This window comes from Pseudomonas grandcourensis (assembly GCF_039909015.1).
Classification (GTDB): Bacteria; Pseudomonadota; Gammaproteobacteria; order Pseudomonadales; family Pseudomonadaceae; genus Aquipseudomonas; species Aquipseudomonas grandcourensis.
Map to the genome: position 1 here is coordinate 3997661 of NZ_CP150919.1, position 115343 is coordinate 4113003.

At 60.2% G+C, this 115343-nt stretch carries 97 protein-coding genes and 2 pseudogenes (2 of these 99 running past the window's edge); 56 read left to right on the forward strand and 43 right to left on the reverse strand.

Annotation, left to right across the window (positions count from 1 at the left end):
* The 8 genes from AABM52_RS17800 to AABM52_RS17835 form a co-directional block, all read left to right on the forward strand.
* Positions 1-379, forward strand: partial view of an arsenate reductase ArsC gene (locus tag AABM52_RS17800; RefSeq protein WP_347907228.1) — the 3' portion only. The gene continues 92 nt to the left of window position 1, outside the view; 379 of the gene's 471 nt are visible here — the last part of the coding sequence; its start codon lies beyond the left edge, outside the window; it ends in the stop codon at positions 377-379.
* Between the two features lie 11 nt (positions 380-390).
* Positions 391-1086 carry an arsenical resistance protein ArsH gene (arsH, locus tag AABM52_RS17805; RefSeq protein WP_347907230.1) on the forward strand — a complete coding sequence of 232 codons (696 nt, stop codon included), beginning with the start codon at positions 391-393 and terminating at the stop codon, positions 1084-1086.
* A gap of 409 nt (positions 1087-1495) precedes the next feature.
* Positions 1496-2272: an ABC transporter substrate-binding protein gene (locus tag AABM52_RS17810; RefSeq protein ID WP_347907233.1), complete on the forward strand. Its 777-nt coding sequence runs from the start codon at positions 1496-1498 to the stop codon at positions 2270-2272.
* 104 nt (positions 2273-2376) lie between these two features.
* Positions 2377-3066 (forward strand): ABC transporter permease, encoded by a 690-nt coding sequence (locus tag AABM52_RS17815; RefSeq protein WP_347907235.1) that lies wholly within the window; start codon positions 2377-2379, stop codon positions 3064-3066.
* A gap of 13 nt (positions 3067-3079) precedes the next feature.
* Positions 3080-3778 carry an ABC transporter permease gene (locus AABM52_RS17820; RefSeq protein ID WP_095966923.1) on the forward strand — a complete coding sequence of 233 codons (699 nt, stop codon included), beginning with the start codon at positions 3080-3082 and terminating at the stop codon, positions 3776-3778.
* A 9-nt stretch (positions 3779-3787) separates the two neighbouring features.
* On the forward strand, positions 3788-4900 hold the full coding sequence (locus AABM52_RS17825) for a succinylglutamate desuccinylase/aspartoacylase family protein (RefSeq protein WP_347907236.1): 1113 nt from the start codon (positions 3788-3790) through the stop codon (positions 4898-4900).
* An 18-nt stretch (positions 4901-4918) separates the two neighbouring features.
* Positions 4919-5683, forward strand: coding sequence for an ATP-binding cassette domain-containing protein (locus AABM52_RS17830; protein WP_347907237.1), 765 nt, complete (start codon positions 4919-4921; stop codon positions 5681-5683).
* A 122-nt stretch (positions 5684-5805) separates the two neighbouring features.
* Entirely contained in the window at positions 5806-6714 is a 909-nt protein-coding gene (locus AABM52_RS17835; RefSeq protein WP_347907238.1) for a MurR/RpiR family transcriptional regulator, read from the forward strand.
* 56 nt (positions 6715-6770) lie between these two features.
* Here AABM52_RS17835 and AABM52_RS17840 read toward each other — a convergent pair whose 3' ends face one another.
* The 3 genes from AABM52_RS17840 to kynU form a co-directional block, all read right to left on the reverse strand.
* Positions 6771-8180 (reverse strand): amino acid permease, encoded by a 1410-nt coding sequence (locus tag AABM52_RS17840; RefSeq protein ID WP_347907239.1) that lies wholly within the window; start codon positions 8178-8180, stop codon positions 6771-6773.
* An 85-nt stretch (positions 8181-8265) separates the two neighbouring features.
* Positions 8266-9579 carry an OprD family porin gene (locus tag AABM52_RS17845; RefSeq protein WP_347907240.1) on the reverse strand — a complete coding sequence of 438 codons (1314 nt, stop codon included), beginning with the start codon at positions 9577-9579 and terminating at the stop codon, positions 8266-8268.
* A 102-nt stretch (positions 9580-9681) separates the two neighbouring features.
* Positions 9682-10932, reverse strand: coding sequence for a kynureninase (gene kynU / locus AABM52_RS17850; protein ID WP_347907241.1), 1251 nt, complete (start codon positions 10930-10932; stop codon positions 9682-9684).
* A 209-nt stretch (positions 10933-11141) separates the two neighbouring features.
* On the opposite strand from kynU, the gene AABM52_RS17855 reads away from it, so the two are divergent.
* Positions 11142-11615 (forward strand): Lrp/AsnC family transcriptional regulator, encoded by a 474-nt coding sequence (locus AABM52_RS17855; RefSeq protein WP_108218106.1) that lies wholly within the window; start codon positions 11142-11144, stop codon positions 11613-11615.
* A gap of 15 nt (positions 11616-11630) precedes the next feature.
* Here AABM52_RS17855 and AABM52_RS17860 read toward each other — a convergent pair whose 3' ends face one another.
* Complete coding sequence (locus AABM52_RS17860; RefSeq protein WP_347907242.1) at positions 11631-12644, reverse strand: helix-turn-helix domain-containing protein; 1014 nt, start codon at positions 12642-12644, stop codon at positions 11631-11633.
* A gap of 378 nt (positions 12645-13022) precedes the next feature.
* Here AABM52_RS17860 and antA point away from each other — a divergent pair, with 378 nt between their 5' ends.
* From antA to antC, 3 genes are read left to right on the forward strand one after another with little or no spacing between them, the layout of a single operon-like run.
* Positions 13023-14414, forward strand: a complete 1392-nt coding sequence (gene antA / locus AABM52_RS17865; RefSeq protein WP_347907243.1) for an anthranilate 1,2-dioxygenase large subunit — start codon at positions 13023-13025, stop codon at positions 14412-14414.
* A complete protein-coding gene (antB, locus tag AABM52_RS17870; RefSeq protein WP_347907244.1) occupies positions 14414-14905 on the forward strand; it encodes an anthranilate 1,2-dioxygenase small subunit in 492 nt (163 codons plus the stop codon). Before antA ends, antB begins: the two co-directional genes overlap by 1 nt.
* Positions 14906-14923: 18 nt before the next feature.
* The gene (gene antC / locus AABM52_RS17875) at positions 14924-15946 is read left to right on the forward strand and encodes an anthranilate 1,2-dioxygenase electron transfer component AntC (RefSeq protein WP_347907245.1); all 1023 of its coding nucleotides are present in this window, start codon (positions 14924-14926) and stop codon (positions 15944-15946) included.
* 70 nt (positions 15947-16016) lie between these two features.
* Here the strand turns inward: antC and kynB are convergent, their stop codons facing one another.
* Positions 16017-16670 (reverse strand): arylformamidase, encoded by a 654-nt coding sequence (gene kynB, locus AABM52_RS17880; RefSeq protein ID WP_347907246.1) that lies wholly within the window; start codon positions 16668-16670, stop codon positions 16017-16019.
* A gap of 299 nt (positions 16671-16969) precedes the next feature.
* Here kynB and AABM52_RS17885 point away from each other — a divergent pair, with 299 nt between their 5' ends.
* The 5 genes from AABM52_RS17885 (at position 16970) to AABM52_RS17905 (ending at position 23651) form a co-directional block, all read left to right on the forward strand.
* Positions 16970-17311, forward strand: coding sequence for a hypothetical protein (locus AABM52_RS17885; protein ID WP_347907247.1), 342 nt, complete (start codon positions 16970-16972; stop codon positions 17309-17311).
* Between the two features lie 100 nt (positions 17312-17411).
* Positions 17412-18668 carry a TolC family protein gene (locus AABM52_RS17890; protein ID WP_347907248.1) on the forward strand — a complete coding sequence of 419 codons (1257 nt, stop codon included), beginning with the start codon at positions 17412-17414 and terminating at the stop codon, positions 18666-18668.
* Entirely contained in the window at positions 18665-20149 is a 1485-nt protein-coding gene (locus tag AABM52_RS17895) for an efflux RND transporter periplasmic adaptor subunit (RefSeq protein ID WP_347907249.1), read from the forward strand. The genes AABM52_RS17890 and AABM52_RS17895 overlap by 4 nt, the downstream gene beginning before the upstream one ends.
* Positions 20146-23304 carry an efflux RND transporter permease subunit gene (locus tag AABM52_RS17900; RefSeq protein WP_347907250.1) on the forward strand — a complete coding sequence of 1053 codons (3159 nt, stop codon included), beginning with the start codon at positions 20146-20148 and terminating at the stop codon, positions 23302-23304. The genes AABM52_RS17895 and AABM52_RS17900 overlap by 4 nt, the downstream gene beginning before the upstream one ends.
* The gene (locus AABM52_RS17905; RefSeq protein WP_347907251.1) at positions 23301-23651 is read left to right on the forward strand and encodes a copper-binding protein; all 351 of its coding nucleotides are present in this window, start codon (positions 23301-23303) and stop codon (positions 23649-23651) included. Before AABM52_RS17900 ends, AABM52_RS17905 begins: the two co-directional genes overlap by 4 nt.
* A 743-nt stretch (positions 23652-24394) precedes the next feature.
* Here the strand turns inward: AABM52_RS17905 and AABM52_RS17910 are convergent.
* A complete protein-coding gene (locus AABM52_RS17910; protein ID WP_347907252.1) occupies positions 24395-24997 on the reverse strand; it encodes a hypothetical protein in 603 nt (200 codons plus the stop codon).
* A gap of 477 nt (positions 24998-25474) precedes the next feature.
* Here AABM52_RS17910 and AABM52_RS17915 point away from each other — a divergent pair, with 477 nt between their 5' ends.
* The 3 genes from AABM52_RS17915 to AABM52_RS17925 all read left to right on the forward strand — a co-directional run bounded on the left by AABM52_RS17915 (position 25475) and on the right by AABM52_RS17925 (position 28064).
* Positions 25475-25960: an adenosine-specific kinase gene (locus AABM52_RS17915; protein WP_347907253.1), complete on the forward strand. Its 486-nt coding sequence runs from the start codon at positions 25475-25477 to the stop codon at positions 25958-25960.
* 407 nt (positions 25961-26367) lie between these two features.
* Positions 26368-27177 (forward strand): glycosyltransferase, encoded by an 810-nt coding sequence (locus AABM52_RS17920; RefSeq protein ID WP_347907254.1) that lies wholly within the window; start codon positions 26368-26370, stop codon positions 27175-27177.
* Positions 27178-27260: 83 nt separating this feature from the next.
* Positions 27261-28064, forward strand: coding sequence for a 2OG-Fe(II) oxygenase (locus tag AABM52_RS17925; protein ID WP_347907255.1), 804 nt, complete (start codon positions 27261-27263; stop codon positions 28062-28064).
* 37 nt (positions 28065-28101) lie between these two features.
* On the opposite strand, the gene AABM52_RS17930 is transcribed toward AABM52_RS17925, so the two are convergent.
* From AABM52_RS17930 to AABM52_RS17950, 5 genes are all read right to left on the reverse strand, one after another.
* Positions 28102-28851, reverse strand: a complete 750-nt coding sequence (locus AABM52_RS17930) for a hypothetical protein (protein ID WP_347912652.1) — start codon at positions 28849-28851, stop codon at positions 28102-28104.
* A 102-nt stretch (positions 28852-28953) separates the two neighbouring features.
* On the reverse strand, positions 28954-30537 hold the full coding sequence (locus AABM52_RS17935; RefSeq protein WP_347907256.1) for a DUF5666 domain-containing protein: 1584 nt from the start codon (positions 30535-30537) through the stop codon (positions 28954-28956).
* The gene (locus AABM52_RS17940) at positions 30534-31376 is read right to left on the reverse strand and encodes a DUF6502 family protein (RefSeq protein WP_347907257.1); all 843 of its coding nucleotides are present in this window, start codon (positions 31374-31376) and stop codon (positions 30534-30536) included. Before AABM52_RS17940 ends, AABM52_RS17935 begins: the two co-directional genes overlap by 4 nt.
* Before the next feature lie 130 nt (positions 31377-31506).
* Positions 31507-32187, reverse strand: a complete 681-nt coding sequence (locus AABM52_RS17945) for a hypothetical protein (RefSeq protein WP_347912653.1) — start codon at positions 32185-32187, stop codon at positions 31507-31509.
* A 317-nt stretch (positions 32188-32504) separates the two neighbouring features.
* Positions 32505-33068, reverse strand: coding sequence for a hypothetical protein (locus tag AABM52_RS17950; protein WP_347907258.1), 564 nt, complete (start codon positions 33066-33068; stop codon positions 32505-32507).
* Positions 33069-33300: 232 nt separating this feature from the next.
* Between AABM52_RS17950 and AABM52_RS17955 the strand changes: the two genes are divergently transcribed.
* Entirely contained in the window at positions 33301-33933 is a 633-nt protein-coding gene (locus tag AABM52_RS17955) for a dihydrofolate reductase family protein (protein ID WP_347907259.1), read from the forward strand.
* 90 nt (positions 33934-34023) lie between these two features.
* Entirely contained in the window at positions 34024-34830 is an 807-nt protein-coding gene (locus AABM52_RS17960) for a glycosyltransferase (protein ID WP_347907261.1), read from the forward strand.
* 279 nt (positions 34831-35109) lie between these two features.
* Here AABM52_RS17960 and AABM52_RS17965 read toward each other — a convergent pair whose 3' ends face one another.
* The 5 genes from AABM52_RS17965 to AABM52_RS17985 form a co-directional block, all read right to left on the reverse strand.
* Positions 35110-36135 carry an IS110 family transposase gene (locus tag AABM52_RS17965; RefSeq protein WP_347906638.1) on the reverse strand — a complete coding sequence of 342 codons (1026 nt, stop codon included), beginning with the start codon at positions 36133-36135 and terminating at the stop codon, positions 35110-35112.
* Positions 36136-36265: 130 nt separating this feature from the next.
* Positions 36266-36910, reverse strand: coding sequence for a c-type cytochrome (locus tag AABM52_RS17970; protein ID WP_347907262.1), 645 nt, complete (start codon positions 36908-36910; stop codon positions 36266-36268).
* A gap of 10 nt (positions 36911-36920) precedes the next feature.
* Positions 36921-38180, reverse strand: coding sequence for a molybdopterin-dependent oxidoreductase (locus AABM52_RS17975; RefSeq protein ID WP_347907263.1), 1260 nt, complete (start codon positions 38178-38180; stop codon positions 36921-36923).
* Between the two features lie 219 nt (positions 38181-38399).
* Positions 38400-39482: a 2OG-Fe(II) oxygenase gene (locus AABM52_RS17980; RefSeq protein ID WP_347907264.1), complete on the reverse strand. Its 1083-nt coding sequence runs from the start codon at positions 39480-39482 to the stop codon at positions 38400-38402.
* 280 nt (positions 39483-39762) lie between these two features.
* Positions 39763-40071, reverse strand: coding sequence for a DUF6124 family protein (locus AABM52_RS17985; protein ID WP_347907265.1), 309 nt, complete (start codon positions 40069-40071; stop codon positions 39763-39765).
* Between the two features lie 426 nt (positions 40072-40497).
* On the opposite strand from AABM52_RS17985, the gene AABM52_RS17990 reads away from it, so the two are divergent.
* Positions 40498-41997 carry an SIR2 family protein gene (locus AABM52_RS17990; RefSeq protein ID WP_347907266.1) on the forward strand — a complete coding sequence of 500 codons (1500 nt, stop codon included), beginning with the start codon at positions 40498-40500 and terminating at the stop codon, positions 41995-41997.
* A 201-nt stretch (positions 41998-42198) separates the two neighbouring features.
* A complete protein-coding gene (locus AABM52_RS17995; protein WP_347907267.1) occupies positions 42199-43155 on the forward strand; it encodes a hypothetical protein in 957 nt (318 codons plus the stop codon).
* Between the two features lie 396 nt (positions 43156-43551).
* Here the strand turns inward: AABM52_RS17995 and mqo are convergent, their stop codons facing one another.
* On the reverse strand, positions 43552-45198 hold the full coding sequence (mqo, locus tag AABM52_RS18000; RefSeq protein ID WP_347907268.1) for a malate dehydrogenase (quinone): 1647 nt from the start codon (positions 45196-45198) through the stop codon (positions 43552-43554).
* Positions 45199-45570: 372 nt separating this feature from the next.
* Between mqo and ilvD the strand changes: the two genes are divergently transcribed.
* Positions 45571-47253 (forward strand): dihydroxy-acid dehydratase, encoded by a 1683-nt coding sequence (ilvD, locus tag AABM52_RS18005; protein ID WP_347907269.1) that lies wholly within the window; start codon positions 45571-45573, stop codon positions 47251-47253.
* A gap of 42 nt (positions 47254-47295) precedes the next feature.
* On the opposite strand, the gene AABM52_RS18010 is transcribed toward ilvD, so the two are convergent.
* Complete coding sequence (locus tag AABM52_RS18010; protein WP_347907270.1) at positions 47296-47946, reverse strand: DUF2238 domain-containing protein; 651 nt, start codon at positions 47944-47946, stop codon at positions 47296-47298.
* Between the two features lie 157 nt (positions 47947-48103).
* Here AABM52_RS18010 and AABM52_RS18015 point away from each other — a divergent pair, with 157 nt between their 5' ends.
* On the forward strand, positions 48104-48535 hold the full coding sequence (locus tag AABM52_RS18015) for a nuclear transport factor 2 family protein (RefSeq protein ID WP_347907271.1): 432 nt from the start codon (positions 48104-48106) through the stop codon (positions 48533-48535).
* A gap of 136 nt (positions 48536-48671) precedes the next feature.
* Here the strand turns inward: AABM52_RS18015 and AABM52_RS18020 are convergent, their stop codons facing one another.
* Positions 48672-49487 carry an AraC family transcriptional regulator gene (locus AABM52_RS18020; protein ID WP_347907272.1) on the reverse strand — a complete coding sequence of 272 codons (816 nt, stop codon included), beginning with the start codon at positions 49485-49487 and terminating at the stop codon, positions 48672-48674.
* 134 nt (positions 49488-49621) lie between these two features.
* Between AABM52_RS18020 and AABM52_RS18025 the strand changes: the two genes are divergently transcribed.
* Positions 49622-50140, forward strand: a complete 519-nt coding sequence (locus tag AABM52_RS18025; RefSeq protein WP_347907273.1) for a carboxymuconolactone decarboxylase family protein — start codon at positions 49622-49624, stop codon at positions 50138-50140.
* 169 nt (positions 50141-50309) lie between these two features.
* Here the strand turns inward: AABM52_RS18025 and AABM52_RS18030 are convergent.
* Positions 50310-50588: pseudogene (locus AABM52_RS18030) on the reverse strand (spermidine/putrescine ABC transporter substrate-binding protein PotF); the annotation flags it as partial.
* Between the two features lies 1 nt (position 50589).
* Between AABM52_RS18030 and AABM52_RS18035 the strand changes: the two are divergent.
* A pseudogene (locus AABM52_RS18035) lies at positions 50590-51144 on the forward strand (LysR substrate-binding domain-containing protein); the annotation flags it as partial.
* 28 nt (positions 51145-51172) lie between these two features.
* Here AABM52_RS18035 and AABM52_RS18040 read toward each other — a convergent pair.
* The 3 genes from AABM52_RS18040 to AABM52_RS18050 are packed head-to-tail and all read right to left on the reverse strand — an operon-like array spanning position 51173 to position 54164.
* The gene (locus tag AABM52_RS18040) at positions 51173-52681 is read right to left on the reverse strand and encodes a tripartite tricarboxylate transporter permease (RefSeq protein ID WP_347907274.1); all 1509 of its coding nucleotides are present in this window, start codon (positions 52679-52681) and stop codon (positions 51173-51175) included.
* A gap of 15 nt (positions 52682-52696) precedes the next feature.
* Positions 52697-53179 carry a tripartite tricarboxylate transporter TctB family protein gene (locus tag AABM52_RS18045; protein ID WP_347907275.1) on the reverse strand — a complete coding sequence of 161 codons (483 nt, stop codon included), beginning with the start codon at positions 53177-53179 and terminating at the stop codon, positions 52697-52699.
* Position 53180: 1 nt separating this feature from the next.
* Positions 53181-54164: a tripartite tricarboxylate transporter substrate-binding protein gene (locus AABM52_RS18050; protein WP_347907276.1), complete on the reverse strand. Its 984-nt coding sequence runs from the start codon at positions 54162-54164 to the stop codon at positions 53181-53183.
* Between the two features lie 264 nt (positions 54165-54428).
* On the opposite strand from AABM52_RS18050, the gene AABM52_RS18055 reads away from it, so the two are divergent.
* A complete protein-coding gene (locus AABM52_RS18055; RefSeq protein ID WP_347907277.1) occupies positions 54429-56837 on the forward strand; it encodes a DUF3772 domain-containing protein in 2409 nt (802 codons plus the stop codon).
* A 105-nt stretch (positions 56838-56942) separates the two neighbouring features.
* Here the strand turns inward: AABM52_RS18055 and AABM52_RS18060 are convergent, their stop codons facing one another.
* Complete coding sequence (locus tag AABM52_RS18060; RefSeq protein ID WP_347907278.1) at positions 56943-58433, reverse strand: aldehyde dehydrogenase family protein; 1491 nt, start codon at positions 58431-58433, stop codon at positions 56943-56945.
* Positions 58434-58481: 48 nt separating this feature from the next.
* Positions 58482-58871 (reverse strand): c-type cytochrome, encoded by a 390-nt coding sequence (locus AABM52_RS18065; RefSeq protein WP_347907279.1) that lies wholly within the window; start codon positions 58869-58871, stop codon positions 58482-58484.
* A 282-nt stretch (positions 58872-59153) separates the two neighbouring features.
* Here AABM52_RS18065 and AABM52_RS18070 point away from each other — a divergent pair, with 282 nt between their 5' ends.
* The 4 genes from AABM52_RS18070 (at position 59154) to AABM52_RS18085 (ending at position 64833) form a co-directional block, all read left to right on the forward strand.
* A complete protein-coding gene (locus AABM52_RS18070) occupies positions 59154-60476 on the forward strand; it encodes a hypothetical protein (protein WP_347907280.1) in 1323 nt (440 codons plus the stop codon).
* Between the two features lie 728 nt (positions 60477-61204).
* A complete protein-coding gene (locus tag AABM52_RS18075) occupies positions 61205-62518 on the forward strand; it encodes an amino acid permease (protein WP_347907281.1) in 1314 nt (437 codons plus the stop codon).
* Positions 62511-63791: an aspartate aminotransferase family protein gene (locus AABM52_RS18080; protein WP_347907282.1), complete on the forward strand. Its 1281-nt coding sequence runs from the start codon at positions 62511-62513 to the stop codon at positions 63789-63791. Before AABM52_RS18075 ends, AABM52_RS18080 begins: the two co-directional genes overlap by 8 nt.
* A 10-nt stretch (positions 63792-63801) precedes the next feature.
* Positions 63802-64833, forward strand: coding sequence for a phosphotransferase (locus AABM52_RS18085; protein ID WP_347907283.1), 1032 nt, complete (start codon positions 63802-63804; stop codon positions 64831-64833).
* A 154-nt stretch (positions 64834-64987) separates the two neighbouring features.
* Here the strand turns inward: AABM52_RS18085 and AABM52_RS18090 are convergent, their stop codons facing one another.
* Positions 64988-66070 (reverse strand): sigma-54 dependent transcriptional regulator, encoded by a 1083-nt coding sequence (locus tag AABM52_RS18090; RefSeq protein ID WP_347907284.1) that lies wholly within the window; start codon positions 66068-66070, stop codon positions 64988-64990.
* Positions 66071-66608: 538 nt separating this feature from the next.
* Between AABM52_RS18090 and AABM52_RS18095 the strand changes: the two genes are divergently transcribed.
* The 6 genes from AABM52_RS18095 (at position 66609) to AABM52_RS18120 (ending at position 75557) form a co-directional block, all read left to right on the forward strand.
* The gene (locus tag AABM52_RS18095; protein WP_347907285.1) at positions 66609-67682 is read left to right on the forward strand and encodes an ABC transporter substrate-binding protein; all 1074 of its coding nucleotides are present in this window, start codon (positions 66609-66611) and stop codon (positions 67680-67682) included.
* A 14-nt stretch (positions 67683-67696) separates the two neighbouring features.
* On the forward strand, positions 67697-68920 hold the full coding sequence (locus tag AABM52_RS18100; protein WP_347907286.1) for a lipase family protein: 1224 nt from the start codon (positions 67697-67699) through the stop codon (positions 68918-68920).
* Positions 68921-68935: 15 nt separating this feature from the next.
* The gene (locus tag AABM52_RS18105) at positions 68936-70144 is read left to right on the forward strand and encodes an LLM class flavin-dependent oxidoreductase (RefSeq protein ID WP_347907287.1); all 1209 of its coding nucleotides are present in this window, start codon (positions 68936-68938) and stop codon (positions 70142-70144) included.
* A 4-nt stretch (positions 70145-70148) separates the two neighbouring features.
* The gene (locus AABM52_RS18110) at positions 70149-71735 is read left to right on the forward strand and encodes an ABC transporter substrate-binding protein (protein ID WP_347907288.1); all 1587 of its coding nucleotides are present in this window, start codon (positions 70149-70151) and stop codon (positions 71733-71735) included.
* A 113-nt stretch (positions 71736-71848) separates the two neighbouring features.
* Entirely contained in the window at positions 71849-74431 is a 2583-nt protein-coding gene (locus tag AABM52_RS18115) for a TonB-dependent receptor plug domain-containing protein (RefSeq protein WP_347907290.1), read from the forward strand.
* Positions 74432-74471: 40 nt separating this feature from the next.
* Positions 74472-75557 carry an LLM class flavin-dependent oxidoreductase gene (locus AABM52_RS18120; protein WP_347907291.1) on the forward strand — a complete coding sequence of 362 codons (1086 nt, stop codon included), beginning with the start codon at positions 74472-74474 and terminating at the stop codon, positions 75555-75557.
* A 97-nt stretch (positions 75558-75654) separates the two neighbouring features.
* On the opposite strand, the gene AABM52_RS18125 is transcribed toward AABM52_RS18120, so the two are convergent.
* The 7 genes from AABM52_RS18125 to AABM52_RS18155 form a co-directional block, all read right to left on the reverse strand.
* Positions 75655-77457, reverse strand: a complete 1803-nt coding sequence (locus AABM52_RS18125) for an ABC transporter ATP-binding protein (RefSeq protein WP_347907292.1) — start codon at positions 77455-77457, stop codon at positions 75655-75657.
* The gene (locus tag AABM52_RS18130; protein WP_347907293.1) at positions 77454-78299 is read right to left on the reverse strand and encodes an ABC transporter permease; all 846 of its coding nucleotides are present in this window, start codon (positions 78297-78299) and stop codon (positions 77454-77456) included. The genes AABM52_RS18125 and AABM52_RS18130 overlap by 4 nt, the downstream gene beginning before the upstream one ends.
* Positions 78300-78309: 10 nt before the next feature.
* Positions 78310-79371: an ABC transporter permease gene (locus AABM52_RS18135; protein ID WP_347907294.1), complete on the reverse strand. Its 1062-nt coding sequence runs from the start codon at positions 79369-79371 to the stop codon at positions 78310-78312.
* Positions 79364-80935, reverse strand: coding sequence for an ABC transporter substrate-binding protein (locus AABM52_RS18140; protein ID WP_347907295.1), 1572 nt, complete (start codon positions 80933-80935; stop codon positions 79364-79366). Before AABM52_RS18140 ends, AABM52_RS18135 begins: the two co-directional genes overlap by 8 nt.
* A gap of 10 nt (positions 80936-80945) precedes the next feature.
* Positions 80946-82145: an LLM class flavin-dependent oxidoreductase gene (locus AABM52_RS18145; RefSeq protein ID WP_347907296.1), complete on the reverse strand. Its 1200-nt coding sequence runs from the start codon at positions 82143-82145 to the stop codon at positions 80946-80948.
* Positions 82146-82238: 93 nt separating this feature from the next.
* On the reverse strand, positions 82239-82985 hold the full coding sequence (locus tag AABM52_RS18150) for a class II aldolase/adducin family protein (protein WP_347907297.1): 747 nt from the start codon (positions 82983-82985) through the stop codon (positions 82239-82241).
* A 15-nt stretch (positions 82986-83000) separates the two neighbouring features.
* Positions 83001-84056: an ABC transporter substrate-binding protein gene (locus tag AABM52_RS18155; RefSeq protein ID WP_347907298.1), complete on the reverse strand. Its 1056-nt coding sequence runs from the start codon at positions 84054-84056 to the stop codon at positions 83001-83003.
* Between the two features lie 353 nt (positions 84057-84409).
* Between AABM52_RS18155 and AABM52_RS18160 the strand changes: the two genes are divergently transcribed.
* The 14 genes from AABM52_RS18160 to AABM52_RS18225 all read left to right on the forward strand — a co-directional run bounded on the left by AABM52_RS18160 (position 84410) and on the right by AABM52_RS18225 (position 103167).
* Positions 84410-85681: an acyl-CoA dehydrogenase family protein gene (locus tag AABM52_RS18160; RefSeq protein WP_347907299.1), complete on the forward strand. Its 1272-nt coding sequence runs from the start codon at positions 84410-84412 to the stop codon at positions 85679-85681.
* Positions 85682-85851: 170 nt separating this feature from the next.
* Positions 85852-87633: an ABC transporter ATP-binding protein gene (locus tag AABM52_RS18165; protein ID WP_347907300.1), complete on the forward strand. Its 1782-nt coding sequence runs from the start codon at positions 85852-85854 to the stop codon at positions 87631-87633.
* On the forward strand, positions 87626-89494 hold the full coding sequence (locus AABM52_RS18170; RefSeq protein WP_347907302.1) for an ABC transporter ATP-binding protein: 1869 nt from the start codon (positions 87626-87628) through the stop codon (positions 89492-89494). The genes AABM52_RS18165 and AABM52_RS18170 overlap by 8 nt, the downstream gene beginning before the upstream one ends.
* A 314-nt stretch (positions 89495-89808) precedes the next feature.
* Complete coding sequence (locus AABM52_RS18175; RefSeq protein ID WP_347907303.1) at positions 89809-90969, forward strand: LLM class flavin-dependent oxidoreductase; 1161 nt, start codon at positions 89809-89811, stop codon at positions 90967-90969.
* A gap of 20 nt (positions 90970-90989) precedes the next feature.
* Positions 90990-92042: an ABC transporter substrate-binding protein gene (locus AABM52_RS18180; protein ID WP_347907304.1), complete on the forward strand. Its 1053-nt coding sequence runs from the start codon at positions 90990-90992 to the stop codon at positions 92040-92042.
* A gap of 36 nt (positions 92043-92078) precedes the next feature.
* Entirely contained in the window at positions 92079-93137 is a 1059-nt protein-coding gene (locus AABM52_RS18185) for an ABC transporter substrate-binding protein (RefSeq protein ID WP_103395713.1), read from the forward strand.
* 329 nt (positions 93138-93466) lie between these two features.
* Positions 93467-95737, forward strand: a complete 2271-nt coding sequence (locus AABM52_RS18190) for a TonB-dependent receptor (protein ID WP_347907305.1) — start codon at positions 93467-93469, stop codon at positions 95735-95737.
* A gap of 311 nt (positions 95738-96048) precedes the next feature.
* On the forward strand, positions 96049-98511 hold the full coding sequence (locus tag AABM52_RS18195; protein ID WP_347907306.1) for a TonB-dependent receptor: 2463 nt from the start codon (positions 96049-96051) through the stop codon (positions 98509-98511).
* A gap of 237 nt (positions 98512-98748) precedes the next feature.
* The gene (locus AABM52_RS18200) at positions 98749-99510 is read left to right on the forward strand and encodes an ABC transporter permease (protein WP_347907307.1); all 762 of its coding nucleotides are present in this window, start codon (positions 98749-98751) and stop codon (positions 99508-99510) included.
* 9 nt (positions 99511-99519) lie between these two features.
* Entirely contained in the window at positions 99520-100281 is a 762-nt protein-coding gene (locus AABM52_RS18205; RefSeq protein ID WP_347907308.1) for an ABC transporter permease, read from the forward strand.
* 11 nt (positions 100282-100292) lie between these two features.
* Complete coding sequence (locus AABM52_RS18210; RefSeq protein WP_347907309.1) at positions 100293-101087, forward strand: ABC transporter ATP-binding protein; 795 nt, start codon at positions 100293-100295, stop codon at positions 101085-101087.
* Positions 101088-101144: 57 nt separating this feature from the next.
* Positions 101145-101957 carry an energy transducer TonB gene (locus AABM52_RS18215; protein ID WP_347907310.1) on the forward strand — a complete coding sequence of 271 codons (813 nt, stop codon included), beginning with the start codon at positions 101145-101147 and terminating at the stop codon, positions 101955-101957.
* Positions 101958-102041: 84 nt separating this feature from the next.
* Positions 102042-102764: a MotA/TolQ/ExbB proton channel family protein gene (locus tag AABM52_RS18220; RefSeq protein ID WP_160388362.1), complete on the forward strand. Its 723-nt coding sequence runs from the start codon at positions 102042-102044 to the stop codon at positions 102762-102764.
* A 1-nt stretch (position 102765) separates the two neighbouring features.
* On the forward strand, positions 102766-103167 hold the full coding sequence (locus tag AABM52_RS18225) for a biopolymer transporter ExbD (RefSeq protein WP_347907311.1): 402 nt from the start codon (positions 102766-102768) through the stop codon (positions 103165-103167).
* Between the two features lie 90 nt (positions 103168-103257).
* On the opposite strand, the gene hpaC is transcribed toward AABM52_RS18225, so the two are convergent.
* On the reverse strand, positions 103258-103770 hold the full coding sequence (gene hpaC, locus AABM52_RS18230; RefSeq protein ID WP_347907312.1) for a 4-hydroxyphenylacetate 3-monooxygenase, reductase component: 513 nt from the start codon (positions 103768-103770) through the stop codon (positions 103258-103260).
* A gap of 259 nt (positions 103771-104029) precedes the next feature.
* Between hpaC and AABM52_RS18235 the strand changes: the two genes are divergently transcribed.
* A complete protein-coding gene (locus AABM52_RS18235) occupies positions 104030-104659 on the forward strand; it encodes a response regulator transcription factor (protein ID WP_053161157.1) in 630 nt (209 codons plus the stop codon).
* Positions 104660-104802: 143 nt separating this feature from the next.
* Here the strand turns inward: AABM52_RS18235 and feaR are convergent, their stop codons facing one another.
* The 9 genes from feaR to AABM52_RS18280 form a co-directional block, all read right to left on the reverse strand.
* Positions 104803-105723 (reverse strand): transcriptional regulator FeaR, encoded by a 921-nt coding sequence (feaR, locus tag AABM52_RS18240; RefSeq protein ID WP_347907313.1) that lies wholly within the window; start codon positions 105721-105723, stop codon positions 104803-104805.
* 151 nt (positions 105724-105874) lie between these two features.
* On the reverse strand, positions 105875-106825 hold the full coding sequence (locus AABM52_RS18245; RefSeq protein ID WP_347907314.1) for a PDR/VanB family oxidoreductase: 951 nt from the start codon (positions 106823-106825) through the stop codon (positions 105875-105877).
* A 204-nt stretch (positions 106826-107029) separates the two neighbouring features.
* Entirely contained in the window at positions 107030-107770 is a 741-nt protein-coding gene (locus AABM52_RS18250; protein WP_347907315.1) for an SDR family oxidoreductase, read from the reverse strand.
* A 10-nt stretch (positions 107771-107780) separates the two neighbouring features.
* A complete protein-coding gene (locus tag AABM52_RS18255) occupies positions 107781-108281 on the reverse strand; it encodes an aromatic-ring-hydroxylating dioxygenase subunit beta (protein WP_046040360.1) in 501 nt (166 codons plus the stop codon).
* Positions 108278-109561 (reverse strand): aromatic ring-hydroxylating dioxygenase subunit alpha, encoded by a 1284-nt coding sequence (locus AABM52_RS18260; RefSeq protein ID WP_347907316.1) that lies wholly within the window; start codon positions 109559-109561, stop codon positions 108278-108280. The genes AABM52_RS18255 and AABM52_RS18260 overlap by 4 nt, the downstream gene beginning before the upstream one ends.
* 36 nt (positions 109562-109597) lie before the next feature.
* A complete protein-coding gene (locus AABM52_RS18265; protein WP_347907317.1) occupies positions 109598-110728 on the reverse strand; it encodes an amidase in 1131 nt (376 codons plus the stop codon).
* Positions 110725-111231, reverse strand: a complete 507-nt coding sequence (locus tag AABM52_RS18270; RefSeq protein ID WP_347907318.1) for a nuclear transport factor 2 family protein — start codon at positions 111229-111231, stop codon at positions 110725-110727. The genes AABM52_RS18265 and AABM52_RS18270 overlap by 4 nt, the downstream gene beginning before the upstream one ends.
* Before the next feature lie 3 nt (positions 111232-111234).
* Positions 111235-111606 carry a hypothetical protein gene (locus tag AABM52_RS18275; protein ID WP_057715413.1) on the reverse strand — a complete coding sequence of 124 codons (372 nt, stop codon included), beginning with the start codon at positions 111604-111606 and terminating at the stop codon, positions 111235-111237.
* 31 nt (positions 111607-111637) lie between these two features.
* Positions 111638-112801: an acyl-CoA dehydrogenase family protein gene (locus tag AABM52_RS18280; RefSeq protein ID WP_347907319.1), complete on the reverse strand. Its 1164-nt coding sequence runs from the start codon at positions 112799-112801 to the stop codon at positions 111638-111640.
* A 231-nt stretch (positions 112802-113032) separates the two neighbouring features.
* On the opposite strand from AABM52_RS18280, the gene AABM52_RS18285 reads away from it, so the two are divergent.
* Together AABM52_RS18285 and AABM52_RS18290 are read left to right on the forward strand one after the other, a co-directional pair.
* Entirely contained in the window at positions 113033-114505 is a 1473-nt protein-coding gene (locus AABM52_RS18285) for an ATP-binding protein (protein WP_347907320.1), read from the forward strand.
* A gap of 360 nt (positions 114506-114865) precedes the next feature.
* Positions 114866-115343, forward strand: the 5' portion of a protein-coding gene (locus AABM52_RS18290; RefSeq protein ID WP_347907321.1) for an amine dehydrogenase large subunit. Its footprint extends 671 nt past the window's final position; only the first 478 of its 1149 coding nucleotides appear in the window; it begins with the start codon at positions 114866-114868; the stop codon falls past the right edge of the window.

A 115343-nucleotide genomic window follows, 5' to 3' on the forward strand; every position in this document is an offset into this window, starting at 1 on the left:
GATCAGTGCCGGCAGCTTCCCCAAGGGGCAGGTGCTGCCCCGCAGCCTGAGCACGTTGCAAGAGGCCGGCATCGCCATCGACGGCTTGAGCAGCAAAGGCAATGACGCCTTCGAAGCCAACCCGCCGGACATCGTCATTACAGTCTGCGACAAGGCCGCCGGTGAGGCGTGCCCCGTGTACTTCGGGCCGGCGCTGAAAGCCCATTGGGGCCTGGAAGACCCATCGGACATACAGGGCGATGAAGCGACGGTATCGGCGGCATTCCACTCAACCCTGGCGCACATCGAAACGCGCTGCAAGGCATTGCTCGAACTGCCTTTTGCACAACTTGACCGCGATGCGCTGAAGCGGGAACTCGACCGCATCGGCACGCTTTGACCGGAGCCCCCATGACCCATCCCCTGCCCAATCTCGACACATCACTGACCCAGCCCATCGCCAGCGGACGCGACGACCGGCACAAGCCGCGCATCCTGTTGCTGTACGGTTCGACTCGTGCGCGGTCGTTCAGTCGCCTGCTGGTCGAGGAAGCAGCCCGGCTGCTCGAACACTTCGGTGCCGAGACACGGATCTTCAATCCATCAGGCCTGCCGCTGCCTGACGACGCGCCCTCCGATCACCCGAAAGTCCAGGAACTGCTCGAACTGATGCAGTGGTCCGAAGGCCAGGTCTGGTGTTCGCCAGAGCGTCACGGTTCCATGTCTGCGGTGTTCAAGGCGCAAATCGACTGGGTGCCGTTGGCATTGGGGGCCGTTCGCCCGACCCAGGGGAAAACCCTCGCGGTCATGCAAGTCTGCGGCGGTTCCCAGTCCTTCAATGTGGTGAATCAGCTTCGGGTGCTGGGGCGCTGGATGCGCATGTTCACCATCCCCAATCAATCCTCCGTGCCAAAGGCTTTTCTGGAGTTTGACGAGGCCAATCGCATGAAACCCTCGTCGCTGTACGACAGGGTGGTGGACGTCATGGAGGAACTGGTGAAATTTACCCTGCTGCTACGGGATCGCCCCGATCTGGTTGACCGCTACTCGGAGCGCAAAGAGTCCGCAGAGGAACTGACTCAGCGCGTGAATCAGCGGTCGATCTGACTGTAGAAGTGTTCCCCCAGGCTCTATAGCCGAAAAAAGTCGCAAACCCCACGACGGTTCAGGGCTTGCGACTCTTTGCCGAGACGTCCCTCAAGCTCACGGGACGTTTTCTACGGTATGCCTGCGGTGTTCATTGCCGAACGTGCAGGCTTGGTTCTCTACCTCAACCGCGTCGAAATCCGGTTCGTCCGGGGCGTCCGCCACATCCTCTCTGGCGACATCTGCGTCGGCCTTGGCAGCGTCCCGGGTTGCATCGTTACGCGCCAAACTGATATGTTTATTTTCATTAATCTTGCATATTGATTTTTATTGTGTCATTTATAGCCTCGCCGATCACAGGACTGATCCACCGCGTCAACCCGGATGGCGGGCACCCGTTTCCCCAAAATGCCTCCAGGGAGTCAACAATATGAACAAGACAGAACTTCTAGGTGCTCTGGCGCTGTGCGCTTTCAGTTTCCTGGCACAAGCCGACGAAGACAGCCTGCGTATCGGTATCGAAGCCGCCTACCCGCCCTTCTCCTTCAAGACACCCGAAGGCAACGTCAGCGGGTTCGACTACGACATCGGCAACGCCTTGTGCGAAGAAATGAAGGTCAAGTGCGAGTGGGTCATTCAGGAGTTCGACGGCATGATCCCGTCGCTCAAAGTGCGCAAGATCGATGCCGTGCTGTCGTCGATGTCGATCACCGAAGACCGGATGAAGTCCGTGGACTTCAGCAAAAAGTACTACCACACGCCAGGCAAGTTCGCGATGAAGGCCGGCAACGTGATCAACGACCCCTTGGTGGACCTCAAGGGCAAGAAAGTCGGAGTGCAACGCTCCTCGACTTATGATCGTTTTGCCACCGAGCAACTGGAAAAAGCCGGCGTCGTCGTGGTGCGTTACGGCTCGCAGAATGAGGCTTTCCTCGACCTGGCCTCGGGTCGCCTGGACGCCACCCTCGCCGACATCGTCAACACCGACGAAAGCTTTATCAAGACACCGGCAGGCCAGGGCTTCGCGCTGACCGGGCCGGACATCAACGACCCGAAATATTTTGGCCGGGGCGCCGGGATCGCCGTGCGCAAAGGCGACAGCGCCAACGTTGCGCGCCTGAGTGCGGCGATTGACGCCATTCGCGCCAATGGCAAGTACCAGCAAGTGATGGCCAGGTACTTCGCGTTCGATATCTACGGCGAGTAAGCCTTACCCCTGCCCCCTGCCCCCAGCCCCGGCGCCGGCCCTCCGCAGGCGTCTGTCGGGGCTTGTCTTGCGCGCCTCGCGGCGCTCGCTTGAGGAACTTCATCATGCTTCACGGCTACGGATCGAGCATTCTCGATGGCGCCTGGCTGACCATAAACCTGGCCTTGACGTCCATGTCCCTGGCGATTGCCCTGGGCCTGGTCGGCGCGGCCTTTCGCCTGTCACCGCTCAAATGGCTGGCCATGCTCGGGGAAAGCTACACCACCCTGATTCGCGGCATTCCAGACCTGGTGCTGATCCTGCTGATCTTCTACGGCGGCCAGGATCTGGTAAACCGCATTGCCCTGGCGCTCGGTTACACCCGCTATATCGACATCAACCCCTTTATCGCCGGTGTCTGCACCATGGGCTTCATTTTTGGCGCCTACCTCTCGGAAACCTTTCGCGGCGCCTTCATGGCGATTCCCAAGGGTCAGGCCGAGGCTGGCGTGGCCTATGGCATGGGCGGTGCGCAGGTGTTCTGGCGGATCCTGGTCCCGCAGATGATTCGTTTCGCCATCCCCGGGTTCACCAACAATTGGCTGGTGCTGACCAAATCCACCGCGCTGATCTCGGTGATTGGCTTGCAGGACATGATGTTCAAAGCCAAGAACGCCGCGGATGCCACACACGAGCCATTTACGTTTTTCCTCGCGGTGGCAGCGCTGTACCTGATGCTCACCAGCCTGTCCTTGCTGGTGCTGCGCTTTCTGGAAAAACACTACTCGGTCGGCATCAAAGCCACCGAATTGTGAGGGGGAGCCGCCCATGATTCTCGACTACAACCTGATCTGGGAAAACCTGCCGCTGTATTTCAATGGCGCCTTGTTGACCCTCAAAGTCCTGCTCATTTCCCTGGCCCTGGGTCTGGTATTGGCGATTCCACTGGCGCTGATGCGGGTGTCGCGATCGCCGCTGATCAACTTCCCGGCCTGGCTCTACACCTACGTGATTCGCGGTACGCCGATGCTGGTGCAATTGTTCCTGATCTATTACGGCCTGGCGCAGTTCGAAGCGGTGCGTCAAAGCGTGCTCTGGCCTTACCTCTCCAGCGCCACCTTTTGCGCCTGCCTGGCCTTCGCGATCAACACCAGTGCCTATAGCGCAGAGCTGCTGGCCGGCAGTCTGAAATCCACCCACCATGGCGAGATCGAAGCCGCCAGGGCCATGGGCATGTCACGCCTGACCCTGTACCGCCGCATTCTCATGCCGTCGGCCTTGCGCCGGGCATTGCCGCAATACAGCAACGAAGTGCTGATGATGCTGCAAACCACCAGCCTGGCCTCCATTGTCACCCTCGTCGACATCACCGGGGCCGCGCGTACGGTCAGCTCACGGTTCTATCTGCCGTTCGAGGCGTTCATCACCGCCGGCCTCATCTACCTCGCCCTGACCTTCATTCTGGTGCGCCTGTTCAAGCTGGCCGAGCGCCGCTGGCTGGCGTATCAGGCACCGCGCAAGCACTAAGGAGCTGCTATGGAGCACATTCAATACCTGTTGCCGTGGAGTGCCTCGGGCACCGAACGAACGCTGTCACTGTTCCGTTTTGGCAGTGGCCCACGCAAGGCCTACATCCAGGCGTCATTGCATGCCGACGAATTGCCGGGGATGCGCGTTGCCGTCGAGCTCAAGCGCCGTCTTCTGGAACTGGAAGCCCAAGGCCGCGTGACCGGGGTGATCGAGCTGGTGCCCATGGCCAATCCGATCGGGATCGCCCAGATGTTCCAGGCCACCCATCAGGGGCGCTTCGAGTTCTCCAGCGGCAAGAACTTCAATCGCGACTTCCCGGAATTGGCCGATGCCGTTGCACCGCTGCTGGAAGGCCGATTGGGCGACGATGCCGACGCCAACATCGCACTCATCCGTCGCGCCATGGTCGATGCCCTGGCCGCCATGCCGGCACCGACCTCCGAGCTCGACGGCCTGCGCCGCCTGTTGCTGCAGCATGCCTGTGACGCCGATGTGGTGCTGGACCTGCACTGCGATTTCGAATCGATCATGTTGATGTATGCGATGCCGCAAATCTGGCCACGCTTGCAGTCACTGGCCGCCCGCCTCGGCGCCGGGGTCACGTTACTGGCCGAAGATGCCGGCGGCAGTGCCTTCGACGAAGCCTGCGCCATTGCATGGCTACGCCTGGCCGAGCTGTTCCCCAAAGCCAACATTCCCCTGGCGTGCGCAGCCACCACCATCGAACTGCGTGGCATGGCAGACACCGAGCGCGAGCAATGCCTCGACAGTGCACAGGCCATTCTCGGGTATCTCGCCGAACAAGGCCTGATCAACGGTGACTGGCCAGCGGCACCGCCGAGCCATTGCCAGGCCATGCCATTCGCCGGCGCGCAGTACGCCTGTGCGCCCCACCCGGGTGTGGTGAGTTTTCTGCAACCGCTGGGCGCGCACGTCAAGGTCGGTGATCCGCTATTCGAAGTCATCGACCCGCTGACCGACCGCCACAGCGTGGTGAGCGCCAGCACCGACGGCATTCTCTATGCCCGCGAACGGCTGCGCTTTGCCCAGCCTGGATTGTGGTTGGCCAAAGTGGCAGGCGTCACCCCCATTCGCCAGGGTCGCTTGCTCAGCGACTGATTCCAGAGAGTTCAAATCATGTACAAACTTGAAGTTCGAGACCTGCATAAAAGCTACGGCGCACATCAGGTACTCAAAGGCGTGTCCCTGCAGGCACAGGCCGGTGACGTGATCAGCATCATCGGTTCCAGCGGCTCTGGCAAAAGCACGTTCCTGCGCTGCATCAACCTGCTGGAGCAACCCAATGCGGGCAATATCGTGCTCAATGGCGAACCGCTCAAGCTGGTGGCCAACAAGCTCGGCGGGTTGAAGGCGGCGGAACCCAAACAGTTGCAACGCATGCGTTCGCAACTATCGATGGTGTTTCAACACTTCAACCTGTGGTCACACATGAGCGCCCTGGAAAACGTCATGGAAGCGCCCGTGCATGTACTGGGCCTGGGCAAGAAAGAGGCACGGGAAAAGGCCGAGCACTACCTGAACAAAGTCGGTGTGGCGCACCGCATGAACGCCTGGCCGGCGCATATGTCCGGCGGCGAGCAGCAGCGCGTGGCCATTGCCCGCGCACTGGCGATGGAACCGCAAGTGATGCTGTTCGATGAGCCGACGTCGGCCCTCGACCCCGAACTGGTCGGCGAAGTGCTTAAAGTCATGCAGGATCTGGCGCAGGAAGGCCGCACCATGGTGGTGGTGACGCACGAAATGGGCTTTGCCCGCGAGGTGTCGAACCAACTGGTGTTCCTGCACAAGGGTATGGTCGAAGAGCGCGGCGACCCGCGTGAAGTGCTGGTCAACCCGCAGTCCGAACGCCTCCAGCAGTTCCTGGCTGGCAGCCTGAAGTAGAACCGCCACTCAGCCACTGCATGACGCTGCCCCACAAGGTTGGCTTCGGATACACTCCAGCCAACCTCGTCAGGGCATCAGGCACAGCCCTTCTCTCACCTTCAGGAAATGTTGAGCCGGATATGCCCACCCCATCGAAAGACACCACTGTCTATGCCGCACCGGTCATGCGCAAACTCACGGAAATCGTTTCCGAACTGCCGCCGTCACTGCGCAAGGTGGCGGACTTCATCCTGCGTCACCCGCTCAAGGCCGCGACGCTGACCATCGAGGAGATGGCCCACGAAACATTGACCTCACCCGCCGCCGTCAACCGTCTGGCCAAGGCACTGGACCTCGGTGGCTACAGCGGCATGAAGGCCGAGCTGGTCGCAACGTTGCAGCAGATGGTGTCGCCGGTCGACAAACTGCGCAACGAACTTGCCCATCGCCCGGGCGGTACGTTTGGCCTGCATGAGCAACTCCAGAGCGCCAGCAGCAACCTGGCCACCGCGGCGAGCAACAACCACGCCGACACATTTGAGGCGTTCGTCACTCGCCTGACCAAAGCCCGAAAAATCTACATCCTGGGGTTCGGCAACAGTGTCTACTTCGCCGGCCTCGCCGCCTCGACCCTGATGCCCTTCTGTGCGGACGCCACGGCCATCAGCATGGAGGGCGGCAACGAAAATGCCGCGTACCGACTGGCCGCGATCACCGATCAGGACGTGCTGCTGGCGATCGCCTTGCCGCGCTACTCCCTCGACACCCTGCAACTGGCACGCTTCGCCAATGAACGCGGCGCCTCGGTGCTGGCAATCACCGACTCACCCGCCTCGCCGCTCACCGGCATTGCCCAGCACACCCTGTTTGCGCCTTGCGATCACCCGGTGCTGACCAGCTCCAACATCGCCGTACTGGCCTTGATCGAAGGCTTGGTCGCCGGCGTGATGGCGCGCAATAAAGAAGCGGTCAAACTGGCAACCGAACTGACGGAAAGCGTGATGTCGTACCTGCACATTCCTGCCAGCGGTAAACCAGCGAAAAAGTGAGCGATGAAAATCCAGCGCCCGCTTCTTGCTGGTTGCGGCCTGGCGCGACCTCCAGACTATGCCTTGGACTGCGCGCTCAATGCCGCAACACCCTTGGTCTTCCTGAAGAAAACACCGTAGACAATCGACAGCACCAGCAGGAATGGCACGCCGAATACCAGGGTCATCTTGAAGGCTTCAGTGAAGTAGGTGGTGATCATCACGGCCCCCATCAACACCAGCCCCAACAATGTGCTGTAGGGAAACAGGCGCATACGGAACGACAGCTTGCGGTTGCCATTGCGTTCGTGAAAACGACGGAAACAGAAGTGCGTGAGGAAGATCATGAACCAGGTAAAGATCGCGCCGAACATCGAGATCGCCATCATCAGGGTGAACGAACTTTCCGGGTACAGGATGTTGAGCAAGGTCGCCAGGGCGATACCTGAACTGGAGAGCAACAGCGCGTTCAGCGGGATCCCGGTCTTGCTCAACACACCCATGGATTTTGGCGCGTAGCCGGCACGGGACAGGCTGAACATCATGCGCGTGGTGATGTACAACTGGCTGTTCATCGCTGACAACGCCGCGATCAGGATCACGAAATTCATCACGCCGGTGGCGCCGGGAATGCCGATGGCTTGCATCACCGTGACGAACGGACTCTGGGCATGACCCGCCTGGACCCAAGGCACGATCGCCAGCATCAACGCCAGGGTCAGCAGGTAGAACACCACCAGGCGCACGATAGTCCCGCGAAAGGCTTTCTTGACCGCTTGCTCCGGGTCTTTTGCCTCACCGGCCGCCACCGCGATCATCTCCACGCTCAGGTAGCTGAAGATCGACACGATTACCGCGACCCACATCCCTTGCAGACCATTGGGAAAGAAGCCGCCGTGAGCGGTGTAGTTGTGCACGCCGTATTGCGGATTGCCGGACCCGAACACCACATACACCGCCAGGATGATGAAGCCGACAATCGCGCCGATCTTGATGGTCGAGAACCAGTACTCGAAGGTGCCGAAGGTCTTCACGCTGATGGCATTGAGCACGACCAGCACGCTGGAGAACGAGAGGATCCATATCCACTCCGGCACGTTGGCAAACCAGTACTTCATGTACATCGCCACCGCCGTCACTTCCGTGCCGACCGCGAGCACAATCGCCGCCCAGTAGGCATAGCGCACCAGGAACCCGGCCAGCGGGCTGACATAAAATTCGGCGTAAGCACCGAAGGAACCCGAGGTCGAATGGGCCACGGTCATTTCCGCCAGGCAGCCCATCAGCAGCAAGGTGATGATTGCGCCGATGGCATAGCTGAGCAACACGCTCGGCCCGGCGTAACCGATGGCATAGGCGCTGCCCATGAACAGCCCGGTGCCGATTGCACCGCCAATGGCGATCATGCTCATCTGCCCCGACGTCAATTGACGCCGCAGGCCGTGTTCACGGTTGGATATCGTTTCGAAACCGGAGTTATCGGTCATTTTTATGTCCTCTGGATTTTGTCTTTCTTGAAGAGCACGTCGTGGGTTTAACGGTGGGGATCAGCCACGCACAGCAGGACACGGATCAGAAAATACTCAGTGGATATTCGATGATCACCCGGACTTCGTTGTTGTCCGTGGTGTCGGCGCGGGCGACCTGGGCGGTGGAACGCACACTGGCCTGACGCACGCGAATTGAAAGGTCCCTGGCCTTGCCCGACTGCACGACATAGCGCGCCTCGATGTCGCGCTCCCAGCGCTTGCCGTCATCGCCGTAACGTCCATAGGCGCCATTGGGTCCGCCGTCGTAATGGCTGTCGTCAATGTGGTCACCACTGACGTAACGGGACATGAAGCTCAGGCCCGGCACGCCGAAAGGCGCCATGTCCAGGTCATAACGCAGTTGCCAGGAGCGTTCGTTGGGGGCGTTGAAGTCGAGGACCTGAATCGAGTTGGCGAGGAAAATCGAGGTACCCGGTTGTTGATCGAACCCCAGGTAATCGAACGGCTCATCGCCATCGACCCGCTGGTACGCCAGGGTCAACCGATGGGCGCCGAATTTGTATGCGGTGGACAGTGACCAAGTGGTGTTGTCGATCTTGCCGGCCAGGCTCTGGCCGCTGTCGTTGGTGCGGTAGAGATTGAAATCCAGGTTCAGCGACCGGCCTTCACCAAGGGCATAGGTGTAGTTAGTATTGGCGTAGTACTGGCGCCAGATGTCGGTGAACTGCGAACCGTACAGGCTGACACTCAGTTGATCGCTCAGGGCGTAGCTGCCGCCCAGATAATCGACGCTGCGGGTTTCCACGCCGGCGTACAGCGCTTTAAGCGCGCCATCGGCATTGGTCGAATTACTGTCGTTGCCGGCGGTGAAGTGACCGATGTCCAGTTGCAATGCCTTGAATTCATTGCTGGTCAGCTGAAAGCCGGTGGCAACACTGGTGAACAGTCGCGCATTGCCGGTGCCGAACACCGGGTTGAGCGGTGTCAGGTTGCCGTACTTGAGCTCGGTCTGCGAAATCCGCGCCTTCAACGCACCGCCCGCTTCAGAGTACTCATCCTCGGGACGACCATCGGAATCGACCGGCAGCAAACCCGTGCCCGTGCGTCCCTTGCCACTGTCGAGCTTTAGGCCCAACTGCGCATAGGCATCGACGCCGAACCCCACCGTGCCCTGGGTGTAGCCGGAGCGGTAATCGAGCATGAGCCCGTGGGCCCACTCGTCCCGATAGTTCTGCCCGCCCGGGTTGTTGAGGTTATTGCGGTAGAAATAAAAGTTACGGTTGGTCAGGGTCAGGCTGCTGTCTTCGACAAATCCGTTGTCGGAGGCGGCAAAGGCCATTTGGCCAAGACAACTGGAGATGGCGAGCGGCAAGGCAGGCCAGAGGGACAGTTTCATTCTGCGTGCTCCTTATTATTGTGATTGCAGAACTGGTTATTGCCGGCGACCGAAGCCCTGCCGCGGAGAAAATCCTGCGGCAGGACACGGATGTCGGAGGGTTCAGGTCACGCTGTGGCGAACCTGGAATTGCGCTTGCGACCAGGTGTTCCGGTCGAGGATCTCGCCGAGGATCTGTACCGCATCCCAGACTTCGGTGAAGGTCGTGTACAGCGGGGTGAAACCGAAACGCATGATGCGCGGCTCGCGGTAGTCACCAATCACGCCCCGCTCGATCAGGGCCTGGATCACCGCATAACCTTCGGGGTGTTCGAAGCTGACGTGGCTGCCACGTTTGGCGTGCTCACGGGGTGTGATCAACTTCAGTTCGTGAACCGCGCAACGCTGCTCGACCAATTCGATGAACAAGTCCGTCAGGGCCAGGGATTTGCGGCGCAAGCTGGCCATGTCGGTCTGGGCGAACACATCCAGGCCGCACTCGACCATCGCCAATGAGGTAATCGGTTGGGTGCCGCACAGGTAGCGGGCGATACCGCTGCTCGGCTCGTAATGCGACTCCATGGCGAACTGCCGCGAATGGCCGAACCAGCCGGACAAGGGCTGCGGCACCAGATCGCACAACTGCGGCGAAACCCAGACAAAGGCCTGGGAACCCGGCCCGCCATTGAGGTACTTGTAGGTGCAGCCGATGGCGTAGTCGGCACCCGCCTGGTGCAGATCGACCGGTACTGCGCCGGCGGAATGGGCCAGGTCCCAGATGGCCAGCGCGCCACATTCGTGGGTCAGCGCGGTCAGGGCCTGCATGTCGTGCATGTAGCCGGTCTTGTAGTTGACGTGGGTGAGCATGACCACCGCCGTGTCCTGGTCAATCGCTTGCGGCAACGCTTCAGGACTATCGACCAGGCGCAGGGTGTAACCCTGTTGCAGCATCTGCGCGAGGCCTTCGGCGATGTACAGGTCGGTGGGGAAGTTGCTCGACTCGCTGACGATCACTCGCCGCTGCGGCGACCTTGTGGCCTGTACGCGCAATGCAGCGCTCAGCACCTTGAACAGGTTGATGGAGGTAGTATCGGTCACCACCACTTCACCCTCCCCCGCACCGATCAGACCCGCCAGGCGGTTGCCCAAACGCTCGGACAGCTCGCGCCAGCCTGCGCTGTTCCAACTGCGGATCAAGCCATTGCCCCATTCCTCGGCGACCACCGCTTGCGCCCGTGCCAATGCAGCGACCGGCCGCGCGCCCAGGGAATTGCCATCGAGATAAATAACGCCCTCGGGGAGCGCAAACTGCTGGCGCAGGGGCGCCAGCGCGTCCTGGGCATCAAGCGCCAGGCAACTGTTTCTTGTCGTCATCGGGTGTCCTGTTTTTTGTTATGCGACGCCATCCGGGCAGGTTGCATCAGCCGGTTCTGGCGCCCTGATTCAAGGCGATTCGCTTGCCTTTCGATGGAGAAATAATGAACGAACCTTTGAAGAATTTTCGTGCAAAGTAACCGGCCATGTAGTAGTTATTTCGCAGATTATTCTAATCAAACCCCAATAAACGCGGATTTATTCAAACCATGAATCTCGACTCGACAGACCTGCGGATCCTGCATCAATTGCAACAGGATGGCCGTATCAGCAATCAGGAATTGGCGGAGAAAGTCGCCTTGTCACCCTCGGCTTGCCTGCGCCGGTTGCGTCTGCTGGAAAGCGAAGGAATCATCACTGGCTATCGCGCGGTGCTGAATGCCGAGCGGCTGGGCATTGAACTGGAAGCGATCGTTCATGTGTCGCTGCGACAGGACGTCGAGGACTGGCACGAGACCTTCATCAAGAAGGTTCAGCAGTGGCCGGAAGTGGTCACAGCCTATGTCGTTACCGGGGCGAGCAACTATGTGCTGCGGGTCCAGGCCCGCAACCTCAAGCACTTCTCGGATTTCATCGTCAACCACCTCAACCGCACCGCCGGCGTCACCGACATACGTTCGGAAATCGTCCTGCAGAAAATCAAGGAGCGCGAGCAATTGCTTGATCTGGTGGTACGCAAGTAAGGCCAGACCGGCCCGTCAAAGTCCGTGCAGGCGCCGGGCTTCGTTGCGCTGCAAGGTCATGCTCGGGGTTTCGTCGAACAGCTTGCGGTACTCGGTGGAAAAACGCCCCAGGTGCGTGAACCCCCAACCCATGGCGATCCCGGAAATATTGCGTGCCGAGCCGTGTTCGAGAATCTCCTGGCGCACGGCGTTCAGGCGATGTTTTTTCAGGTAGGCCATCGGCGACAGGGCGAAGTACTTCTTGAACGCGTCGAACAACTTGAAGCGCGAAACGCCGGCAGCGGCTTCGATATCCTCCAGATGCAATGCTTCCCGGGCGTTGTCGTGGATGTATTGCCGGGCCCTGACCAGGTAGTGCGGCAACTTCACCCCCAGCGCGTCGCGCAGTTCTTGCGAGTAGTTGTTTGGCTGGGCAAGGATCAAGCCTTTGATCAGCGAGCTTTCAATGTCCCGGGTGAAGGCCACCTGCTCGAAGAGTTCACTGCTGCGCTCCAGCTCGTCGATGAAATAACGCGCCATGCGCCACCACGACGCCGATGGCCCATCGATCGCATCCATCATCGGTTCGAAGCGCAGCGGCGCATCCAGAGGCCGTTGCAGCATCCCCTCCAGCGCCTCGCTCATCGCCACACGGGTAATCACCACCTGGACCTTGCGACAGTCACCGGAAATCGCCAGCAGCTGGTGTTCATTGGGGGAAATGATGACCCCTTGATCGCGGTCGGACCTGACCACGCTGCCATCCTTGCTCAGTTCCTGTTCGCCCACCAGCGGCAAGCTCAGGCTGTAGCTGCTGAAGTGCTCGGCGTCCTCGATATCGATGGTGACATCGGTACCGTATTCGATAGTGCCCAGGGTAGTGGCCATCGATTTGAACATGTTGGCGCTGTGATGAAAGCGGATCCGTTCGGGGTTCGCGCTCACCAGCCGATGGGGACCGCAGATGCCGGACATCCAGCTTCTGGCGGCCTCCAGGTCATCGCTGTCGACACGAATGTCGCGAAACTGCGGATCGACTTTGCTGCTCATCACGGTGCACTCAAGGTTTTTTTCAGCGCGCTCTGATGGCGCGTATACGGTTTGCAAAGGCAAGTTCCAAGCCACAAGACGGCGGCGCTGACCGGGCGGATAGCAATCGCCAATTAAGTGGATAACGCCTGGCGACTGGAGTCTGGAAATGCCATCAAAGGGTCTCGAACGCCTGCTCGAACAGTACCTGATTACCGCAAACCGCAGCCGCCGTTTATCGCCTGGTACATGCCGCTGGGTATTCGCTGCCCAGCCCTCCCCTTGAGTGTTACCGCCAAACTTTACGGACTGCCTTCGCCCACAAAGCGGATAGACCCCGGCACGCCTAACTCTCTCTAATGACGTACCGATTAGCCCCAATAAAAACAGGTACACCTCATGAGTGGCGAAAGAAACGTCGAGCAATGGAAAACGTTCATCGAAAGCTGCCTGGACTTCCGTCCGGCAGAAGGCGTATTCCGTATCGCCCGGGACATCTTCACCGAGCCGCAGCTGTTCGATCTGGAAATGGAACTGATCTTCGAGAAGAACTGGATCTACGCCTGCCACGAAAGCGAGCTGGCCAACAACCACGACTTCGTGACCATGCGCGCCGGCCGCCAGCCGATGATCATCACCCGCGACGGTGACGGCCAGCTCAATGCACTGATCAATGCCTGCCAGCATCGCGGCACGACGCTGACCAGAGTCGGCAAGGGCAACCAGTCGACCTTTACCTGCCCCTTCCATGCCTGGTGCTACAAAAGCGATGGCCGCCTGGTCAAGGTCAAGGCACCGGGCGAGTACCCGGAAGGCTTCGACAAAGCTACCCGCGGCCTGAAAAAGGCGCGTATCCAGAGCTACAAGGGATTCGTCTTCATCAGCCTTGATGTGCAGGCCGACAACAGCCTGGAAGACTTCCTCGGCGACGCCAAGGTGTTCTTCGACATGATGGTCGCCCAGTCGCCCACCGGTGAGCTGGAGGTACTGCCCGGCAAGTCGGCCTACACCTACGACGGCAACTGGAAACTGCAGAACGAAAACGGCCTCGACGGTTATCACGTCAGCACGGTGCACTACAACTACGTGGCCACGGTGCAGCATCGCCAGCAGGTCAACAGCGAAAACGGCACCGCCGCCAGCGGCACCCTCGACTACAGCAAGCTCGGCGCCGGCGACGCCAATACCGATGACGGCTGGTTCGCGTTCGATAACGGTCACAGCCTGCTGTTCAGCGACATGCCGAACCCGTCGGTGCGCTCCGGCTACTCGACCATCATGCCGCGCCTGATCGAAGAACACGGCCAGCAAAAGGCCGAGTGGATGATGCATCGCCTGCGCAACCTGAACATCTATCCGAGCCTGTTTTTCCTCGATCAGATCAGCTCGCAATTGCGCATCATCCGTCCGGTGGCGTGGAACAAGACCGAAATCATCAGCCAGTGCCTGGGGGTCAAGGAAGAGTCAGCCGCCGACCGCGAAAACCGCATTCGCCAGTTCGAGGATTTCTTCAACGTCTCGGGCCTGGGCACACCGGATGACCTGGTGGAGTTCCGTGAAGCCCAGCGTGGGTTCCAGGCGCGCCTGGAACGCTGGAGCGACATTTCCCGCGGCAGTCACCGCTGGGCCACCGGCGCCACCCCAAACAGCGAATCGATCGGCATCGCCCCGGCCATGACCGGCACCGAATTCACCCACGAAGGGCTTTACGTCAACCAGCACAGCAACTGGCAGAAATTCCTGCTGGATGGTCTGGACGCCAAATCCCTGAAACTCCGTGAGGTGCAATGATGAATGCGCAATTGCAGTACCAGATCGAACAGTTTTTCTATCGCAAATCCGAACTGTGCGACGCCCAGGACTGGGATGCCTATGTCCAGCTGTTCGCCGAGCACAGCGAGTTCCACTTGCCGCAATGGGACTCCGAACACGTCTACACCCGCGACCCCAAGCGCGAAATGTCGCTGATCTATTACCCCAATCGTTCGGGCCTGGAGGACCGCGTGTTCCGCCTGCGCACCGGCAAGTCCGCGTCCTCGACGCCGATGCCGCGCACCCTGCATCAGATCAGCAACGTGCGGATCGGCGCCCTTGCAAACGGCGAGCTGGAGGTACGCCTGAACTGGCACACGCTGTACTACCGCCTGGCGACATCCGAGCAGTTTTATGGCCGCGCGACCTATCACCTCACGCCCCACGTCGATAGCTGGCTGATCACCCGCAAGCACGTGTTGCTGCTCAACGACACCATCAACTCGGTACTCGATTTCTACCACCTCTGAATCCCAGGAGACCGGGGCATGAACCATAAAGTCGCGTTCAGCTTTGCCGACGGCAAAACGCTGTTCTTTCCCGTGCAACCCAATGAAATCCTGCTCGACGCCGCCCTGCGCAATGGCATCAACATTCCCCTGGATTGCCGCGAAGGCGTCTGCGGAACCTGTCAGGGGCGTTGCGAGTCAGGCGATTACAGCCAGGACTATGTGGATGAGGAAGCCCTCTCCAGCCAGGACCTGCAACAACGCAAAATGCTCACCTGCCAGACACGGGTCAAATCCGACGCCGCGTTCTACTTCGACTTCGCGTCCAGCCTGTGCAACGCCGCCGACCCCGATCAACTCAGGGCAAGGGTCACCGATGTCAAACAGGTGTCGGCCAGCACGGCGATCCTGCATCTGAACCTGGGCGATGCGGGGCAATCGCTGGATTACCTGCCCGGACAATACGCCCGGCTGTCGATTCCGGGGACCGAAAACAAGCGCTCCTACTCGTTCGCCAATCGGCCAAGCACCAGCAATGAGCTGCAGTTTCTGATTCGCCTGCTTCCCGATGGCGTAATGAGCAACTACATCCGCGAACGCTGCCAGGTGGGCGACGAAATCGCCCTGGAGGCACCGCTGGGGGCGTTTTATCTGCGACACGTCGCCAGGCCACTGATCCTGGTGGCCGGTGGCACCGGTCTTTCGGCATTGCTGGGCATGCTCGACGAACTCGCCGAGCGCGGCTGCGAACAGCCCGTGCACTTGTACTACGGTGTGCGCGATGCGGCCGATTTGTGCGAACAGGCGCGCATCCAGGCGTATGAACAACGCCTCCCGGGGTTTCGCTACACCGAAGTGGTCAGCGAACCGTCGCCACACTGGACCGGCAAGCGTGGCTACATTGCCGAACACTTCGACATCGCCGAACTGCGTGATGGCCAGGTCGATATGTACGTTTGCGGGCCACCGCCGATGGTGGAGTCGATCAAGACCTGGCTGCAGGCACAGACACTGGACAGTGTGCAGCTGTACTACGAGAAATTCACCGAGAGCAATGCCTGACGCCGCTCACCCGAAGGGGGCGCCAGGGTGGTGCCCGGTTCCGGCGTCCCCTTCGGATCTGTTGAATGAGCTACACGCGCTGTGAAGTACTCAACGGCCGCAAAATCGCCCTGACCGGACTGGCATCCAGATGAGCGAACCGCAGCGGCAAGGCGATCAACTCGTAATCGCCTTCCGGGACCTCATCCAGCACGATGCCTTCAAGAATCGCCATGTGATGGCGGGCCACGGCACCGTGTGAATCCATGGTCCTGGATTGCTGGGGGTCCAGCGACGGCGTATCGATGCCAATCAACCGCACGCCAAGGCTCGCCAGCAAGTCGATGGTTTCCTTGGCAACAGCCGTGAAGTTCGAGTCCCAGGTCGTCAGCGGTGCCTGTCGATAGGTTCGCAGCAGCACACGCTCGGGCACATCGTGCAAACGCCCTTCCAGTTGCCCGGGCTGCACCAGCTCACCGCTGTCCAGACAATGCAAAACGCGGCAAGGCCCGATATAGACATCCAACCCGACTTCGCCAATCGCCGCGCCGTCAGCGCTGTAATGCAGCGGTGCATCAACGTGGGCGCCGGTATGCGGCGACAGGGTGATGCGCCCGACATTCACCGGACACTCGGGACCGTAGGTCCAGACGCGCTCCTCCTGGAAAGGCGTGTCTCCCGGCCAGGTCGGTGTCTCGCTACTCAAGGGCGGACTGATGTCCCACAACGTTGGTTTTTTTGTCATCGCGATGCTCACGGTGGTTTACGAGTGAAATGATACGAGGGACAGCGGTGACGATTCGTGCAAAAAAACCAGGTATTCGTGCGGGCTTTCGCATAATCCGCCATGGATGGGCACGATTGCGGCAGGAAATTTCAACACATGCCGCTTGTGGGTCATTGCACCTGCTGCGTAAACCCTCTGTCAGCGATAATGCTGGCTTAATTCATATACGGTGATATCGCCTGGATCAACGCCTTCGGCAGGCTGTGAGAACACCCATTCAATTGTAAGAGCCCAATTCAGCCACTACACTCCAGCCCATGAAACGCTACCTGCGGTTTTGCCTCATTTTCGTGATTAGCCTGGTGCTTCCCCTCAGCGGGATGGCGGGTGTTCAGGCGCCCACAGAACCGTGCCCGATGAAGACGATGGGCATGGCGATGATGGATGACATGGGAATGGACTGCTGCAACGACATGAAAAGCCCGACAGAGCATGGCAAGCCCTGCAAGCCGGGCCAGGAATGCAAGACAGGCGGCATGCTGCAAGTCTCGATCCTCAAGCCTCCTGTCACCGTGTTCAGCCCCGTAGTGGCTTCTTTCTTCAGTGATTCCCTGCCCGTACATTCCCCGTCCGGGGTATGGCGACCGCCTCGCGTTTGATTCCTGTCCAACATTGAGCCTCATTCCGCAATAGCGGGATGGACTGACTGCGCGCCTGTCTTTTTGACGCGTGCAGTGGATGATCACAGGAATCGTAAACATGAACTCCAAGTGCTATTGCACAGGCTGGTCCCTCGTGGCCGGTCTGGCGGCAAGCGTACTGGCATTGCCGGGCTTCGCTGCCGCACTGACGCTCGATGAAGCGCTGCGGCTGGCCGAAAACAATGCGCCGTCGCTGGCTGCACAAGATGCAAAGATTCAGGCTGCCAGCAGTGCGGCTATTCCAGCGGGTGAACTACCTGACCCCAAGCTGCTGGCAGGTGTGCAGAACTACCCCATCGGCGGCCCGGATCGCTGGAGCATCAACGATGACTTCATGACCATGCAAATGGTCGGGGTCAGGCAAGAGATGCCCAACGGTGACAAACGCAAAGCCCGCATCGAGGTCGCCAACGCCGCCGTTGATCGCGCTGCCGCCGAGCGTCGGGTTGCACGTCTGAACGTACGCCAATCCACGGCATTGGCCTGGATCAACAGCTACTCGGTCGAGCGAAAAGATGCGCTGTTCCAGGACTTCTACAAAGAAAACCGTCTGCTGACCGATACCGTCCGGGCGCAGATTGCCGGTGGTCGCGCTCAACCCGCCGATGCGGTGACGCCCAAGCAAGAAGCGGCTCGACTGGCAGAGCAGCAGGACGATCTGGTTCTCCAGAGAGCGCAGGCCCGGGCGGCCCTCAAACGCTGGATTGGCTCCGCTGCCAACGACCAGCCTGTGGGCACCTTGCCGCAGTGGCCCGTCGATTCCTCAAGCTACGCCCATAAACTGCAACACCACCCCGAGTTGGCAGCGTTTGCGCCGATGACCCGCGAAGCGCAAGCCAAGGTTCGTGAAGCCGAGTCGGAGAAAAAGTCAGACTGGAGTTGGGAGCTTGACTATCAACATCGCGATCGCCAGTTCGGCGACATGGTCAGCGTGCAATTGTCCTGGGACTTGCCGCTGTTTCCCGACTCCCGGCAAAACCCGAAAATCGCAGCCAAACAGGCTGAACTCAGCCAGCTTGAGGCTGAGCGCGAAGCCCTGTCACGCGAGCACACTCAGCAACTGGAAAACGAACTGGCCGACTATGAGCGCCTGAATCGTGCGGTAAGCCGCAACCAGGAAAGCCTGTTGCCGCTGGCCAGGGAAAAGGTCGAACTCAGCATGGCCAGCTACCGTGCCGGCAAAGGCGATTTAAACGCCGTTGTGGCCGCCCGACGTGAACTCATCGAAGCCCGGCTCAAACAGATCGACGTGGAAGAGCAGCGAGCGCTGAGCAGTGCGCGTCTGTATTTTGCTTATGGGGAGTCTGGCCAATGATCCTTGAAAAATGGAACGGCGCATTGCTGGTTGGCATCTCGCTGGCATTGGGTGTTGCCGGTGGCTACTGGTTCGCTCACCAGCGCATGAGCGCGGTACCTGTTGCCGCCCAGGAGCAGAAACTCAATTCGCCGGACGAACGCAAGGCACTGTATTGGTACGACCCCATGTACCCGCAGCAAAAGTTCGATAAACCGGGTAAGTCCCCCTTCATGGACATGCAACTGGTCCCCCAGTACGCCAGCGGCACAGCGGACCGCGCGAGCGTCAGTATCGATCCGGGTCTGACCCAGAATCTCGGTCTGCGTTTTGCGACCGTCGCTCGTGGAAACTTTGAGTCCAGCCTCGACGTGACAGGTGTCCTGGCGTTCAACGAGCGTGATGTCGCCGTCATTCAGGCACGCACCCCTGGTTTTGTGGAGCGGGTCTATGCCCATGCACCCGGTGATGTGCTCAAAGCCAATGCGGCACTGGCGGATATCCTGGTGCCGGAGTGGGCAGCCGCCCAGACAGAGTTTCTTGCCCTCAAGCGCAACGGTGATGCCGACCTGTTGGCTGCGGCCCGCCAGCGACTGCGGCTCACAGGGATGCCGGCGGCGCTGATCACCCAGGTAGAGCGCAGTGGCAACGTCCAGCCGAACCTGACCCTCACCAGCCCCATCAGCGGCGTGCTGCAAGAGTTGAACGTACGAGCGGGCATGACCGTGTCGGCTGGCGAGACTCTGGCACGCGTCAATGGCTTGAGCAGTGTCTGGCTGGCCGTGGCCGTTCCGGAATCGGAGGCGGGAGCCATCACCGTGGGCCAGGCCGTCGAGGCACGCTTGCCAGCCTTTCCAGGGTTAACGCTCAGTGGCAAGGTCAGCGCGATTTTGCCCGAGACCAATCCGGACAGCCGCACCCTTCGCATACGTGTCGAGTTACCCAATCCGGACGGACGCCTGAGACCAGGTTTGACGGCGCAGGTCCGCCTCAACCACTCGACCGAACACAGTGTGTTGTGGGTGCCAAGTGAGGCGGTTATCCGCACTGGCCGACGTGCCCTGGTAATGCTCGCCGAAGACGCCGGCCGCTACCGCCCGGTGGAGGTGCAACCCGGGCAGGAAAGCGATGGCAAGACGGTGATTTTGAAAGGTCTGGAAGAAGGCTGGAAGGTGGTTACGTCTGGCCAGTTCCTCCTCGATTCCGAGGCCAGTCTCAAGGGCATTGTTGCTACCTCTGAGGAAGGGTCACCCCCCATTGGAGCTGCCGCCAGTTTGCACGAGGCGGATGGGCAGATCGTTGAGATCAACGACAAAGAAGTTACGCTCGCCCATGGTCCTTTCAAGACGCTGGGCATGTCTGGCATGACGATGACGTTCCCTCTCGCCAATCCGGCGCTGATGCAGGGCCTCAAGGCTGGTGACAAGGTTCGGGTCGCGGTGAGCCAGACCGACGATGGCTTGCGTGTCGAGCGCCTGGCCAAATCGGGGAGCCAGCCATGATTGCGGCCCTCATTCGTTGGTCAGTGGCCAACCGGTTCCTGGTGCTACTGGCGACGTTGTTCGTCACGGCTTGGGGTATCTGGTCGGTACAGAGCACACCCATTGATGCACTGCCAGATCTCTCGGATGTCCAGGTGATCATCCGCACCCCCTATGCAGGACAAGCGCCGCAGATTGTCGAGAACCAGGTGACCTATCCGTTGGCCACCACCATGCTTTCGGTGCCGGGCGCCAGGACCGTGCGTGGTTACTCCTTCTTCGGCGACAGCTTCGTTTACGTGCTGTTCGAAGACGGCACGGACTTGTACTGGGCTCGCTCGCGGGTGTTGGAATACCTGAGCCAGGTACAAAGCCGGTTGCCGGCCAGCGCCAAGCCGGCGTTGGGGCCGGATGCGACGGGAGTGGGCTGGATCTATCAGTACGCACTGGTGGATCGCAGTGGTGGACACGACCTGGCGCAACTGCGCGCGCTTCAGGACTGGTTCCTCAAGTTTGAACTCAAGACACTGCCGAACGTTGCGGAGGTGGCCACGGTGGGTGGCATGGTCAAGCAGTACCAGGTACAGCTTGATCCGCTGAAACTGGCCAGCCTCGGTATCACTCAGGCTGCGGTGACCGACGCTATCGGCAAGGCCAATCAGGAAACCGGTGGCGCGGTGCTGGAGATGGCCGAGACCGAGTTCATCGTGCGGGCTTCCGGTTACTTGAAGACGCTCAATGACTTTCGGGCGATCCCGCTCAAGTTGGGTTCGGGTGGTGTTCCGGTGACCCTTGGCGATGTCGCCACGATTCAGTTGGGGCCGGAAATGCGGCGTGGCATTACCGAACTCGACGGCGAAGGCGAGACCGTCGGTGGCGTGGTGATTTTGCGCAGCGGCAAGAATGCTCGCGAGACTATCGCAGCGGTCAAGACCAAGCTCGACGAACTGAAAAGCAGTCTGCCGGCCGGGGTGGAAATCGTCACCACCTACGACCGTAGCAAGCTGATCGACCGCGCGGTGGAAAACCTCAGCCACAAACTGATCGAAGAGTTCATCGTCGTCGCGTTGGTCTGCGGGATCTTTCTCTGGCACTTGCGCTCATCGCTGGTGGCGATCATTTCGCTGCCGGTGGGAGTGCTGATTGCCTTCATCGTCATGCGCTACCAAGGCATCAACGCCAACATCATGTCCTTGGGCGGGATTGCCATCGCCATCGGCGCCATGGTCGATGCCGCCGTGGTGATGATCGAGAACGCCCACAAAAAGATTGAGGCCTGGCACGTAGCCAATCCAGGGGAGGAACTCAAGGGCGAGCGTCATTGGCATGTCATGACCGAAGCAGCGGCGGAGGTAGGCCCGGCGCTTTTCTTCTGTTTGCTGATCATCACCTTGTCGTTCATTCCGGTGTTCACCCTGGAGGCTCAGGAAGGACGGCTGTTCGGCCCTTTGGCGTTCACCAAGACCTACGCCATGGCCGCAGCAGCGGGATTGTCAGTGACCCTGGTGCCCGTGCTGATGGGCTACTGGATTCGGGGACGAATTCCCGGTGAACAACAGAACCCGTTGAACCGGTGGTTGATCCGGATCTATCAGCCGGCCCTGGACGCGGTCTTGCGTCGGCCGAAGATCACGCTGCTGGTCGCGCTATTGGTTTTTGTCAGCGCGCTATGGCCAATGTCGCGCTTGGGTGGCGAGTTTCTACCCCCGCTGGACGAGGGCGACCTGCTCTATATGCCTTCGGCCCTGCCGGGACTATCGGCGCAGAAAGCTGCGCAACTGCTGCAACAGACCGACCGGTTGATCAAGACCGTGCCAGAGGTCGAACACGTCTTCGGTAAAGCCGGTCGTGCCGAAACCGCCACCGACCCGGCACCGCTGGAAATGTTCGAAACCACGATCCAGTTCAAGCCACATGAGCAATGGCGCGCAGGCATGACTCAGGAAAAGCTGGTGGAGGAGCTGGATCGCGTGGTGCGCGTTCCCGGTTTGACCAACATCTGGATACCGCCGATTCGCAATCGTATCGACATGCTCGCGACGGGCATAAAGAGCCCGATCGGTGTGAAGGTTGCCGGCACCAATCTGGCGGAAATCGATGCGGTCACCCAGGCGGTCGAGCGAGTGGCCAAGGACGTGCCCGGTGTCAGTTCGGCCCTGGCCGAACGGCTGACCGGTGGCCGCTATATCGATGTGGATATCGACCGCAAGGCTGCTGCTCGTTACGGGCTGAACATCGCCGATGTGCAGTCCATCGTGGCCGGTGCCATCGGTGGTGAAAATGTCGGGGAGACCATTGAAGGTCTCGCACGTTTCCCGATCAACGTACGTTACCCACGGGAATGGCGCGACTCGCTCGGCGCCCTGGAGCAACTGCCGATCTACACCCCGCTGGGGAGCCAGATCACCCTTGGCACGGTAGCGAAGGTCAAGGTCAGTGACGGCCCACCGATGCTCAAGAGCGAGAACGCACGGCCTTCAGGCTGGGTGTACATCGATGTGCGCGGGCGAGACATTGCCTCGGTGGTCGCCGATCTACGCCGGGTCATCAATGAGCAGGTCAAGTTGCAGCCAGGCATGAGCCTCAGTTACTCAGGACAGTTCGAGTTTCTCGAGAGGGCCAACGCACGGCTCAAACTGGTGGTGCCTGCCACGCTGTTGATCATCTTCGTGTTGCTCTACCTGACTTTTGCCCGATTCGATGAGGCCCTGCTGATCATGGCCACTCTGCCATTCGCCCTGACTGGCGGAGCATGGTTCCTCTACCTGCTGGGGTTCAACCTGTCGGTCGCCACCGGGGTCGGCTTCATCGCCCTGGCCGGTGTTTCTGCCGAGTTTGGCGTGATCATGCTGCTCTATCTGAAGAATGCCTGGGCCGAACGTGAAGACCTCGGTGACAGCACTGAACGCGGGCTGGTGGCGGCGATTCGTGAAGGCGCCGTGCAGCGCGTTCGCCCCAAGGCCATGACCGTGGCCGTCATCATTGCCGGCCTGCTGCCCATTCTGTTGGGCAGCGGCACCGGCAGCGAAGTGATGAGCCGCATTGCCGCGCCCATGGTCGGCGGCATGGTCACGGCACCCTTGCTCTCCCTGTTTGTCATTCCGGCAGCCTATCGATTGATGCGTCGCCGGCACCTCCTGCCTGTACCCACAACACCTCAAGGAAAAGTCGTATGAAACTCACCCTGATTGCAATCGCAAGCACCGTATTCGCGCTTTCACTGTCTGCCCGCGCGCAGGACATGCCAGGCATGAAAATGGACGGCATGGAAGGCATGCAGATGAAGCAGGAAACTAAACAGGCTCCGGTATCCAATGCCGAAGGTACGATCAAGGCTATCGATACTGCGAAGCATACGGTGACGATCGCCCACGGCGCCGTTCCCGCCCTGCAATGGCCGCCGATGACGATGGCCTTTTCCGTGACGCAAGATCAGTTGTCGGGGTTGACGCCTGGAGACCGGGTTTCGTTTTCCTTCCGGCTAGAGGGTAACCGCGCCTCGATCGTGTCCATTAATAAGTAAATTCCGGTGGTGGAGTGTCCGGCACATGTCGTCGTGCCGGACTGACCCATTAAATCCACTGTTTCAGGAAAAACGGAGGGTTCGGGGTTTTGTGAACGGCCGGCAATTGCCTACCCGTCCAGTTGCGTTTCCTCTTGCGTCATCCTCGTCGGTGTTTCGGATCTGCAACAGATTTCGAAAAAAAGTCGCAAGCCCCGCGACTATGCAGGGCTTGCGACTTATGGCCGATACGTCCTTCAAACTCCCGAGACGTCATCGACGGGTATGCCTGACTTGTTCATTGCCGAACGTGCAGGCCTAGTTCTCTACCTCAACCGCGTCGAAATCCGGCGCGTCCGGGGCGTCCGCTACATCCTCTCTGTCCACCCTCGCCTTGGCTTCGTCAGCCTCTCTGGCTGCCTCCGCCTTGGCTTTGTCAGCCTCTCTGGCTGCCTTCGCCTTGGCTTTGTCAGCCTCTCTGGCTGCGTTCGCCTTCGCTTTGTCAGCCTCTCTGGCTACGTTCGCCTTGGCTTTGGCTGCGTCCCTGGCAGCATCTGCGTCGGCCTTGGCGGCGTCCCTGGCTGCATCCGCAGCGGCCCGGGCAGCGTCTCTGGCTGCATCTGCATCTGCGCGCGGTACGCCAGCAGCTCTTGCGGCATCCCGGGCTGCATCCGCCTTAGCTCTGGCGGCGTCCCGGGCTGCATCTGCCTTAGCTCTGGCGGCGTCCCGGGCTGCATCTGCGTCAGCCTTGGCCGCGTTTCTGGCTACATCAGCGTCATTTCTGGCAACGCCCCTGTCTTCCGCGGCTTCCCTGGCAGCGTCCCTGGCGTCTTCTGCGGCTTCCCTTGCAGCGTCACCCGCGTCTTCTGCGGCTTCTCTGGCTGCATCTGCGGCGTTATCCGCGTCGTTGTCATCGTCGTTGTCACGCGCGTCGTTGTCACGCGCATTGCCTGGGCCTCTGTTCCCGACCATTCCACCATGGTCATCGTCGTTGTCACGGGCATTGCCCGGGCCTCTGTTTCCGGCCATACCACCATGGTCTGCATCGCCGCGACCGTCACCGCCATGGCCTGCTGCACCATGACCGCCACCGCCGTCACCGCCATGACCACCGCCTCCGGAGCCTCCACTGCCGGAGCCGCCGCCACCGTGACCGCCTCCGCCTTCACCGCCATGACCTCCGCCTCCGGAGCCTCCACTGCCGGAGCCACCGCCACCTCCGTGGCCGCCTCCGCCGTCACCACCGTGACCACCGCCTCCGGAGCCTCCACTGCCGGAGCCACCGCCACCTCCGTGGCCGCCTCCGCCGTCACCACCGTGACCACCACCTCCGGAACCGCCGCCACCGCCGTTACCTCCACCACCACCGCCGCCATCCTTGGCATACACGCTGGAGAAACTGCCGATGTAATCGGGCACCAGAACAGTCGATGCAGACAAGACCCCGCCTATTGCCAGAGCCAACAAACATTTCTTGAGCAGCATGATGCACCTCCGCTTGGAGTTGCGTCGTCACCTCCATATCGAACGCAATGTCCAGTGAGTTCCCGGCCGCCCATTGGAGCGGCCAGCCAACCGGCACGGGCATAAATCTGCAGCATTAACGAGCCACTGCGGTATCCGTACGATCCCTCAGAGCCAGCCGGTATCGTAGCGTGGGAAATATTCCCACATCACTTAGATTAGTCCTGTCAGCCCAAGTGTCAACGACCAGACATCAGGTCCTGGGCACGCGTTGAACAATTGACCAAGAACAGACAGAAGACACAGCAATAACCAATGAGTAGCTATGCTTGGTTTGTTGCCAGACTCTCTTGGCAACATCGTGAAAGGAGGCGTTTGAGATGCAACTCATCACGTTGAAAATCGAAAAGCCGGATGTGACGAACTTCATCCTGGGTCAGACGCACTTCATCAAGTCCGTCGAGGACATCCACGAAGCGCTGGTCAATACCGTGCCAGGCATCCAGTTTGGCGTGGCCTTTTGTGAAGCCTCCGGCCAATGCCTGGTGCGATGGTCCGGCACCGATAGCTCAATGATTGAACTTGCACAAAGGAATGCGAAAGCCATCGCCGCAGGCCATAGCTTCATCATTTTCCTGGGCGACGGTTTCTATCCGCTGAACGTGTTGAACACCATCAAAATGGTTCCAGAGGTATGCCGTATCTTTTGTGCAACAGCCAATCCGACCGAAGTGATTCTCGCTGAGACGCAGCAAGGGCGAGCGATCCTGGGCGTAGTGGATGGCTTTTGTGCCAATGACCTCGAAGGCGATGAAGACATTCTGTGGCGCAAGAACTTGTTGCGACAGATTGGCTACAAGCTGTGAGTTGCAGAGCGTGCACCCAAGCACGCTCAACCGGTGCATGATACGCAGCGCGTGACGCCCTGTTCGGGGAGGTACTGCAGGTGCTGACACACCACATGACATAGCAAATTACCTGAATGCCTTACGCAAGAGCAGTTCACACCGTCCCAAGACGCTGGCCTGTCCAGCCTCCTGATGTAACGAATCAAGTCAAAATGTTTACCTGCAGGGCAGATCCTTATACGATGAACTCCGTTTCTACGGCTCTCCGTCGGGCCTGAACAGGCCTTGGTTATTATGCATGACAAAGCGAATTAACAAATTGTGCTCTATGGCCACGCAAGATTTTGCGCGAAAAAACAAGCAAGAACTGTATACAGGTTTAATCATCTATATAACCAAATACAATAACATTGAGCACCCGAACGATGAATAACCCTGATTTACTGGCCGAAAGCTCCAAAGCCTTCAGCATAGTTATAGTAAATTACAAAACACCAGAAATTACCAAAATATGCCTGGACTTATTGCACCAGCATTTTGGCAATAACAGCGTCCCGGTGTGGGTGGTTGACAACTATTCCGCCGATGAAAGCACCGAGTATCTACGAACGCTTGACTGGATCAACTTGATCGAGCGCTCTATTACCGAACCAGAAGCTGGCCATATTGCACATGGCAAGGCACTTGACATGGTTCTGGAGCGAATTGACACCGATTATTTATTCCTGATGCACACCGATACATTTGTTTTCGACAAAAATGTTTTTCCGATGATGCTGAATAAATGCTTGAAAAACCCGAAGGTCGCGGCCGTTGGTTGTGTCGAGCAAATAAACCGCGGCACCACGAGATCTGTCTGGCGCTATAGCTCACGACTGTTCAAGCACCACTTCAGACGCCTGAAAATCTCCATGGGATTGCGATCCAGAGAACCAAAGCCGTACAAAGAAGTCTACTTGAAAAGTTTCTGCACATTGTGGAACTGCAAACTTGTCAAACAGCACAACATGCACTTTTCGATGGATGATCGCGTGCCAGGCTATACCCTCCAGGACCGCATGACCGAGCTTGGCTATGAAGTTGAAATGTTATCACCGCGTAAAATCTTCAGCTATCTGGATCACATTCAGTCCGGCACTGTTGCAGCGGTTGGCGGCTATGGTGAAACTCATAGACGAACCAAAATGTACAACAACATCCTTAAGCGTCTGAACAAGGACGACAGGGCAAATTGAGCGGCGAATAGACGCAACGAGCAGGGCGTTCAACCCTGCGTGAAGTCACCCATACGTTTTTATATCAGGTCATTGGAGCGGTAATGGCACCCATCACTCAAGCACTACCTATCACCCTGTCCCCGGAGCTTGATTTCGACCAAGATGCCGCCAGCGCCTTTGGTGCCTCGTTGACCGGTAGCTATGTCCAGGCCACGCCATTTCCGCACATAGTCATCGACAACTTCTTGCACGAAGACCTGATTGCGAGCATCTGCTCGCACTTCCCGATCGAGCCAACCAATAACGAAATGCTCTACGAGCGCGGCTATAAAGGTCAAAGCAAACGTCAAATCAGTCCCAACGAATGCGACCCCTATCTGAAGACTGTTTTCAACGCCTTTAACTCGGCCCCCATGTTGCAGTTTCTTGAAAAGCTCACAGGCATCGAAGGTTTGATACCCGACCCCTACTTTTCTGGTGGCGGCCTGCATGAAACGAAAAGCGGTGGTTTCCTGGGAGTGCACTCGGACTTCAGGCTCAACAAAAAACTTAATGTTGAGCGCAGGCTGAATATCATCATTTATCTGAATGAAGACTGGCAGGAGGAATACGGCGGCAACCTGGAACTTTGGGATGTCGGCATGAAGACCTGCCTTAAAAAAGTCCTGCCCATTTACAATCGCTGTGTCGTTTTCAACACAGACAAAGACAGTAATCACGGGCACCCGGAGCCTTTAACCACTCCGGAACACATCACCCGCAGGTCTATCGCGCTTTATTACTACACCGCGGGAACCATGGCGATCGATCCGGCACAAAGAAACAAAACCCACTACAAACCAAGGCCCAAAGATCGTTTAAGCCTGAAGTACTACATCAATAAACTGATCAAGAAGAAAAACTGAACGGCAAAGCGCCCTGGTGCAGACAGGCGGCCCGGAATCAGTAAGCGTGGCTGAGCAACAGCCCGGCCTCGCCGTCCGGGCTGGCGTCGGAAAAACCCTTGACGGCATACAACTGAATCTTCCACTCCTGATTGAGCTTGTGTGTGAGGAAGAGCGTGAGCTCCTTGATTTCGTCACCCGTGGAAACGACCTTCTGCCGCCAGTCGTAGGACACGCCCGCCGTGGTGCGCGCGAACACGGGCATGGCGAAGCCCAGGCCGGCGAATATCGGGTTATCGAAGTCAGAGCCCGAGGGGTCGCCGTACTTTTTCCAGCCCAGGGTAGCGAACCCGGTCACGGGACCGAAGGCTTTGGCGACATCGACCTGGGCGGAATAGTCGGTTTTGCCGGTGCCCAGGCACTTGTCTTCGTCGGCGGTGGGCAACTTGACCTTGCCGATCAGGTCCACGAACAGCCCGCCAACGCTGCCGTCCAGCACGGCATAGTCGGCACCGGCAACGGTGTCGCCCAGACCGCTTTCGACCTTGCCGCAACCGCCAGGCAGCGGATCGCCGTCAGGGCCGACCGAAGGATTGGTGATTCGAAGCCAGGGCACGGTGAGCTTGTAGGTCATGGGACCGGTTTCGTATCTGCCCACTAGCGGGACGTACCAGGTTTCGGACGTAGTACCGGTGCCATAGTCGCCTCGCGAGTAGTCGGTTCCGATCGAGGTCGTGAAGGTATCGGCCAGGGCAGGCAAGGCCAGGCTGGCAAGCCAGCCGACGAGCAGGATGCGCTTGGGGTCCATGTTCACCTCGTGTCCGGCGTCATCGAAGTTCACACGCATGTTTTGTTGCGTGACTTACCCAGCCTAGTTACTTATGACGAAAGTGCATCATGGCTGCACTGTTTAACCCGACCTGCCGGAGTGATCGATTTTTTCAACCGGCTCAACTTTCTCGACTTTTTCTGGCCGATCAACTTTTTCGACCTTTTCAACCTTTTCCGGCCGATCAACCTTCTCGACCTTCTCTGGCCGATCAACCTTCTCGACTTTCTCCGGACGTTCTACTTTCTCTACTCGCTCTACCCTCTCCACTTTCTCGACTTTGCCGGATTGATCGACCCTCTCGACCCGCTCTGACTTGCCAGACTTGTCCACGTCCACGTCCACGCGTTCTATCTTGTCGCCACCGCCATGACTGTCACTGCCCCCGTGGTGAGTATCGTCGACAACGCTGCCTTCGCTCTCGGAGCGGCCGCTCCTGTCACTGCCCGAGTTCCCCGAATCCCCCGAGCTGCCAGAATTGCCGGAGTTTGCGGAGCCGCTTGAGTCGTCGGTGTCTTGCTCGCTGGTGCCGAGACGTCCGTGCCGGTTGCTGGCTGGCGAATCGGAGCGCTCGCGGGGCAATTCGATACGCGTTGCCTGTACCTCCCGCGCGCCGGTGAACACGCCGCTGATCCGCACGCGTCGATCCAGCGTCAGCTGCGAAGCCTGCACACCGACAAACACGGTGTCGCGCGCCAGCGTCACATTAAAGCCGCCCACCACCAGATGGCGGTCCTGCCGGCTCTGTACCAGACCCTCGATCACCGCATTGTGTGCCCGGCCAATGAAAGGCAGGCTCGGATCGGGGCGGCTTTGGCTCACGTCCAGCTCGCGGCCGGACCAGTGGCCGCGCACCAGCATTTCCTGCGCCGGGCCAGAGTGGTTGCGGAGTTTGATTCCCTGGAGATAGCCGCTGCGATCCACCGGGCCGATGGCACTGGCCTCTTTGAGGCCGGGCGCCCGGTCGATACGGCTGGCCACCACCTCACCACGAGCATCGCGCAGCCCACTGACCCGTACGGGATCGCCCGGGCGCAAGTCGGCAGCAACCTGGGCCCCCTTGGCCAGGCGTACCGGTTGCCCCATGACGCGCATGGGCATGGAGTCGCGCGGCAGCGCTGTCAAAGGACCTTCGTAGGCGTGCAGGATAGAAATGCGCCCGGCCTCCAGACCTCGCCGGGAGTTGAACGCTTCCACGGCAACCACTTGGCCTACCGCCAGGCGGGTACTGGAAGCGGCAATGCCGTTCTCGCTGACGGGAACGTTTTTGTTGAAGTGCACTTCCACGCCATTGACGCAGATCGAGGCGAACCCGGTGATGGTACCGACAATGCCGGTACCTCCGATCCCACCGTTATCGTTGCTGATGCCCGTACCACCCACGCCGCCTGCAACGGCCCCGGTGCCGCCAATGCCGCCAGGGCGCTTTTTCAGCGGTGCGCCGGTACCGCCGACTCCACCGTTATCGGTGTCGATGCCGGTACCGCCCATGCCGCCAGGCGCTGCGCCCGTGCCGCCGGTGCCTCCCGGTGCCTGGATGACCGGCACTTCGCTGGTGCCCGCGTCATTCTGGCTGACACAGGCCGGGGCGGCTTGCAACACAGTCGCAAGCCCGAGGCCCAGAGCGAGGGCGATTGCACGAATCAGGCGCAATTTGACGGTCATGGTTTAGGGGCTGTCGGAGAATTGGGATCGGAAGCTTCAGTGTAGAAGTACAGGCCGACCGTGATGCGCTGGCGCGGTTCAAGGCTGGGCAGATCCCGGAATTCCAGTTCGGCGGCAAGTCGATTGAAGCTCAACAGGGCCTGCATTCCCTCGCTGGCCACGGCCTCGCGCAACGCCTCGACGCTCATTGGGGCCAGTGCGTCATAGTGGACGCTGCGTTCAAAAAAGGCCGAACCTTCGCTGCTCAGGTTGTGTACCGCAGCGCAGGCATGATCGTGCAGATTATGCCCCAGGTAAGCCGCTTTCTCATCGAAGCCCTTTTGTGGCACGAAGGCCTGGGCTTCAAGGTGCACGCGCTCCTGTTCGTCAAGGCGCACGACCCCCAGGCGCAGCCATTCGTCCAACACCACCCGCGCCCTGATATCGGTGCTGACTTTCGCCACCAAGGCGTCAAAGGAGCGGTCGCCGCCGACACTGGCCAATCGAGGCAGTGGCTGTGGCTGGCCGGCGTCGTTGCAGAAGGGCGCGCTGGCCCAGGCGTTGACCAGTTGCGCACCGAACGTGATGTTTTCCGGAAGCGTAGAAGCAGTCGGGTCGCCGGTATTGCGCAAGCGCCGTACATCCTTGCGATGCACACCGGTGAGCAGGCTGATGCGGCTGTCGCTCGGTGCCTTCTCGCCCAGGCGGAACTCACGGTCCGCCACTTCGACGAAAACCTCCTTGAGCAGGTCGGCAAACACCAGGTAGGTGACGCCTTTGCGCAGCATCAGGCGCACCAGCGGCTGCATGACATGCCGCAAGGCTTTGAGGAGCGAGGTGGGCAGCGTGGACGATTGCATTCAGCGAATTCCTGGATAGATAACCCCAGTATAGCCATGTGGGAAATAATCCCATGAACCCACGCGTGTATTTTTTGCTGCGCCTCATGCAAAACCGGTCCCCAGGGTTTTGCATGAGTCACAAAACGCCTCAGATCCGGCTGTTGTCGTCGCCGGGTTCGCCGCCGACATGGACGCCGCGGTCATCACCCGGCTCGCCACCGACATGGACGCCTCGATCATCACCCGGCTCGCCACCGACATGGACGCCTCGGTCATCACCAGGCTCACCGCCAACGTGGACACCGTGGTCATCACCCGGCTCACCGCCAACGTGGACACCGTGGTCATCACCCGGCTCGCCGCCGACGTGGACACCATGATCGTCACCGACCTCGCCGCGGGCGTGATTGCCGTGGTCGTCACCCGCTTCCGCATGAGTACCACCGCGACCGGAGTTCGCGCTTCCTGGACCGGAATTGCCTGAATTGCCATGGTCGCCGCCGCTGTGACCGCTGTTGCCACCGCTTGCACCGTTGCCGCCATGGCCACTGTTGCCGCCGTTACCACCGCCGCCGTTGCCGCCGTGACCTCCGCCGCCGTTGCCGCCACCGCCATTACCACCACCGCCATTGCCGCCGTGACCGCCACCGCCACCGCCATTGCCGCCGTGACCACCACCACCACCACCACCACCACCACCACCACCACCACCACCACCATCCTTGGCATAGGCACTGGAGTCATGGGAAATGGAATCCGGTACCAGAACGATGGAAGCCGAAAGGACACCGCCAATTGCAAGCGCCAGTAATCCTCTCTTGAAAAGCAGGTAATTGTTCATCGTGCATTCTCCAGGTGATTTACCGCGAGCAGTGTCAACGCCAAACGCGTTGCAATCCGGGAGCGGCATGGGAGCAAACCGTCAAACCTACAGCTTCTTCTGAATTCTTTAGCGTGGGATTTTTTCCCACATACAGAAGTTAGCCCTTTCTGGCTCAAGGTCAACCTGCGCAGGAGAAAGCCGACCGACGGCCAGGGGACACAGATAGGGATGAGGGGGGGTTGCCCATGCGGGAGTGGCATGGGCGGTGGTACTTTACGTTTTAAACCGGAGGTTTACAGGCACGGAAGACGGTCTGTCGATCGCTATCCCGGGACCGAGGATTTTTGCGCACCGACACTGCCGGCGACTGCCAGTGCCACGCAACAGGCCAGCAACGAGAATGCGGCGAATGCGCCCATCACTTGCAGGTAAGGCAACACGTGATTCCAGGCTCGAGCCACCCCCAGGAAAGCGGCGAACAGCCAACCGCTCATGGAAAGCGCCCCCAACAGGGCGAGCCGCGAGCGGCCTGCACTGCGCAGTGCGACGAAGGGAGCCTTTTGCAGCAGTGGGAAGCCGATTCGATGCAATAGTGCACCGTTGAGAGTCAGCAGCGCGACGACCGTCACCTTGGCCCAGAGCTTTTGATTGAGCAGATACGCGTCGCCTTCATTGAGATAACCCTGAAGCACCAGCAACAGTCCGCTTGCCCAAAGGGCGAGCAGCGCGAGGCTGACAATCTTCTGGGTTTCATCGAGGTATTCAAGCCTCGCCTGGTCCAGTATTTCCTTGCGCCAACTCCAAAGCTTGTGATCCGCCTGCAACACCCTCCCCAGGGCAATACATGTAGCGAGCAGATGACCGTACACGAGAAGCATTTTGAGCATTGCCTTGACCTTATTATTGTTTTGGCGCTGCGTTCCCTGCTTCGCTGAATTGAAAACGAATGATACAAATTAGCAATTGCACTATCAAGACAAATGCTCACTAACATCCAACGGAACAGACCGCCATACGACTTTCGTCGAACATGGAAACGACTATCTTTCAGGGAATGGTCTCAAGGGATCGCAGATTTCCTGCCTAAACGCTTAAACCAGGATCAATCAGGAGAACAGCATGCGCACACTGACCGTTGCCGCGTTCGTGAGTCTGGACGGTGTCATGCAAGCGCCCGGCGGGCCTGAGGAGGACTGCAGTGGCGGATTCCGCTTCGGTGGCTGGATCGTGCCCTACGGCGACGAAACCACCGGACAGGCCGTAATGGACCTCTTCTCGCAGCCATTCGAGTTGCTGCTGGGGCGCCGCACCTACGACATCTTCGCCGCCTATTGGCCGAATATTCAGGCCGATTCAACCCATCACACCATCGCCGACCTGTTCAACGCCGTCCCCAAGCACGTGGCCACCCATCGCGCCGACTCGCTGGCCTGGCACAACAGTCACGCGCTGGAGGGCAACCTGGTCGACGCGATCAGCGCGCTCAAGCGCCAGGACGGTCCTCAGCTACTGACCCAAGGCAGCGGCGATCTGGTGCGCCAACTGCTTGCCGCCGGCCTGGTGGACGAGTTGCGGCTGATGATTCATCCCATCCTGCTGGGACGCGGCAAGCGCCTGTTCGACGACAATGCACAAGCGTCGGCCTTCAACCTGGTGAATTCGATCAGCTCACCCGGGGGTGTGCTGATCGCCCGCTACACCCGCAGCGGCGAGGTGCGCACAGGTTCGTTCGAAGACGTCAGGCAGCGATAGCCAGCGTCTCTATCGCCCAGGTGAAATTAAGCTTGGGCTAAGATTGCCTCTGTAGTCTTCGACACTTTCGGGTCGTCGAGCATTTCGAAGATGGGTAGTGTCGATACAAGCGCCAAACCACCGTTCAGCATCGTTCTGGTTAATTACAAAACCCCCGAGCTCACCAGGATCTGCCTGGAACTGTTGCAGGAGCATGTCCAGAAATCAGGCATTGCGGTCTGGGTGGTCGATAACGGTTCGGCGGACGCCAGCGTCGAGTATTTGCGCTCCCTCGACTGGATCAACCTGATCGAGCGCGATGCCCCCGCCAAAGAGCCGGGGCACATCGCCCACGGCAAAGCGCTGGACATGGCACTGGCCAGGGTCAATACCGACTACCTCTTCCTGATGCACACCGACACGTTCGTCTTCGATGCAAACGTCTTTGCGATGATGATGGAGCACTGCACCAAGGATCAAAACGTCATCGCGGTCGGTTGCACCGAGCAACTCAACCGCGGGCTGCCAAGGACAGCGTGGCGCTTCACTTCACGCCTGATCAAGCACCACTACCGCCGCCTGAAGCAATCACTCGGCCTGCGCTCGAAAGACCCGAAGCCCTACAGGGAAATCCACTTGAAAAGCTTTTGCACCCTATGGAATGTCAGGCTGATCAAGCAGCGGGGTTTGCATTTTCAGATCGATGACCGTGTGCCCGGTTATGAGCTGCAAGACCGCGTGATCGGCCTTGGCTACAAGGTCGTGTTTCTTTCGCCCGGCAAAATCTTCAAGTACCTGGACCACGTCCAGTCCGGCACCGTCGCTGCTGCGGGCGGATATGGCCAGGATCATCGACGGACGAAAATGTACCAGGACATCCTCAAGCGTTTCAGTGCAACCCACTCCTCGATGCCTTGAACAAACCCGCGCCCACAAAAAATCTATGGTCGCCCCCATTTTTGCAATACTGATTAACGGGTGGTGTGGTTGGCTTGCTTAAATCTATCCGGCGTCTGTTTGGGGCATGCCCCAGCGCCACGATGAGAATCGCGCCTGACGATCCTAAAAAGCCCATCGGCTTCTAAAGCCGATTTTTATGCCAGGATCTTCGCCAGGCCGGTAGGCCGTTCACGTCATCTGTTGTTCAGCTATCGCAAAACCTGAAGGGTGAGTCGTGGTACTGCAACAACCTCAGGGTCAGGCGTTCAAGGCGTCTGGCCCTGCTTCATATTGCGTATGGTGAGTTGCGATCGCCCAGGCGATACGCGCCAGTTTGTTAGCGAGGGCACAGGCCACGACATTCGAATGTCGTCGACTGAGCAAGGCTCGTACCCAGTCAGCCAAGGCCCCTTTCTGGTGCTCCAGCCTCTGCATATAGACCCTGGAGCATTGCACCAACAGTTGTCGCAGGTGCTTGTCACCCCGCTTGCTGATCCCCAGCAAATTTGCCTTACCGCCTGTGCTGTACTGCCTGGGCACCAGTCCCACTGAGGCGGCAAAATCGCGACTGCGCCGGTACTGCTTGGCATCGCCCATTTCCACAGCCAGCAGGCTGGCGGTGATCGGGCCGACACATGGCATGCTCAGTAAGCGACTACCCAGATCATCGTCGGCCAGTTGGCTCGCCAGCTCTTTATCCAGCGCCCTGATTTGCTCATCCAGGTAAACGAAGTGATCGTGCAGACGTTGCAGCAACACCGTCAAACGAATGGGCAATTCGTGCTCGGCCAAGACATTTGTCAAACGCTTCATGATTGCCAGGCCTCTGGGCAGGCTGACGCCAAATTCCAGTAGAAAACCGTGCATCTGATTAGCCGTTTTTGTGCGGTCATGCACCAACGATTCGCGCATCCGATGCAGAACAGACAGGGTTTGCTGGGACTCGGTTTTAGGCGTCACAAAGCGCATAGATGGACGGGAAGCCGCTTCACAGATCGCTTCAGCATCAACGAAATCATTTTTGTTGCCCTTGACGAAGGGCTTAACGAACTGCGGGGAAATCAGCTTGGCCGTGTGTCCCATTGCCGCTAGCTGACGAGCAACAAAATGCGCCCCCGCACAGGCTTCCATCACCACGATACAACTCGGCACGTTGCCGAAAAGCTGCATCATCTGCGTCCGAGAGAGCTTCTTGCGAAACACCTCGTGGCCTGATTTATCCTGGCCGTGAAGGTGGAAATTATGTTTACCGAGATCGATACCGATCAGTGCTGACTGGATCATGATGATGGCCTCCGAAAACAAAACACCCTGCGAAAGCGTAGCCCTCGCAGGGTGTGGGGGTGACCATCTCATTAGCCCACTGACCGATGCCGGTTCAGTGGGCTTTTTTGCGTTTCAGGCTAACGCCGATTCACTGCTTCATGATGAACGTCGCCAGGCTTTTCAGATCGTCCGAGCTCAACTGCGCGAACGGTGGCATGGGCACATCCCCCCACTTTCCGCTACCGCCGTGCTGAATGCTCGACATTACCCGGGCCAGCCCCTGCGGGTCATTGGCATACTTGGCTGCCACATCGTGATAGGCCGGGCCGACTACCTTATGGTCGACTGCGTGACAGGACAGGCAGGCGTTATCCTGGAGCAAGGCCGAGGCGACTTTCGCTACCGACACCGTGGTTGGCTGATCCGCCGGCGGGTTGGAGACCGCCTGAACATCGGCATCGCTCGCCTTCGCACTGCCGTAAGTCACCGCCAGGTAAGCACCGATAACACTCACATCCTGGTCGCTGATCGGAGCGCCGTACACGTGCTGCATCTTGCCCGCTTCGGCGGTCCACTGGGCCAGGCTCAGGCCTGGCGGCTGGAAGTTGATGTAGTCGGCCGAATGGCAGACGGAACACTTTTGCTGCGCCAAAGCGTAGCCAGGCATCGTGCCGGGCTTGAACACAGCCGTTTCAGGCGGCAGCGTGATCGATAGCGGCGTGGCGCCAGCCAGGGTCGCCAGACAAACCTGAGCCGCGCAGAGCAAGGCGGTCATGCATTTCACAAGTTTCATGCGGCCCTCCTCAGGCGACGGTCACGTGGGTGGTTTCGACAACGTGGCGGCGGTAGCCAGCAGGGTTCCAGTCGGCTTGCAGCGGCTGCGTCTCGCCGGCACTGTTGCTGGCTCGCACCATCAACTGCGTCGCGCCCTTGCCGGTAAAGCTGATCGGCAGTGTCCACTCACGGAAGGAGTAACGACCAAGGTCCTGCCCGAGCGTGGATTCACGCCAGGTTTTTCCGCCGTCAATCGACACCTCCACCTTGTTGACCCCAACGCCACCGTCGAACGCGATGCCCTTGAGCACCACGCTTTTGTTCAGCGGCAATACATCGCCGTGTTTAACGCTGGTGATGAAGCTGCGCACCGGTAATTTGGAAATCGGCAGGGTTTTCGCCGCCGTGGTGCCGGGGGCAATGCAGAAGCAATCGTTATCCGGCACCCGGTACCCCTTGGCCATGAAGAAACCGTCAAAGGTATGGTCGACGACTTCGATCTCACTCAGGTGCTTGACCCAGTAGGTGCCGAAATAGCCTGGCACCACCAGACGAATCGGGTAACCATTGAGAAACGGCAGGTCGGTGCCATTCATCGACCAGGCGATCATCGGCTCGCCGTCCATGGCATGGCTGATGTCCAGCGCCTTGATGAACTCCGGCGTGCTTGGCAGCACGGGTTTATCGAGCCCACGGAAGGTCACTTGCCGAGCCTCGGCCTTTACCCCCGCCTTTTCCAGCACAGCCTTGAGCGGCACCCCCACCCACCGCGCATTGCCCATGGAGCCATTGCCCAACTGAGCGCCGAACACCCGAGGCATCGAGAAGCCACGGCTGTTGCCCGAACATTGATTCACAGCGACCACTTCAACCGGTTCGGCGAGGGCCTTGAGCTCGGCAAGGGAAAGCGACAGCGGCGTGTCGACCGAACCCTTGATCGTCAGGCGGTAGCTGTCCGGATCGATGCTGGTCGGGAAATTGGCCAGGTGGTAACGCACGAAAAAGGCGTCATTGGGCGTGATCGGCCCTTCGTTGAAGACAGGGAACGGCGTCTCCAGATGCGGCGGCCGCGTGGTCACCAGGGTCAACGGGCGTTTTTGCGGGTATTGCACCAGCGGTCGTGGACCGGCGGCAAAGGTCACTTCCTCGGCGGATTCGCTGGCCGCCCCGGATTCGTCGGCTGCCCTGGCCAGGCTTGCCAACGGCGAGGCCGCCAAAGCCAAGGTGAATGCATCGCGTAAAACCCGTCGGCGGGTCGGCTGGCTGTTGTCTACAAAACTGAACTTCATTCTGCGCTCTCTATGATTTGTTTTATTGAGATGCAACTGACAGTCCCTGTCAGGGTGAGGCGGCATCGGCCTGAAGGTGCCAGTGCGGTTTCGCTTTACGGTTCGACTTCGGAAAACAAGCCAGTATCGTCACGTGCAAGCGGGCTGCTTCACATTGAGCGTCAGAGACTTGGCAATTGATGACAGGGGGGCTGCCGATAGAATTGTGTTGAGCACGAGTCAGCGGTCAAGAAATGGGCGATTCTCTTCTCGAATGGCACGAGCAGCATCATCGTATAGAAACGGCAGAAACATATATCGACGACCTTGGGTTACAGGAGTGGCCTCGTGTAAAAGTGAACACGAAAACACCACAGCCCCTCCTGTTGGCGCGCTGTAAAGCACTTTTCCAAACTCTGGAAAATGTAGAAAACCGCCTTCGTACTCTCTCGAATTAAGAAACAAGGAAACGGCGAAACGGCGATGCGCTGTGCCCTTTGTGGTGTTATCCCTATGGGGCCGGAAATGCCCGCCTTCCTCGCTGTTGTAGCAGGCCACCAGATATCGCTCCATTCGAGTGGCATTGAACTGGAACGCTTTATGTAGCTCTGGAACCAGGCGGTTGGCTATACGCAACGAACATGCTTTGGCTAGAGCCTTGTCTTCAATAAAGCAGTCACGACGTCGTTTGTGGCCATGGTCGGTGATTTGGACAGTTTTACCCGACTGCTCCACCATAAACCCAGACTCCTCTCCGCCACGTTCGTCGTAATAACTTATCAGTGCTTTACACAGCGAGGGCTCAAATATTCGGGGAATCACCAGGACTGGGGCGTGTGGAGTAGCGGTATGTTGCGGAGCCAGTGCAGGCAATCTATCCAGATAACGCATTAACGAGGGTATATGGTTATCAACGGGTGTCCCTATCGGGACGATGGCCAAGACGCGTAGCGCAGGATCCAGCACATAGGTCATTTGCTTGATGCTACCGTCTGGCTGCAACGCCCCGTAGAGCTCACTGACTGAGCGATCGAAATCCCAGATGAAGTGCACGCCGGGTATCGAGCTTTCCAGCCGCTTCAGCTTTTCATCATCTGGATCTATGGAAACACCCAAGAAGCAGACGTGATCGTCATTGAACCGCTCGCGATGGGCCCGAATACCTTCCAGAACTTCAATTGATGCGGGATCAGCAGCAGAACCAAAAAAAGAAAGCACTACATACCGACCGGCAATAGTGTCGAAACAAAAGCGCTCTCTGTGTTGGGTTCGGCAATAGAACCAAGGGGCAGGTCCACCGACTGAAAACGCTGTGGCGCGCATCACAACTCCTTGCCGGTAGGCAGTGGATCGCTATCAAGGGACGCTCACTGCGACGCCGAAGCCGGAAGTACTCCAGGCACTCGAAGCTTGTAGTAAAGCTAGCTCAGTCTCTTTGAAGCTGCCTGTAGTGCTGATGGTGCCCCCCTCATTCACGACCTTTGTCTCAAGATTTTCGCAGAGCCATGCCTTCTCAATCATTTTTATCGCCCACAAAAAAACCCACTGACCGTCGCCGGTTCAGTGGGCTTTTTCACATCAGGCTAAGAACTACCCTCGCCTGCTACTGCGGATCTACCTGATCCAGCACGCGGTTCACCGATAACTCTGCCAAGGCAATCATCTGTTGAATGCCCAGCGCCAAATTGCATTTTGGGCCGCTGAGGATAAACGCCAGTTCACTGGCCATGACACTGGCCGAGGCAAGGGTTTCACAGGCGTGAACCAGGAGGGTTTCGTTGTTGACGTTGGGGGCGATGGTGAAGATGGGGTTGGGGCGGCGCTTGGCCATTTTTGGCTTGCGAGATGAGGACTCGGAATCGACGTCTATCTGCACGTCCGTATCAGGGGGATTCGGAGTTGGTTTTATCATTGTGAAGCTCCTATGAAGTGAGCACCTCCCCATTCGCTACCACGCAAGATAGGGAGACGGCTGTACACAGGGTGGTAGACCGGTCATAGAAACCCGGCAGGCCGAAGCCTCCCATGCACAGCCGCCACAAAGCAGCCAGCACAAAAAAACGCCCTGAGGCGTTCTGGGTCTATGAAGAAACCGGGCTACCACACCCGTTCGCTGAATTGGCAGCGACGGGGGGAAGGTTAACGAGGTGGGTTCCGATGTGCAAGCACCGGAGATAGCCCGTAAAAACCAAGAGTTCATCGAGCATCCCCGCAACAAAAAAGGTTTTCACACCACGTAAATCCCGAAGCGATATCCACAATCTGATCCTTGATGCCAAATTGCTATACCTATAATCTGGCATGAAGATCATTAGGCAAAAAGGTAGGTCGACAGGGAATGCACATTCAAGAATTTATAGGAAATTATAAGAACCATCCCGTTCTTTTTGTTGGCACAGGTATTAGCCTGCGCTACCTAAACAACTCATATACTTGGGATGGATTATTACGATTCATATCCCGAAAACTCAAAGGCAACGACGAATACTATTTAGACATAAAATCCCAGTGTCATCACGAAGGCTCCTATCAATATGAAAAAGTCGCAAAGCTACTAGAAGATGAGTTTAACAAATCTCTTCTTGCGGATCGAAATGGCCAATTCAAATTGGTCAACGACAAATTTTACGAATACATGGCAAAGGACATAAGTGTCAGCCGCCTAAAAATATACATATCAATGCTACTTTCATCACTAGACATCAGAGATGATCTGAAAGCAGAAATATCAGAATTTAAGAAAATCCGCAAAAATGTCGGTTCAATCATAACGACAAATTATGATTGCTTAATTGAGAGCATATTTGAATTTCAGCCACTGATCGGCAACGACATATTGCTTAGCAACCCATACGGCTCTGTATACAAAATCCACGGCTGCATATCATCGCCGACAAAAGTTATTATTACTTCAGACGACTATGACCGATTTGATGGGAAGTACGAGCTTATTCGCGCACAACTACTATCAATATTCATACACAACCCAATCATATTTTTAGGATATAGCATTGGGGATGACAATATCAAAAGCCTGCTAAAAACAATATTTACATATGTAGAACCAAACTCCGAATCTGCAAACAAAATCCGAGCGAATTTTTTACTCGTGGAACATGACACTGGATCACAGTCCGTGGAAATTTGTGAGCATGATATTGACCTAGAAGGGTTTTCAACCATAAGAATAAACAAAATAAAAACCGATAATTTTACTGCTATATACGAAGCAATTTCAAATCTTGTCCTCCCCGTCTCCGCCATGGACATTCGTAAGGTGCAGAACGTTGTCAAGGAGATATATGCAGGGGGTAGCATTAAGGTGAGCATTACTGAGGACCTTGACGCCTTAGATAACGGAGACAAAATTCTTGCCATCGGTTCCTCTAAAACGATTGTATATAGCTATCAATCCAGCGCTGAAATGATGGCAAATTACTTTAGCATCCTCGACGAATCGAACGCACAACTCCTTCTTCTAATCAATAAATACAAATTCCAGAGAGAACAATATTTTCCAATATTTGGCTTTAGCTCAATTTGTCCAGAGATTATAAAAGAGGATGAACTTAAAGCTCAGCAAAAGGCAAAACTTGAACGTTCTTTGGAAGCAGTATCTGGACGATGCAGAACAACACACAATCAAGTTAAAGACATCATTTCAGACGATCAAATCTCAGAGAACAGTAAAGATTCTGCAATCTTGTGGGGTGTGATGAACGAATTAATAGAGCTGAGTGATGTAGAGGCGTACCTGAGATCTTACGCACTCGACTCAATAGTCCACACCAATTACAGAAAGCTTATTTGCGCATATGATTTGAAACGTTACGGCTAACAGGAACAACCTTAACATCTCTATCAAACCAAGAATACTCACCACAAAATACAACACATATAACACTTAACCAACATTGACAAACATCAACATCAACATACACTTCATGAGACACAATGTCACATCCAACCACCAACCAAAAGTCAAAGTAAAAAATCTTAGCCACCACAAAACCATTAAACATTACAGAGTAATACATACATGCAATTAAAGTTATATTTCCTGCCTTCCAAAGAAATTGCTACGCGCGTCACTGAAATATTTGACTTTGTCTGGCCTACGGCGACTGCAATTTGGAATTTAAGATGGCAAGTCCAAGGCTTAGTTGGAGTGAGACCTAGTATTACGGAAGCAGAGTTACGAGGTCGATTTGTTGATGGAAGCGGAATAAGGGGGGCAAACCTAAAAAGATCCTGCATTGATACTACCTGGGAAGTCCAACAAGAACAATTTGCCAAGTTCTTACTTTTCGAGTTCTGCGCACTTTATGAAACATGGTGCGAGATAATAAGCACACACTTAGCCCTAGCTAAAGACACAAGTAAGCACCTTCAATTTCCTTCAAGTACAGATAAAAGTAGGCGCGTGAAAAGTATTGAAAAATTCTTTTCCCAAACAGAAAACCATCAATCACCGATATTTTCAAACTCAATCCAATCGACTTTGGCATCCAATAAAAAATATTCCCCCAACCACATTCAAGAATTACTAGCTTGCTATCGCTATTTTAAAGAGTTGCGCAACTGTCTTATTCACGGCTCTAGTGGCGCACTAGACAAACTCATCACTCAAGAACAGATATACTCCAAACTGAGTGCCGCAGAACTAGGCCTAACTCAACGCCCAGAATATATCCCTCTATCCTCTTCGACCACTCCCACGCTTAGCCTAAGAGGTGTCGTCGGATTCGGAGAAGTTGTTCTAAGGCTAGTCTGTACTTTGGACATACACTTAGCCGGGACTTCTTATGCAGAAAGCGAATTTAAAAGCCGCTGGAAAGTAGCGAATGGTGCAACCGCAATCCCGGTTTCCACACTAGATGCGAACAAAAGAAAAATTCGGATTGGAGTGCTTACTAAAAAACTAGGATTACCCGCACCACACATTACCCAAGATTTTGCTGACTGGCTTAAAGCTGAAAAACTTATTTTCTTCTAAACAATCTCTTAAGGCTCAATCCATAAATCGAAAGCAACCCTTTTTTGAAATTCTTAAGATAACCACTAAAGGACATTTTAGAGAAGCCACCACCTTACTCCCACTATTCAAGTCCGACACCAACCTTGTCGATTACATTGAAGAACTTTATTTGCCACCGATTTTTTTCACTCTAAAAAAGAATCAGCGTCTTTTTATAAAACTTTAAAGGTTTAGCTTTTCGCTCTCGCCCCCATCTAAGTCAGAGCATGAAAAGCATTTGGAAACCTGCTCAAGTTTAAACGAACGGAGCGACATAAATAGTTATTTACCTTCTACACTTCCCATATTCTTATAAATAAAAAAAACCACTGACCGTCGCCGGTTCAGTGGGCTTTTTTTGATCTGGCAGTCTAATTAGAGAGCCATATCACTCGCAGCATTAGCCTTCGGTGCTTTCGCATCCGTGTCGACAGTCACTGGCTTCACAGCCGGCGCAATCACCGCAGGTGGCGGAGTCAGTTCCAGCACCTTGGCGGTGTAGGCCCATTCTTCAGCAACCTTCTCAGGGCTGGCGTTCAGCTGAGTGCCGTAGCTCGGTACGATCTGGTGCAGTTTTGCCTGCCAGTCAGGGGTTGCGACCTTGTCCTTGAACACTTTCTGCAGCACGGTCAGCATGATCGGTGCGGCGGTCGATGCGCCTGGGGAGGCGCCCAGCAGGCCGGCGATGCTGCCGTCTTGCGAAGCGACGATCTCGGTGCCCAGTTTCAGCACGCCACCGGCGGCTTCGTCACGCTTGATGATCTGCACGCGCTGGCCGGCTTGCCACAGGCGCCAGTCTTCAGCCTTGGCGTTCGGGAAGTATTCCTTCAGGGCGTTGAGGCGGTCTTCGTCAGACAGCATCAGCTGGCCTGCCAGGTACTCCACCAGCGGGTATTCCTTGATGCCGACCTTGGTCATTGGCCACACGTTGTGGGTGGTCGTGGTGGTCAGCAGGTCCAGGTACGAACCTTCTTTCAGGAACTTGGTGCTGAAGGTCGCGAACGGGCCAAACAGGATCACGCGCTTGCCGTCCAGCACGCGGGTGTCCAGGTGCGGAACCGACATCGGCGGAGCGCCAACGGAGGCTTTGCCGTAGGCCTTGGCCAGGTGTTGTTCGGCGATGGTCGGGTTCTCGGTCACCAGGAACGAGCCGCCTACCGGGAAGCCTGCGTATTCCTTGGCTTCAGGAATGCCGGACTTCTGCAGCAGGTGCAGGGCACCGCCACCGGCGCCGATGAACACGAACTTGGCGTCGGTTTCGGTCTTGCTGCCGTCTTTCAGGTTTTTGTAGCTGACGCGCCAGCTGCCGTCGGCGTTCTTGGTGATGTCCTGCACTTCGCTGGACAGTTTCAAGTCGAACTTCGGCGTGGTTTGCAGGTGTGCAACGAACTGGCGGGTGATTTCGCCGAAGTTCACGTCAGTACCCAGCGGGCTCCAGGTGGCCGCGACCTTCTGGCTCGGGTCACGCCCTTCCATCATCAGCGGCACCCACTGCTTGATCACAGCCGGGTCTTCGGAGTACTGCATGCCGGCGAACAGCGGGCTTGCTTGCAGGGCTTCGTAGCGTTTTTTCAGGAACTTGATGTTGTCATCGCCCCACACGAAGCTCATGTGCGGCGTAGAGTTGATGAACGAACGCGGGTTCTTCAGCACGCCTTGCTGAACCTGCCAGGCCCAGAACTGACGGGAGATCTGGAACGCTTCGTTGATTTCAACGGCCTTCGGGATCGAAACCTTGCCGTTTTCGTCTTCCGGGGTGTAGTTCAGCTCGGCCAGGGCGGAGTGACCGGTACCGGCGTTGTTCCAGCCGTTGGAGCTTTCCTGGGCGACGCCGTCGAGGCGCTCGACCATTTCCATCGACATGCCGGGTTCCAGCTCATTGAGCCACACACCCAGGGTCGCGCTCATGATGCCGCCGCCAATCAGCAGCACGTCGACTTTCTTTGCCTCCTCCGCGTGGACGGAAGACATCCCCATGGACAAAGCCAGCCCCAGCAGGGCCGTGTTCACTTTCTTAAACATCTGTAGCACCTATGATAAAACGCCATCCGCCCTTCCATCCTCACGCACACAGCCCCATGTTTCACGGCAGTCACGGGTGCGGCACTCGAGGATTGCAGGGTGGGCACACAAGGCCGATGAACCGCATCGACCCCACTTTAATGTCCCTTCTGAACTGACTTTTTATCTTTATTGGCTTCAGCTACTTGAGCGACAGTGATTCCGTCGGCACGTCTTGCGGACATGCAAACTGAATAGATCAAACCAAGTTGTCGCGAAGAATATCACGACAAGGCTTACCCGCGCGTCTGTTGCTGACCGGTTAGTCCGGGCCCGGGCACTCGGCCTTCTATACTCATCCTGTTTTTCTCCATGAGTGAGTGAGGAACAGCCATGAGCGACAAAGACGATCTGTGCAAGTACTCCTCTCAAGTGATCGACGGCGTGGAGGCCGCACCGGCGCGCGCCATGTTGCGGGCCGTGGGCTTTACCGATGCAGACTTCACGAAGCCGCAGATCGGCATCGCTTCGACCTGGGCCATGGTCACGCCCTGCAACATGCACATCGACAAACTGGCGCTCGAAGCCGAAAAAGGCGCGAATGCCGCCGGTGCCAAGGGCGTGATCTTCAACACCATCACCATTTCCGACGGCATCGCCAACGGCACCGAAGGCATGAAGTATTCGCTGGTGTCCCGCGAGGTGATCGCCGACTCCATCGAAGTGGTCACCGGTTGCGAGGGTTTCGACGGCCTGGTGACCATCGGCGGCTGCGACAAGAACATGCCAGGCTGCCTGATCGGCATGGCACGGCTCAATCGCCCGTCGATCTTTGTCTATGGCGGCACCATCCAGCCGGGCGCCGGCCACACCGACATCATTTCCGTGTTCGAGGCCGTGGGCCAACACGCGCGGGGCGATATCAGCGAGATACAGGTCAAGCAGATCGAGGAAGTGGCGATTCCCGGCCCCGGTTCCTGTGGCGGCATGTACACCGCCAACACCATGGCCTCGGCCATTGAAGCATTGGGCATGAGCCTGCCCGGCTCCAGCTCCCAAGAGGCCATTGGCGGTGACAAGGCCTCGGACAGTTTCCGCGCCGGCCAGCAGGTGATGGAGCTGCTCAAGCTCGACCTCAAGCCTCGCGACATCATGACCCGCAAAGCCTTCGAGAACGCCATTCGCGTGGTGATTGCCCTCGCCGGCTCGACCAACGCCGTGCTGCATCTGCTGGCCATGGCCAATGCGGTGGATGTCGAACTGACCCTGGATGACTTCGTCGAGCTGGGAAAGGTTTCCCCGGTGGTCGCCGACCTGCGCCCCAGCGGTAAATACATGATGAGCGAGCTGGTGGCCATCGGCGGCATTCAACCGCTGATGAAGCGCATGCTCGATGCCGGCATGCTGCACGGCGATGTGCTGACCGTCACCGGCCAGACCCTGGCGGAAAACCTGGCCAACGTACCCGACTACCCGGCCGGCCAGGACGTGATCCGGCCTTTCGACCAGCCGATCAAAAAGGACTCCCACCTGGTCATTCTGCGCGGCAACCTCTCGCCCACCGGCGCCGTGGCCAAGATCACCGGCAAGGAAGGCCTGCGCTTCGAGGGCACGGCCCGGGTCTATCACGGCGAGGAAGGTGCGCTGGCCGGCATCCTCAATGGCGAAGTCCAGCCCGGCGAAGTGATCGTGATCCGTTACGAAGGCCCCAAAGGCGGCCCGGGCATGCGCGAAATGCTCTCGCCGACCTCGGCGGTCATGGGCAAGGGCCTCGGAAAGGAGGTGGCGCTGATCACCGACGGGCGTTTTTCCGGTGGTTCCCACGGGTTCGTGGTCGGGCATATCACGCCGGAAGCCTTTGAGGGCGGGCCGATTGCGCTGGTGGAGAATGGCGACAGGATCATCATCGATGCAGAAACCCGGCTGATCACGGTGGATGTCTCCGATGCGGTGTTGGCCGAGCGTAAGTCGCGTTGGGTGCGGCCACCATCCAAGTACACACGCGGGGTGTTGGCCAAGTATGCGAAGACGGTTTCCAGTGCTTCGGAGGGGGCTGTGACGGATAAGTATCTTTAGGCCGCTGGTCCAGCGTTGTCTGGGCTATTGCCATCTGCTCAATCACCTTGCCGTCGTCATCGCTTTCTTTTGCGCCACGCCGCGCAAGGACACCAGCAACAGACTGACAAACGCACCGACCACCGCGATGGCCATGTCCTTCTGCGAATCCCACGGATCGTTTTGCGCGCCGACGAAGGCGTTCGCCGTGTCATTGCCCAGGAAGGCACCGCCGATCCATTCCACCAGTTCGTACACGGCGGACGTCGACAGCATGATGTTCAGGGTCACGAAAAACAGCCAGAACCCGCGCAGCGGCGTCAGTCGCCGCAGCACTTCGCGCACCGGATAAGCCAGCAGCAGCCCGTAGCTCAGATGCACCAGGCGGTCGTAGTGATTGCGGTGAACCCCAGGTGCCCGGTCGAAACTGAAGCCTAACCACGCCGAGGACCAATGATCGTAAGGCACCAGGGAATAGGTGTAGTGGGCGCCCAGTTCATGCACGCACAGAAACGCAAACACCAGCGTGATGGACATTGCCGACAAGCGGAACCGACGGGAAACCGCCACCAACATCCCCACCAGCAACAGTACCAGCAGGTTTTCCAGCGCCCAGTCCACCCGGCTGCGGGGAGAAAACCCCGACACCCCGACAATCAGCACAAACATCATGAGCAACGTCAGGTCGAGCCGTAAACGCGGGTCAGGCTGCATGGCGCACTACCTCGAAGTCAGGGCATCGCCCTTTTAACTTCGAGGCAAGGGCGCCAGGCAAGTTCGCTTTTTTCCTCCGTCGCATGATAGGTTGTACGATGACTGACGAATATCCGTCCAGTCATCGCGCTATCCCTACAACAACAAGGAAACACCCATGAAAAAAGCAAAAGTGCTGATCGGTTTTCTGTGCCTGTTCAGCGGCTACGTCGCCGCCACCCCGGCTGCCGCAGACAAGGACGTGGCCCAGGCGGTCGACCACCTGACCCAGGCCATGCTGCACAAAGACATCCCGGAACTGAACGCCTTGACCGCCGAGAACCTGACCTACGGGCACTCCAGCGGCAAGATCCAGGACAAACAGGCCTTCATCGCCGACATCGAAACCGGCAAAAGCGCGTTCAAGACCCTTGAAATGCAGAACCAGACCATTACCGTCTCCGGCGATGTCGCGCTGGTCCGTCACCACTTCTCGGCACAAGCGCTCAAAGGCACTGAAGTGGTGCCGACCGAAATCGAAAACTTCCAGATCTGGCAAAAACAGGACGGTAAATGGCTGCTGGTGGGACGTCAGGCGTACAAGTTCTGATGCCCGCGTAAAGAAGCCGCACCGCTGGACCTGTGGGAGCGAGCTTGCTCGCGATGACGGAGTGTCAGTCGACATATTAGGTGTCTGACACACCGCTATCGCGAGCAAGCTCGCTCCCACAGGGTTTCCGGGTGAATCAACTACCTTTCCACTCCCTGGGGCTCAGCCCGGTCTTGCGCCGAAACGCCCGGGCCAGCGCCGAGGGGCTTTCGTAGCCGACCTCCTCGGCAATCAGCGCTATCGGCCGGCCCTCGCGCAGGCGTTTCTGCGCCAGGCTGATGCGCCAGCTCACCAGGTAATCCACCGGCGTCTGCCCGACCACCCGGCGAAAGTGCTCGGCGAAACTGGCCCGCGACATGTTGGCGGCGACCGAAAGTTCGGCCACGCTCCAGGCCTTGGCCGGGGTTTCATGCATCAGGCTCAGGGGCCGCGCCAGGCGCGCATCGGCGAGGCCGGCCATCATGCCCGGTTGCTGGCCCGTGGTGCTCAGGATGTGCCGCAACAACAGAATCACCAACAGTTCAAACAGGCGATCCATCACTGCTTCGCGCCCGCAGGTACCGTCAAACGCCTCGTTGAACAGCCATTCCAGGGTCCCGGCCAGGGTCGGAATTTCATCGAGCTTGAGCACCAGATAATCCGGCAGCGCCGCCGCCAGGGCATTGCCGGCACCGCCGTCGAAATCCAGGGTCGCGCACACCAGCTGAGTGCCGGACGATTCAGATGCGAACAGGCGATGTCGATAGGGCCGGGGGAAAAAGATCAGGCTCGGTTCGGTCAGTTGCAGGTCCGGCTGGTCGCCCATTTTCAGCAGCAACTCGCCCGCCTGAAGCAGGTGCAAATGACCGCTGGCCTGTTGGCCGTCGTAGGCGGCGGTGCCGCAGAACGTACCGCTATGGAAAGTGCCGGCATTGACGCCGAAGTGCGTGAGCAACGTGGACAAGCGATCCATGACAAGGCTCCCGAAGGCAGTTCTGGACGATCTGTCGCATATCCTCGACGATTCGCACCCAATACGCCAGACCTTCTCCCTAACATGAGCTCCGTACCCAGCGCATTCCGCGCCTCACACCACGGAGTATCACCATGACCCGCATTGTCCCGATCAGCCTGGAACACGCCACCGACACCACCCGCCCGCTGCTGGAAGGCGTGCAGAAGAAAATCGGTTTCCTGCCCAACGTCTTCAAAGTCCTGGCACACGCACCGGCCGTGCTGGCCTCCTACCTGCAAAACTCGGCCGCACTGGGCAAGACGTCCCTGAGCGCCACGGAAAAAGAAGCGGTGTTCCTCGCCACTTCGCAGGTCAACGGCTGCGACTACTGCCTGGCCGCTCACACGCTGTTCGCCGGCAAGGCCGGGCTGTCGAAGCAGGACATCCTCAGCGCACGACACGGCGAGCTCAACGCCATTGCCACCCTCGCCCGCCAGGTCACCGAAAGCCGTGGTCACCTGACGGCCGAACAGATCGCCGCTGCCCGTAGCGCCGGCATCGACGACGGCAAGATCATCGAAGTGATCGCCCACGTGGCTGCGCAGACGCTGACCAATTACCTGAACAATACAGCGCTGACCGACATCGACTTCCCGGCCATCGACGCCTGAAAAAATCCAACGTAAACCTGTCTGAAACAACCTGCTGAAGAGCATCGAAACCTGTAGGAGCGAGCCTGCTCGCGATAGCGTTATGTCAGACACCTATGATGTCGACTGACACTCCGTCATCGCGAGCAGGCTCGCTCCTACAGTGACAGATATGCGCATGACGTCACTGTCAGGTATTGGTTTTCAGCTTGGTCCACAGCCGCGTGCTCAACCGTGCGATAACCGCGGGCAAGTCCTCGACGGTAAACAGCTTGTCCATCACGCTCTTGGGCGGATAGATCGCCAGGTCCTGCTTCACCGCCGGGTCGACGAAGGCATCCGCCGCACTGTTGGGGTTGGCGTAATGGATGCTGTTGCTGATGTTGGCAATCACCTTCGGCTCCAGCAGGTAGTTCATGTAGGCGTAGCCGTTCTTCTCGTGTGGCGCGTTCTTGGGCATGACCACCACCAGGTTGAGCGAGTTCTACCGGCATCACCCGGACGTATCCCTGGCAATCGAAACCGTGGCCACGGAAGTGGTCGAGCCGGCCAGTGACAGCGACGCCTACATTCTCTATCTGCCCGAGCCGTCCACCGCGCCCGATTGCCTGACCCTGTTTGAAGAGGCCTTGGTGCCCGTGTGTGCGCCAGGGCTGGGCACCACCGATCGGCCATTGGCCTCGCTGGAGGATCTGTCGGGGTTCGCCTTGCTGCACCGCTCCTCGGATCAACATGACTGGCAGGTCTGGCTGTCAGCCCACGGCGGCAAGTCGTTGCATGATTATCGGCACATCCCCTTCAACCTCGACGAACTGGCGCTCGATGCCGCCGCCCGGGGCCTGGGCGTGGCGATGACCGACACGACCCTGGCGAGAGAGTCGATTCAACGAGGCGAACTGGTGATTCCGTTTGGTGAGCCGTTGAAGAACCGGGGGATTTACTCGTTGTGCCTGCAACCTTCGGCGGCCGCGCATCCGGCCTGCGCACCGGTCATGCAGTGTTTCACCGCGCAAACCACTGCATGACCCTGTGGGAGTTGGGCATTCGCAGGACTCAATCATCCTCATGCAACTTGATGCCGCGTTTATGCAGCACATGGGGCACCACCAGCACCAACAGCGTCAGGGCCAGAAAGAACGCCGAGATCGGTTGCGTAAGGAACACCGTCCAGTCGCCCTGGCTGATGGACAAGGCATTGCGCAGCTGTTTCTCCGCCATCGGCCCCAGCAGCATGCCGACGATCACCGGGGCGACGGGGAAGTCGAAACGGCGCATCAGCACCCCTCCCCAGCCAATGGCCAACATCAGGATCAGGTCGAAGGATGAGTGGCGCATGCCGTACACGCCGATGGTGGCGAACACCAGGATGCCGGCGTTCAGGTACGGCCGGGGGATTTGCAGCAGTTTGACCCACAGCCCCACCAGCGGCAGGTTCAACACCAGCAGAATCACGTTACCGATGTACAGCGAGGCCACCAGCGTCCAGACCAGTTCGGCGGAGGTTTCGAACAGCATCGGCCCCGGCTGCAGGTTGTAGTTCTGGAACGCCGCCAAGAGGATCGCAGCGGTAGCGGACGTCGGGATGCCAAGGGTCAGCAACGGCACCAGAGAGCCGGTCGCGCTGGCGTTGTTGGCCGCTTCCGGGCCGGCGACGCCTTCGATGGCGCCCTCGCCCTTGTTGGCGGAAAACTCCTTGGGGTACTTGCTGAGTTTGCGTTCGGTGGAATAGGACAAAAAGGTAGGAATCTCGGCGCCACCGGCCGGGATCGAGCCAAACGGAAAGCCGATCAGCGTGCCCCGCAGCCACGCAGGCACCGAGCGTTTCCAGTCGGCGCGGGTCATCCACAACGAGGTCAGGCGATGCCGGCCTTCGTTTGATTCGGTTTGATAGAGCAGGCTGTACAAGGCCTCGCCCACCGCGAACAAACCGACCGCCACCAGCACCACTTCGATGCCGTCCACCAGTTCCGGCACGCCGAGGGTGTAGCGGGCAATGCCCGAGGTCGAGTCCAGGCCGATCAAACCGATGGTCAGCCCGACACCCAGCGAGGCAAACCCGCGCAGCATCGAAGCGCCGAGCACCGCCGACACGGTGGTGAACGACAGCACCAGGATCGCGAAATACTCGGTCGGGCCGAAATTCAGGGCCAGCCTGGCCACTATGGGCGCAAACAGCGTCAGCAGAATCGTGGCGATGGTGCCGGCGACGAACGAGCCGATCGCCGCCGTTGCCAGCGCCGGTCCGGCCCGGCCGTTGCGGGCCATCAGGTTGCCTTCCAGGGCCGTGACCATGGAGGACGACTCACCGGGCGTGTTGAGCAGGATCGAAGTGGTAGAGCCACCGAACTGCGCGCCGTAATAGATACCGGCGAACATGATCAGCGCGCCAGTGGGGTCGACCTTGGCGGTGATCGGCAACAGCAGGGCCACCGTCAGCGCCGGACCGATCCCCGGCAGCACGCCGATGGCGGTGCCGAGCAGGCAGCCGATGAATCCCCACATCAGATTGATCGGCGTCAGCGCCGAGGAAAACCCCATCGCCAGGCTCGAAAGAATGTCCACGGTATCAATCTCCTTTCAAAGCCAGATGTTGATCAGCGACGGCAGGGAAACCCCGAGCCCGGCGTTGAAAAGCCAGTAGATCGGCAGGGTCAAGGCAATGCCGATGGCCAGGTCCCGCAAAGGATGACGGCTGCCGAAACCCCGCGCCGAACAGGCAAACAGCAACCCGGCGGCGAGCACAAACCCGATCAGGTTGATCAGCACCGCCACCCCGACAAGCCCCGCCGTCACCCAGGCCGCACCGGCTTTTCCTCCGGGCACCGTGGCGGTGTCGTTTTCCAGTTCGCGAAAACCGCCGCTGACGGCCTGATACCCCAGCAACAGCCCCACTGCCCCCAGAAACGCCGCCACGACATAGGGATAGACGTACGCCGGGAGGATCACGAAACCCATTTCCGGCGGAAACCGGTGGGCGCCAATCGCCAATACGACGCTGATGGCGATCAGGCCGATGCCGACCGCCAATTGCGTCGGCACCACTGCGCGCTGTGTGCTCATCTCAAAGCAGCCCGACCTTGACCAGCATGGCGTGCAACCGCACGTGTTCTTCTTCGACGAATTTGCCGAACTCATCGCCGGTCAGCACGCTGGGCGTCCAGGCGTTGGTCTGGATATTGTCCTGCCAGACCTTGCTGTTGGTGGCGGCCACGACCGCGTCGATCACCTCTTTACGCTGCTCTGGGGTGAGGCCGGCTGCACCGTAAACGCCGCGCCAGTTGCCGATCGTCACGTCATAGCCGCTCTCTTTGAGGGTCGGTGCATCAATGCCGGGAACCCGCTCCGGCGCGCCGATGGCCAGGACACGGAACTGACCGGTCTTGATGTATTGACCCAGCTCGGCGTAACCGCCGGTAATCACCTTGAGCTGGCCACCCAGCGCCTGGGCAACCACCTCGCCGCCGCCGCCAAAGGCCACGTAGTTGACCTTGTTGACCGGCACGTCCAGCTTGCCCGCCAGTTCGGCGATGCCGATGTGATCCACCGAGCCCTTGGAGCCGCCGCCCCAGGTGATGCTCGTCGGGTTGGCCTTGAAGGCCTTGATCAGGTCATCGAGGGTCTTGTATTCAGACTCCTTGCGCACGGCGATCACGTTGTACTCGGTGAACAGCCGGGCAATGGGCGTCACATCCTTCAGGCTGATCTGCGGTTTGTTCTGTTCGATACCCGCGACCATGATCGCGCCGACCACCAGCAGCGCATTCGGATCGCCCTTGGTGCTGTTGGCAAATTGCGCCAGCCCCAGGGTCCCGCCCGCCCCGCCCTTGTTCTCGAAGGTCACGGCCTTGGCCGTATTGGCTTCGACCATGGCCTTGCCCAGCACCCGGGCGGTCTGGTCGTAACCACCGCCCACCGAGCCCGGGGCCATGAATTTCACGGTATCCAGCGCGAAGGCTGGTGCGACGAGCACGGCAGCGGTCAAACCGGCGGCCATGCAACGACTGAAACGACTGAAACGACTGAAACGACGGATCAAAGCAGACATTGGCATCTCCTGATTGCATTGTTTTTATAGGTGCCGTTTGCCCATCGAGGTGTTCGATGAACAGGGGCCTGCAAACAAGCTTAGGCCATGGATCCCGGGTTGATCTGTTTTGCTCAAACCACCCGCCAAAGGCGCCGCATGCCCATTTTGCAGGCGCTCCCACAGGGGTTACGCCCGGGGCACTTCCGACAAAACATCGCTCCAGGGTGCGTGTCATGGCCTAACCTCATTGGCTAAGTGACCAACAACCCGTCGAGCTCACCGATGCGCAATGTCTTGAAGTCCATGATTCACGTCGCCTTCGCGGTTCTGGCGGCAAGCCCGGGATGGCTGTTGGCGGGGGACATGGCCGACACTCCTGCTCCTGCTGCTCTTGCCCCCGCTCCCGCCCCCGCTGCCCCGATCATCAGCATCTCCGACAGCGAATTGCTGGGGGTGCAAAACCAGCTCAACAGCCTCAAGCAGCAGGTTTCCCTGGCCACCAATTACACCCAGCTGGAAAGCGCACAGGACCTGGTGCAAGTACTGACTCAGGACATTGAACGCCTGTCCACATCGCTGTTGCCTGGACAGGCGCAACTGCAGGCGCAACTCAACGTGCTGGGGCCAGTGCCGCTAGACGAGAACGCGCAGGTGACGACTGCCATTGCCTCCCAACGAGACGCCCTCGGCGAGCAAAAAGACAAGATCGACAGCCAACTCAAAACCCTGGCCGCGCTTAAAGTAAGTGCCGGCGAGCTGATCACGCAGATTGCCAGCATCCGGCGCAGCCTGCTGGAAGCGGAAGTGACCCAGCAGACCAGCAGTATCCTGAACCCGAGCTTCTGGTCGCCATTGTTCAATCTTCCGATTGATGACCGTCAACGCTTCAGCGCCCTTATCGAGCAGCTCGAGACCACGCACCGGGCCGCCTGGCAACCCGGACAACGCGGGATCACGGCCGCCCTGCTGATCCTGGCCCTGGCCGTCTGGACCATGGGGCGCAAGCTCGCCGGCCGGGCCCTGGCCTGGTTGTGCATCCATCGAATGCCTGAAGGCCGGTTGCGGCGCAGTTCCCTTGCACTGGCGTCGGTGGTGGCGACGGTGCTGACCGCCGGCATCGCCCTGCAACTGCTGCATTTTGCCGGGACCCGGCAACTGCCCTACACCCCCCTGCTGGCCGACCTGGCGCAGTATCTGGAGAAGCTGGCCTATACCTGCGTGCTGATCACCGGGCTGAGCCGCGCGCTGCTGTCGACCAAACATCCTTCATGGCGCCTGCCCGACATTGCCGATCCGGTGGCGCTGGCGATGGAGCCCTATCCGAGGTTGCTGGCCAGCCTGCTGCTGGTGCTGGTGACCCTGGTGCAGATGAGCAATGTCATCGGCATGAGCGCCGAAGTGGTGTTGTTCGGTCGGGGCGTCGTGGCCCTGGTCGCGGCACTGGTGATCGGTGCGCTGCTGTTGCGCGTCAGCAAGACGCGCAGAGACCTGATCATTGCCGGAGAAGCCCCCGAAGGCGTCACCACCTTCGCCGGTCTGATTTACACCTTCACCGGCGCTGCCGTGGTGGTGTCCCTGTTCGCCCTGTTGATCGGCTACGTGACGATGGCCCGGTTCATCACCTATGAAATGGTCTGGATATTCATCATCTGCGCCGGTTTCTACCTGCTCGCACAGGTCTACCAGGACACCTGCGACTATGTTTTTTCACCCCGGCAACCCACCGGCAAGGCGATCAAGCAACTTCTGGGCATCGGCAATCCACGGCTGGAGCAGATCTGCACCGTCATGTCGGGGGCTGGCCGCGCCATCCTGATGCTGATCGGCGTCATTGCCCTGTTTGTCGGCGGCGTGGGGACGACCCTCGGGCAACTGGTCACCGGCACCGTGGCCATACTCGGCGGCGAAGGGCTGCGCAAACTCAACATCGTCCCGGACAACCTGCTCAATGCCGTCCTCGCCCTGGTGATCGGCATCTACCTGATTCGCTCCTTTCGACGCTGGCTGGATAACGAATTCCTGCCCAAAACCGAGATGGACCCGGGCATGTGCGCCTCGCTCAGCACCCTGTTTGCCAACATCGGTTACGCGTCCGTGGTGCTGCTCACGCTGTCGTCGCTGGGGGTCAAGTGGACCAACCTGGCCTGGATTGTCAGTGCCTTGTCGGTGGGTATCGGCTTTGGCCTTCAGGAGATCGTGAAGAACTTCATCTCCGGCCTGATCCTGCTGACCGAGCGCCCGGTGAAAGTCGGCGACCTGATCAGCATCAGTGGCGTCGAAGGCGACATCCGCCGGATCAACGTGCGGGCCACGGAGATACAACTGGCCGACCGCTCGATCATGATCGTGCCCAACTCCCATCTGATTTCGCAGAACCTGCGCAACGTCACCCTCGGAGGCAGCGCCCAGGGCGTGGTGACGCTCGAACTGATGTTCCCGCTGGACATCGACCCGGAGGAAGTACAGAACCTGCTGTACGACACCTTCACCGAACACGAATCCATTCTCGATAAACCGGTGCCCTATTTGCGCTTCAGTCAGCTGAAGCCTGAAGGCATCACATTGACCATCACCGGCTATGTCAGCAGCCCACGCACAGTCAGCGCGATCAAAAGCGAGCTGCTGTTTGAAGTTCTCAAGCGACTGGGGGCCGCCGGGATTGAACTGGCGAAACCACCACCTACCGCGTAACACCAATCCGTAGGAGCTGCCGAAGGCTGCGATCTTTTGATCTGATTTTTAAACCAGAATCAAAAGATCGCAGCCTCGTTGCACTCGACAGCTCCTACAGGTTGATCAATGGGCGATGCACACCGACTTGAGCTCGGTGTAAGCCTCGATCACCGCACGGCCGAACTCACGGCCCATGCCCGATTGCTTGACGCCACCGAACGGCATCGCCGGGTCGAGCAGCACGTGGGCGTTGACCCACACCGTACCGGCTTCGATGCGTGGCACCAGGTTCATGGCTTTGCCCAGGTCGTTGGTCCACAGGCTGGCGGCCAGGCCGTAGCGGTTGTCGTTGGCCAGTTCGATCACGGCGTCTTCGTCGTCGAACGGCATCACACCCAATACCGGGCCGAACACTTCTTCACGGGCCACGGCCATGCTGTGGTCGATGTCCGCCAGAATGGTCGGCTGCACGAAGAAACCGTCGCCTTCCAGCAACTCGCCGCCAGTCACCACCCGCGCACCTTGCTGGCGGGCCAGTTCGATGTGCTTGAGCACGCTCTGCTGTTGCTTGCGCGACACCAGCGGGTTGATGGCCGCTTCGCAATTCATGCCGGCGCCAATCGGCATCGAGGAGACGACGGCAGCCAGGGCTTCGACGAATTGGTCGTGGATAGAGCGGTGCACGTAGAAGCGCGAGGCCGCTGCGCAGACCTGGCCGTTGTTCAGCAAGCCGCCGAGGATCGCACCCTGCACGGCTTTTTCGATGTCGGCATCGGCGAGCACGATCATCGGGTTCTTGCCGCCCAGTTCCAGGGAGAAGCGCGTCATGTTTTCCATGCACGCCACGCCGACGCTCTTGCCCACGGCGGTGGAACCGGTGAACGATACTTTGCTCACCAGAGGATGCTTAGTCAGCACGCCGCCAACGGAGGCGCCGCCACCGGTGACCACGTTGAACACGCCGGCCGGGATGCCGGCTTCCAGCGCCAATTCGGCCAGGCGCATGGCGGTCAGCGGTGTTTCCATCGCCGGCTTGATGATCACCGTGCAACCGGTGGCCAGGGCTGGCATCAGCTTCCAGGCGGCGATCAGCAGCGGGAAGTTCCACGGCACGATGCCGACCACGACACCGACCGGCTCACGCTTGGTGAACGCGGTGAACTTGGCACCTGGTGGCAGCGGGATCGACACATCGAAGGTCTGGCCTTCGATCTTGGTCGCCCAGCCGGACATGTAGCGCATGAATTCCACGGTGGCGTTCAAGTCCAGCGCGCGGGCCATGTTGATCGACTTGCCCTGGCTCAGGGTTTCCAGCTGGGCCAGTTCTTCGGCGTGCTCTTCGACCAGGCGGGTGAAGTTCAGCAGGATGCGTTCACGGTCCGCCGGGCGCAGGCTCGACCACACACCGGACTTGAACGCCTTGTGGGACGACTGCACGGCGCGCTCGACGAGTTCCAGCGGCGCATCCAGGGTTTCGCACAGGGTTTGCCCGGTGGCCGGGTTGACCACGGCGATGCGGTCACCCTCGGCAAGCACCCACTGGCCATCGATGAAGCAGCCGTGGCGACGTTCGAGGAATGCAGCAACCTGGGGCAGGATTTCAACGTTGCTCATAATTCACCTTTCATTCAGACGAGTTGTTCAGGCGCAATTGCGGCCTGATCAGTGTTGTTCTTTGAGGAAGCACGCGACCGCCTGGCGGTCGTCGGCGGAAGCCAGGCCCATGTAGGGCATGTAGGTGCCCGGCACGAAGGCCTGGGGCTGGGTGATCAGTTGCGTGATGTTCTCGGCCTGCCAGTCGACGTCTTTGTCGCGCATGGCCTGGGAGTAGCTGAAGCCCGCCAGCGAGCCGGACTTGCGTCCATACACACCGAACAGGTTCGGCCCCATCATGCCGGTCGTGCCCTTGGTCACCGCGTGGCAGACGCTGCACTCGGTGGCAAACACTTCGCCACCACGGCGCGTGTCCGGGGCGCACTCGGCGGCGGACACCGCCTGGGCCAGGGTGAAGGACAACAAACCGATCAGGGGCAAACGCAGCGAAGTGAACATAGGAAAACGACCTTGAAAATCCACGCGCCCGCCAGCAGGCGAACGCCAACACTAAAAATGCCGAGGCAACGGTGCTTCGGCAGGTTGGTAGGGATTGTCGGTGGTCGCCGGCACGCAGGTTTTGCCCTGCGTGCCAGTTGTGTTGGCCGGGCTGCCAAACCGGGCAATCTGGCATGCACAACCAACTAATTGGCAAACAGGGAAAAGGGCAAGCAATGGCCGCGCCTTAGTATCCGGACAGACCGCAAACCTGCGCTCAAGAACAAGAACGGATGCCACACCATGCTCAAGTCCCCCTTGCTTCGTCTCTCGACGCTCGCGCTGATGATCAGTGCCGGCAATGCCGGTGCCTATGAACTCTACGCCGATGACGACAGCCACCTGAACGCTACCCTCGAAGCCGTGTTCGGCATTTTCCATAGCCAGGAAAACTACGCCCTGTCCGGCCGCCTCAGTGAAGGCAGCTCGTCGTGGCGCGAGGGCTACATCAAATACGGCTTGAGCTTCGATCAAGGCCTGGGCGGTGTGGGCACCGCGTACGGCGCGGGCAACATGCTCAGCTCCGGCACCTGGGGTGACGGCGATGCCGCCGGTTTCAGCGATGGCTCCGAACGCACCACCAAGTTCGAAGATGCCTACCTCGGCTGGCGCTCGGCCGACCTGTTCAGCGCACTGGGCAAGGACGGCGTCGACCTGTCCTTCGGCCGTCAGAACATCGTGGTCGGTGATGGTTTCCTGATCGACGGCGACGCGCTGAACATGGGCAAAGGCCTGGCCGACGGCGAGTTCAACCGTGGCGGCGCCTACTACCTGGCGGCGCGCAAAGCCTTCGACGAAACCGCCGTATTGCGTCTGGGCGGCAAGGAAGGCTGGCGCAGCGACCTGATGTGGCTCAAATCCGACAACCGCGCCCAGGCCAAGACCGAAATGTACGTCGGTACCCTGGAGCACGTGGCCGAGGCCGGCACGGTCGGCCTGACCTTCATCAAGACCACCGACATCGACGAACAATACGCCTCGCCGATCCAGCTTGAACGCGACGGCATGAAGACCTACAGCCTGCGTGCAGCGGGCAACGCCGGGGTGAAAGACCTGTTCCTGTCCGGTGAATACGCCAAGCAGGACAAGCCACACACCACCAGCGAAGACGCCTGGTACCTGGAAGCCGGCTGGACCTTCTCCGACGCGGTCTGGACACCTAGCGCCAGCTACCGCTACAGCCGCTTCTCGGAAGGCTACGACACTCTGTTCTACGGTTTCAGCCGTGGCTACGGCACCTGGTTCCAGGGTGAAGTGGCGGGCAACTACGCCGGACCGTTCAACAGCAACTCGCGCATCCAGAATGTCACGCTGAAGGTCTCGCCGCTGGAGAACCTCAACGTCGGCGCGATGTACTTCAACTACGACACCATCGACCGCAGCCTGGGCAACACCGATGGCCACGAAGTCGACCTGTACGCCGAATGGCACGTCAACGACCACCTGACCGTGATGCCGTTGGTGGGCATCTACCAACCGGACAAGAGCGCCGAAAACGGTGGTACCCAACTGGGTAACAACGACAAGAACGTCTACGCCCAGGTGGTGTTCGCCACCGGTTTCTGATTTTGGCCGAGGGCAACGACGTTGTCGTTGCCCTCGTGGAAGTTGAATCAGTTGGTGGGGAGCTTTCGTCGCTGAGATTTGTTGTGCCTGATACTCCGTCTTCGCGAGCAAGCCCGCTCCCACACTGGATTTTTGCCATACACAAATCTTGTGTTCACCAAAGATCCCTGTGGGAGCGGGCTTGCCCGCGAAGAGGCCATCACATCCAGCATCAATGCTGACTGACACTCCGCCATTGCGAGCAGGCTCGCTCCCACATTTGGATTTTTGCCTTACACAAGTCTTGCGTTCACCAAAGATCCCTGTGGGAGCGAGCCAGCCCGCGAAGAGGCCATTACATCCAGCATCGCTGCCGCCTGACACTCCGCCATCGCGAGCAGGCTCCCACATTTGGATTTTTGCCATACACAAATCTTGCGTTCACCAAAGATCCCTGTGGGAGCGAGCTTGCTCGCGATGAGGCCATCACATCCAACATCTCCACTGACAGACACTCCTCCATCGCGAGCAGGCTCGCTCCCACAGAGTTCTACGCCAGCCCACATAAATCTGGCACCCACAACCAACCACATGGCATACGCGCAAACATGTAGCCGCGCACCCCGGGCGTAATATCAAAGCCGACCTCAGGGCACAACCCACTTCTGGGTGCCCTGCAAGACAAAGTTCAACCCCCTCCATTTCTCACTAACAACAATAAATCGACCTTCGGGTCGCGGGAGATTTCTGTGCTCAAGAAAAGTGCGCTGGGCTGGCCGAAGATTGCCGGCCTCGGAATTGCGTTGGTGGTGGCCGGGCAGTTTTCCGGCTGGAACTTCGGGCTGGCGGCCGGTGGCTGGCTGAACATGTTGATCGCCACGTTGTTGATGGCCCTGCTCTGCGGCGGCCTGGCGTTGTGCGTGGCGGAGCTGTCCACCGCGCTGCCCAGCGCTGGCGGCGTGTTCGTCTATGCGCAAAGCGCCTTCGGGCCGTTTGTGGGTTATCTCGTTGGCGTGGCCTGTGCCCTGGCGTTGACCATCGGCACCGGCGCGGCCGCGACCTTTATCTGCGCCTACACCGAATCGATTTTCGGCCTTGGTGGCTGGCCGGTGAAGATCGCCCTGTTCGCGGTGATCATCGGCATCCACATGCGCGGCGTCGGTGAAGCCATGGGCCTGACGTTCATTGCCGGTGTGATCGCCGTGGTGGCCCTGCTCACGTTTGGCGTGGCCATGGCGCCCCATGTCGAACTGGCCAATCTGCTGACATTGCCGGCCAACGTGGCAACACCGGTCAGCCTCGGTGGCATCTTTGCCTGCGTACCGTTCGCGATCTGGTTGTTCATCACCGTCGAGCAAACCGGCTCGGCAGCCGAGGAAGCACACAACCCCGGTCGCACCATGCCCCGGGGCATTCTGGCGGCGATCGGCACCTTGTTGGTGACCGCGCTGGTGGTACTGGTGTGCGCACCGGGCGCTGGTGGTGTCGAGCTGGTGGGTTCGGCGGGTGATCCGCTGTACGCGGCGATGTCCAGCAACAGCGCCTTCGGTGAAGGCTCCTGGTTGGCCAAGGTGATTGGTTGCGGCGCGGTGTTCGGGCTGATCGCGACCTTCTTCTCGCTGGTGTACGCCGCATCCCGTCAACTGTTCGCCATGGCCCGCGATGGCCTGTTCCCGCAATGGCTCGGCAAGACCGGCAAGCGCGGCACGCCTTACCCGGCGCTGTTGCTGATCGGCGTGATCGGCCTGCCGCTGTCGGAGGTCGACCCGGCCACCGTCATGCTCGCGGTCGTGCTGCTGCTCAACGTTTGCTACCTGTTGATCTTCGGCGCGTACCTGCATATCAAACGCAACCAACCGGACCTGCCACGGCCGTTCACCCTGGTCGGCGGCAAGCTGGTGGCCTGGCTCGGCCTGGCCCTGACGCTGGTGGTGATCGCCGCCTGTTTCCAGCTCGACATGCTGATGCTGATCGCCCTCGCGGTGACCTTCACCCTGTGCATTCTCAACTACCTGCTGCGCAACCGCCGCACCACCGTCATCGAGGTTCCAGACCATGCCTGAAGACACTCTGCTGCAACGCCGCCATCGCGTGCTCGGCAGCGCCTCGCCGCTGTTCTACGACAAGCCCCTGCACCTGGTGCGTGGCGAAGGCGTCTGGCTGTTCGACGTCGATGGCCGCCGCTACCTCGACGTCTACAACAACGTGCCCTGCGTCGGTCACTGCAATCCTCATGTGACCGAGGCCATGCACCGCCAGGCCACCACGCTGAACATCCACACCCGCTACCTGGATGAACAGGTGGTGCGCTATGCCGAACGCCTGACCGCGACCTTTGCAGAATCGCTGGATACCGCGATGTTCACCTGCACCGGCAGCGAGGCCAATGAGCTGGCGCTGCGCCTGGCGCGGTTCGCCAGTGGCGGCACCGGCATCATCGTCAGCGACTACAACTACCACGGTAACTCGGCGTCGCTGGCCGAAGTCACCACCGCCCTGCCCTCGCCGGAACCCTTTGCCGCCCATGCCCGCGCCGTACCGATTCCGTGCCTGTACCGGGCACCGGCCGGCACCACCGAGGCGCAACTGGCCGAACAATACGCAGCCAACATCGCGGCCGCGATTGCCTCGATGCAGGCCCAGGGCATTCGCCCGGCCGCGTTGCTGATCGACACCCTATTCGCCAACGAAGGACTGCCACGGGTACCGGCGAGCTTCGTCAACAAGGCGGCGGCGCTGATTCGCGCTGCGGGTGGCCTGTTCATCGCTGACGAAGTGCAGTCCGGATTCGGCCGTACTGGTGATCACCTGTGGGGCCATCAGGCCCATGGTGTGGTGCCGGACATCGTCACCCTCGGCAAACCGATGGGTAACGGCTATCCCCTGGCCGGGTTGATCACCCACAAGGCGCTGGTTGAATCCTTCGGCCGCCACGCCATGTACTTCAACACCTTCGGCGGCTCGCCGGTGGCGGCAGCGGTCGGCATGGCGGTGCTGGATGTGATCGAGCAACAGCAACTGCTGAAGAATGCGCAAAACGTCGGCGCCTATGTACAGCAACGCCTGCAAGTGTTGGCCGCCAAGCACTCGATCATCGGTGACGTACGCGGCAAGGGCCTGTTCTTCGCCATGGAACTGGTGCGCGACCACACCAGCAAGGAGCCGGCCGGGCTGGAGGCGCGCAAGGTGGTCAACGACATGCGCGAGAACGGCGTGCTGATCAGCAAGATCGGCGCTGGCGACAACATTCTCAAGCTGCGACCACCGCTGGTGTTCGGCCGCGACCACGCTGACTTGTTCGTCGACACACTGGACAGCGCCCTGAGCGCGATTTGAGGCTTTTGCCATGACTGAATTCCACACCCTTGCATTCGACACCCTGAGCCATGACCAGCAAGTGACCCGTCTGCACGAACTGGCGCGCCATGCCCTGCAACAGTGGGACGGCGAATTCGCCGACATTGAACTGGTGAAATTCCGCGAGAACGCAGTGTTCTCCGCCCGCCGCCACGACGGCCAGCGGGTGGCCCTGCGCATCCATCGCAATGGCTATCACTGCGAGGCCGCGCTGCGCTCCGAGCTGCTATGGATGGAAGCCCTGGCCGGCGCCGGCATTACCGTGCCGCAGATTATCCGCGCGCAGAATGAAAGCCATCTGGTCGAAGTCACCCATCAGGCCATCGGCGAGGCGCGTCACATCGACATGCTCGCCTGGCTGCCCGGAGCCACCGCCGGCACTTCCGAGGCGGGTGTACAGGCCGATACCGAAATCGATTTCCTGTTCAATGAGGCCGGTGCGATTGCTGCGCGCATCCATCTGCATTCGGCGGAGTGGCAACAGCCGGACGAGTTTGTCCGGCATGCCTGGGATGAAGAAGGCCTGATCGGCACCAATCCGTTCTGGGGGCGTTTCTGGGAGCTTGCGCAGCTCAGCGACGAGCAACGGGATCTGCTGCAACAGGCCCGGCGCACGGCGCGCAAGGACTTGCGTCAATATGGTCGGCACCTGGGCAACTTCGGCATGATCCACGCTGACCTGGTGCCGGAAAACCTGCTGATCGAAGGCCCGCGCCTGCGCCTGATCGACTTCGACGATGCCGGGTTTGGCTGGCACATGTTCGAGTTGGCCACGGCCTTGTACTTCTGCCTGGATGACCCGCGCTATGAGCAGATCAAGGCGGCGCTGCTCGACGGCTACAACGCGGTCAAGCCGCTGACCGAGGCGGATCGCAAGACCCTGGCGCTGTTCCTGATGCTGCGTGGCACCACGTACCTGGGCTGGATTCACACCCGCCAGGGCACGCCGACAGCGATTGAAATGGCACCGATGTTGATCGAGCGGGCTTGTTTGTTGGCTCGGGAGTATTTGCAGTTCTGATACATCGCTTTCGCGAGCAGGCTCGCTCCTACATTGGACTTCAGTGAACTCAGAACTTGTGTTCGACGACGATCCACTGTGTGCGAGCCTGCTCGCGATGAGGCCATCAAATCCAACATCAATCGCGACTGACACTCCACTTTCGCGGGCACGCTCACGACTCCCCGACCGACAATGGTTTGTTCAGCTCACCAATCTTTTCCAGCCGCGCCCGAACGATATTGCGGCTGATGTTCAGCAACCGTCCGGTCTGCAACTGGTTGCCATGGCAGAATCGGTAAGCAGCGCGAAAGATGGTCTCCTCGATATGTTCATACAGGTCTGGAATATTCTGTTCGAACAATGCGTTGAGCGCCGCTTCCAGGTTTATCGGTCCGGCAACAGCGTGGCCCGTTTGCACCGCTTGCTCCTGCTCATGGCGGATGCCCGAGGAACGCATGTCCACCAGGTGCAGATCCGCCGGAGCGACCCGCTGATTGCGGCACACCAGCAAGGCATGGTGAATCGAGTTTTCCAGCTCACGGATGTTGCCCGGCCAACTGTGCTCCAGCAGTTTGCGTTCCGCCTCGACACTCAAAGTGGCGCGGTTGTAGCCCAGTCGCTGGCAATGCTCTTCGAGGAAAAACGCAGCCAGCGGCAGGATGTCTCCCGGCCGTTCGCGCAAGGGTGGAAGGCGAATCGTGGCGACGTGCAAACGATAAAAAAGATCCTCGCGAAAGTGCCCGGCAACCACCGCATCCGCCAGGTTGACGTTGGTCGCGGCCACCAGGCGTACGTTGATTGGAATTGGCGTACGCGACCCCAGGCGCACCACTTCACGCTCCTGCAAGACTCGCAGTAACTTGACCTGCATGTTCAACGGCAGATCACCGATTTCATCGAGGAACAGCGTCCCGCCATTCGCGGCTTCGAACCACCCGGCCTTGGTCGTGGTCGCGCCAGTGAAAGCGCCTTTTTCATGCCCGAACAGTTCACTTTCCACCAGGGTTTCGGCAAAAGCACCGCAGTTGACGGCAACAAAGGGTTCACGCCCCCTGCGGCTCAGGTGGTGGATATGCCTTGCGACCAGTTCTTTGCCGGTTCCGGTTTCACCAATGATCAGCGTATTGGCTTCACTCGGAGCCAGGCGCTCGATGCGGCTGAGCAGTTCCTGGGAGCGCGGGTCCTTGAACACCAGGACGGTGGCCCGGACCGACTTGGTCAGTTCGCGAGCGTTTGGATGAGTGATCAGCGACATGGTGCATTCCTGGCAGTAAAAGCGCGTGCTCAATAGTGCATGAAGATGATTAGACTAAATAATTATTAATTAGTATTTATATATTCCTAACACGAATAACTCACTCAGTTGTTCCTGGCCTGCTGCCAGAGCAGCAATTGGCAAGCATCACCCTGCTTGCAGATCAGCACCCTGCACTCTTCAGCGCTACGACCCATCCCTCTACAAGCTCCGCCGTAAAAGGCCTGCAGCCATTTTTTCGAGCGATGGCATGCAATCTGCTCTGTCCCCTCCCAACGCAAATACACAACACGCCCCCTGTAGGAGCCGGCTTGCCAGCGATGGCGCCCGCAAACGCGGCGCAAGGTTCGAAGGCCTCATCGCCGGCAAGCCGGCTCCTACAAGGGAAAGGTGTATCGCGTGGTTTTTCGTAGGAGCTGGCTTGCCAGCGATGGCGGCCTCAGAGACACGGCAAGGCTCGAAGGCCTCATCGCCGGCAAGCCGGTTCCTACGAAACCACGAATTTAATGACTTCGGGATTCGACTCAGGGAGATTTCAATGAAACGTTTCTGGCGCAACAGCCTGCTCGCATTGACCGGTTTACTGCTCAGTGCCACCGCACTGGCCCAACAGGTACCGGCTTCCGTGAAGATCGCCATCGTTGCCTACACGCAAGGTGGCAAGCCGGTGTTTGGCGGTATCGCCGGCCGAGTGATCGAGGACGGCTGGCTTGAACAGCAACTGGGTCAACGCGGCGTGAAACTTGATTGGATCGCCCTGCCCCACGCCGGTGCCGGTCCGCAGATCAACGAAGGCTTCAGCAACAACAGCATCGACTTCGCCGTGCGCGGCGACCTGCCCTCGGTGATCGCTGGCGCGGGTGGCGTGCCGGGCAAGCTGATCGTCCCGGGTGGCAGCGGCAACAATATCTATCTGGTGGTGCCGGCCGGCTCCGAGGCCAAGAGCATTGAAGACCTCAAAGGCAAGCGCCTGGCCCTGCATCGCGGTCGTCCCTGGGAGTTCGCTTTCAGCAACTTCCTCGCCAGCAAAGGCCTGAAGCTCGACGATTTCAAGATCGCCAATCTCAATCCGCAAGTGGGCGCAGCGGCGGTGTCCGCCGGCAAAGTGGATTCGGCAGTGCTGCTCAGCGAGGCCTATGCCCTGGAAGACAAGGGCGTGGGCAGGATTCTCTGGTCGACCAAACAAGGTGCCAACGACTGGCGCCTGGTGTCGGATCTCTGGGGCACCGACAGTTTCGTCGCACAACATCCGGACATCACTCAGCTACTGGCGACTGCCTGGGTCAAGGCTGCGTGGTGGATTTCCCAGGAACAGAATCAGGACGCCTACTACCAGCTTTCCTCCCGCGCAGGCACGGCAGAAAGCGTGCTGCGCCGCGATGACTCGAACGATCCCGTGGCCTGGAAAGAGCGCTGGGCACCGAAGAGCGATCAACAGCTCAAGGCCCACTACCAGGCACTCACAGCCTATGCGTTGGCCAATCATCTGATTCGCGACAACTACGACATCACCCCTTCGCTGGCCACCGGTTTTACCAACCAGGCGCTGATCGATCTGAAACTCACCGACTACTGGCCGGCCCTGCGTGGCCAGGTCAGCAACAATCCATGAATAGGGAATTCCTGATGAAACTGCCGCAAAAATTCGTCTTCGGCCTGAGTGTCCTCGCGCTGTCCATGAGTGCCATGGCCGCGGGTGCACACGCGCCCAAACCCGACCCGCTGCAAGGTGATGGCCGAGTCTCGGCCTTCTACACCTGGCAAGAAACGATCCCGTCCACGCCGGGCAAGCTTCTGCGCAGCGAGCCATTGGAAAAAACATTGAGCCTGCCCAACGCGGCCAGCGCTCAACGGATTCTCTACAGCTCAACCGACGGCGTTGATAACAAGACCCCGATCGTGGTGTCGGGCACGTTGTTTCTACCCAAGGGCAAGGCACCCGCCGGTGGTTGGCCGGTCGCCAGTTGGGGCCACGGCACGGTCGGCGTAGCGGACGTGTGCGCGCCGTCCTGGCAAGGCCGCTCCTATCGCGACGTGCAGTACCTCAGCCGCTGGCTGGACGAAGGTTATGCCATTGTCGCCACCGATTATCAGGGCCTCGGCGTACCCGGTGGCCATCCGTTGCTGAACAATCGCATGGCCGCCTACGGCATTCTCGATGCGGCCAAAGCCGTGATCGCCAGCGTTCCCGGGCTGGCCAACAAAGTGTTGATTGTCGGTCAGTCCCAGGGGGGAGCGGGTGCGTTCGCCTCGGCGGCCTATGCCCCGACTTATGCGCCAGACCTCGGTGTCAAAGGCAGCATCGGCACCGGCGTGATTTACACCGTGGGCGCGAAAAACGTCGGTGAACAGGACCCGGACAAAGTCGATGCGTCCCTCGCCTACGGTTTCTACACCTTGCTGGCTGCCCAGCAGTACGACCCGAGCATCAACCCCAGGGATTTCTACACAGACAAGGCATTACCACTGTTCGAGCAGGCCCGCACCAGTTGCCTGGCGGCGCTGGTCAGCGATGTGGTCGGCGTGGGCCTGACCCCGGCCAATGCGAAAAAGGACTACAAGGGCGATCAGCTTGCCCTGTGGCAGAAACAAGTGTCCTACCCGACGCTGAAACTGGCCCAGCCGATTTTCATCGGCACCGGTGCCGAAGACAAAACCCCGGCGGCTTCGACCCAGGTTGCGCTGATGCAGGACGCCTGCAAAACCGGCTCAGTGGTTGAGGGCCATCTCTACAAAGGGCTGGGCCACAGCGAAACGGTCAACGCCTCGCTCAAGGACTCGGTGCCCTTCGCCCACAAGGTCATCAACGACCAGCCCATCACCCCGATCTGCAGCCCCAATGTGCAGTGAGACGGAGCCCTCGACATGAGCATTGAATTTTTCACCCGCCTGCCCCTGCATGGCGAAACCCAGTTCCTCCCCGGCGACCCGCGCAACCGTGGGGACTGGCATCGTGGCGGCCCGAGCACCGGCGCGGTCTCGGCGTTCAACGTGGGCGACCACTTCACCTACATCGATTACCTGGGGCAGATCGCCAGGGCCGCAGAGATCAACGGTTTCGGTGGTGCCCTGATGGTCAACGCGCCCTCCGGCGAGGAGCCCTGGACAGTCTGCTCGTTGCTGGCCCGGGAAACCCGTACGCTGAAATTCGTCACGGCGTTCCAGCCCTATCACTACACGCCATGGGTGGCGGTGCAACAAGCCGCGACCTATCAGCGCGCCACTGGCAACCGCCTGGTCTGGAACATCATCAACGGCGGCTCGGACGCGATTCAGCGGCAGGTCGGTGACTTCAGCGACCACGATGAGCGCTATGAACGGGCCATCGAGTTCATGGATGTGGTCAAGGGCTATTGGCACAACGAGAACTTCCACTACGAGGGCAAGTTCTACAAAGCCGAAGGGGGTGGTTTGCGCGGGCCATTGAAGAAGGCCGAGCTGCCGCTGATCTGCACCGCTGGCTCATCGATCCCGGCTCGGGAGTTCGCGGCCAAACACGCCGACTTCTACCTGATGCGCGCCGAGCATCCGGATGAAATTGCCGCGCTGATTGCCGATATTTGCGAGCGTGCCTTGAAGTACGGGCGCACCGACATTTGTTTTGGCTTGTCGATCGATGTCATTAGCCGGGAGACCGAGGAACTGGCCCGCACCGAAGCCAAGCGTTTCTTCGACGAAGGCATCGCTAGAGGCGCGGTCAAGGCTGTGGCGGCCCATGCCGGTCTGCGCACCGCGCGCAAGCTCAGCTACGAAAACGAATTCGCGCAAAAGGCCGAGACCCAAGGCTTCGACGACTTTTTCATCCACCCCAACGTCTGGACCGGCTTCGGCTACATCGGCATTCCGCCCGGTTGCGCGCTGGTGGGCAGTTACGAAAATGTCGTGGCGCGGATTCGCGAGTACAACGCCATCGGCATCGACCTGTTCTTCCTCGCCGGCTACCCGCACCTGGAAGAAGCCTATCGCCTGGGCGAACACATCCTGCCGCACTTTCGCAATGAGCGCGTCCAGCTGAGTCGCCCGTCAGAAGCGCCGCTGGAGTTGCGTTCCGCCAACGGCCCGGCCGGAGCCTGATGTCATGAGCGATGATCACTCATTATTCAGCCGCCGGGATTTTCTCGGCCACAGCGCGCTGCTGGGCGGTGGTTTGCTGCTCGGTGGCGGACTGCTCGCCGGCTGCGGCCCGAGCGACGACAAACCGGCCGTAGCCGTCGCCATCGATGACAAGCCGCGTTACGGCGGACGTCTGCGCCTGGGCATTCTCGACGGTAACCAGAGCGGCAACCTCGATGCGCACAAGCCCATCGGCAGCGGCATCGTTCGCGGCTTTGCCCTGTACAGCAAGCTGTGGGAATGGGACGAGCAGATGCAGCCGCGCCTGGCCCTGGCCGAATTCGCCGAGCCGAATGCCGATGCCAGCAGCTGGACCCTGCGCCTGCGCCCGGACCTGGAATTCCACCATGGCAAAACCATCGATGCCGATGACCTGATTTTCTCCATCCGCCGCCTCACCGACCCGCAGCTGGCGTCGCCCTATGCCGCGTTGTTGCACTGGGTGGACCGCGACAATCTGGTCAAGCTCGATTCACGCACCTTGCGCCTGAACTTTCGTGAAGGCCGCAGCTACATGCCGCTGGCGGAAACCTGGGTCAACTTTGGCGGGATCGTGCCGGTGGACTATCACCCGGTGTCCAACCCGGTGGGCGCCGGCCCGTACAAACTGAAAAGCTTCACCCCGGGTCAGCGTTCGTTGTTCACGCGGTTCGAGAACTACTACAAGGACGGAAAACCGTACGCCGATGAACTGGAAATCATCGACTTCAAGGACCAGGTATCGCGCTTGGCGGCACTGCGTTCCGGGCAAATCGACATGGCCAACGTGATGCCCACCGAACAGCTGGAGGTACTGCAGCGCGATCCACGACTGAAAGTAGTCAAATCGGTGACCGGCAACTGGTTGTCGTTCGACATGAACCTCGACAAACCGCCATTCAACGACCCACGGGTACGCGAGGCATTCCGCCTGTTGGCTGACCGGGAGGAGCTGGTGCGCCGGGCGCTCAATGGTCAGGGACGCGTGGCCAATGACCTTTACGCGCCCAGCGATCCCACCTTCAACCACACCCTGGGACCGCGCCCTCACGACCCGCAGCGTGCAGCACAACTGCTCAAGGAAGCCGGGCATGAAAACCTTGAACTGGAACTGGTGACGACACCGGGTCCGGGACTGACTTCAGCGCTGGTGCTGGCCGAACAGGCCAAGCGCATCGGTGTCACGCTCAAGGTCAAACAGGTCGACTTGGCCACGTTCCAGGGCCCGCTGCGCAACGACTGGACTCTGAGTACTGGCGGCAGCATCGGCGCGCCATTCCTGGCCAGCGCGATTCACACCGACGCACCGTTTGCCGTGTCGAACAAAACCCATTTCAACGATCCGCAGTTCAGCGCGCTGTTTCTGGCGGCCATGGCCCAGCCCGACCTGGAGAAGCGCAAGGCCCTGGTCCACCAGGTCCAGCAGATCCAGTACGAACGCGGCGGCATATTGATCTGGGGTTACGCCGATCTGCTCGACAGCGTGGCCAACCGCGTGGGTGGCGCGACGGCCGAAGAGTCGCTGTTCAGCACCTGGCGTTTTGAAAAACTCTGGTTGAAAGACACGGCATAACCAGACACCACTGACCTTGTAGGAGCCGGCTTGCCGGCTCCTACAAGGTGGTGATGTGTCAGGTGCTGCGTGTTTACGCAATTCAATGAATTTATCTTTCGAGGCACATTTTCATGCCCTCTATCGGCTTCGTTCGTCCCGCTTCTGGCCACGCTCTGGCATTGGTCATCGTTTCTACCCTGTCGACAGCGACCTTTGCCGCCGACACTCAACTGCAAACCGTCACGGTTCAGGCCAGCGCCGGCGATTCCGATGATGACGCCCTGCCCACCCGGCCGGAGTCTTCGATCTACGGAGGCATCGAAACCAAGGTGCTCGACACCCCGCGCTCGATCTCTCAGATCAATGCCGAACAGCTGGCCGACGACCCGATCCGCAGTGCCGACGACCTGGTCAAATACGCACCCGGCATCACTCGCGGTGGCGGCCAGAACGCCGGGATCGCGCCGCAATTCCGTGCCCAGGGTTCAGAAGTGTTCCAGGACGGGCAACGTGCCTACAGCGTGCGTCACCCGGCCAACTTCAACGCCTATGAAGGCGCCGACATCGTCGCCGGTCCGTCCTCGGTGACCTACGGTTCGGTGTCAGGCAGTGGCGGTTACGTCAATTACCTGAGCAAAAAGCCGAACTTCAATGAATTCAAAACCAGGCTCAGCGGCGAGGTGGGCAGTTGGGTCCCAGACGGTGAATCCCGCGACGCGACAAAATTCAGCGTCGATAACACCGGGCCACTGAGTGACAACCTGGCCTACCGGATCAGCATCACCAAACAACGTCAGGAGGATTTCTACGACAACGTCGACAACAACTTCGACGCGTTCTACGGCGCGCTGGCCTGGCGCAATGACAGCGTGCGCGTCGACTGGAATGCCAGTTACGACGACTACTACGACTACAACATCACCCACGGCTGGAACCGCGCCAACCAGGAACTGGTGGACAGCGGCAAGTATTACGCCGGACGGGCCACGCCGATCATCCAGAACGGCAACACTCTGTGGTCGCCGGTGCTGGCCTCCGGCGCGGCTGATGCGCCGACCCTGGGCTGGGTCAAACGCCAACGTAACGCAAAGGGGCAATACAGCGTGGTCGACGGCAGTTTCCAGACCGCCTCCCCTAACACCCGAAGCAACCCTGGCAGCCTGCGTGGCTGGGTCTACGACCCGTCGCTCGCCGGTAATGGCCTGACCTCCCTGTCGTCACAAACCGGCCAGCGCGACGAAGATCAAAACACTTCGCGACGTTTCACCACGCAACTAAGGGTGGAGGCCGACCTGACGCCGACCATCACGCTGGCCAACAACACGTTTTACCAACGCTCACGCGACATGACCGACGCCGTCGGCTCATTCCAGGTGCAGTCCAAGGACAACATTTTCGATAACCGCTTCGAGTTTCGCTCGCGCAACGAAACGCAGCTGGGCGGCTTGACCCTGCGTGATGACAGCAATACAGGGCTGATCTACCGCCACGAGTCCAACCAGTCGATCGCCGCCAATAACAGTTTCGGCTCGACCATCAATGCCTATGACCTGACACAGGACCCTTCGGGCAAGAACCCGGGGAGCCTTCTGGGGCTGACCGGCTCCAACCCGGCCGGCGGCAACGGTGCCTGGATCGGCCAGGCTGGCGTACCACAGTTTTCCAACCTCTATGGCTGGCTGAACCTGCCGCCGATGTACCCGGCCGGCCATGGCTTGTACGCTGAGTCCGTCGCGCCCTACACCGCTGAAAGCACCTGGACCACCCAGACATTGTTCACCCAGCACAACCTGCGATTGGGTGAGCGAGTCGGCCTGAACATCGGCGCGAGCCGCAGCTGGATCGATGCCGAAATCGATAACCCGTTCGTGCTCGCCGGTGGCAACCCGCGCAAGGACAGTGACAACTACCGACTGTTTGCCTTTCAGGTCAGCCCCTACATCAAGCCGACCGAAAACAGCACGCTCTACTACACCTTCGATCGCTCCCTGGCCGTCAACACCGGGTTCTTCTCCAATGGCCTTGGCTGGGGCAGCGGCGCGGGCGCGAACCTGCTCAATCCGTTGGCGTTCGAAAGCCTGAGTGTCTTGCACGAAGTCGGGCTGAAAGTCGAAGCCGTGCCCAACGAATTGTTCATGAGCCTGGCAGCGTTCAAGCAGGAGCGGGATCAGTCACCCGACAGCAACAACAACATCGCGCGACTGGTGATCAAGGGCGTGGAGTCGAGCATTCGCTACCAGCCTGACGATCACCTGCGCACGGCGTTGAACCTCACGAAACTCACCGCCTACAACGAGTTCGCCTCCCAGGCCGGTTTTGCCTCGGCCGGCTTCATCCCCGACAACGGCACGGTGTTCGGCGACAACAATAGCCTTAACCAGCGACCGTCCGGGCGCTTCGACGCGGTACAGATTCCCGAATACACCGCCAGCGGCTATGTCGACTATCGCTTCGACTCAGGCTTTGGTGCCGAGCTGTCCGGGTGGTGGACCAGTAGCTGGTACCTGAACCTGAGCAAGACCGTGAAGGTCCCGGACGAGTACAACCTCGACCTCGCGGTTTACTACCGCCAGCCCCAATGGAGTACCACCTTGCGCGTGCTCAACCTGACCAACGAACTGAATTTCGTCAGTGGCCTGGCCGGCTCCACCAACACTTTCCTGCAACCCATGCCCGGCCGCACGTTGCTGGCCCAGGTCGATTACCAGTTCTGAACCAGCGGCCAACCCACTTATTTCCATCAGGAGTGTTCCCATGTCCATCGAATTTGTCGGCATGATTTTCCCCCGTCAGTGGTCCGAGACCCGGGGTGTTCGCAGTCCGGATTTCGATCTGGAGTTTATTCGCCATCACGCCCGGGCCCATGAACACGCAGGTTTTGATCGGGTGCTGATAGCCAGTGGACCGGGGAGCGCCGACAGTTTGCAGATCGCCGCCTACGCCGCTGCACACACCGAGCGCCTGGGATTCATGATCGCCCACCGACCGGCCCTCTCCGCCCCGACCGTCGCCGCCAGGGCCTTTGCGACACTGGATCACACCACGGGCGGCGGACGGATTCGCCTACATGCCATTACCGGCATCACCGCCGAACCTCAGGAAGGCGACTTCCTGCTGGACAAGACAGAGCGCTACAAACGTACCGATGAATACCTGGAAATCGTCCGGCGAACCTGGACAGCCGAGGAGCCTTTTGACTTCGAAGGGAAGTACTTCAACATCAAAGGTGCCTTCTCGCCGGTCAAGCCGTTGCAGCAGCCGCACATTCCGATTTCCTTCGGCGGGTCTTCGGATATCGCCTATCAGATCGCGGTGAAACACGCAGACCTGTATGCCTTGTGGGGTGAACCCTTGAGCGGTGTGGCCGAGCAGATCGGCAAACTGCGCGCAGCCGCCAGCGCGGCGGGAGTGGAGGCGCCACGGGTCAGTCTGTCCGTGCGCTTGATCCTTGGCGCGACCGAGGAACTGGCGTGGCAACGGGCGCAACAGATCCTTGATCAGATCAAGGCCAACCCACAGTTTGCGGCCGGCAGCCCCTGGCAAAAACGCATCAAGGGCACCGGCTCCGAACGCTTGCTCGCCGCCGCCGCAGCGGGTGATCGTCATGACCGTGCGCTATGGATGCCCACCGCCACCGCCGTCGGTGCCTATGGCGACACCACCGCCCTGGTCGGCACCCCGGAAACCGTGGCTCAGGCCTTGCTTGATTACGTCGACCTGGGAGTGACCACATTTCTCAACCGTGGCTACGATCCGCTGTACGACACCGTGGATTACGGACGCTGGATCATTCCGGCGGTACGCGAAGAGGCACGCCGTCGAAAGGCGCGTGTTGCGTAAGCTCACCGACGCCATCGCCGGCAAGCCGGCTCCTACAGGACCGTATTCACAACGACCATTTGCAGGGGCTGGCTTGCCAGCGATGGCGGTGCAGGCATCAGCGCAATGTCGGCGAGTTTTCGAGCAGTGTGCGGGTATAGGCTGCCCGGGGTTGATCCAGTACCTGGTCCACCCGCCCCTGTTCCACCACACGGCCGGATTTCAATACCAACACCCGGTCGGCGATGGCGCGGACCACGCCCAGGTCATGGGTGACGAACAGCAGCGTCAGTCCTTCCCCTTGCAATTGCCGCAACAGCGCCAGGATCGACGCCTGTACCGATACATCCAGGGCCGAGGTGATTTCATCGCAGATCAACAGCCTTGGCTCGCAGACCAACGCACGGGCAATCGCTACGCGCTGGCGCTCACCACCAGACAAGCTGTGGGAATACAGATCCGCCACCGAGGCCGGCAGCGAAACCCGCTTGAGCACAGCTTGCACTCGCTCCCGTGCGGCGGCGCCCTTGATCCCGAAGAAATGCTCCAGAGGCGCACTCAGGGTCTGGAAAACACTTTGTCGGGGGTTCAACGCCCGGTATGGATTCTGGAAGATGTACTGGATCTGATGCCGCTGCGCCCCGTCACGCTGTCGCGCCGACAGGCTCAACAACCCGCCCGCGTAATGCAGCTCGCCCTCGGCGTTTTCCCCCAATCCGGCAACGGCGCGCGCCAGACTGGTCTTGCCCGAACCGGACTCGCCCACCAGCGCGAGGCACTCCCCGGCAGCCACGTGCAGAGAAACATCGAACAGTACCTGGCGGTCGTAGGCCACGTTCAGGTCCTTGATCTGCAACAGTGGCGTGCGCGCCACCAAGTCGGTGACTGGCGCAACAGAAGCTTGGGCAACCCGTTGCAAGGGTTGGAGATGCGGCGCCAGACATGCCACCCGCTGCTGTGACGACAGGGCCTGCAATTGCGGCTCGACCACCGAGCACGCCGCGACGCGACGGGGGCACCGAGGCGCGAAGGCACATCCTTGTGGTCGCTGCCCCGGTGCCGGCGCATGCCCCGCAATCGCCGACAAATCCCGGCGTTGCGCCACATCGGGAATCGCCGCCAGCAAACCTCGGGTATAGGGATGAGCCGGCTGATGGAACAGCACTTCGCGCTGTGCAACCTCGACGATACGCCCGGCATACATCACCATCACCCTGTCCACCAGATCCTTGATCACCGCCAGGTCATGGGACACATACACCGCAGCGATACCCAGGCTTTTGCACAACCGGCGCAGGGTGGCGAGGATGTGGGCCTGGGTGGTGACGTCCAGCGCTGTCGTCGGCTCATCCAGGACGATCAATGCCGGACGCAAGACAAAGGCCAGTGCCAGCATCACCCGTTGCTGCTGCCCGCCGGACAGTTGATGGGGAAAGCGTCGCAGGAACTGCGCATCGTCGGGCAGACCGACATCACGCAAGGTCTCGACGATGCGTTGCTGTTGAGCGGCACGGTCCAGTTCAATCTGATGGGCACCCAGGGTTTCGCGCAGCAAACTGCCGATTCGCAGTGCCGGATTCAGGGCGGTCGCCGGGTCCTGGGCCACGTAACCGATCAGGCTGCCCCGAGCCCGGCGCAGGTCTTCACCCTCCAGCGTCAGCAGCGATTGACCGGACACTTCGACTTCCCCGTCGACGATCCGCGCACCCCTTCGGGCATGGGCCAGCAAGGCAGTGGCCAGGGTGGTCTTGCCGGAACCAGACTCCCCGACCAATCCAAGAATTTCTCCGCGTTCAAGACTGAAGGTCACGCCGGACAGCACATCGATCCGTCCCGGCAACTCAACTCGCAGATCCCGAACCTGCAACACGTGCGCAGTCAGCGCAGGGGGGCGGGACTCGATCCCGGCAATGGCGTTCATGGCTGTTTTTCTCCGATCCTGGAACTGCTGCGACCGACGCCCTCGGCCAGAATGTTGGTGCCATAGGCAAAGATGCCAATCAGGATTGCCGGCGCCAACACCGCCCAAGGCTGAACCAGCAACCCCGCCTGGTTCTCGTTGATCATCAACCCCCAATCAGCGGTCGGCGGCGCTACGCCGTAACCGAGAAAACTCAGGCCCGAGAGCATGCCCACGCCCCAGGTCAGCATGTTGCCGAAGTGCACCAGCAGCGGTGTGAGGATGTTCGGCAGGATTTCCTTGAACAGAATCCGCCGCCTTGAATAGCCCATCATCTGCGCGGCCTCGACGAACTCCTGCCCGGCCACCGCCACCGCGCTGCCACGGGCCAGACGAATCACTCCCGGAGTGAACGCGATGGACACGGTCAGCACGATCAGCCAGGGCGCGCGACCCAGCATGGAGACGATCAACAACACCAGAATCAGGTCGGGAAAAGCCAGCGATACGTCCGCCAGCCAAGTGATCATTTGATCCAGGCGCCGCCGGGAAAATCCCGCCAACAGGCCTAAAGTGCTGCCCGCCAACAGTGCGATCGAAGCCGCCGCCACTGACATCCACAGCACCGACACGCCGCCACTGAGCAAGCGCGACAACACGTCATGCCCGAGAAAGTCATAACCCAGCAACGCCACACCCACGGGCGCGCCATACACCGAACCGACCATTTCCGTCGGGCTGTGAGGTGCCAGCCACGGGCCAAGCAGAGCCAGCAGCACCACCGCGAGGGTGATCAGCGCGCCCTTGCGGGTTTGCGGTTGCGCCAGCCATGGCTGCCAGCGCGAAAATCGGGAGTCAGTCATGCATCACCTCTCAAGGCGCCTTGGGTTGGGAGCGTCGCCACCAGGGCTGGATGCCCCGACGGTTGCGCCGGATCATGGTCACCCGGCGGGCGGTGCGCAGTTTCGGCGTCAGCAGCACTGTCAGCAGATCGGCCAACAGGTTGATCAGCACCACGCCCAGCGTGATCGACAGAACGATGGCCTGAACCATCGGCAAATCACGCATCTGGATCGCCGAGTTCAGTGAGGTACCAATGCCCGGGTAACTGAAAATCACCTCCGCGAGCAGCGCCCCACCAATCAGGGTGCGCAAGGTCAAGGCCACGCCCTGGATCGCGGGTATGAGCGCGTTGGGCAACGTGTGGTGCCAGACGATTCGCCACTCGGCAATACCCCGCAACCTGGCGGCGACGACGTAATCGGATTCCAGCGCTTCGATCATCGACGCTCGCACCATGCGCGTCAGGTACGGCAGGGCTGACAGACTCAGGGCCAGCACCGGCAGCACCAGAAACTGCAACTGGCGCAGCAGCGACTTGTCCGGATCGAAAATCGACACTGCCGGCAGCACGTCCATATGGGGCATGGAAAACAACAGGACCAGGCCGATGGCCAGGAGAAAACCCGGCGTGGCCTTGAGGAAAATCAACAGCGACAGGCTCCAGCGATCAAGGCGACTGTCACGGCGCAAGGCCAGCGACACACCGAGCAGCAACGCCGCTGGCACCACCACGGCAATCACCCCTGCCAACAGCGCCAGCGTATAGCCAAAACGGCCGAACAGAATGCCGCCAACCGGTGCGTTGGAATCGAGCGACACACCCAACTCCCCACTCAGCGCGTGCCCGAGCCAGCGCAGGTATTGCTCCAGAATCGGCCGATCCAGGCCCAACTGCCGTTGCAGGGTGAGAATGCTTTCCAGCGGTGCATCGGGCCCCAGGATCACCCTTGCAGGGTCCGAGGGCAGTGCCTGGGTCGCAATGAACACCACCAGGCTGATCACCCACGCCGTCAGCAGGCCATAGCCCAAACGCCCGATGAACCACGACAGCCAGGCCGGTGTGCGTGGGGGTTTGCAGGACGGATCAGGCATGGTTCACCCACATTTCATCGAAACGCCAGGAGGCAAACGTCGTCTGTTCAGGTGCAAGTCCACCGACCCGCACGGAAGCAGCGTCCAGCACGTCGTTGAAGCCCCAGATCAGCAGCCCGCCACGGTCGTGTTGAATGCCTTGCGCTTCATGCACCAGTACCCTGCGCTGTTCCAGATCGGGCTGCGCCAGGGCCTGTCGGTACAACGAGCTGAAGCGCTCATCATGGAAATTGCTGCGGTTGTAGATGGCCTGCGGTGCGTCGTTGTGCAGCGCCGAAGCAAGGAACCCCCGAGCCGGCGTGGAGCCTGGCGACAACAGCCAGTTTTCACGTTGCGGGCCGTTGAACACCGAGCCATCGACCTGAGTGACCTTGATCTCGACCCCGGCCTTCTTCGCCTGTTGGGCAAACACCAGCGCCGCATTGACGCCAGGTCCCGGTGTGGTGGTCAGCTCTACCCGCAGATCGTTCTGCCCGGCCTGGCGCAACAGCGACCGCGCCTGTTCCAGGTCGAACGGACGCTGGGCAATGCTGTGGTTGTACGTCGGGTCATGGGGCGAATACAGGTCATTGGCGATCCGCCCGAAACCATTGAGCCCGCGCTCGACCAGCTCGCGACGGTCGGCTAGCAGACGAAATGCCTGGCGCACTCGCTGATCCTGAAACGGCGCCTTGGCCAGGTTCAGGTTGAATCCGGTAAACGAAGTACTCGGCGATGCGTACAACTTGAGTCGTGCGTCAGCCTTGAGCAGCGCGCTGTGCTCGGCCTGCACGCCGCTGGTGACATCGATTTGCCCGGCGCGCAGGGCCGCAGCGCGGGACACCTGATCCTTGAACTCGATGATTTCCAGCTCATCGGCATAGGGTTGACCGGGTTTGTAGTAGTTTTCGAAACGCTGGTAGAGCGAGCGCTGGCCGGGGATGAAACTTTTGAGTTTGTACGGCCCGGCACCGACCGGATTGGTGACCGGGTCGTAATCGGTCGGCACGATGCCGCCGAAACTGATCAGGGTTTCATCCAGCGGATAGAAGCTTTGACCCTCCTTGAAGCGAATCTCAATGGTGCGCTCGTCCAGTTTGCGCAAGGCGTTGCGGTCGATCGCCCCCACCAGGCCGGCAAATGGCGATGCCAGTTTCGGGTCCGTCAGGCGCAGGATCGAGAACAGCATATCGTCGGCGCCGATGCTCTTGCCGTGGTGAAACTCCATCCCCGGCTTGATGCGAATGGTCCAGGCGCTGGCATCGGCATTGGGCTCGGCAAACTCCGCCAGGGCCAGGCGCGTGCTGACGTCGGTGTTCCATTCCCAGAACTTGCTGTACAGCGCCCAACCGCGAATGATCCCGCCACCCACCGGTTTGTGCGCATCGAGGTTGCCCGATTGATCGCCGTCGATAATGCCGACCCGCAAGCGCCCGCCGTGCACCGGAGTGCTGGACAAGGCCGCTGTGCCACTGACTGCTGCTCCACTGTCGCAACCGCTGAGCAGGCTGCTGCCAAGTATCAGGCCACCACCGACTGCCAGGCCGTTACCGAGAAACGTACGTCGGGAAAATCCCTCGTTCATGACTGAATCCTCAGGCCCGCTCGACCACGTTGCTGTGCTGCGCCACCGGCGTATCAGCCTGCAGGCGCGGCACGTCGAAACCGTGATCAAGGTCCAGCAACGGGAACAGCAGGTCCGCGACCCGATGCGCTTCATCGATCAGCGGAAAACTCGAGAGAATGAACGCTGACGTGCCTTGTGCTTCGTATTCACGAATCCGCGCGGCGACCTGCTCGGCGCTGCCCACCAGATAAGTGCCAGCGGCCGGGCCGAGGATGTTGAAGCCGAACAGGCTCGGGCCAAGCCAGACGTTGGGGTAGATCTCAAGATCCCTTGCCTTGGGCAGGCGACCTGCACGGACGGCGTCGACGTTGCGCTGGATTTGCGGGTCGTCGCTGTGGAAGCTGTCCAGGGTTACGCCGGGTGGCAGTTGCCGTTCGATGGCCGTGCGCGCGGTTTGCAGCGAGGTGCGCTGCAAGAGTTTTTCGGCGTGGGCCCAGGCTTCCTCTTCGGTCTCACGAACGATGATTTGCAGGCGCGTGCCGAAGGTCAACTCGCGGCCGATCTTCGCAGCCTCTGCCGCCACTTTGCGGAATTTCTCCCCGAGTTTCGGCGGGGTATTGGCGAAACTCAGGTAAACATCGAGCAACTGCACCGAATGGGCAACGCCGGGCTCCGAGGTGCCGGCCCCCCACAATGGAATGCCGGGTTTCTGTTTTGGCGGATGCCAACCGCCCAGTGGATGACTGGCAGCAGCCGGTGAGCGAGGGGCGAGCTTGACGTATTGGCCGTCATACCCCGACGTGTCGCCGGCATAGAAGTTCTGGAACGCGCGCCAGTATTCGAGACTGAAGTCATAACGCTCATCGTGAGGGTAATGCACGCCAAGGGTGGCCAGGCCGGCGTCGTTGCCGTTGACCACGTTGAACAACAGTCGACCGTTGGAGAATTGATCGAAAGTCAGCGCCCACTTGGCCAACACCGCTGGCGACAACTCGCCAGGGTGTTGCGCCACGAGAAAACGCAAACGCCGGGTGGCATCGATCAACGCGGCTGAAACGGCCAGGCTTTCGTTGGGGCTGGAGCCCAGCAACGAACCGTAATACCCCAGGCGATCACTGGCCACGGCCAGTTGTTTCAGATGCTCGAAATCAGTTTTCCAGCGCCCTTCGGGTTCCCACGGATAGGGTCCGTCAGGAGTCGTGAGGTACCAGAGAATTTTTACAGCCATGGTGGTATTCCTTGAGTTGTGTATCGACCTTCCGACCGCCATCGCTGGCAAGCCAGTTCCTACAGGACCTGTGGTCGTCGGGAATCCGGTCAATCAATCGCGGCGATCGATGGCGGGCACCAGGCCCAGTTCGCTGGCTTTTTCGTACAGGCCGCTCATTTTCCATTGCTGAGTCAGCACCCCCGGGCCGTAAGGACGGGAACCTCCCAGGGCATCGGCGAGCAATTGCAGTTGCGCGCCCTCCTCCAGCAACAGGATGAATTCAGCAGTGGCGCGCAAGCCTTGCTTGCCCCACACGGTGGACCCGCCATTGGCTTCCAGAATCGCCAGGTTGAAGGGGCTTTCGGCGATCTTTTCGAGAATGAAATCGACTTCCGGCTGACGTCGGTCGATGTACACCGGCAGCTCCCGGGCCAGCTGATAACGCTGCACCGGCACGTAGTGGAACGGCAGTGTGCGATGGGTTTGTGCCCAGGCGCCCAGGTACGGCGAATGCACATGGGACACGGTGGTGATGTCAGGGTGCTGCTGGAACAGTTTGGTGTAGCGCCCCAAGCCACCCTTGCCTTTGCCGTGGATCACCCGGCCTTCAAAGTCGGTGACCGTGGCTTGCAGTGGCTTGCGGTAGTTCCACGGCCCGCCGTAGTTCACCGACACCAGCAGCTCCTGGCCCGGTACGCGTTCGATGAAACCCACTGTGCCATTAGCCGTGATGGTGTTGGTTTCACGAAATACGGTGAAGGCTTCTTCAGCTTCGATCAGCACCTTGTCGATGAAGTCTTGCAGCTCTTGGCTGATCAGTTGTTCGTTGATTGGTTTTTCGTAGACGAGAGTGGTCATGGCAGTTCTCCGGATTCAGGCGCGGCGCTTGGCCAGCAGTTCATGGGCAGCTTGCAACGGGCGTGGGTCGACCCAGTCGGCGATGGAAAAATCGCGTTCCAGGAAGCCGTGCAGGTAAAGGAAATTCTTCTGGATATCGAGAAACTCAAGGCGCTGCACAGACAGGTCCGGCGCCAGCGTGGTGTGGAACTCACCGCGATAGGCCTCGGCCACCCCGGCGCTGTCGGCGCGGGTTTCCTCTTCGAGAATGGTGTTCAACGCTTCCCGATTGCCGGCCGCCCAATCGGCGGCACTGAGGGTTTGCGCGAGGAAGCGCACCACCAGGTCGAAATGGTTGTCGAGCAGGCTCTGATGAACAGTGATGGGACGCGGTGTGCCGTTGTTGATCCGATAACGCGGCTCAGCGATCAGGTCCAGGTCAATTCCCACCACCAACCCGAGACGCCGCGCCGCATCGGCAGCGGAAGCCCCCTTAACGTAGACCGCATCCACCTCGCCACGCACCAGGTAATCAAGCCCTGACCACAAACGCTGCAACCCTTCCTGCGGGTTCGCCGCGCGTTCCTGATCCTGCAACGCGACTTCCACCAGTTCGACATCGTCGAACCCCAGTCCGGCCAGGCTCAGCGCGCCTTTGTAACCGTGCAGGCTCATGGCCCGGGCGATGCTCCCCGGACGGGTTTCACCCCAGGCCGGCAGTGCCAGGCGCTTGCCCTTGAGATCTTGCGGATGACGAATGCCGGAGTCGGGCCGAACCAGGATGGTCTGCCATTCTTCGATCCAGGTCAGGCCGATCAGGCGACTCGGCGCGCCCGCAGCCCGCGCGGCCAATGCCGGGACGTTTCCGCCTTCGCGAAACAGCCCGGGCAGCTCGTGATCGTAGTGGTGATGACCCAGTTGACGGGCCTCCTGCAAGGTCGAAACCGGCAGGCCGTCGGCAGCGAACTCTTCGCTGAGCCAGCCGAGTTTGTAGGCGATTCCGGATGCCGTCGGCACCGGGCAACGGGTGAACCAGATCTGGTCGAGTTCAGCCGTGGTGTCGGGTCGGGTGTGTTTGGCAGCAAGCGTCATGGGCAGCTCCATCTGGGTTGGCAAGTGACTGTTGCCGGAGCTGTTGCAGCGCCCGTGCCAAGAAACGAAATCCTCGGTTTATGGGGCTTTGCGCCTGTACCCGGATGCCCGACTGCCTTCAATTGCTGGCCTGCCAGCAGCATTGCGCGGCGACTGCTGCTGATCGAGCAGGGGGCTGCTTCTACAGCAGCACCCGTGCCTCTCGCAGGCTGATAAACCCTGCGTCAAATACGCTCCAAAGCCCTTGGCGCAGAACTTGCTCAGCCCCTCTCAACGCCCGAAAAACTCCACCCCCAACAGGGTTTTGTGTGTTTTTTGAGGTTTGCATCAGATCAATTATCAGAGGTAGAGCAATGAGCAAGGTCGAACACAACCCCGCCGGGCAACTGATCCAAGAGCAGGCTCCGATCCGGTTGCTACAGAGCGAAGCTCAAGCCATCGCCGTGGCAAAGGAGATCGCCACGGAGATCGCCGAAATCGCCGCCGATGCCAGTCAGAACGGCCAACTGCCCCGGCGGCAGGCGCAGCTGCTGTCCGAAAGCGGCCTGACTGCGATCGGGGTGCCCAAGGCATTTGGCGGGCTGGGTGCCTCGGTGGAAACCATCGTCGAAACCGTGCGCATCATTTCCGTAGCCGACGGCGGCGTCGGTCAATTGCTGCAAATCCACAACGTCATGTTGCGAGGGATTTTCACCGGCTACTCCGACGAAATTCGTGACCGGCTGGTCCGCGATGTATTGGCCGGCAAACGTTTCGGCAACGCCTTGGCTGAAGTGGGTGGCAAGAACAAGTTCGCGCTCAAGACGCGGGTTGAACGGCGTGCCGACGGCAAGCTGATCCTCAACGGCAGCAAGTTCTACTCCACCGGTTCCTACCTGGCCGAGTGGATTTCCCTGACAGCCGCCAGCGATGACGGTGGCGCCGGCGTATTGCTCAATCGCAACACGCCAGGCTTGACCCTGGTGGATGACTGGGAAGCCTTCGGCCAGAAAAACTCGGTCAGCGGCACAGTGATCTTCGACAACATCGAACTCGACGAAGGCTTCGTCTCCCATCGCAAGGGACCGATGAAGCGCACAGGCCTGACCTTCCCGCAGATTCTTCATGCCGCCATCGACACCGGCATTGCCGAAGGCGCGCTGTCTGCTGCGGTGGACTACCTCAACCACAACGCCCGCCCCTGGGTGGAAAGCGGTGTCGACCAGGCCAATCAGGAGCCGCACATCATCAAACAGATCGGCGAATACGCTGTGGCCTTGCGTGGGGCCCAATCACTGCTTCGAAACGCTGCGCAGGTGTTCGACCAGCACGAACTGGACCCGGACAACAAAGCGCTCCAAGACGAGCTGATTCTCTCGGTGGCCACCGCCCGCGCCCACTCTGACGCGGCCTCGCTGAAAATCTCCAGTGACATCTTCTCCCTGCTCGGTGCCAGTTCATCACTGACCAAGTGGAACCTTGACCGCTTCTGGCGCAATGCCCGGGTCCATACCACACACGACCCGATCCGCTGGCGCCTGCATCACGTCGGTAACTACTACCTCAATGGCGTCGATCCGGGCGAATACACCGCGATCCTCAATGCCAAGGAGAAACAGGGTGCCACCAGCCCGGCACAGGTCTGACGGCCCCATCGCCGGCAAGCCGGCTCCTACAAGGGCAAGGTGCAGCACGTGGTTTTTCGTAGGAGCTGGCTTGCCAGCGATGGCGCCCTTGAAACCGCCGCCCACAGAACCGGATTCGCAACGGTGGGCCCTGTTCTCAAGGACAAAAAATCCCTTTGAATGAGCTATTCATGATCGAAAAACACCCTCTCCTGCGCTGCCTGGCGATTTATCGGGAAATGCCCTGGCGCTTCGCCCTGGTGGCGGTGCTGTTCATTGCAGCGAACCTTGGGCTGGTCTGGCAACAATGGCTGATCGGACACGCGGTGAACGATGTCAGCGCCGGCCGCGCGGTGATCCGGCAAGTCGATGGCAGCCTGGACGCCAGCCTTGGCTGGTACTGGTTATGGCTGATGCTCGCGGTGGCCCTGGGCCGTGGCGTGTTGCAATACGCCGCGAGCGTGTTGTCGCTGGTGCTCAGCCAGGAACTGCTGACGCGCCTGCGAGAACGTATCCTGCAACAGGTACAAACACTGCACCTGGGCTACCACTGGCAACACGGCATGGGGGAAATGATCACTCGCACCACCCGTGATGCCGACAAGGTTCGCGATGCCCTGATCAGCTTCTGGCGGCAGGTGGTGGAAACGCCGCTGGTGGTACTGGCAACCGTCGGCTTGCTGAGTTGGTACAACCCGCTGCTGGGGCTGGTTCCACTCTTGCTGACTGTGTTCGGCCTATGGATCTTTGTGCGTCAGACCGAACGTCTGGTCAGCCTCGACCGAGCCGTTGGCCAAGCCTACGACCGGGTCAACCAGGACCTCAGCGAAGGTATTGGCGGCGTGCGGGTGATCAAGTCGTTTGGCCTGGAACACCACCGCATCCAGCGTTTCGCCACGCAAGTGGCGGTGTTCGCCGACTACGCCCGTCACGCCCTCGCCTACTCCAGTTCGCGGATACCGCTGCCCCAGGCTGTCGTCGCATTGGGGCATGTGTGGATTCTGGTTTACGGCGCCCACCTGGTGGCAATCGAGCGGCTGGGCATCGGCGAGCTGGTCACCTCGCTGCTGATTGCCACCACCCTGGTATTTCGCATCGAGGGCATCGGCCGCGTCATGCAGACGTTCGCTGACGCGCGCTCCAGTGCCGAGCGGATCTGGCAACTGCTGGATGAGCCGGCCGCCATCCGCAGCGGCAATGCCAGCCTGCCCGACACGCCGCTGGGATTGAAACTCGAGCATGTCTGCGTCAGCGCTCCCGGCGGCGGCCTGGATATCCTGCAGGACTGTTCGCTGACGCTGTGCCCGGGCGAAATCGTCGCGCTGGTCGGCGCGACCGGCACCGGCAAAAGCCTGTTGGCCAGCCTGTTGCCACGCCTGAGCGAAATCAGCTCCGGGCGCCTGTCGTTGGGCTCGGACAGCGCCGGTTGGCAGGACATTCGTCAGTTGAAGCTGGACGAACTCAGACGGCGGGTTCACGTGGTCCCCCAGGAAAGCTTTCTGTTTTCCGACACCCTCGCGGCCAATCTGCGCCTGACTGCACCGCACGCCAGCGATCAACAATTGCATCACGGTCTGCGCCTGGCCGCCGCAGAAGATGTACTCGAACGCCTGCCCCAAGGATTGGCCACACCGCTGGGCGATCGTGGCGTGACGCTCTCTGGCGGCCAGCGCCAGCGCCTGAGCCTGGCCCGGGCTCTGCTCGGCGAGCCGGACATCCTGTGCCTGGACGATGCCACCAGCGCGCTGGATGCGATCAGCGAACGCCAGGTGCTGAACAACATTCGCCAACTGCGTCGTGAACAGGGCCGTGCCACCACCTTGCTGGTGATATCCAGCAAGCTCTCGACCATCCTCCTGGCGGACCGCGTGCTGATGCTCCAGGACGGCCGGATCGCCGCCAGCGGAACCCATGCCGAACTGTTGAAAACCTCTCCTGACTATCGCGACCTGCTAGGGATCGACCATGGCTAATCCAATCGCCGGCAAAGCCTTGAGCGATATCGAAATTGAAGAAATGCTGGCCAAAAAGGCCCTCGACCGCAGCATGTTCAGTCGGCTGTTGCCGTTGTTGAAACCGATTCGCCGGCACATTCTTGGGGTCATCGGCATTGAGCTTTTGCTGGTATTCACTGTGTTCCTGCGCCCTTGGTTCGTCCGTGAACTGCTCGACCGCGGGCTGATTCAACAGAGCGATCACTGGTTGCTCGATGAGCGCCTGGTACTCTGGCTCGGCCTGGGATTGGCGGCCAGTTGGCTTGGGCGTTTCCTGCTCGCCGGGGTCTCGCAGTTCGTGGCCGGCAGTGCGGCGATCCGGGTGTTGAATGACCTGCGGGTGCGAGTGTTTGCACATGTCCAGAGCTTGAGCGTCAGTTATTTCGACCGGACCAAGGCTGGACGGATCATTTCCCGAGTCGACCGTGATGTCGATGCCCTTGAACCGCTGTTGATTCAGGGGCCACCGGAGTTGCTGGGCGCGCTGCTGCGCTGCGGGCTGGCCTCGGTGATGCTGTGGCGAATCGATCCGCGATTTTTTCTCAGCCTCGCTGCGACGGTGCCGTTGCTGGTGCTGGCGACCTGGAGTTTCAAACGCATCTCCCAGCGCAACTGGGCCAGGGTCGCCGAGAACCGCAGCCGCTTCACCGCGCATCTGGTGGAGAGCGTCAGCGGCGCGCGCATGTTGCAGCAGTGTGCGCAACAGGCACCGAACCTGCGGCGCTATCGCGGCCTGCTGGATGACTTCAATCAGGCGCTGATCCGCGGCAGCCTGCGGTCTGGCTGGTTCGCTCCATTTACCGCGCTGCTCAGCTCGGCCGGCATGGCAGTGCTGTTGCTGGTGGGCGCGTACGGTCTGGCGCAGGTGGATGTGACTGTGGGCCAGATCGCGGAGAGTCTGTTTTATGTATTCCTGTTCCTCGGGCCATTGCAGGAGCTATCGGACCTGTTCGAGCGCTACGCCACCGGTTCGGCTTCGGCGCAACGAATCTTCCTGTTGCTCGACACTCGTGCGCAAATCAACGACAGCGCCACACCGCACCGCGTGGGCAGAGCCCGCGGCGAAGTGAGCTTTGAACAGGCGCGCTTCAGCTACGATGCCAACAGTTCGACGCCGGTGATCAACGACCTTGACCTGCACATTCCTGCCGGTGAAGTGCTGGCGATTGTCGGCCCCTCGGGCCATGGCAAAAGCACGCTGGTGCAGTTGCTGACACGCTTCTACGAGGTGCAATCGGGAGCTGTCAGGCTGGACGGCATTGATGTTCGCAACCTGACCCAGCATGAACTGCGGCGCAATGTCGGCGTGGTCCTGCAGGACAATGTGTTGTTCAGCGGCAGTATTCTCGACAACCTGCGCCTGGCCTCTCCCCACGCCGATGACGCGAGCCTGATTGCGGCGGCCCGGGAGTTGGGTGCGGACGAGGTGCTGGAGCGCCTGCCGCACCAATACCAGACCGAAGTCGGACCACTGGGCGGGCACCTGAGCCATGGCCAGCGACAATTGGTCTGCCTGGTGCGCGCCTACCTCGCGGACCCTGCGGTACTGGTGCTGGACGAAGCGACCTCGGCCGTCGACATCCATACCGAGCGCCGCATCCAGCGGGCGTTTCGCCGGCTTTGCGAAGGTCGCACGGCCATCATCATCGCCCATCGCCTGGCAACCATCCGCGATGCCGATCGCATTGCGGTCATCCGCCACGGTCGCCTGGTCGAACAAGGCCATCACCGCCAATTGATCGATCAGGGTGGCGCTTATGCGGCGCTGTACCAGACCTACCTGCGCAGTGCCGAAGCAGGTGCCTCGATTGACGACATCGTCGCCACAGCACCCGCGTAATCAAGACCGCTATCGCCGGCAAGCCGGCTCCTACAGAATCCCGGACAACACCCCCCCCTGTAGGAGCTGGCTTGCCAGCGATGGCAATCTCCAGAACACCATCAAAACCCACCTGCTGCACCCCGAACAACCATTGCTGACGGACTGCTGCTACAGAAGCAGCCCGAACCTCCCCCCTCACTCCTTCCTCGTCAAACCCCCGGCCCTGCTGGCCAAAACCCGGCGTGCCGAGCATGGCATGTCCGTTGCAATCCCCCTGACAAGACAGCCTCGCACCTGCGCGACCTAGCGCGTACTTGAATCAGGAGCAACCCATGAGCACTGAGTTTTTCTGGCGCCTGCCACTGGGCACCGACGGCCCGCAACTGACCACCGACAAACACAACCGCGGTAATCCGCACTATCGCCCGGGCAACATCGCCCCGGGACGACTGCCCAATGGCGAACCGGACGACTTCACCTACATCGACTACATCGCCCAGGTCGCGAAAGCCGCAGAACTGGCAGGTTTCGAAGGCGCCTTGTTGCCCACCGGCCCGGAGCCATGGATTGCCGCAGCCGCCCTGGCCCGGGAAACCCGCCGCATCAAATTCCTGATCGCGTTCCAGGCGACCTGGACCCTGCCGGCCTACGCGGCGCAACAAGCGGCGATCCTGCAGAACCTCAGCCGCGGTCGCCTGGAATGGAACATCATCACCGGTGGCAATCCGGCCAGCCAGCGGGCCAACGGCGACTTCCTCGAACACGATTTGCGCTACAAACGCACAGGTGAGTTCCTCGACATCATCCAGGGGCTTTGGCAAAACGAACGCTTCTCCTACGAAGGCGATATCTACCAACTGGAGAACGGTGCCCTGCCCCACGGCCTGCAAAACGAGCGCAAGCCCGGGGTGTACTTCTCCGGATTCTCCGACGCCGCCCTTGATGTAGCCGCCAGACACGCCGACGTCTACCTGAACTGGGCCGAGCCCATCGACAAGCTCAAGCCGCATATCGATCGGGTACGTGAACTGGCGGACAAGCAGGGACGCAGCGTGCGCTTTGGTCTGCGTGTCGACCTGTTCGCCCGGGAAACCGAAGAGCTGGCGTGGAAAGACTTGCGTCGTCAGTTCGACAAACTCGAAGGCAAGAGCAGCGTGGTCGCCAAGGGCTTCACCAGCGGCTCCGACTCGGTAGGTGGCGCACGGCAAACCGCCTACCACCAGAACATCGACCGCTTCGACGACCTGATCATCGGCCCGAACCTGTGGGCCGGCTTCGCCAAAGCCAAACCGGGGCCAACCGTGGGCCTGGTGGGCAGCCACCAGAACATTGCCGAACGCCTGGTGGAGTACCGCGATGCCGGTTTCTCGACCTTCATCCTGGCAGGCAATCCTCACCTGGAAGAAGCCCTGCGTATCGGCCAGGAGGTACTGCCACTGGTGCACCAACGTCCTGCCGTACAACCGGCAACTCACTTGAAGGCCAGCGCCTGAGCGCTGCGGGAGAATCATTGATGACTCAACCTCTGGACACCCTTTGGTACACCCGCTGCCCGGTCCCCACCGGGCTAGGCATCGCCGTGCAAAAAGGCTGGCTGCAAGACACCGTTGGCGCATTGGGTACGCAAGTGCAGTCGCTGCGCGAATCCACCGACAAGGCCGTGCGTGAATCGCACTTCGATCACACACTGCGCAACTCGGTGCGTCACGGCGGCAACATCCCGGCCATCTGGGCCAGGGCCCAGGGTCGGGAAACCCGGGTCATTGGCCTGTCCTGGGCCGATGAAGTGCAACTGATCCTGACCCTTCCCGACAGCGGCATCAAAACCGTCAAGGACCTCAAGGGACGCCGTTTCGGCTTGCCCGACTGGGCCGGCGCGCAAATAGACTTCACCCGTGCCCAGGCCCTGCGCGGGCTGGAAAACGCCCTGATACTGGAAGGCCTGCAGGTCGGCGATGTGCAGCTGGTGAACTTTCGTTATGAAGGCACGTTCAGCGATCCGCAGGTCAGCACCGTGAACGGCACGCCGGTCAGTGCGCAACAGGTCGAGGGGCGCAACCTGGAATTGGTGGGTCTGCTGCGCGGCGAGGTCGATGCAATCTTCCTCAAAGGCGCCAGCGCCGCCCGGCAGGCCCATGAGTTCGGCCTGCACACCGTCATCGACACCGGCTCGCATCCCGAACCACTGATTCGCAGCAACAATGGCACCCCTCGCACGCTGGCAGTGGACCTTAACCTGCTGGACAACCACTTCGATGTCGCCACCGGCATTCTCGATTCCGTACGACGCGCCGAACATTGGGCCCACACCCATCCGGAAGACACCCGCCGCTACCTGGCCCGGGAAACCAACAGCAGCGAGTACTGGGTCAGCGCCGCGTATGGCAACGATGCTCATCTGCGCTTGCGCACCGAACTGGATGAGCAGGCCATCGACGCCCTGCAGGACTTCACACACTTCCTGCATCGCTGGCGCTTCATCCCGAAAAGCTTCGACGTGCGCGACTGGATCGATCCTCGACCGCTGGACGCGTTGCTGCAAACACCTACCGCACTGGCAGGCTAACCCGCCAGGTTTCATGGATCGGCACTGAAGGACTTTATGAGCAAACCACTCGATACGCTTTGGTACACCCATAGCCCTGTTCCCACGGGCCTTGGCATCGCCGTGCAATCCGGTCGACTGGCGCAAGCCTTTGCGCCGTTCGGCACGAATATCCAGTCACTGCGCGAGTCCAGTGAGCGGGAAGTTCGCGAAGCCCATTACGACCATCACCTGAAAAACTCGGTACGTCACGGCGGCAACATCCCGGCCATCTGGGCCTATGCCAGCGGCGTACAGACCCGGGTCCTGGGGCTGTCCTGGAGCGACGAGGTGCAACTGATCCTGACCACCGCGGAATCCGGTGTGAAGAGCATTCGTGACCTGAAGAACCGCCGCTTCGGGTTGCCGAAATGGGCCAACGTGCAGATCGACTTCACTCGCGCCCAGGCCCTGCGCGGTCTGGAAAACGCCCTCAAGCTCGAAGGCCTGGAGGTGTCTGATGTCGAGTTGGTGGACTACCCCTATGGCGGCACCTACAGCGACGATCAAAAACAGCATGTCTACGGCTCGGAAGTCAGCCTCGATGTCACGCGCGTCAGCCGCCGCAACAACGAACTGATCGGATTGTTGCGCGGCGACATCGATGCGATTTTTCTCAAGGGCGCGCACGCCGTGCACCTGGCCAACGAATTCGGTTTGCAGGTGGTCGTCGATACCGGTTCTCACCCCGACCCGCTGATTCGCTCGAACAACGGCACGCCACGGACCCTGACCGTGGACACTCACCTGCTGCATGAGCATTTCGACGCCAGCGTGAATATCGTTGATACCGTGCTGCGCACCGAGCAATGGGCCTGGGCCAATCCCGACGAAACCCGGCGTTTTCTGGCCCGGGAACTCAACACCAGCGAGTACTGGGTCGCCGCCGCGTACGGTGAAGACGCCCATCGGCGCTTGCGCACGACACTGGATGCACGATCCATTGAAGCGCTGCAGGATTTCACCGATTTCCTGCATCGCTGGGACTTCATTCCGCGGCGTTTCGATGTGCGTGACTGGATCGATTTCAGTGTGCTGGAGAAGGTCATTGGTTCCACGTCACGACTGGCGGTTTGAGATTTTTCAGCGCCTGTGAGGACGCCATCGCCGGCAAGCCGGCGATGGCGTCCGCAAGGCCAACGGATTGTTGGCCAGGCAACACTCCCTCACTCAACTCCTGCTTCTCCAGCAACACCCGCCAAGCAACTTCTGCTGAATGCCTGACAGGCACTTCTCAGGAGACTTGATCCAACTAACAAACTCATAAAAAATCAGCTGAACGCACAACTTACTCGCACAATAAATCCCTTATTTTCAACATCTTGATAAAACTATCCGCGCAAAAAAGCACTTGGCACGATCTCTGCTCAAGCCCCACTAGTGAAACTTTCCTGGGGGAGACTTAAATGCATAAACTTAATCCAATCACCAAAAGTATCTGGCTAACCTTGTTACTCGCCGGGGGCGGCGTCAGCGAGGGTTTGCTCGCAGCAGAAACGACAGAAACCGACAGCAGCAAAACGGCTGCGGAGCCTTCGCTCAAAACCGTTACCGTCACCGCGCAACACCGGGAGGAAACCCTGCAAGAGATTCCGGTGGCGGTATCGGCGATACAGGGCACCAGCCTGGTAGCCGACGGCGTGCGCAATATGGGCGACATCACCACATTCGTTCCCAACACTTCAGCGAAAAACCCGGACGGCGATGGCCGCCCACGTTGGTACATCCGTGGTCTCGGTACCGGTGATACGGGCGCAGCCACCGTTTTCCCGGTGGGGATCTACGCCGATGACGTCTACCTCAATGCACCGGTTGCCGGCGGCGGGCCGCTGTTCGACCTCGAGCGCATCGAAATTCTGCGGGGGCCGCAAGGTACGCTATACGGCAAGAACACCACCGCAGGTGCCGTGAACGTCATCTCGAAAAAACCAACCTTCGACACAGACGGCTTCGGCACGATCGGGTTTGGCACCAAGAACGAACGCATCGTCAGCGGCGCTCTGGGGGGAGCGCTGGTGGATGAAAAACTCGCGGCGCGGGTCGCGCTGTATTCCGAAGAACGTGACGGCTACCAGAAGAACCTGGTGGACGACAACACCTATGGCGACGTCAACAAGAAAGCCGTACGCCTGCAGTTTCTTGCTCAGATAAATGACGATCTCGAGGCACTGCTCAAGGTCCACAGCCGCGAATTCAAAGGCGACGGCAGCAACGGTTCGCTCGCGGTCGGGCGTTATTACAACGTCGGCTACGAAAGACCTCGCGGGCGCGATATCGCAATCAATGTCAATGAAGACTCCAAGCTCAATCACGACGGCACTTCGCTGACTCTGAACTGGCACCTGGGTGACTACACCCTGACCTCCATCAGCGCCTATGACTACATTCGCAACCAGGCGACCAGCGACGCCGACTACACGCCTTATGAAGTCAACGGTGCAGCGATTTCCGACAATAAATACGCTCAATACTCCCAGGAGCTGCGCCTGGCATCGCCGCAGCAGGAAACCCTGCGCTGGCTGCTGGGCGCGCATTACTTCCATGAAGACCTCGACAGCTCTGCCCAACGCATTGTCACACCCGGCCCGACACCTAACGGTACCGGCTCCAACCAGATTGGCGGCGTCACTGATTTTCGTGATCTGAGCTATGACCACAAGACCGACAGCTACGCGCTGTTCGGCAACCTGACCTACGACTTCACCGAGGATTTCAGCGTGACCGGCGGTCTGCGCTGGACCCAGGAAAAGAAAGACATCGACCTCGACCTGACGCAACTGACCCGCATCACGGCCAACGGCCCGCTGGTGCCGCTGCGTGGCGTCGGCACCAACGGCAATCGTCAGGAAGACAAGACCTGGGACGCCTGGACCTATGACCTGACGCCGGAATACCGGATCAACGATAACGTCCGGGTGTTCTTCCGTTACGCCCATGGCTTCCGTTCCGGCGGTTTCAATACCGGCTTGTCCACCAGCCTTTCACAGCTGACCACGGTCGACCCGGAACAACTCGACGCCTACGAGATCGGCCTCAAATCCGAGTGGTTCGATCATCGCCTGACCGCCAACGCCAACATCTTCTACTACGACTATTCGGATATTCAGGTGAACCTGCTGACGGTCAACAACGGGGTGCTGACCACCGCATTGACCAACGGCGCCAAGGGTACGGTCAAGGGCGCCGAGCTGGAACTCGAAGCCCAGCCGACCGACTACCTGCACCTGCGTGCCGCGGTATCGTTCCTCGACACCGAATACACCGACTTCAAGAACACCAACCCCAACACAGGGGTGGTCACTGGTGACTACAGCGGCAACAGCTTCGTGCGCTCACCGCGCAACGTGGTGGCGCTCGGTGGCGATTACACCTTTCCACTGGAAATCGGTGGCAAGTTGGTGGCTGGTGGCGATGTAAGTTTCCGCGACAAGGAATACTTCCTCGCCGACCGCCAGAGCAGCGCCGACAAGACACTCAGCCAGGCGCACTACACCCTGGCCAATACTCGCCTGACCTGGTTCAGCCCGGATGAAAAACTCAGCGTGACCGGGTTTGTGAACAACGTCACCGACCGCCGCTACCAGGTACACGGTCGTCCGAACGGCACCCTGGGCCAATACGTGATCACCTACGGTGACCCGCGTACCGTCGGCCTGAGCGTGACCAGTCGCTTCTGACCCCGATACCCGGATTCACACCCCCTGTAGGAGCCGGCTTGCCGGCGATGAGGCCCGCAAGCCTTGCATCGCACTTGAGGCCGCCATCGCTGGCAAGCCAGCGCCTACTTAGGCCACCGATATCCATGCAGAACCCATCGATCTCCGGGCCCGCGGCATCCACCCTTAAAACCATCGATTTCCGGACCACCGATATCCACACATTCACTGTAGGAGCCGGCTTACCGGCGATGGGGCCCGCAAGCCTTGCATCGCATCGCTGGCAAGCCAGCTCCTGCAGGAGTCTTCATTCGTCTGGAAGGAATTTATCCATGTTCCATCACACCCCGTTGGCCGGCGCTATCGCGCTGTTCATTGGCAGCCTTGCCATGCCTGTCGTGGCTGCCGAAACTCAACCCGCAGCCAGCAGCGATCACCTCGACACTGTGGTGGTACTCGGTACGCGGCGCGGCGACGTGACCGCGCTGGAAAGCGCCGCGCCGATTGACGTTCTGTCTGCCGAACAGTTGCAACAGACGGGTGCCAGCGACCTGTCCGGCGCCCTCACCGCCCTGTCACCGTCGTTCACCTATCCGCAGTCGCCCCAGGGCGCCTTTGCCGGCTCCATCGCCCAGGGCGCGTCTTTACGCGGCCTGGCATCCGATCAGGTACTGGTGCTGGTCAACGGCAAGCGCCGCCACACCAGCGCCAACGTCACCCGCCAAAGCCTGGTCAACGGACGTGGCGCGGCAGCGGTCGATTTGAGCCTGATTCCCCTGAGTTCGATCCAGCGCGTGGAAATCCTGCGCGATGGCGCGGCGGCCCAATACGGCTCGGACGCCATCGCCGGGGTGATCAACATCGTGCTCAAGGAGAAAGACGACGGGGGCAACCTCGGCTATCGCTTTGGCGGCTACGACAAGGGCGATGGCATCCAGCGCAAATTCAGCGGCTGGAAAGGCATCGCCCTGCCCAACGACGGCTTCCTGACCCTGAGTTTCGATGCCGGCAGCCAGGACCCGGCCAGCGACACCAACCCCGACAACCGGATTTTTTACCCCGGCTCCACCAGCATCAACACGCCCCGCGAACAGAACAACCGCTACCGCACCTGGCGCTGGGGTTCGGGCAATGTGTCGGACCAATACAACTTCGCCCTGAACAGTGAAGTCGGCATCGGCGAAGGTCTGACCGCCTACGGCTTTGCCACCTACTCCCACAAGAATACCGACGCCGAAGGCTTCTTCGACCCGCCCACGACCTTGCGTAACAACTACAGCAGCACCGCGCTGCAACGCTTCCCGGATGGACGCCTGCCCATCACCCGCTACTCGCTGGAAGACTATGCGTTGACCGGTGGCCTGCGTTACGAAGACGAGCAACTGGGCAAGTTCGACCTTGCCGCGAACCATGGCGACAACACCCTGAAGTCCACCGACCGCAATGCGATCAACCCCAGCTGGGGCGCCAACAGTCCGGAAAAGATCTACACCGGTGAACGTGAGGCCGATCAGACCAACGTGACCCTGGACTGGGTGCGAGACTTCCCGACCGACCTGTTGTTCAAACCGCTGACACTTTCCGCCGGCCTGGCCTGGCGCCAGGAGAACTACGAACTGAGCGCCGGCGAAGCTGCGGGATGGCAGAACGGCCCGTTTTTCAATACGGTCGACCCCGTGACCCGCCGGCGCATTCCCGGGTACTACTCGGGCATCACCCAGGTCGACGCAGCCTCTCTGGAGCGAAACGTACTGGGTGCCTATGTCGACGTCGAAGGCCAGATCAGCGAAAAATTCCAGGCGGGCGTCGCGGTGCGCACCGAGCACTACTCGGATTTCGGTGACACCACCAACGGCAAACTGTCCCTGCGTTATGACTTCACCCCGCAGATCGCCGCACGAGCCACCGCCAGTACCGGCTATCGCGCGCCATCCCTGGTGCAGAGCGGCTTGTCTTCGTTCAGCGTGCAGGTGGTGGAGCAGCCACCGGGCAGTGGCAACTTTGTCGAAGTGCAGCAGCGAACATTGCGCACCGACAGTCCAGAGGCAGCGCTGTTGGGCGGGACATCGCTCAAGCCGGAAGAGTCCACCAGCTACTCCCTGGGCCTGGTCTGGCGTCCGTTGGCCAATGCGTCGGTGACGCTGGACGCCTACCGCATTGATATCGACAACCGCATCACCCTCTCCGACCAGTTGCCCGCGTCGGTCGTTTTGCCGATCTTTGCCGGAACGCCTTACGCAAATATCCAGAGTGCGGCCTTCTACACCAACGTGGCCGACACCCGCACCGACGGTGTCGAGCTGGCCGGCAACTATCAGCTGGACCTGCAGCAATGGGGACGCCTGAACCTGAATGCCGGCGTGAGCCAGAACAACACCAAAATCACCGCCCTGCGCGACGTCGGCAATATCAAGGGCTCGCAGATTGTCGGCCGCACCACCCAAGGCCTGATCGAAGATGGCACTCCCGACTCCAAGCTGATCCTCAGTGCCAACTGGTTGTATGAGGGTTGGGGCGTCACCGTGGCCCAGCGCCGCTATGGCGAATGGAAAAGTCTTAACTCCACCAACCCGACCCTGGACCAGACCTATAGCCCGCAATGGGTGACGGACCTGGACTTGTCGTACACCTTCAATAGAGCGCTGAAAGTGTCTGTGGGAGCGATCAACCTGTTCGATACCCATCCGGACAAGGCTGACGGGGCGCAGTTGTATGGCGTGCCGAAGTACTCGATCACCAGCCCTGAAGGCGCCCAGGGCGCGTTCTATTACACCAGCGTCAGTTACGACTTCTGAGTGGACTGCTGCCGGGGTGTTGCCCTGGCAGCAACGGGTGCTGGTCAAGCACCAACTCCCGGGACAACGAGCCCTGTAGGAGCTGGCTTGCCAGCGATGCGATCAGCACGATTTGTGTCGCCTGCACCGCCGCCATCGCCGGCAAGCCGGCTCCTACAGGGTTGTTTGGCGTGATCGGTGTTTGCTGGCACAGCTCTTGCGATACCCCTTCGGTACTTCGCCGAATAAAGAACTGCCATGCGTACTCAACGTCTGTTGTCCTCCCTGACCTGGCTCATCTCCCCTGTTGCCCTGTTGTTGCTGTGGGCGGCGATAGCCGGGGCCGGGATTTTTCCGCGCAACCTGCTGATCCCTCCCGCTCAGGTGTGGCAGACCTTCGAAGAATTGTCCGCCAGCGGTGAACTCCTCGAACACCTGCTCAACAGTCTGTCGCGCCTGGGGCTGGGGTTCGGCATCGGTTCACTGTGCGGCCTGGCGTTCGGTGTGCTCATGGCCTTGTCGAAAAATGTCGAGATCTACTGCTCGCCGCTGTTCCACACCCTGCGCCAGATTCCCAGCATCGCGTTGATCCCGATGTTCGTCCTGCTGTTCGGTATCGATGAAACCTTCAAGATCATCATCGTTGCCAAGACCGCATTCTTCCCGGTTGCGCTGGCCGCCAGCGAAGGCGTCAAAGCCATTCCGCGCAGCTACTTCGAGGTGGCTGACGTTTACCGCCTGCGCTGGCCGACATTGGTCCGCGAGATCGCCCTGCCCGCCGCCGCGCCGCCAATCATCACCGGTTTTCGTATCAGCCTGACCCGCGCCTGGGTGGTGCTGGTGGCCACCGAGTTGCTCGCCGCCGACAGTGGCCTGGGGCAGATGATCGAAATGAGCCGGCAAATGTTGCGCATCGATGTGGTGATGGTAGGGATTGTGGTGACCGGATTGATCGGTTTCACCCTGGATTTCAGTTTTCGCCAACTGGAACAGCGGCTGTTCCGCTGGCAGACCCGCTAGGAGCCTTCGATGTCTGGACTTATTGCCAAATCCCGTGGCCTGTTGCTGCCGCTGTTGTTGATCGGCGGCTGGGAATACCTGTCACGCCAGGACGCGGCGGGGGCGTACGCCTTTGTCCCGCTGTCGACCATCGGCGCCGCCTTGCTCGAGCTGCTGGCCAATGGCGAACTGCTGGTGAACCTGTTGGCCAGCCTGGCGCGTACCAGTGCCGGGCTGGCGCTGGGTATTTTCTTCGGTGTCCTGTTGGGCGTGTTGATGGCGCTGTCGGGACTCGCCAACCGGCTGATCGGGCCGCTGTTTCATTCGATCCGCCAGGTACCCATGCTCGGCTGGATTCCGCTGATCGCCATGTGGTTCGGCAACGGCGAGTTCTCCAAGGTGCTGATCGTGAGCCTCGCGGCTTTCTACCCCATGGTTCTCAACACTTATCAGGGCTTCAGCCATGTCGAACAGCGCTATCGCGAAGTCGGCCAGGTGCTGGTACTGAGCCGCTGGCAACGGTTTCGTCATGTGCTGTTGCCCGCGGCGCTGCCGAGCATCGCCACCGGTGTGCTGCACGCGCTCGCGTTTGCCTGGGTCACGGCGGTGGGCAGCGAGTTGTTCCTGTCTTCGGGAGCCGGTCTGGGCAACCTGATGATGAACGCCGAAGCCGGCTCACGCATGGAAGTCATCGTCCTCAGTGTGCTGTGCATCGGTCTGTGCGGTTACCTGATGACCCTGCTATTCACCCTTCTAAGCCGCCATTTGCTGCGCTGGCGCAACATTCGTTGAAAGGCCACTCCATGAACGCAATTGCCCAACATTTCCTGCCCTATAGCACCCCGTTACAGTCCGGCGCCCTGCAAATTCGCGGCCTGAGCAAGGCCTATCGGATAGAAGGCCAGCCTTTGCCAGTGCTGCGCAGCATCAACCTCGACGTTCGCCCCGGCGAGTTTGTCAGCATCGTGGGTGCCAGCGGCTGCGGGAAATCCACGCTGCTGCGGCTCATCGTCGGGCTGGAGGCCGACTACGAAGGTGACATTCTGCTCGATGGCAAACGGATCGTGGCCACCAGCCTGGAACGCGGGATCGTGTTTCAGGATCACCGTTTGTTTCCGTGGATGACCCTGAGCCAGAACATTGCCCTGGCCTTGAAAAACCATCCACTGTCCCAGACGGAAAAAGACCGATTGGTGGCCGAACACATTGCACTGGTCAACCTTGACGGCTTCGAGAATGCCTACCCGCATCAGTTGTCCGGCGGCATGGCGCAACGAGCAGCCATTGCCCGGGCGCTGATCAACAAACCGAAAGTGCTGTTGCTCGATGAACCCCTCGGCGCGCTCGACGCGTTGACCCGGGTACGGCTCCAACACGAGTTGCAGCGCATCTGGGTGCAACAACGCTGCACCGTGATCATGGTCACCCACGACATCGAAGAAGCCCTGTACCTGGGTGACCGGGTGATCGTCATGGACGCCCATCCGGGACGGATCAAGCACGAAGTCAAGGTCGACTTGCCCCATCCCCGGGACCGGGCGTCAACCGTATTGCAAGGCTACAAGGAACAACTGCTGGAAGAACTGGTGGGGCATTGAAGCCCGGACCGGTCCGTCGAAGCGTGGAAAAAACACAGGATTCACAGGAGTAAACAAATGGGCAATGTCCAAAGCCCCGCCAGTCTGCCGCAGGTGTTCCAGAGCCCGGGCCTCGGTGAGCTGCTCAACCTTGGCCGGGTATTTCGCGAGCCCCTGGCACTGTCCCGCCTGCACCGCACACCTCAACGGCTGTTGAATCGTCGCGAGGTGGTCTTGCTCGGAGTGTTGGCGCTGGTCCTGCATGGCGCAGTGATCGTCTGGGTCAACCAGATACCAGCGCCGGAACTGCCTCTGGTGCCCCCGGAAATTCCGCCGATGACCATCGAGTTCTCGCAACCCGCGCCCCCCGTGGTGCAACCTCCGGTGCCCGAGCCGATTGCGCAGCCGGTGGTCGAACCACCTCCACCGGTGGAGGATGAACTGGCTGTAAAGCCGCCTCCGCCCAAGCCGATTCCCAAGCCCAAGCCGTTGGTCAAACCCGCGCCCAAACCGGTTGCCAAACCCGTTACAGCGCAACCTGCCCCACCCGTGACGCCGCAACCGGTGGCCGCGGCGCCAGCAGCTGCGGCACCGCCTGCCCCTCAGCCCGTGACCCCGGCTTCGGCGACTGCCGGTTATTTGCATAACCCGGCGCCCGAGTACCCGTCCCAGGCCATGCGCCGGGGCTGGCAAGGCACGGTGCTGTTGCGCGTCCATGTGTTGGCCAGCGGTAAACCCGGTGAAATCCAGATTCAGAAAAGCAGTGGCCGCGACTCGCTGGACGACGCCGCTCTGGTCGCCGTCAAACGCTGGAGTTTCGTCCCGGCCAGGCAAGGCGACACCGCACTGGACGGCTGGGTCAGCGTGCCCATCGACTTCAAGATCAAGTAACTCAAACCTATCGATACCTCGCGGGCTACCTGACAAAAGGCGCATCGCTACAACCGATCCAATGCCTTGCTGGAGCACCCGACCATGAATCTACTCACCTCCCCCTTCGAATCCATCGAACACGCCGTCATCTGGCTGTTGATCGTCTTCTCCGTCGCGACCTGGGGCCTGGCCTTGCTCAAGGGACTGCAGTTCACCCGGCTGAAGGCGCAGGACCGCAAATTCCACCGGCAGTTCTGGGCCGCTTCGAGCCTTGAATCGGCCGCCGATTTCGCCAATAACCTGCCTGGCGCTGCTGCCCGCGTTGCGCTTGCCGGTTACAACGCCATCCAGATCAGTGACAGCCAGAACGCCGACCTCAGCCAGTCGATCAATCATCAGGACCGCCTTGAGCGCGCTCTGCGCCAGCAGATCGTGCGTGAGCGGCGCTCGCTGGAAACCGGGCTGGCAATCCTCGCCAGTATCGGCAGCACCTCCCCCTTCATCGGCCTCTTCGGCACCGTCTGGGGGATCATGTCCGCGTTGAAAGGGATCAGTGCGGCGGGTTCGGCGAGCCTGGAAACCGTGGCGGGCCCCATAGGCGCCGCACTGGTCGCCACGGGCGTCGGTATTGCCGTCGCCGTGCCGGCGGTGCTGGTTTACAACTACTTCCTGCGTCGCCTGAAGCTGACGGCGGCAGACTTGGATGACTTTGCGCACGACTTCTACAACCTGGCACAGAAGCACGCGTTCCGCGTACTGCTGACCCCTGTCGCGGGCAAATCCGGCGCCAGCACCTCCGGGCAGAAAATCAAGGAGGCGTCCTGATATGGCCTTTTCGACACAAGACAGCGATGAAGTACTCAGTGAGATCAACGTCACGCCCCTGGTGGACGTGATGCTGGTGCTGTTGGTGGTGTTCATCGTCACCGCGCCGCTGCTGACCAATGCCATCCCGATCAACTTGCCCAAGACCGAAGCCGTGGCGCCCGTGGAGCAGAAAGACCCATTGGTGGTGAGCATCGACGGCGCCGGCAAATTGTTTATCAACAAAGATGAAATCCAGCCGGATTTGCTGGAGTTCAACCTGCAGGCGGCGAAGGCCAAAGACCCGGAAGTTCGCGTGCAATTGCAGGCCGATGACGGCGTGAATTACGGCGAAGTGGCTCGCGCCATGGCCTCGATCGAGCGCGCGGGGATCAGCAAGTTGTCGGTAATCACCGCGAGGTAGGAGCCGGCTTGCTGGCGATGGCGGTGGCGGTGGTGGCCTTGGCGACGCCATCGCTGGCAAGCCAGCGCCTACAAGAATGGATGGTGGATCTCAGCAATGCGCCCCGGCATGCTCAAGACGATGAAACAACCGGTTGAAATACACCAGGCTGTCGCGCGGCTCGCGCACGCCCACCTTCGTCAGCTCCACGAACATCACCGAATGCGATCCCACTTCCTTGCACTCGCTGATCCGCCCTTCCAGCTGCACCAGGGCATCGCGCAGCACCGGCACGTCGGCCGCGCCGTCGTCCCACAGATCCCAGGCGAAGCGTTCGTCCATCGGCACCTTGGTCATGCCGGCGAAATGCCGGGCCAGTTCTTCCTGCTCGCCACACAGCACGTTGACGCACAGATGGCCGTTGGTGCGGAACACGTCGTGGGTGGCGCTGTTGCGGTTGACGCACACCAGCACGGTGGGCGGCGAGTCGGTCACCGAGCACACGGCGCTGGCGGTGATGCCGCAACGACCGCCAGGGCCGTTGGTGGTGATGATGTTCACCGCGGCAGGCAGCTGCGCCATGGCGTTGCGAAAGTCGATTTGCTGCTGGCTCAGGTCGGCCATGTCGATGCCCCTTCCTTCAGGAGGGCCGCTATCTTGCGGCCCGTAGGTGATGGAACAAGACTAAGGCCGCGGGCGTGGCGCAACCATTCTGACGATCCCCATGGCAGGGTTGGGTTTCCGCTAGTCGACTAGGTGGTTTCTTTATCGCAAGGGCCGGCCACAGTGGGTATTCTGCAGACTGGTTCCAGAAAGATGAGCCAATGCGTGCCGCACGTTCCCGTGCGAAAACAATAATTAGAAAACTTTCGTGGCAGCCCCGATGGAAATCCGTAAACCGATTGTTTATATCGTTGACGACGACAAGGACCTGCGAACTTCACTCGCCTGGTTGCTGGAGTCGGTGAGCGTACAGGCGCAGTGCTTTGCCGGCGCCGAAGAGTTCCTCAGCCAGTACGACCCCAAGCAGCCCGCCTGCCTGGTGCTCGACGTGCGCATGCCGGAGACCAGCGGCTTCCAGTTGCAGGAAATCCTCAACCAGCGCGGCAGCACCCTGCCAACCATTTTCGTCTCGGCCCATGGTGATATTCCGATGTCGGTCACGGCGATGAAGAACGGCGCGCTGGATTTCGTCGAGAAGCCCTACAACCCGCAGCAGATGATCGACCGCATCCAGGCCGCGCTGAAGACCGCCGTGCACGCCCAGGCCGATCAGCAGCAGCGTCAGAACCTGCAAGGCAAGCTGGCACTGCTGACCAGCCGTGAGCGGGAAGTGTTGATGCTGGTGATCGATGGCAAGGCCAGCAAGGTGATTGCCCGGGAGCTGAACATCAGCGTGAAGACCGTTGACGTGCACCGCACCAAGATCAAGGAAAAGATGGGTGTGAGCAGCATCGCCATGCTGGTGCGCGAGGTGCTGCATTTGCCGGTGGATGAGCCGGTGCGGCACTGAGTACAGCCTTTAAATTCAGGGCGGCCGCTCGGCCGCCATCGCGGGCAAGCCCGCTCCCACAGGATCACCGTCGAACACAAATTCTGAGCTCACTGAAGATCACTGTGGGAGCGGGTTTGCCCGCGATGAACGATAACGCGGTGTCAGACCTGGCTATACCGCTTGCGATAAGCCCCTGGCGACACACCAAAGCGCGATTTGAACGCCGACGAGAAGTAGCTCGAATCCGAGAACCCCCACGCATAACACAGCGCCGAAAGCTTCTGCTCGACATCGGCGCGGCGCAGGTTTTCGGCGCAGAAGTCCAGGCGCCGATGCTTGATGTATTGCGCCACCACCAACCCGCGCTTGGAGAACATCCGGTACAGGCCGCGCACGGAAATCCCGACTTCACGGGCGATCAGCTCGGGGCACAGTTCTTCGTCGCTCAGGTGCGCGTCGATGAAGGCGATGATCTTGCGAAATTGCCGCTCATGGGCGTCTGCACCGCAGTCCCGGGCGCTGATGCCCGGCAACAACAGGCTGGCCAGGGCATCGAGCACGGCTTCGCTTTCCTGCATGTCCAGCCCGTCCTGCTGACGGGTGTCCAGCACCAGCTTGTTGGCCATCGCCGCCAGGGGGCTGCCGGCCGCGATGCGCGTGGCGCAGTTGACGGCATTGAAGTGCGAACCGCGCTCGACCACCTGGCGCGGCAAAATCAGCGACAGCTGTCGGCAATCGTCGTTGTAGATCATGTCGCTGGGACGGCTGGCGTCGATCAGGGCGATGTCGCCACAGCCCAGTTGCGCGCGGTTGTCGCCCTGCTCCAGTTGTGAGCTGCCACGCATCTGGAACACAGCGTAGTAGTGGCCGTCGCTGCTGGTGCTGACGTCCTTGCTGGTGCGGTACAAATGCACGTGCGCCATGTCGACCACACTCAGGTTGATCGCACCGCTGCGAAACTCCGTCAGTTCGCCGTAGAAATCGGTGTCCAGTGCCCGGGCATCGAAGCGCCCACAGGCCTGGTTCACCTGGCTCAACCAACTTTCGAACGCCTCGTTGCGCACCGTCGATGCTGTAATCATGTCCGCAAAGCCTCACGTTTTTGTTGTTATTTTTCGACCGCTTCATCGAGCGGTTCGTCAAAACGGTTGTTTCTGTAGCCATCTCCTCCTTCGACGGCCGCCGGGCGCCCATTCAACAGGCTCCGGCCCAAGCTTTCCAGTCGACTTTCGGTTAAAGGTCCAATACCAGACGAGCGGAAAGCGCCCGTGATACACAGGCACAAATCTGCTTGTTGGAGGCCTTTTCCTTGTTCGACAGGCAGTTGTCGCGATGCTCCGGCAAGCCGTCCAGTACCTCGACGATGCACGTACCGCAGATGCCTTCGCGGCACTCGGTGTCGATGTCACAACCATGGGCTTGCAACACGTCGACCAGGCTAGCGTTGGCCGGCACTTGCAGCACCACGCCGGAACTGGCCAGTTCCACTTCGAACGTGCCGGCCGGGGCGCTGTTGGCGGCCGAGTCTGCGGCGAAGTGTTCCAGGTGAATCGCGTCGTCCAAGCGACTGCGGGACGCCACTTCCACCACTTTGTTCATGAAGGGTGCCGGGCCGCAGGTGTAGACGTGGGCGGCGCTACCGGCACGCTCCAGGCATTCACTTAACGCTGCGTCGAGATCCGCGGGCTCCACGCCATAGTGAAACTCCACCGACTCAGCAAAGTTCGTCGCCAACAGTTCGGTAAACGCAGCGTACTGCGCCGAGCGCGCGAAATAGTGCAAGCGATACGGCTGGCCGCTTTCAGCCAGTTTGTAGGCCATGCTCAGCAGCGGCGTGACACCGATACCGGCGGCGAACAGCACATGTTCGCTGGCCGTTTCATCGAGGCGGAACAGGTTGCGCGGCGCACCCATTTCCAGCTCCATGCCCTCTTCCACTTGCTCGTGCAGCGCCAGCGAGCCACCCCGCGACAGGGCTTCTTTCTTCACCGCCACCAGATACGCCCGGCGATCCTGTGGCGGGCTGCACAGCGAATACTGGCGGGTCACCCCGGTCGGCCCGGTCAGGTCGACGTGGGCACCCGGTTCATAGGTGTCGAGCGGCTGGCCGTCACTGCGCACGAGGCGAAAGGAACGGATATCCAGCGCTTCGTCGACGATCCTTTCGATCTTCACCTTCATCATTGCATCACCTGAATACTGTTGTTTCGGTTAGTACGGACATTAAAAAATCTTCGATCCAGACCTGATCCCTGTGGCGAGGGGGCTTGCCCCCGTTCGGCTGCGCAGCAGTCGTAAAATCTTCGTTGCTGCCGAAATTTTGGGGGCCGCTTTGCGACCCAACGGGGGCAAGCCCCCTCGCCACAATGGATCGTGCACGGCGCAATCTCAGCGCATGAACAAGCCGCCGTTGACGTCCATGCACGCGCCGGTCACGGAGGTCGCGTTATCGGCGATCAGCAGCAACACGCTGTCGGCGATGAATGCTGGATCACCGAGAGTGCCGGCCGGAATCATCTTGAGGATCTGCTCCAACCGCTCCGGAGCCACGCTTTCACGCACCACCGGCAAGTCCAGCGGACCCGGCGATATGCTGTTGACCGTCACACCCTGGGGTGCCAGTTCACGGGCAAAGACCTTGGTCAGGGTCGCCACGCCGCCCTTGGCCGCCGCGTAATGCGCGCCGGTGGCGGTGCCGCCGTTCTGTCCGGCCAGGGACGCGATGTTGACGATGCGCCCGAAGCCGCGCTCGGCGAAGTGCGCGCCGAACACCTGGCAGGCAACAAAGGTGCCGCGCAGGTTGATCGCCATCGACTCGTCGAATTCTTCCGGCGTGATGTCCATCAGTGCCGCGACTTTCGACACGCCAGCGTTGTTCACCAGAATGTCAGTGCCGCCCCAGTGCGCGGCGAGCAGTTCGCGGGCACGCTGGAAGTCGGCCTTGCTACGTACATCCAGCTCGATGGCCAAGGCGCTGGCGCCGCTGCCATCGAGTTCCAAAGCCAGTTGCTGCACGCCATCAAGGCGCACATCCGCCAGGCCGACGCGATAACCCGCCGCGTGCAGACGGCGGGCGATGCACTCGCCCAGTCCACGCGAGGCACCCGTTACAAGGGCTACTCGACTCATGATGTAGCCCTCACAGAAGGAAACCGAGCGCGCTCAGGCTGTCGGTGGAGTTGATCAGCCGCACCACTTTGCGTTCCAGGGTCGGCACGCCGTCGGTGAAACGAATACGGTGGTTCAGGTCGGCCACGAACGGCGTGTGCACGCCGCGCTTGTAGGCGTAGAGCAACTGCGCCGAGTTCACCTCAACGATGTCGCCGGCCGCTTCCACCAGGCGGAAACGCGAGATGGTGCGGATGGTTTTAGCTGCATCCACCGCCGACGGCGAGTAGCCGGCGGTCAGGCGTTCGATGCGCAAATCACGCATGCGCGCATCGTCGTAGGCGTAGTTCAGGGTCGCCTCGAAATCTTCGGTGTCCGGGTCGATCGGCACGATGTACTTGCCGCTTTCGCTCCACAGGGTCGCCCATTCGGCGTAGTTCTTATGGTCGAGCAGTTCGGCTTCGCGCCAGATGAATTCGATGGCCTGGGCCAACGGGCCGGAAAAACCATTCAGGGTGTCGTGATTGCTCATTGGCTCATCATCCTTTTCCACATGTCGTAGGCACCGCGCATGCCGCCTTCGTCGGTGGCGTGGCTGACCTTGTCGCCGTTTTCAGCGGTGATTTCGCGGTTCAGGCCGCGGTTGACCAGGATCGGCGCATCGACGCCGGCATACGAGCCGCGCTGCACGCGGTCCCAGGCTTCGGCATCGTCAGGGCTGCCGAAACCGAACGGGCCCTGGAAGTGTTCGTGGATGCGCATGCGTTCGCGGTTGGCGATTTCCGGGCCGCCGTCCATGCCCAGGGCCACGTGGCGGATCTCGGTTTCGGTAACCGACACCGGGCGCAGCACGCGGAAGAACGACATCGACATCGCCACGTTCGGGAACAGGTTCAGGTTGAAACCGGCGCCGTGCAACGAGCGCACGATGCGACGAACCTGATCGGCCGACATGGTTTTCGACAGCTCTTCAGTCACATGGGCGAAGCGCTCCTGCAACTGTTCGGTGCCGTCGTCGTGATCGAGGTCGACGTGCTCCGGCACCATGACCATCACGCTGTGGCCGTTGCCGAGCGAATGGGTCACGGCTTGTTCGTCGGTCATGAACGAGAGCATTTCCGAGGTTTCTTCATCCACCGACGACATGAACGACTTGTGCACGATCGGGAAGTGGTAACCGTCGGTGGTGTTTTCCAGCTGGATCTTCCAGTTGCCCTTGAAGCTGAACTTGTGCTCGCCCTGGGTCTTGATCGGGTAGCCGGCGCCCTGCTTCATGAACAGGTCCATCCAGTGCTTGGCCCCGCCGAGGAAGTCTTCCAGCGGTTCGATCTCGTCGTTGTAGCTGGCGAAGACCATGCCGGCGTAGCTTTCGACGCGCAGGCTGGTGAGCGGCAGTTCGGATTTCTCCAGGATGCCTTCGTAGCCATCCGGATACGGCAGCGCACGCAGCTTGCCGTCCAGGCCATAGGACCAGCTGTGGTACGGGCAGGTGAAACCGGTGGCGTTGCCCTTGTGCTTCTCGCACACGGTGGCGCCACGGTGCCGGCAACGGTTTTCCAGCACGTTGATGTTGTTCTTCTTGTCGCGCACGACGATCACCGGGCGACGGCCGATCATGGCGGTCTTGAAGTCGCCGCTGTTGCGCACTTCGCTTTCGTGGGCAACCCACACCCAGGTGCGGTAGAAAATCTTGTCCAGCTCGGCTTCGAACAGCGCCGGGTCGTTGTACAGCGAGACGTCGACGCGGTCATGCTGGACCAGGTCTTCGGGGCTTTTCGACGATGCGATCAGCTGATATTCATGAGTGCTCATGCGGTTCTCCTCATGGCTTCTTTTTATGATTTGTTGTTAGCCGCGTGTACCGGCCATGCTCTGTTGCAACTGCGCACCGAAGGCGCAGACCAGTTCGTCCTGACCTTTACGGCCAACGATTTGCAGGCCGACCTTCAGCCCGCCGCAGTCGAGTTCCACCGGCACCGTCAGGGCCGGGTGGCCGCTGAGGTTGAAAGGCCGTACCAGCGGGGTCATGCCGGCCACGGCTTTGCTACCGGCGCGGGCTTCGCTGAGGGTCGGCGGCAGGCTCGGCAGCGTCGGCAGCAGCAGTACGGCAAAGTCTTCCAGCGCCGCGTCCACTTGTTGGGTGAAGGCTGTGCGCACGGCTTCGGCCTCGGCCAAGTCTTGGCGCGTGGTGCGGCTGGCCGCCAGCAGACGTGTTTCCACATCGGCGCCGATCAGGCCCTTGCCGGTCAGATGGCCGAACGCCGCCCAGTTTTCGAAATTGATCACGGTCAGGCCGGCCGCGAACGCTGCTTCGAACTCGCTCAGGTGCAGGTTGCTGCGACGCCAGCCAGCGCGGTCGGCGGCAGCTCCGAGACTTGCTTGCAGATGCGCATCGCAGGCCACCTCGAGAAAGCCGACCCTGGCGCCGTCACCTGGCAGGCCTTGAGCGGTAAAGCCCGGGCAGATCACCTGCATCGCGGCGATCAGGTCGTCCATGCTTTTGGCGAACGGCCCGACGCAATCGAGGCTGGATTCCAGCGGATGGGCGCCGACACGGCTGACGCGACCATAAGTCGGCTTGAGCCCGGCAATCCCGCAGCAGGCTGCCGGCACCCGCACCGAACCACCGGTATCGGTGCCGATGGCGATGTCCGCCAAACCGGCGGCAACCGCCGAAGCCGAACCGCTGGACGAGCCGCCAGGAACACGGTCCGGCGCTTGCGGATTGATCGGTGTGCCGGTCCAGTCATTGATGCCGGTCACGCCGAACGCCAGTTCATGCAGGTTGGTCTTGCCGACGATCTGCCAGCCGGCGTCGAGGATTGCGTCGACCACTTCGGCGTTTTTCGTCGCCGCCGGAGCATCGGCAAACGCGCGGCTGCCCGAGCAGGTCGGATGGCCGGCGATGTCGATGGAGTCCTTGATGGCGACGCGCTTGCCGTTGCCGCCGAGGAGGAATTCGCTGATGAACGTACTCATGCGCCCGCTCCCAAGGTGAAGAGCTCCGTATTGAACAGCCGTTGCGTACGGAAATGCGCGATCAGCCAGACGCCGTCGACGCAACGAAAATCGATGTTCAGCCGAGTGCCGAACAGCTCGTTGCGGCCATCGGCGTAAGTCGAGATCTGCTGCATGATCCACTGCCCCTGCGCTGCCTTGCCGTCGACCACAATCGACTCGCTGGTGAGGTAATGCAGGTTCAGCTTGAAGTGGTCGGACGGCGGCAGATAACCGCCGACAAACGCCGCCACCGCCTCACGCCCCTGGTGCTGGCCGAAGGTTTGTGCGGTCTGGGTGCCGAGGCCTTCCCAGATCGCATCCTCGGTGAACAACTGCGCCAACTGGCTCAGATGAACCGCCGCCCGCGGCACGTCGCACAGGTCCATGTAGCGCGCCATCAGGCGACGCACTGCGCTTTCCCCTTCGAGCTTCGCCAGATCCCCTTCGAGCGTCGCCAAACGCTGCAGCAAGGCCTCATTCATGGCTTACACCTTGGCCGCATCAGGAATGGTCAACGGGCGGCCGATGCGCGCTTCGATCTTGGCGTAGCGCCACAGACTGTATTGGCCGACCGGCGTGGTGCGGAACAGGTTGCAGGCGTCGATCACCGACTGGTGGCAGTCGACGTCGGCCATGATGTACACGGTCCATGGCGAGGTGGTGGACGGGCCGACCATCAGGCGGTCGTCATCCATCGCGCCGAGCACGGTGATGCCGGGCATGGCGCCGAGGTCACCCATCATCTGGCTGAAGCCTTTCCACACGCTCAGGCCTTCGCCGGTGGGCAGGTCGAAAAAGTTCTGGGTGATGCCGATGCAGAAGACGACGCGCAATGGCTCTTGGGTGGTTTGCGACATGGGTGCGATTCCTTGAAAAAGTAATGGGGATTCAGATGTAGCCCGGGAACGGCGGGACGCCGAGGAACACCGAGCCGGCGCCGTCGTACAGGCCTTCGCTGAGGAAGGCGTGCTGGGTCACCACCATCGAGTCGCGCAGGTAGCGTTGCAGCGGATGGCGCAGGTAAATGGCGGTGGTGCCGGCCAGGCTGTAGGCGCTCTGCACCACCTCGGCACCGGCCTGGGACACATGAATCGCCGACAGGCGCAGCAGGCTGGTCTGCTCCGGCGTGACCGGGTTGCCGGCCAGGATCGAGTTCCACACCTGCTCAGTGGCGCTGTAGAAGAAACCGCGCGCGGCGCTGAGCTTGGCTTCAGCCTTGGCGATCTCGATGCGCACGTAGGCGCGGTCGGACAATTTCGGCGCGCCGGTGATGCCGCTGCCGCCAGCCATGCGGCTGATTTCGTCAAGGGCTGCACGGGCCAGGCCGAGGTTGACCACTGCCAGCACTTGCGCGGCGTAGGCGATCGACGGGTAGCGGAACAGCGGCTCGTCGATGGTCGCGGCACCGCCACGGATGAACGTCCAGCGCTCGTCAACGCGTTTATCACTCACTCGCAGGTCATGGCTGCCGGTGCCTTTGAGGCCGACCACTTCCCAGTTCTCGACGATGTCTACCTGCTCTGGGCGAAATACAGCGGTGCGCGGCTTGCCGCCGGCGGCGCCGATGCCAACGCCCAACAGGTCTGCGCCTTTGCAACCGCTGGCGAATTTCCAGGTGCCGTTGACCTGATAGCCGCCTTCCACGGCCTCGGCCGGTTGCAAGGGGAACAGGCCGCCGGCGAACACCAGGTCAGGGCTTTCGGCGTAGAGCTCAGCCAGGGTTTCGCGCGGCAAGGCTGCCAGGTAGACACCGGCGCTGCCGAAGCTGGCCACCCAGCCCGCCGAGCCGTCGGCTTCGGAGATGCGCTCGACCATTTGCAGGAACAGCGACGGTGCCAGCGCATCGCCGCCGAAGCATTTCGGCGTGGCGGCGCGAAAAATGCCCACCTGCTTGAAGCGCTCGATCATGTCCCGAGGCACGTGGGAGCCGGCGTCGAATTCTTCGCGACGCTGGCGAACCTCATCCAGCACTTGCTGAAATAGCTGACTCTCGACCATTGGCACGACCGGGGCGGACACAGGGTCTTGTTGCGCGACAGCTGAACGCAGCATGGGCTAGTTCTCCGTTTTGTTTATTGTTAGTGGGGCTGAACCGAGAGGAGGCGTGGCTGCCCTTGCATTGCGGTCCAGTGTAAAAACCGCGTCCCGGCACAACTATTGGTGCGTGCAGCCCCCCGACTAAAGAAAACCCCTAGACCCCCACCGATTACCTCTGAGCGCATCCCGCTGTGCGAGCAGGTATAAAACGCCATACTGCAAATCTCTGCCGTCAGGGGCCGTGCGATGTACCAGCCAAAACCGAACGACTTTTATGCGCTGATCGAAGCCATGCCGCTGTGCATCATTCTTCATGACGCGCACACCAAGGAAATTCTCTGGGCCAACGCCGCTGCCCTGGCGGCGCTGGGCTTTACCCTGGAAGAACTGACGCCGCTCAAGGCCCCGGACATGACCCGCGACGCACCGAAGTACCGGCGCTCGGTGGGATTGCGCTGGCTGGAAGGCGCAGCCCGCACCGGGCAACGGGCCATCGAGTGGTGCTATCGCTCCAAGCAAGGGGTGGAGATTCTTTCCGAGGCGGTGGCGACCCTGGTGCACCTGGACGGTCGCGATGTGCTGATGGTGCAGTTCCGCGACATTTCCAAGGAGGACAAGGTCAAGCGCGACCTCAAACGTTTCGAAAGTCGACTCACGGCGTTCATGCAGGACCTGGCCGAAGGCGTGGCCGTACTCGGGCCAGGGGGCGATATCCGCTTTATCAGCGACTCCGGCGCGCACCTGCTCAACAGCGAAGTGCACAAGCTGATGGGCAAGAACTTCCTGGCCTGGTGCGACGACGCATCCGGTCAGCGCCTGTTGCAACAGCTTGCCCATAAGACGCCGGAGCACGCGCCGTTCAACGTGCATTACAAGGTGCAGCGGCGTGACGGCGAGTGGCGCTGGCATGACGCAACCTGCCGCTACATCGAGATCGAGGACGATCTGGTCGGCCACCTGCTGCTGTTCCGCGACGTCACCGAGCAAGTACAGGCCGAAGAGGCGCGGCGGGTCAGCGAGCAGAAACTCGAGTACCTGGCGCGCTACAACGCCATGGGTGAAATGGCCGTAGCCATCGCTCATGAACTGAGCCAACCCTTGGCGGCGACCCGCAACTTTATTGAAGGCGCGGTGATTCGCCTGGGCAACGCCGGCGAAACCGATCAAGGCGTCGCCTGGGGCTTACAGAGCGCCGTGCGGCAGATCGAGCACGCCTCGGTGATCATCAAGAGCGTGCGCGATTACGTGGTCAAGCTGGAGCAGACCGAAGAGCTGGTCGACCTTAATGAGCTGCTGCGCGAAACCCGCTACTTCATCAGCCTGCGGGCCGATCCGAGCCTGGTGCGCGTGGAAATCGTCACTGCGCCCGAACCGCTGCGGGTGAGTTGCGAGAAGGTGCTGATCGGCCAGGTGATCCTCAACCTGGCCTTCAACGCCATCGAGGAAATGGCCGATCTGCCCACTGAACGTCGGTTGCTGCGCATCCATGCCAGCCGCGAGAACGACGTGGCCCTGGTGCGCATCGAAGACTGCGGGCGCGGCATCCAGGCCCAGGCGCAGGAGAAGCTGTTCGACGGCTTTTTCTCATCCAAGGTCAGCGGCAACGGCATCGGCCTGGCGCTGTGCAAGAACATCATCGGCCGCCACCGTGGCGATATCTGGGCGCAAAACCTGGAGCCGTGCGGCGCGGTGTTTACCTTCTCCCTGCCCCTCGCCTGAGGCACACAAATCCTGTGGCCTTACACAACCCCTGTGGTGAGGGGGCTTGCCCCCGTTCGGTGGCGAAGCCGCCGCAAATTCAGACGGCTCGGTCTGCCTGAAGGATCGTCAGGGGCCGCTTCGCGCCCCAACGGGGGCAAGCCCCCTCACCACAAGTGCAGCTTCACCCGCCCCCCTCTAACACCAGTCAACCCCCCGCCTTATCAGCTTGTGCAGCCAGTTTCATGACACTGGCACAGACACACAAACACTTGGCAGGCAGCGCAATTCTCGCGATCGCGGGGCACGGCAGAATCAAAGGGTAAAAATCTGCCAAAGCACCCGCGATCCGCGTTACCAACAATTCAGGAAGTTCCCCTTATGCGAACAAACAGGATCTCCGTACAGTCAGCGCTAGGCCTGAGCCTGCTTGTACTCGGTTTGAACAGTGCCCGCGCGGACTTGCCCGCCGGTACGATTGGCCAGACCGTTCTGGCGTTTCCACCCGAAGCTCACCGCGCGTTCGTGATCGACGTCGAGTTCGACAGCTTCGTGGCGGGCCGCGTGACCGTGGTCGACCCGGACCAGAAGCGCATCCTCGGCATGGTGCCGACCGGTTTTGCTGCGCCGTCGACCCTCAGTCACGACAAGAAGACCCTCTACAGTGCAGACATCTGGTATTCGCGCGGTACCCGTGGCACCCGCACCGACGTGCTCACCGCGTGGGACAGTTCGACCCTGTCGCCAACCTGGGAAGTGCTGATTCCGAACAAGCGCGCCGAATCGCTGACCCAGCGTTACTCGCTCAAGCCGAGCGGCGACGACAAGTTCGTCTACGTCTACAACTTCACCCCGTCGA

Bases quoted from the DNA above. Each gene is read 5' to 3' on its own strand.
- arsH (WP_347907230.1), top strand. From the start codon at position 391: ATGACCCATCCCCTGCCCAATCTCGACACATCACTGACCCAGCCCATC.
- AABM52_RS17810 (WP_347907233.1), top strand. From the start codon at position 1,496: ATGAACAAGACAGAACTTCTAGGTGCTCTGGCGCTGTGCGCTTTCAGT.
- AABM52_RS17815 (WP_347907235.1), top strand. From the start codon at position 2,377: ATGCTTCACGGCTACGGATCGAGCATTCTCGATGGCGCCTGGCTGACC.
- AABM52_RS17820 (WP_095966923.1), top strand. From the start codon at position 3,080: ATGATTCTCGACTACAACCTGATCTGGGAAAACCTGCCGCTGTATTTC.
- AABM52_RS17825 (WP_347907236.1), top strand. From the start codon at position 3,788: ATGGAGCACATTCAATACCTGTTGCCGTGGAGTGCCTCGGGCACCGAA.
- AABM52_RS17830 (WP_347907237.1), top strand. From the start codon at position 4,919: ATGTACAAACTTGAAGTTCGAGACCTGCATAAAAGCTACGGCGCACAT.
- AABM52_RS17835 (WP_347907238.1), top strand. From the start codon at position 5,806: ATGCCCACCCCATCGAAAGACACCACTGTCTATGCCGCACCGGTCATG.
- AABM52_RS17840 (WP_347907239.1), bottom strand. From the start codon at position 8,180: ATGACCGATAACTCCGGTTTCGAAACGATATCCAACCGTGAACACGGC.
- AABM52_RS17845 (WP_347907240.1), bottom strand. From the start codon at position 9,579: ATGAAACTGTCCCTCTGGCCTGCCTTGCCGCTCGCCATCTCCAGTTGT.
- kynU (WP_347907241.1), bottom strand. From the start codon at position 10,932: ATGACGACAAGAAACAGTTGCCTGGCGCTTGATGCCCAGGACGCGCTG.
- AABM52_RS17855 (WP_108218106.1), top strand. From the start codon at position 11,142: ATGAATCTCGACTCGACAGACCTGCGGATCCTGCATCAATTGCAACAG.
- AABM52_RS17860 (WP_347907242.1), bottom strand. From the start codon at position 12,644: ATGAGCAGCAAAGTCGATCCGCAGTTTCGCGACATTCGTGTCGACAGC.
- antA (WP_347907243.1), top strand. From the start codon at position 13,023: ATGAGTGGCGAAAGAAACGTCGAGCAATGGAAAACGTTCATCGAAAGC.
- antB (WP_347907244.1), top strand. From the start codon at position 14,414: ATGAATGCGCAATTGCAGTACCAGATCGAACAGTTTTTCTATCGCAAA.
- antC (WP_347907245.1), top strand. From the start codon at position 14,924: ATGAACCATAAAGTCGCGTTCAGCTTTGCCGACGGCAAAACGCTGTTC.
- kynB (WP_347907246.1), bottom strand. From the start codon at position 16,670: ATGACAAAAAAACCAACGTTGTGGGACATCAGTCCGCCCTTGAGTAGC.
- AABM52_RS17885 (WP_347907247.1), top strand. From the start codon at position 16,970: ATGAAACGCTACCTGCGGTTTTGCCTCATTTTCGTGATTAGCCTGGTG.
- AABM52_RS17890 (WP_347907248.1), top strand. From the start codon at position 17,412: ATGAACTCCAAGTGCTATTGCACAGGCTGGTCCCTCGTGGCCGGTCTG.
- AABM52_RS17895 (WP_347907249.1), top strand. From the start codon at position 18,665: ATGATCCTTGAAAAATGGAACGGCGCATTGCTGGTTGGCATCTCGCTG.
- AABM52_RS17900 (WP_347907250.1), top strand. From the start codon at position 20,146: ATGATTGCGGCCCTCATTCGTTGGTCAGTGGCCAACCGGTTCCTGGTG.
- AABM52_RS17905 (WP_347907251.1), top strand. From the start codon at position 23,301: ATGAAACTCACCCTGATTGCAATCGCAAGCACCGTATTCGCGCTTTCA.
- AABM52_RS17915 (WP_347907253.1), top strand. From the start codon at position 25,475: ATGCAACTCATCACGTTGAAAATCGAAAAGCCGGATGTGACGAACTTC.
- AABM52_RS17920 (WP_347907254.1), top strand. From the start codon at position 26,368: ATGAATAACCCTGATTTACTGGCCGAAAGCTCCAAAGCCTTCAGCATA.
- AABM52_RS17925 (WP_347907255.1), top strand. From the start codon at position 27,261: ATGGCACCCATCACTCAAGCACTACCTATCACCCTGTCCCCGGAGCTT.
- AABM52_RS17930 (WP_347912652.1), bottom strand. From the start codon at position 28,851: ATGGACCCCAAGCGCATCCTGCTCGTCGGCTGGCTTGCCAGCCTGGCC.
- AABM52_RS17935 (WP_347907256.1), bottom strand. From the start codon at position 30,537: ATGACCGTCAAATTGCGCCTGATTCGTGCAATCGCCCTCGCTCTGGGC.
- AABM52_RS17940 (WP_347907257.1), bottom strand. From the start codon at position 31,376: ATGCAATCGTCCACGCTGCCCACCTCGCTCCTCAAAGCCTTGCGGCAT.
- AABM52_RS17950 (WP_347907258.1), bottom strand. From the start codon at position 33,068: ATGCTCAAAATGCTTCTCGTGTACGGTCATCTGCTCGCTACATGTATT.
- AABM52_RS17955 (WP_347907259.1), top strand. From the start codon at position 33,301: ATGCGCACACTGACCGTTGCCGCGTTCGTGAGTCTGGACGGTGTCATG.
- AABM52_RS17960 (WP_347907261.1), top strand. From the start codon at position 34,024: ATGGGTAGTGTCGATACAAGCGCCAAACCACCGTTCAGCATCGTTCTG.
- AABM52_RS17965 (WP_347906638.1), bottom strand. From the start codon at position 36,135: ATGATCCAGTCAGCACTGATCGGTATCGATCTCGGTAAACATAATTTC.
- AABM52_RS17970 (WP_347907262.1), bottom strand. From the start codon at position 36,910: ATGAAACTTGTGAAATGCATGACCGCCTTGCTCTGCGCGGCTCAGGTT.
- AABM52_RS17975 (WP_347907263.1), bottom strand. From the start codon at position 38,180: ATGAAGTTCAGTTTTGTAGACAACAGCCAGCCGACCCGCCGACGGGTT.
- AABM52_RS17980 (WP_347907264.1), bottom strand. From the start codon at position 39,482: ATGCGCGCCACAGCGTTTTCAGTCGGTGGACCTGCCCCTTGGTTCTAT.
- AABM52_RS17985 (WP_347907265.1), bottom strand. From the start codon at position 40,071: ATGATAAAACCAACTCCGAATCCCCCTGATACGGACGTGCAGATAGAC.
- AABM52_RS17990 (WP_347907266.1), top strand. From the start codon at position 40,498: ATGCACATTCAAGAATTTATAGGAAATTATAAGAACCATCCCGTTCTT.
- AABM52_RS17995 (WP_347907267.1), top strand. From the start codon at position 42,199: ATGCAATTAAAGTTATATTTCCTGCCTTCCAAAGAAATTGCTACGCGC.
- mqo (WP_347907268.1), bottom strand. From the start codon at position 45,198: ATGTTTAAGAAAGTGAACACGGCCCTGCTGGGGCTGGCTTTGTCCATG.
- ilvD (WP_347907269.1), top strand. From the start codon at position 45,571: ATGAGCGACAAAGACGATCTGTGCAAGTACTCCTCTCAAGTGATCGAC.
- AABM52_RS18010 (WP_347907270.1), bottom strand. From the start codon at position 47,946: ATGCAGCCTGACCCGCGTTTACGGCTCGACCTGACGTTGCTCATGATG.
- AABM52_RS18015 (WP_347907271.1), top strand. From the start codon at position 48,104: ATGAAAAAAGCAAAAGTGCTGATCGGTTTTCTGTGCCTGTTCAGCGGC.
- AABM52_RS18020 (WP_347907272.1), bottom strand. From the start codon at position 49,487: ATGGATCGCTTGTCCACGTTGCTCACGCACTTCGGCGTCAATGCCGGC.
- AABM52_RS18025 (WP_347907273.1), top strand. From the start codon at position 49,622: ATGACCCGCATTGTCCCGATCAGCCTGGAACACGCCACCGACACCACC.
- AABM52_RS18045 (WP_347907275.1), bottom strand. From the start codon at position 53,179: ATGAGCACACAGCGCGCAGTGGTGCCGACGCAATTGGCGGTCGGCATC.
- AABM52_RS18050 (WP_347907276.1), bottom strand. From the start codon at position 54,164: ATGTCTGCTTTGATCCGTCGTTTCAGTCGTTTCAGTCGTTTCAGTCGT.
- AABM52_RS18055 (WP_347907277.1), top strand. From the start codon at position 54,429: ATGCGCAATGTCTTGAAGTCCATGATTCACGTCGCCTTCGCGGTTCTG.
- AABM52_RS18060 (WP_347907278.1), bottom strand. From the start codon at position 58,433: ATGAGCAACGTTGAAATCCTGCCCCAGGTTGCTGCATTCCTCGAACGT.
- AABM52_RS18065 (WP_347907279.1), bottom strand. From the start codon at position 58,871: ATGTTCACTTCGCTGCGTTTGCCCCTGATCGGTTTGTTGTCCTTCACC.
- AABM52_RS18070 (WP_347907280.1), top strand. From the start codon at position 59,154: ATGCTCAAGTCCCCCTTGCTTCGTCTCTCGACGCTCGCGCTGATGATC.
- AABM52_RS18080 (WP_347907282.1), top strand. From the start codon at position 62,511: ATGCCTGAAGACACTCTGCTGCAACGCCGCCATCGCGTGCTCGGCAGC.
- AABM52_RS18085 (WP_347907283.1), top strand. From the start codon at position 63,802: ATGACTGAATTCCACACCCTTGCATTCGACACCCTGAGCCATGACCAG.
- AABM52_RS18090 (WP_347907284.1), bottom strand. From the start codon at position 66,070: ATGTCGCTGATCACTCATCCAAACGCTCGCGAACTGACCAAGTCGGTC.
- AABM52_RS18095 (WP_347907285.1), top strand. From the start codon at position 66,609: ATGAAACGTTTCTGGCGCAACAGCCTGCTCGCATTGACCGGTTTACTG.
- AABM52_RS18100 (WP_347907286.1), top strand. From the start codon at position 67,697: ATGAAACTGCCGCAAAAATTCGTCTTCGGCCTGAGTGTCCTCGCGCTG.
- AABM52_RS18105 (WP_347907287.1), top strand. From the start codon at position 68,936: ATGAGCATTGAATTTTTCACCCGCCTGCCCCTGCATGGCGAAACCCAG.
- AABM52_RS18110 (WP_347907288.1), top strand. From the start codon at position 70,149: ATGAGCGATGATCACTCATTATTCAGCCGCCGGGATTTTCTCGGCCAC.
- AABM52_RS18115 (WP_347907290.1), top strand. From the start codon at position 71,849: ATGCCCTCTATCGGCTTCGTTCGTCCCGCTTCTGGCCACGCTCTGGCA.
- AABM52_RS18120 (WP_347907291.1), top strand. From the start codon at position 74,472: ATGTCCATCGAATTTGTCGGCATGATTTTCCCCCGTCAGTGGTCCGAG.
- AABM52_RS18125 (WP_347907292.1), bottom strand. From the start codon at position 77,457: ATGAACGCCATTGCCGGGATCGAGTCCCGCCCCCCTGCGCTGACTGCG.
- AABM52_RS18130 (WP_347907293.1), bottom strand. From the start codon at position 78,299: ATGACTGACTCCCGATTTTCGCGCTGGCAGCCATGGCTGGCGCAACCG.
- AABM52_RS18135 (WP_347907294.1), bottom strand. From the start codon at position 79,371: ATGCCTGATCCGTCCTGCAAACCCCCACGCACACCGGCCTGGCTGTCG.
- AABM52_RS18140 (WP_347907295.1), bottom strand. From the start codon at position 80,935: ATGAACGAGGGATTTTCCCGACGTACGTTTCTCGGTAACGGCCTGGCA.
- AABM52_RS18145 (WP_347907296.1), bottom strand. From the start codon at position 82,145: ATGGCTGTAAAAATTCTCTGGTACCTCACGACTCCTGACGGACCCTAT.
- AABM52_RS18150 (WP_347907297.1), bottom strand. From the start codon at position 82,985: ATGACCACTCTCGTCTACGAAAAACCAATCAACGAACAACTGATCAGC.
- AABM52_RS18155 (WP_347907298.1), bottom strand. From the start codon at position 84,056: ATGACGCTTGCTGCCAAACACACCCGACCCGACACCACGGCTGAACTC.
- AABM52_RS18160 (WP_347907299.1), top strand. From the start codon at position 84,410: ATGAGCAAGGTCGAACACAACCCCGCCGGGCAACTGATCCAAGAGCAG.
- AABM52_RS18165 (WP_347907300.1), top strand. From the start codon at position 85,852: ATGATCGAAAAACACCCTCTCCTGCGCTGCCTGGCGATTTATCGGGAA.
- AABM52_RS18170 (WP_347907302.1), top strand. From the start codon at position 87,626: ATGGCTAATCCAATCGCCGGCAAAGCCTTGAGCGATATCGAAATTGAA.
- AABM52_RS18175 (WP_347907303.1), top strand. From the start codon at position 89,809: ATGAGCACTGAGTTTTTCTGGCGCCTGCCACTGGGCACCGACGGCCCG.
- AABM52_RS18180 (WP_347907304.1), top strand. From the start codon at position 90,990: ATGACTCAACCTCTGGACACCCTTTGGTACACCCGCTGCCCGGTCCCC.
- AABM52_RS18185 (WP_103395713.1), top strand. From the start codon at position 92,079: ATGAGCAAACCACTCGATACGCTTTGGTACACCCATAGCCCTGTTCCC.
- AABM52_RS18190 (WP_347907305.1), top strand. From the start codon at position 93,467: ATGCATAAACTTAATCCAATCACCAAAAGTATCTGGCTAACCTTGTTA.
- AABM52_RS18195 (WP_347907306.1), top strand. From the start codon at position 96,049: ATGTTCCATCACACCCCGTTGGCCGGCGCTATCGCGCTGTTCATTGGC.
- AABM52_RS18200 (WP_347907307.1), top strand. From the start codon at position 98,749: ATGCGTACTCAACGTCTGTTGTCCTCCCTGACCTGGCTCATCTCCCCT.
- AABM52_RS18205 (WP_347907308.1), top strand. From the start codon at position 99,520: ATGTCTGGACTTATTGCCAAATCCCGTGGCCTGTTGCTGCCGCTGTTG.
- AABM52_RS18210 (WP_347907309.1), top strand. From the start codon at position 100,293: ATGAACGCAATTGCCCAACATTTCCTGCCCTATAGCACCCCGTTACAG.
- AABM52_RS18215 (WP_347907310.1), top strand. From the start codon at position 101,145: ATGGGCAATGTCCAAAGCCCCGCCAGTCTGCCGCAGGTGTTCCAGAGC.
- AABM52_RS18220 (WP_160388362.1), top strand. From the start codon at position 102,042: ATGAATCTACTCACCTCCCCCTTCGAATCCATCGAACACGCCGTCATC.
- AABM52_RS18225 (WP_347907311.1), top strand. From the start codon at position 102,766: ATGGCCTTTTCGACACAAGACAGCGATGAAGTACTCAGTGAGATCAAC.
- hpaC (WP_347907312.1), bottom strand. From the start codon at position 103,770: ATGGCCGACCTGAGCCAGCAGCAAATCGACTTTCGCAACGCCATGGCG.
- AABM52_RS18235 (WP_053161157.1), top strand. From the start codon at position 104,030: ATGGAAATCCGTAAACCGATTGTTTATATCGTTGACGACGACAAGGAC.
- feaR (WP_347907313.1), bottom strand. From the start codon at position 105,723: ATGATTACAGCATCGACGGTGCGCAACGAGGCGTTCGAAAGTTGGTTG.
- AABM52_RS18245 (WP_347907314.1), bottom strand. From the start codon at position 106,825: ATGATGAAGGTGAAGATCGAAAGGATCGTCGACGAAGCGCTGGATATC.
- AABM52_RS18250 (WP_347907315.1), bottom strand. From the start codon at position 107,770: ATGAGTCGAGTAGCCCTTGTAACGGGTGCCTCGCGTGGACTGGGCGAG.
- AABM52_RS18255 (WP_046040360.1), bottom strand. From the start codon at position 108,281: ATGAGCAATCACGACACCCTGAATGGTTTTTCCGGCCCGTTGGCCCAG.
- AABM52_RS18260 (WP_347907316.1), bottom strand. From the start codon at position 109,561: ATGAGCACTCATGAATATCAGCTGATCGCATCGTCGAAAAGCCCCGAA.
- AABM52_RS18265 (WP_347907317.1), bottom strand. From the start codon at position 110,728: ATGAGTACGTTCATCAGCGAATTCCTCCTCGGCGGCAACGGCAAGCGC.
- AABM52_RS18270 (WP_347907318.1), bottom strand. From the start codon at position 111,231: ATGAATGAGGCCTTGCTGCAGCGTTTGGCGACGCTCGAAGGGGATCTG.
- AABM52_RS18275 (WP_057715413.1), bottom strand. From the start codon at position 111,606: ATGTCGCAAACCACCCAAGAGCCATTGCGCGTCGTCTTCTGCATCGGC.
- AABM52_RS18280 (WP_347907319.1), bottom strand. From the start codon at position 112,801: ATGCTGCGTTCAGCTGTCGCGCAACAAGACCCTGTGTCCGCCCCGGTC.
- AABM52_RS18285 (WP_347907320.1), top strand. From the start codon at position 113,033: ATGTACCAGCCAAAACCGAACGACTTTTATGCGCTGATCGAAGCCATG.